The 115343-nt window shown below is 72.3% G+C and carries 100 protein-coding genes (2 of these 100 cut by a window edge); 74 read left to right on the plus strand and 26 right to left on the minus strand.

All coding sequences use genetic code 11. The annotated features are described in order from the left end of the window. Window positions 1–669, minus strand: partial view of a LacI family DNA-binding transcriptional regulator gene (locus D1350_RS01975; protein WP_125773308.1) — the 5' portion only. It extends 372 nt beyond the left edge of the window; 669 of the gene's 1041 nt are visible here — the first part of the coding sequence; its start codon is at window positions 667–669; its stop codon lies off the left edge, out of view. A gap of 212 nt (window positions 670–881) precedes the next feature. Between D1350_RS01975 and D1350_RS01980 the strand changes: the two genes are divergently transcribed. From D1350_RS01980 to D1350_RS02000, 5 genes are all read left to right on the plus strand, one after another. Next, a complete protein-coding gene (locus D1350_RS01980) occupies window positions 882–1757 on the plus strand; it encodes a carbohydrate ABC transporter permease (protein WP_125773967.1) in 876 nt (291 codons plus the stop codon). A gap of 3 nt (window positions 1758–1760) precedes the next feature. Beyond that, window positions 1761–2705, plus strand: a complete 945-nt coding sequence (locus D1350_RS01985; RefSeq protein WP_125773309.1) for a carbohydrate ABC transporter permease — start codon at window positions 1761–1763, stop codon at window positions 2703–2705. A 48-nt stretch (window positions 2706–2753) separates the two neighbouring features. Then, window positions 2754–4136, plus strand: a complete 1383-nt coding sequence (locus D1350_RS01990) for an ABC transporter substrate-binding protein (protein WP_125773311.1) — start codon at window positions 2754–2756, stop codon at window positions 4134–4136. A 132-nt stretch (window positions 4137–4268) separates the two neighbouring features. Continuing rightward, window positions 4269–6140, plus strand: coding sequence for a glycoside hydrolase family 35 protein (locus D1350_RS01995; RefSeq protein ID WP_125773313.1), 1872 nt, complete (start codon window positions 4269–4271; stop codon window positions 6138–6140). A gap of 123 nt (window positions 6141–6263) precedes the next feature. Beyond that, window positions 6264–7679, plus strand: a complete 1416-nt coding sequence (locus tag D1350_RS02000) for an RICIN domain-containing protein (protein ID WP_125773315.1) — start codon at window positions 6264–6266, stop codon at window positions 7677–7679. A gap of 9 nt (window positions 7680–7688) precedes the next feature. Here the strand turns inward: D1350_RS02000 and D1350_RS02005 are convergent, their stop codons facing one another. Together D1350_RS02005 and D1350_RS02010 are read right to left on the minus strand one after the other, a co-directional pair. Further along, window positions 7689–8864, minus strand: a complete 1176-nt coding sequence (locus tag D1350_RS02005; protein ID WP_125773317.1) for a substrate-binding domain-containing protein — start codon at window positions 8862–8864, stop codon at window positions 7689–7691. Continuing rightward, window positions 8861–10714 (minus strand): serine/threonine-protein kinase, encoded by a 1854-nt coding sequence (locus tag D1350_RS02010; RefSeq protein ID WP_125773319.1) that lies wholly within the window; start codon window positions 10712–10714, stop codon window positions 8861–8863. Before D1350_RS02010 ends, D1350_RS02005 begins: the two co-directional genes overlap by 4 nt. Window positions 10715–10925: 211 nt before the next feature. Between D1350_RS02010 and D1350_RS02015 the strand changes: the two genes are divergently transcribed. From D1350_RS02015 to D1350_RS02040, 6 genes are all read left to right on the plus strand, one after another. Next, the gene (locus D1350_RS02015) at window positions 10926–11936 is read left to right on the plus strand and encodes a hydroxyacid dehydrogenase (protein WP_125773321.1); all 1011 of its coding nucleotides are present in this window, start codon (window positions 10926–10928) and stop codon (window positions 11934–11936) included. Then, a complete protein-coding gene (locus D1350_RS02020; RefSeq protein WP_125773323.1) occupies window positions 11933–14050 on the plus strand; it encodes a DUF2264 domain-containing protein in 2118 nt (705 codons plus the stop codon). Before D1350_RS02015 ends, D1350_RS02020 begins: the two co-directional genes overlap by 4 nt. A gap of 82 nt (window positions 14051–14132) precedes the next feature. Then, window positions 14133–15440, plus strand: a complete 1308-nt coding sequence (locus D1350_RS02025; RefSeq protein WP_125773325.1) for an ABC transporter substrate-binding protein — start codon at window positions 14133–14135, stop codon at window positions 15438–15440. A 101-nt stretch (window positions 15441–15541) separates the two neighbouring features. Further along, window positions 15542–16504, plus strand: a complete 963-nt coding sequence (locus D1350_RS02030; protein ID WP_125773327.1) for a carbohydrate ABC transporter permease — start codon at window positions 15542–15544, stop codon at window positions 16502–16504. After that, window positions 16504–17343 carry a carbohydrate ABC transporter permease gene (locus D1350_RS02035; protein WP_125773329.1) on the plus strand — a complete coding sequence of 280 codons (840 nt, stop codon included), beginning with the start codon at window positions 16504–16506 and terminating at the stop codon, window positions 17341–17343. The genes D1350_RS02030 and D1350_RS02035 overlap by 1 nt, the downstream gene beginning before the upstream one ends. Then, on the plus strand, window positions 17340–18089 hold the full coding sequence (locus D1350_RS02040) for a DUF624 domain-containing protein (RefSeq protein WP_125773331.1): 750 nt from the start codon (window positions 17340–17342) through the stop codon (window positions 18087–18089). The genes D1350_RS02035 and D1350_RS02040 overlap by 4 nt, the downstream gene beginning before the upstream one ends. Here D1350_RS02040 and D1350_RS02045 read toward each other — a convergent pair. Together D1350_RS02045 and D1350_RS02050 are read right to left on the minus strand one after the other, a co-directional pair. After that, the gene (locus D1350_RS02045; RefSeq protein ID WP_125773333.1) at window positions 18013–18666 is read right to left on the minus strand and encodes a response regulator; all 654 of its coding nucleotides are present in this window, start codon (window positions 18664–18666) and stop codon (window positions 18013–18015) included. The genes D1350_RS02040 and D1350_RS02045 overlap by 77 nt on opposite strands. Beyond that, window positions 18663–19790 carry a sensor histidine kinase gene (locus D1350_RS02050; protein WP_125773335.1) on the minus strand — a complete coding sequence of 376 codons (1128 nt, stop codon included), beginning with the start codon at window positions 19788–19790 and terminating at the stop codon, window positions 18663–18665. The genes D1350_RS02045 and D1350_RS02050 overlap by 4 nt, the downstream gene beginning before the upstream one ends. A gap of 130 nt (window positions 19791–19920) precedes the next feature. Here D1350_RS02050 and D1350_RS02055 point away from each other — a divergent pair, with 130 nt between their 5' ends. Continuing rightward, entirely contained in the window at window positions 19921–20646 is a 726-nt protein-coding gene (locus D1350_RS02055) for an ABC transporter ATP-binding protein (protein WP_125773337.1), read from the plus strand. Beyond that, complete coding sequence (locus D1350_RS02060; protein ID WP_125773339.1) at window positions 20646–21500, plus strand: ABC transporter permease; 855 nt, start codon at window positions 20646–20648, stop codon at window positions 21498–21500. The genes D1350_RS02055 and D1350_RS02060 overlap by 1 nt, the downstream gene beginning before the upstream one ends. 68 nt (window positions 21501–21568) lie before the next feature. Here D1350_RS02060 and D1350_RS02065 read toward each other — a convergent pair whose 3' ends face one another. The 3 genes from D1350_RS02065 to D1350_RS02075 form a co-directional block, all read right to left on the minus strand. Then, entirely contained in the window at window positions 21569–22312 is a 744-nt protein-coding gene (locus tag D1350_RS02065) for a GOLPH3/VPS74 family protein (RefSeq protein WP_125773341.1), read from the minus strand. A 118-nt stretch (window positions 22313–22430) separates the two neighbouring features. Then, window positions 22431–22823: a hypothetical protein gene (locus tag D1350_RS02070; RefSeq protein ID WP_125773343.1), complete on the minus strand. Its 393-nt coding sequence runs from the start codon at window positions 22821–22823 to the stop codon at window positions 22431–22433. Window positions 22824–22857: 34 nt separating this feature from the next. Then, window positions 22858–23055: a hypothetical protein gene (locus D1350_RS02075; RefSeq protein WP_125773345.1), complete on the minus strand. Its 198-nt coding sequence runs from the start codon at window positions 23053–23055 to the stop codon at window positions 22858–22860. 244 nt (window positions 23056–23299) lie between these two features. Between D1350_RS02075 and D1350_RS02080 the strand changes: the two genes are divergently transcribed. From D1350_RS02080 to D1350_RS02130, 11 genes are all read left to right on the plus strand, one after another. Next, window positions 23300–24415, plus strand: a complete 1116-nt coding sequence (locus tag D1350_RS02080; protein ID WP_338068123.1) for a LacI family DNA-binding transcriptional regulator — start codon at window positions 23300–23302, stop codon at window positions 24413–24415. Window positions 24416–24586: 171 nt separating this feature from the next. Beyond that, on the plus strand, window positions 24587–26221 hold the full coding sequence (locus D1350_RS02085; RefSeq protein WP_125773347.1) for a xylulokinase: 1635 nt from the start codon (window positions 24587–24589) through the stop codon (window positions 26219–26221). Then, a complete protein-coding gene (locus tag D1350_RS02090; protein ID WP_125773349.1) occupies window positions 26218–26919 on the plus strand; it encodes an L-ribulose-5-phosphate 4-epimerase in 702 nt (233 codons plus the stop codon). Before D1350_RS02085 ends, D1350_RS02090 begins: the two co-directional genes overlap by 4 nt. A gap of 58 nt (window positions 26920–26977) precedes the next feature. Continuing rightward, window positions 26978–28492: an L-arabinose isomerase gene (gene araA, locus D1350_RS02095; RefSeq protein ID WP_125773351.1), complete on the plus strand. Its 1515-nt coding sequence runs from the start codon at window positions 26978–26980 to the stop codon at window positions 28490–28492. Window positions 28493–28774: 282 nt separating this feature from the next. Next, window positions 28775–29737, plus strand: coding sequence for an ABC transporter substrate-binding protein (locus tag D1350_RS02100; RefSeq protein WP_125773353.1), 963 nt, complete (start codon window positions 28775–28777; stop codon window positions 29735–29737). Between the two features lie 83 nt (window positions 29738–29820). Further along, complete coding sequence (locus tag D1350_RS02105) at window positions 29821–31359, plus strand: sugar ABC transporter ATP-binding protein (protein WP_125773355.1); 1539 nt, start codon at window positions 29821–29823, stop codon at window positions 31357–31359. Next, window positions 31356–32453: an ABC transporter permease gene (locus tag D1350_RS02110; RefSeq protein WP_240643821.1), complete on the plus strand. Its 1098-nt coding sequence runs from the start codon at window positions 31356–31358 to the stop codon at window positions 32451–32453. Before D1350_RS02105 ends, D1350_RS02110 begins: the two co-directional genes overlap by 4 nt. 144 nt (window positions 32454–32597) lie before the next feature. Beyond that, on the plus strand, window positions 32598–33629 hold the full coding sequence (locus tag D1350_RS02115; protein WP_125773357.1) for an ABC transporter permease subunit: 1032 nt from the start codon (window positions 32598–32600) through the stop codon (window positions 33627–33629). Between the two features lie 172 nt (window positions 33630–33801). Further along, entirely contained in the window at window positions 33802–35268 is a 1467-nt protein-coding gene (locus tag D1350_RS02120) for an RICIN domain-containing protein (RefSeq protein WP_125773359.1), read from the plus strand. Between the two features lie 77 nt (window positions 35269–35345). Further along, on the plus strand, window positions 35346–38537 hold the full coding sequence (locus D1350_RS02125; RefSeq protein ID WP_125773361.1) for an alpha-L-arabinofuranosidase C-terminal domain-containing protein: 3192 nt from the start codon (window positions 35346–35348) through the stop codon (window positions 38535–38537). A 117-nt stretch (window positions 38538–38654) separates the two neighbouring features. Further along, complete coding sequence (locus tag D1350_RS02130) at window positions 38655–39995, plus strand: glycoside hydrolase family 27 protein (protein WP_125773363.1); 1341 nt, start codon at window positions 38655–38657, stop codon at window positions 39993–39995. 98 nt (window positions 39996–40093) lie between these two features. On the opposite strand, the gene D1350_RS02135 is transcribed toward D1350_RS02130, so the two are convergent. Continuing rightward, window positions 40094–41203 carry a LacI family DNA-binding transcriptional regulator gene (locus D1350_RS02135; protein ID WP_240643822.1) on the minus strand — a complete coding sequence of 370 codons (1110 nt, stop codon included), beginning with the start codon at window positions 41201–41203 and terminating at the stop codon, window positions 40094–40096. 178 nt (window positions 41204–41381) lie between these two features. Here D1350_RS02135 and arfA (D1350_RS02140) point away from each other — a divergent pair, with 178 nt between their 5' ends. After that, entirely contained in the window at window positions 41382–42911 is a 1530-nt protein-coding gene (arfA, locus tag D1350_RS02140) for an arabinosylfuranosidase ArfA (protein ID WP_125773365.1), read from the plus strand. Window positions 42912–42965: 54 nt separating this feature from the next. Here arfA (D1350_RS02140) and D1350_RS02145 read toward each other — a convergent pair whose 3' ends face one another. The 4 genes from D1350_RS02145 to D1350_RS02160 form a co-directional block, all read right to left on the minus strand. Next, a complete protein-coding gene (locus D1350_RS02145; protein WP_125773367.1) occupies window positions 42966–43730 on the minus strand; it encodes a DUF624 domain-containing protein in 765 nt (254 codons plus the stop codon). Window position 43731: 1 nt separating this feature from the next. Then, entirely contained in the window at window positions 43732–44685 is a 954-nt protein-coding gene (locus D1350_RS02150) for a carbohydrate ABC transporter permease (RefSeq protein WP_125773369.1), read from the minus strand. 10 nt (window positions 44686–44695) lie between these two features. After that, window positions 44696–45592: a carbohydrate ABC transporter permease gene (locus D1350_RS02155; protein WP_125773371.1), complete on the minus strand. Its 897-nt coding sequence runs from the start codon at window positions 45590–45592 to the stop codon at window positions 44696–44698. 71 nt (window positions 45593–45663) lie between these two features. Beyond that, entirely contained in the window at window positions 45664–47019 is a 1356-nt protein-coding gene (locus D1350_RS02160) for an ABC transporter substrate-binding protein (protein ID WP_125773373.1), read from the minus strand. A gap of 247 nt (window positions 47020–47266) precedes the next feature. On the opposite strand from D1350_RS02160, the gene arfA (D1350_RS02165) reads away from it, so the two are divergent. The 10 genes from arfA (D1350_RS02165) (at window position 47267) to D1350_RS02210 (ending at window position 59000) form a co-directional block, all read left to right on the plus strand. Further along, window positions 47267–48778, plus strand: coding sequence for an arabinosylfuranosidase ArfA (gene arfA / locus D1350_RS02165; RefSeq protein WP_125773375.1), 1512 nt, complete (start codon window positions 47267–47269; stop codon window positions 48776–48778). Continuing rightward, complete coding sequence (locus D1350_RS02170) at window positions 48775–49830, plus strand: arabinan endo-1,5-alpha-L-arabinosidase (protein WP_240643823.1); 1056 nt, start codon at window positions 48775–48777, stop codon at window positions 49828–49830. Before arfA (D1350_RS02165) ends, D1350_RS02170 begins: the two co-directional genes overlap by 4 nt. Before the next feature lie 285 nt (window positions 49831–50115). Then, complete coding sequence (gene chvE, locus D1350_RS02175) at window positions 50116–51270, plus strand: multiple monosaccharide ABC transporter substrate-binding protein (protein ID WP_125773379.1); 1155 nt, start codon at window positions 50116–50118, stop codon at window positions 51268–51270. Window positions 51271–51365: 95 nt separating this feature from the next. Next, window positions 51366–52937, plus strand: coding sequence for a multiple monosaccharide ABC transporter ATP-binding protein (gene mmsA / locus D1350_RS02180; protein WP_125773381.1), 1572 nt, complete (start codon window positions 51366–51368; stop codon window positions 52935–52937). Next, complete coding sequence (gene mmsB / locus D1350_RS02185; protein ID WP_125773383.1) at window positions 52934–54118, plus strand: multiple monosaccharide ABC transporter permease; 1185 nt, start codon at window positions 52934–52936, stop codon at window positions 54116–54118. The genes mmsA and mmsB overlap by 4 nt, the downstream gene beginning before the upstream one ends. Before the next feature lie 106 nt (window positions 54119–54224). Further along, window positions 54225–54884, plus strand: coding sequence for a TetR/AcrR family transcriptional regulator (locus D1350_RS02190; protein WP_240643824.1), 660 nt, complete (start codon window positions 54225–54227; stop codon window positions 54882–54884). 89 nt (window positions 54885–54973) lie between these two features. Further along, window positions 54974–55741 carry an ABC transporter ATP-binding protein gene (locus D1350_RS02195; protein ID WP_125773385.1) on the plus strand — a complete coding sequence of 256 codons (768 nt, stop codon included), beginning with the start codon at window positions 54974–54976 and terminating at the stop codon, window positions 55739–55741. Beyond that, window positions 55738–56460, plus strand: coding sequence for an ABC transporter permease (locus tag D1350_RS02200; protein ID WP_125773387.1), 723 nt, complete (start codon window positions 55738–55740; stop codon window positions 56458–56460). Before D1350_RS02195 ends, D1350_RS02200 begins: the two co-directional genes overlap by 4 nt. Before the next feature lie 62 nt (window positions 56461–56522). Continuing rightward, window positions 56523–58607 carry a hypothetical protein gene (locus D1350_RS02205; protein WP_125773389.1) on the plus strand — a complete coding sequence of 695 codons (2085 nt, stop codon included), beginning with the start codon at window positions 56523–56525 and terminating at the stop codon, window positions 58605–58607. Window positions 58608–58706: 99 nt separating this feature from the next. Further along, on the plus strand, window positions 58707–59000 hold the full coding sequence (locus D1350_RS02210) for a lactococcin 972 family bacteriocin (RefSeq protein WP_125773391.1): 294 nt from the start codon (window positions 58707–58709) through the stop codon (window positions 58998–59000). 40 nt (window positions 59001–59040) lie between these two features. On the opposite strand, the gene D1350_RS02215 is transcribed toward D1350_RS02210, so the two are convergent. After that, window positions 59041–59733 carry a potassium channel family protein gene (locus D1350_RS02215; protein WP_206074389.1) on the minus strand — a complete coding sequence of 231 codons (693 nt, stop codon included), beginning with the start codon at window positions 59731–59733 and terminating at the stop codon, window positions 59041–59043. A gap of 116 nt (window positions 59734–59849) precedes the next feature. Further along, window positions 59850–61256 carry a TrkH family potassium uptake protein gene (locus D1350_RS02220; RefSeq protein ID WP_125773393.1) on the minus strand — a complete coding sequence of 469 codons (1407 nt, stop codon included), beginning with the start codon at window positions 61254–61256 and terminating at the stop codon, window positions 59850–59852. Between the two features lie 81 nt (window positions 61257–61337). Here D1350_RS02220 and D1350_RS02225 point away from each other — a divergent pair, with 81 nt between their 5' ends. After that, window positions 61338–62516 carry an acetoin utilization protein AcuC gene (locus D1350_RS02225; RefSeq protein ID WP_125773395.1) on the plus strand — a complete coding sequence of 393 codons (1179 nt, stop codon included), beginning with the start codon at window positions 61338–61340 and terminating at the stop codon, window positions 62514–62516. 172 nt (window positions 62517–62688) lie between these two features. Beyond that, window positions 62689–62787 (plus strand): 30S ribosomal protein bS22, encoded by a 99-nt coding sequence (locus D1350_RS02230; RefSeq protein WP_003792170.1) that lies wholly within the window; start codon window positions 62689–62691, stop codon window positions 62785–62787. A gap of 120 nt (window positions 62788–62907) precedes the next feature. On the opposite strand, the gene D1350_RS02235 is transcribed toward D1350_RS02230, so the two are convergent. Beyond that, complete coding sequence (locus tag D1350_RS02235) at window positions 62908–63699, minus strand: HAD family hydrolase (protein ID WP_125773397.1); 792 nt, start codon at window positions 63697–63699, stop codon at window positions 62908–62910. 61 nt (window positions 63700–63760) lie between these two features. Here D1350_RS02235 and D1350_RS02240 point away from each other — a divergent pair, with 61 nt between their 5' ends. The 3 genes from D1350_RS02240 (at window position 63761) to D1350_RS02250 (ending at window position 65426) form a co-directional block, all read left to right on the plus strand. Further along, window positions 63761–64453: a Pr6Pr family membrane protein gene (locus D1350_RS02240; RefSeq protein WP_125773399.1), complete on the plus strand. Its 693-nt coding sequence runs from the start codon at window positions 63761–63763 to the stop codon at window positions 64451–64453. Between the two features lie 9 nt (window positions 64454–64462). Then, the gene (locus D1350_RS02245) at window positions 64463–64714 is read left to right on the plus strand and encodes a glutaredoxin family protein (protein WP_240643825.1); all 252 of its coding nucleotides are present in this window, start codon (window positions 64463–64465) and stop codon (window positions 64712–64714) included. A gap of 64 nt (window positions 64715–64778) precedes the next feature. After that, window positions 64779–65426, plus strand: coding sequence for a redox-sensing transcriptional repressor Rex (locus D1350_RS02250; protein WP_240643826.1), 648 nt, complete (start codon window positions 64779–64781; stop codon window positions 65424–65426). A 97-nt stretch (window positions 65427–65523) separates the two neighbouring features. On the opposite strand, the gene D1350_RS02255 is transcribed toward D1350_RS02250, so the two are convergent. Next, a complete protein-coding gene (locus tag D1350_RS02255) occupies window positions 65524–66075 on the minus strand; it encodes a YceI family protein (RefSeq protein ID WP_125773403.1) in 552 nt (183 codons plus the stop codon). 116 nt (window positions 66076–66191) lie between these two features. Between D1350_RS02255 and D1350_RS02260 the strand changes: the two genes are divergently transcribed. After that, complete coding sequence (locus D1350_RS02260) at window positions 66192–66698, plus strand: MarR family winged helix-turn-helix transcriptional regulator (RefSeq protein ID WP_125773405.1); 507 nt, start codon at window positions 66192–66194, stop codon at window positions 66696–66698. Between the two features lie 43 nt (window positions 66699–66741). Here D1350_RS02260 and aqpZ read toward each other — a convergent pair whose 3' ends face one another. After that, window positions 66742–67542 carry an aquaporin Z gene (gene aqpZ, locus D1350_RS02265; RefSeq protein WP_125773407.1) on the minus strand — a complete coding sequence of 267 codons (801 nt, stop codon included), beginning with the start codon at window positions 67540–67542 and terminating at the stop codon, window positions 66742–66744. A 172-nt stretch (window positions 67543–67714) separates the two neighbouring features. Between aqpZ and D1350_RS02270 the strand changes: the two genes are divergently transcribed. Genes D1350_RS02270 through ccsB form a run of 5 tightly spaced genes read left to right on the plus strand, consistent with a single transcriptional unit; the run spans window position 67715 to window position 72552 of the window. Then, window positions 67715–68359 carry a histidine phosphatase family protein gene (locus D1350_RS02270; RefSeq protein ID WP_125773408.1) on the plus strand — a complete coding sequence of 215 codons (645 nt, stop codon included), beginning with the start codon at window positions 67715–67717 and terminating at the stop codon, window positions 68357–68359. A 2-nt stretch (window positions 68360–68361) separates the two neighbouring features. Next, on the plus strand, window positions 68362–68973 hold the full coding sequence (locus tag D1350_RS02275) for a TlpA family protein disulfide reductase (protein WP_240643827.1): 612 nt from the start codon (window positions 68362–68364) through the stop codon (window positions 68971–68973). Next, window positions 68973–69824 (plus strand): cytochrome c biogenesis CcdA family protein, encoded by an 852-nt coding sequence (locus D1350_RS02280; RefSeq protein ID WP_125773983.1) that lies wholly within the window; start codon window positions 68973–68975, stop codon window positions 69822–69824. Before D1350_RS02275 ends, D1350_RS02280 begins: the two co-directional genes overlap by 1 nt. Next, the gene (gene resB, locus D1350_RS02285; RefSeq protein ID WP_125773410.1) at window positions 69824–71539 is read left to right on the plus strand and encodes a cytochrome c biogenesis protein ResB; all 1716 of its coding nucleotides are present in this window, start codon (window positions 69824–69826) and stop codon (window positions 71537–71539) included. The genes D1350_RS02280 and resB overlap by 1 nt, the downstream gene beginning before the upstream one ends. Before the next feature lie 2 nt (window positions 71540–71541). Then, window positions 71542–72552 (plus strand): c-type cytochrome biogenesis protein CcsB, encoded by a 1011-nt coding sequence (gene ccsB / locus D1350_RS02290; RefSeq protein WP_125773412.1) that lies wholly within the window; start codon window positions 71542–71544, stop codon window positions 72550–72552. Between the two features lie 107 nt (window positions 72553–72659). Here ccsB and D1350_RS02295 read toward each other — a convergent pair whose 3' ends face one another. Further along, entirely contained in the window at window positions 72660–73091 is a 432-nt protein-coding gene (locus tag D1350_RS02295) for a PLD nuclease N-terminal domain-containing protein (protein ID WP_125773414.1), read from the minus strand. A gap of 65 nt (window positions 73092–73156) precedes the next feature. Here D1350_RS02295 and D1350_RS02300 point away from each other — a divergent pair, with 65 nt between their 5' ends. After that, window positions 73157–73465 (plus strand): DUF4229 domain-containing protein, encoded by a 309-nt coding sequence (locus D1350_RS02300; protein ID WP_125773416.1) that lies wholly within the window; start codon window positions 73157–73159, stop codon window positions 73463–73465. 34 nt (window positions 73466–73499) lie between these two features. On the opposite strand, the gene D1350_RS02305 is transcribed toward D1350_RS02300, so the two are convergent. Both D1350_RS02305 and D1350_RS02310 read right to left on the minus strand, forming a co-directional pair. Next, window positions 73500–74369, minus strand: a complete 870-nt coding sequence (locus D1350_RS02305; RefSeq protein WP_125773418.1) for a 1,4-dihydroxy-2-naphthoate polyprenyltransferase — start codon at window positions 74367–74369, stop codon at window positions 73500–73502. 133 nt (window positions 74370–74502) lie between these two features. Beyond that, window positions 74503–75681, minus strand: a complete 1179-nt coding sequence (locus tag D1350_RS02310; RefSeq protein WP_125773420.1) for an AMP-binding protein — start codon at window positions 75679–75681, stop codon at window positions 74503–74505. 154 nt (window positions 75682–75835) lie between these two features. Here D1350_RS02310 and D1350_RS02315 point away from each other — a divergent pair, with 154 nt between their 5' ends. Further along, window positions 75836–76873 carry a DUF3048 domain-containing protein gene (locus D1350_RS02315; RefSeq protein WP_125773422.1) on the plus strand — a complete coding sequence of 346 codons (1038 nt, stop codon included), beginning with the start codon at window positions 75836–75838 and terminating at the stop codon, window positions 76871–76873. 165 nt (window positions 76874–77038) lie between these two features. On the opposite strand, the gene D1350_RS02320 is transcribed toward D1350_RS02315, so the two are convergent. Together D1350_RS02320 and D1350_RS02325 are read right to left on the minus strand one after the other, a co-directional pair. After that, complete coding sequence (locus D1350_RS02320; protein WP_125773424.1) at window positions 77039–77986, minus strand: 1,4-dihydroxy-2-naphthoyl-CoA synthase; 948 nt, start codon at window positions 77984–77986, stop codon at window positions 77039–77041. A 290-nt stretch (window positions 77987–78276) separates the two neighbouring features. Further along, window positions 78277–78981, minus strand: coding sequence for a MarR family transcriptional regulator (locus tag D1350_RS02325; protein WP_206074390.1), 705 nt, complete (start codon window positions 78979–78981; stop codon window positions 78277–78279). On the opposite strand from D1350_RS02325, the gene D1350_RS02330 reads away from it, so the two are divergent. From D1350_RS02330 to D1350_RS02350, 5 genes are all read left to right on the plus strand, one after another. After that, window positions 78980–79684 (plus strand): Type 1 glutamine amidotransferase-like domain-containing protein, encoded by a 705-nt coding sequence (locus D1350_RS02330; RefSeq protein WP_125773426.1) that lies wholly within the window; start codon window positions 78980–78982, stop codon window positions 79682–79684. The two genes, D1350_RS02325 and D1350_RS02330, sit on opposite strands and share 2 nt — an antisense overlap. Before the next feature lie 79 nt (window positions 79685–79763). Continuing rightward, on the plus strand, window positions 79764–80747 hold the full coding sequence (locus D1350_RS02335; protein WP_125773428.1) for an o-succinylbenzoate synthase: 984 nt from the start codon (window positions 79764–79766) through the stop codon (window positions 80745–80747). Next, complete coding sequence (gene menD, locus D1350_RS02340) at window positions 80744–82816, plus strand: 2-succinyl-5-enolpyruvyl-6-hydroxy-3-cyclohexene-1-carboxylic-acid synthase (RefSeq protein WP_206074391.1); 2073 nt, start codon at window positions 80744–80746, stop codon at window positions 82814–82816. The genes D1350_RS02335 and menD overlap by 4 nt, the downstream gene beginning before the upstream one ends. 211 nt (window positions 82817–83027) lie before the next feature. Then, on the plus strand, window positions 83028–84650 hold the full coding sequence (locus D1350_RS02345; protein ID WP_240643828.1) for a S1C family serine protease: 1623 nt from the start codon (window positions 83028–83030) through the stop codon (window positions 84648–84650). Between the two features lie 501 nt (window positions 84651–85151). After that, window positions 85152–85568, plus strand: a complete 417-nt coding sequence (locus D1350_RS02350) for a GNAT family N-acetyltransferase (RefSeq protein ID WP_164544994.1) — start codon at window positions 85152–85154, stop codon at window positions 85566–85568. 27 nt (window positions 85569–85595) lie between these two features. On the opposite strand, the gene D1350_RS02355 is transcribed toward D1350_RS02350, so the two are convergent. Beyond that, entirely contained in the window at window positions 85596–86288 is a 693-nt protein-coding gene (locus tag D1350_RS02355; RefSeq protein WP_125773431.1) for a TetR/AcrR family transcriptional regulator, read from the minus strand. Window positions 86289–86417: 129 nt separating this feature from the next. Between D1350_RS02355 and D1350_RS02360 the strand changes: the two genes are divergently transcribed. Then, window positions 86418–87035: a DUF6230 family protein gene (locus D1350_RS02360; RefSeq protein WP_125773433.1), complete on the plus strand. Its 618-nt coding sequence runs from the start codon at window positions 86418–86420 to the stop codon at window positions 87033–87035. Then, window positions 87026–88408 carry a DUF6114 domain-containing protein gene (locus D1350_RS02365; RefSeq protein ID WP_125773435.1) on the plus strand — a complete coding sequence of 461 codons (1383 nt, stop codon included), beginning with the start codon at window positions 87026–87028 and terminating at the stop codon, window positions 88406–88408. Before D1350_RS02360 ends, D1350_RS02365 begins: the two co-directional genes overlap by 10 nt. 6 nt (window positions 88409–88414) lie before the next feature. On the opposite strand, the gene D1350_RS02370 is transcribed toward D1350_RS02365, so the two are convergent. Continuing rightward, complete coding sequence (locus D1350_RS02370; RefSeq protein ID WP_125773437.1) at window positions 88415–89785, minus strand: isochorismate synthase; 1371 nt, start codon at window positions 89783–89785, stop codon at window positions 88415–88417. A 121-nt stretch (window positions 89786–89906) separates the two neighbouring features. Between D1350_RS02370 and D1350_RS02375 the strand changes: the two genes are divergently transcribed. The 17 genes from D1350_RS02375 to D1350_RS02455 all read left to right on the plus strand — a co-directional run bounded on the left by D1350_RS02375 (window position 89907) and on the right by D1350_RS02455 (window position 109679). Beyond that, window positions 89907–90602 carry a demethylmenaquinone methyltransferase gene (locus D1350_RS02375; RefSeq protein WP_125773439.1) on the plus strand — a complete coding sequence of 232 codons (696 nt, stop codon included), beginning with the start codon at window positions 89907–89909 and terminating at the stop codon, window positions 90600–90602. Window positions 90603–90890: 288 nt separating this feature from the next. After that, window positions 90891–92198, plus strand: coding sequence for a geranylgeranyl reductase family protein (locus D1350_RS02380; protein WP_125773441.1), 1308 nt, complete (start codon window positions 90891–90893; stop codon window positions 92196–92198). A gap of 13 nt (window positions 92199–92211) precedes the next feature. Beyond that, window positions 92212–92574 carry an NADH-quinone oxidoreductase subunit A gene (locus D1350_RS02385; RefSeq protein ID WP_125773443.1) on the plus strand — a complete coding sequence of 121 codons (363 nt, stop codon included), beginning with the start codon at window positions 92212–92214 and terminating at the stop codon, window positions 92572–92574. A 41-nt stretch (window positions 92575–92615) separates the two neighbouring features. Next, entirely contained in the window at window positions 92616–93167 is a 552-nt protein-coding gene (locus tag D1350_RS02390) for a NuoB/complex I 20 kDa subunit family protein (RefSeq protein WP_125773445.1), read from the plus strand. Beyond that, window positions 93164–93928, plus strand: coding sequence for an NADH-quinone oxidoreductase subunit C (locus D1350_RS02395; protein WP_125773447.1), 765 nt, complete (start codon window positions 93164–93166; stop codon window positions 93926–93928). Before D1350_RS02390 ends, D1350_RS02395 begins: the two co-directional genes overlap by 4 nt. Next, complete coding sequence (locus tag D1350_RS02400) at window positions 93925–95277, plus strand: NADH-quinone oxidoreductase subunit D (RefSeq protein ID WP_125773449.1); 1353 nt, start codon at window positions 93925–93927, stop codon at window positions 95275–95277. The genes D1350_RS02395 and D1350_RS02400 overlap by 4 nt, the downstream gene beginning before the upstream one ends. Then, window positions 95274–96161 (plus strand): NADH-quinone oxidoreductase subunit NuoE, encoded by an 888-nt coding sequence (nuoE, locus tag D1350_RS02405; RefSeq protein WP_170180906.1) that lies wholly within the window; start codon window positions 95274–95276, stop codon window positions 96159–96161. Before D1350_RS02400 ends, nuoE begins: the two co-directional genes overlap by 4 nt. Beyond that, window positions 96158–97498: an NADH-quinone oxidoreductase subunit NuoF gene (gene nuoF / locus D1350_RS02410; RefSeq protein ID WP_125773451.1), complete on the plus strand. Its 1341-nt coding sequence runs from the start codon at window positions 96158–96160 to the stop codon at window positions 97496–97498. Before nuoE ends, nuoF begins: the two co-directional genes overlap by 4 nt. Further along, window positions 97495–100092 (plus strand): NADH-quinone oxidoreductase subunit G, encoded by a 2598-nt coding sequence (locus tag D1350_RS02415; protein WP_125773453.1) that lies wholly within the window; start codon window positions 97495–97497, stop codon window positions 100090–100092. Before nuoF ends, D1350_RS02415 begins: the two co-directional genes overlap by 4 nt. Next, window positions 100089–101417: an NADH-quinone oxidoreductase subunit NuoH gene (nuoH, locus tag D1350_RS02420; RefSeq protein ID WP_125773455.1), complete on the plus strand. Its 1329-nt coding sequence runs from the start codon at window positions 100089–100091 to the stop codon at window positions 101415–101417. Before D1350_RS02415 ends, nuoH begins: the two co-directional genes overlap by 4 nt. Continuing rightward, window positions 101410–102198, plus strand: a complete 789-nt coding sequence (gene nuoI, locus D1350_RS02425; protein WP_206074392.1) for an NADH-quinone oxidoreductase subunit NuoI — start codon at window positions 101410–101412, stop codon at window positions 102196–102198. The genes nuoH and nuoI overlap by 8 nt, the downstream gene beginning before the upstream one ends. Further along, window positions 102195–103055, plus strand: coding sequence for an NADH-quinone oxidoreductase subunit J (locus tag D1350_RS02430; protein WP_125773459.1), 861 nt, complete (start codon window positions 102195–102197; stop codon window positions 103053–103055). The genes nuoI and D1350_RS02430 overlap by 4 nt, the downstream gene beginning before the upstream one ends. 1 nt (window position 103056) lies before the next feature. After that, complete coding sequence (nuoK, locus tag D1350_RS02435) at window positions 103057–103356, plus strand: NADH-quinone oxidoreductase subunit NuoK (protein ID WP_125773461.1); 300 nt, start codon at window positions 103057–103059, stop codon at window positions 103354–103356. Window positions 103357–103361: 5 nt separating this feature from the next. Further along, complete coding sequence (gene nuoL, locus D1350_RS02440; protein WP_125773463.1) at window positions 103362–105287, plus strand: NADH-quinone oxidoreductase subunit L; 1926 nt, start codon at window positions 103362–103364, stop codon at window positions 105285–105287. A gap of 11 nt (window positions 105288–105298) precedes the next feature. Then, complete coding sequence (locus D1350_RS02445) at window positions 105299–106831, plus strand: NADH-quinone oxidoreductase subunit M (protein ID WP_125773465.1); 1533 nt, start codon at window positions 105299–105301, stop codon at window positions 106829–106831. After that, window positions 106831–108630, plus strand: a complete 1800-nt coding sequence (gene nuoN, locus D1350_RS02450) for an NADH-quinone oxidoreductase subunit NuoN (RefSeq protein ID WP_125773993.1) — start codon at window positions 106831–106833, stop codon at window positions 108628–108630. The genes D1350_RS02445 and nuoN overlap by 1 nt, the downstream gene beginning before the upstream one ends. A 17-nt stretch (window positions 108631–108647) precedes the next feature. Continuing rightward, complete coding sequence (locus D1350_RS02455; protein WP_164545012.1) at window positions 108648–109679, plus strand: polyprenyl synthetase family protein; 1032 nt, start codon at window positions 108648–108650, stop codon at window positions 109677–109679. A 43-nt stretch (window positions 109680–109722) separates the two neighbouring features. Here the strand turns inward: D1350_RS02455 and D1350_RS02460 are convergent, their stop codons facing one another. After that, window positions 109723–110640: a GntR family transcriptional regulator gene (locus D1350_RS02460; RefSeq protein WP_125773469.1), complete on the minus strand. Its 918-nt coding sequence runs from the start codon at window positions 110638–110640 to the stop codon at window positions 109723–109725. A 209-nt stretch (window positions 110641–110849) separates the two neighbouring features. Between D1350_RS02460 and D1350_RS02465 the strand changes: the two genes are divergently transcribed. After that, the gene (locus D1350_RS02465; RefSeq protein WP_125773471.1) at window positions 110850–111047 is read left to right on the plus strand and encodes a hypothetical protein; all 198 of its coding nucleotides are present in this window, start codon (window positions 110850–110852) and stop codon (window positions 111045–111047) included. A gap of 100 nt (window positions 111048–111147) precedes the next feature. Next, window positions 111148–115343 carry the 5' portion of an Ig-like domain-containing protein gene (locus D1350_RS02470; protein ID WP_240643829.1) on the plus strand. 1885 nt of this gene lie beyond the right edge of the window, so only the first 4196 of its 6081 coding nucleotides appear in the window; its start codon is at window positions 111148–111150; the stop codon falls past the right edge of the window.

A 115343-nucleotide genomic window follows, 5' to 3' on the forward strand; every position in this document is an offset into this window, starting at 1 on the left:
GACCGGCCGGCCCGCCGCCTCCAGCGCGTCGCGCCACGCCTCGGCGCGGACCTGGGCGGGCGTCGAGTCCTCCGGGCCGGCGAGGTGGTGCACCGTCCGGTGGCCCAGCCCGAGCAGGTGCTCGACGGCGGCCCGCCCGCCCGCTGTCTGGTCGGCGCCCACCGCCGGGTGGTGCCCCACGAACCGAGAGTCGGACACGACCACGGGCAGGCGCGGTGGCAGAACGAGGGTCGCGGGCGTCGCGGTCTCGGCGCGGATGATGACCAGCCCGTCGATGGCCTGGTGGGACAGGCGGGTGGCGGCGGCCGAGACGTCGTCGGACGACGGGCTCTCCACGTCGACGAGGGTGACTGTGAAACCCTCGGCGCGCGCCGCCTCCACGACCGCCTCGACGGTCCGGGACTCACCCGTGCGCGAGAGCCGGTGGGCGATCATGCCGATGGTCCCGTAGCTGCCGGAGCGCAGCGCCCGCGCCGCGGAGTTGGGCGCGTACCCGAGCTCGTCCATGGCCGCGAGCACGCGGGCGCGCGTCTCGGCGCGCACGTTCGCGGTGCCCATCGACACCCGGGAGACGGTCTGCGCGGAGACGCCTGCCCGGGCGGCGACGTCGGCCAGGGACGGCCCTGGGCGCGTGCGAAGGCCGGCACGCCGGCGTCCGGTATCGGTCATGGGCTTGACCATACTGTGACCCCGGCCCCGCTTGACGGGTTCCGGGCGCGGATGGGAGGGTCGGCCACAACAGGATGTTAACGTAAACATCTGTGGGCAGACATCTCGGACCAGGGCGAGGCCGCCCCGGCGCGACAGGAGAGGGGACTCGCGTGACGGCAACGGTGCCGGTGACACCGCCGACCAGGTCCAGGGCGCTCGCCCGGCCGGGCATGTCCCGGAAAGGACGCGCGGCGTGGACGGGATGGGGCTTCCTGAGCCCGTTCCTCGCAGTCTTCGCGCTCGTGTTCGCGGCGCCGATCGGGTACGCGCTCTACCTGAGCCTCTTCCGGCGGCAGATGGTCGGCGGCAACTCCTTCGTCGGCCTGGACAACTACGCCCGGGCGCTCGGCGACGATCAGTTCTGGGCGGGTGTGGGCCGCGTGGGCCTGTTCCTGGTGGTCCAGGTGCCGATCATGCTCGGGCTGGCACTCTTCATCGCCCTCGCGCTGGACTCCGGCCGCGTCCACGGCATGGGGTTCTTCCGGATCTCGATCTTCATGCCGTACGCGGTGCCCGGCGTCGTCGCCGCGCTCATGTGGGGCTTCATGTACGGCGAGCGTTTCGGCCTCGTGGGCAACATCAACGACGCGTTCGGCGTCTCGGTCCCCGACCCGCTGCGGTCCGACTTCGTGCTCGCCGCCATCGGCAACATCGTCACCTGGGAGTTCGTGGGCTACAACATGCTCATCATGTACGCCGCCCTGCGCGTGATCGACCCCGCGCTCTACGAGGCGGCCAGGATCGACGGCGCCGGCCAGTGGCGCATCGTCGGCGCGATCAAGCTCCCCGCCATCCGCGGCGCGCTCGTCATCGCCACGATCTTCTCGATCATCGGCAGCTTCCAGCTCTTCAACGAGCCGAGCATCCTGCAGGCGCTGTCACCCAACTACATCAGCACGTCGTACACGCCCAACCTGTACGCGTACTCGCTGTCCTTCGCCGGCCAGCAGTACAACTACTCGGCCGCGATCGCGATCATCATGGGCGTCCTCACGATGATCGTCGCCTACGCGGTCCAGCTGCGCGGCATGCGACGGGAGGACTGAGCGATGACGACCACCGTCCGTACCGGGGACGTCGCCCCCGCGTCCCCGCCCGCGCCGCCCACCCCGCCCGCGCCGCTGAAGCGCCGCCGCGGTGCCTCCTCGTCACGACCACGCCGCAGCCTGACCTTCACCGTGCTGACCGGCCTCATGGCGATCTACTCGCTCGTGCCCCTCGTGTGGCTCCTGGTCAACTCGACCAAGACCCGCGCCGGCCTGCTCGACTCGTTCGGCCTGTGGTTCGCGGGCGACTTCGCCCTCTGGGACAACGTCGTCGGAGTCCTCACCTACGACGACGGCGTCTTCGTGCGCTGGTTCGGCAACACGGTGCTCTACGTCGTGGCCGGGGCCGGTGGCGCCACCCTGCTCGCGCTGCTCGGCGGGTACGCGCTCGCCAAGTTCGACTTCCCCGGCCGGCGCGGCGTGTTCGCCGTGGTGATCGGCGCCGTGGCGGTGCCGGGCACGGCGCTCGCGGTGCCCACGTTCCTGATGTTCAGCGAGCTGGGCCTGACCAACACGCCGTGGTCGGTGATCGTGCCGTCCCTCGTGTCGCCGTTCGGCCTCTACCTGATGTGGACGTTCGCGTCGGAGGCCATCCCGGACGAGCTCATGGAGGCGGCCCGGATCGACGGCGCGGGGGAGCTCCGCACCTTCTGGCAGGTCTGCCTGCCGCTCCTGGCCCCCGGGACGGTGACGGTGCTGCTCTTCACCACGGTCGCGACCTGGAACAACTACTTCCTGCCGCTCATCATGCTGCGCGACCCCGACTGGTACCCGCTCACGCTCGGCCTGAACGCCTGGAGCGCGCAGGCGTCCACGGCGGGCGGAGAGGCGATCTTCCACCTGGTCATCACCGGCGCGCTGCTGACCATCCTCCCGCTGGTGGCGGCGTTCCTGCTGCTGCAGCGGTACTGGCAGTCCGGCCTGGCGGCAGGGTCCGTCAAGGGCTGACGCCCAACCCTGAGTTCACGATCCACGACGAAGTGAGAGGACCCACCCATGACCCCCATCCGTAGCGCGAGCCGTCTCGTGGCGACGCCCCGGACCACGCGCCGCGCCCGCCGGGCCGCCTCCGCGGCGGCCGCCCTCGGCGCCCTCGCCCTCGCCCTCACCGCCTGCGGCGGCCCGGCGGACGACGGCGCGGCCGCCGGCGACCCGGCCGACGTCGACGCTGCCCTCGAGGAAGGTGGCGAGCTGCTCCTCTGGGCGTGGGACCCCACGCTCGAGGACGTCGTGGCCGGGTTCGAGGAGGAGTACCCGAACGTCGACATCGAGCTCGCGAACGTCGGCACGGGCAACGACCACTACATCGCCCTGCAGAACGCCATCGCGGCGGGCTCGGGCGTCCCCGACCTGGCGCAGGTCGAGTACTACGCCCTGGGCCAGTTCTCCATCGGCGGCTCGCTCGCGGACGTGAGCGCGTTCGGTGCGGACGAGCTCCAGGACACGTTCACTCCGGGCCCGTGGGGCGCGATCTCGCAGGGCGGCGGGATCTGGGCGCTGCCCATGGACTCCGGCCCGATGGCCATGTTCTACAACGCGGAGGTCTTCGACACCCTCGGCGTCGAGGTGCCCACCACGTGGGACGAGTACGTCGAGGCGGCTCGCGCCATCCACACCGCGGACCCGACCAAGTACATCGGTGCGGACACCGGCGACGCCGGCTACACCACCTCGATCATCTGGCAGGCCGGCGGCACGCCGTTCGAGGTGGACGGCACGGACGTGACGGTCGACCTCGGAGGCGACGAGGGCGCGGCCAAGTTCGCCGGCGTGTACCAGGAGATGATCGACGAGGAGCTCCTCGCCGACATCCCCGGCTGGAGCGACGAGTGGTTCCAGGCCATGGACGACGGCACGATCGCCACGCTCGTGACGGGCGCCTGGATGCCCGGCAACATGGAGTCGGGCGCCCCCAACGCGGCCGGCAAGTGGCGCGTGGCCCCCATGCCGCAGTGGGAGGCGGGCGCGAACGCCACCGCCGAGAACGGCGGCTCGTCGCTCGCCATCACCGAGGCCAGCGAGAAGAAGGCGCTCGCCTACGCGTTCCTCGAGTACGCGACGGCGGGCGAGGGCGTCCAGACCCGGATCGACGGCGGTGCGTTCCCCACCACGGTCGAGGACCTGAACTCCGACGAGTTCCTGGGCTACGAGTCCGAGTACTTCGGCGGTCAGAAGATCAACGAGATCCTGTCCGACTCGGCCGCGAACGTGGTCGAGGGCTGGCAGTACCTGCCCTTCCAGGTCTACGCGAACAGCATCTACCCCGACACGGTGGGCCAGGCCTACACGGGGGCCACGCCCCTGCTCGACGGCCTGACCGACTGGCAGGACGCGATGACGAGCTACGGCAACGACCAGGGCTTCACCGTCAGCAACTGACGCTGCGCGTCGCCCCGCGCACATTGCTTCGGCAGCTCGTCGTCGGTTCGGCACCTCGAAGTGCCGAACCGACGACGAGCTGCCGAAGCAATGTGCGCACCCCCACCACCGCACCCAGAGAGGCGCCCACCCATGCCCACGTTCGAGATCGGCGAGCAGGACTTCCTGCTCGACGGCCGCCCGCTGCAGATCGTCAGCGGAGCGCTGCACTACTTCCGGGTGCACCCGGACCAGTGGGCCGACCGGATCCGCAAGGCGCGCCTCATGGGCCTCAACACCATCGAGACGTACGTGGCGTGGAACTTCCACTCCCCGACCAAGGGCGAGTTCCGCACCGCCGGGCGCTACGACCTGGGCCGGTTCCTCGACCTGGTGGCCGCGGAGGGGCTGCACGCGATCGTGCGCCCGGGTCCCTACATCTGCGCGGAGTGGGACGGCGGCGGGCTGCCCGCCTGGCTGTTCGCCACGCCGGGCGTGGGCGTGCGCCGCGCGGAGCCGCAGTTCCTGGAGGCGATCGGCGGCTACTACGCGGACGTGCTGCCGATCCTCGCGGAGCGGCAGGTCACCCGCGGGGGCCCGGTCCTGGCCGTGCAGGTCGAGAACGAGTACGGCGCGTACGGCGACGACTCTCCCGAGGAGCGCGCCAGCTACCTGCGCGCGCTCGTGGACCTCACCCGTGCCCAGGGCATCGAGGTGCCGCTCTTCACCTGCGACCAGGCCAACGACGAGCACCTCGCACGCGGGGGCCTCCCCGAGCTGCTGCGGACGGCGACGTTCGGCAGCCGCAGCGCCGAGCGCCTGGCGACGCTGCGCCGCCACCAGCCGTGGGGCCCGCTCGCTTGCATGGAGTTCTGGGACGGCTGGTTCGACTCCTGGGGCCTGCACCACCACACGACCCCGCCCGAGGCGAACGCGCTGGACCTCGATGACCTGCTGGCCGCCGGCGCGTCGGTGAACGTCTACATGTTCCACGGCGGCACCAACTTCGGGCTCACGAACGGCGCCAACGACAAGGGCACCTACCTGCCCATCACCACGTCCTACGACTATGACGCGCCGCTCGCCGAGCACGGCGTGGTCACGCCCAAGTACCTCGCGATGCGCGACGTCATCTCCCGCCACCGGACCGTCCCGGACGAGCTGCCCGCCCCCGCGCCGTCGGCGCCCGAGGCTGAGCTGGTGCTCGACCGGCGTGTCCCGCTCGCCGACCTGCTGCCCCTGCTCGGCGAGCCCCGCCGCACAGAGCGGCTGCCCACCCACGACGAGCTGGGGCAGTGGTCGGGCTTCACGCTCTACGGCACGTCCGTGATGCCCGACGACGGCGTGGTCACCTTCGCGGACGTCCGTGACCGGGCGTGGGTCGCCCTGGACGGCGAGCCCGTCGGCGTGCTGGGCCGGACGGAGCACGTCCGCACGCTGCCGCTGCCGCGCAGGCAGGGGGAGCTCACCCTGCTCGTCGAGGACGAGGGCCGGGTCAACTACGGCCGTCGCATCGGCGAGGCCAAGGGCCTGGTCGGCCCCGCCCGGACCGCGACGAGGGAGCTCACCGGCTGGACGTCGGTCCCCCTCGCGTTCGACGGTTCCGACGGCCTGCTGGACCCCCGCGTGGCCGAGGCGGTGCGCGGAGGCGTGCTCCCGCCGCCCTCGCCCCGCGCCGTCCGGGGCTCCGCTGCGGGACGGCGCGGGGACCCCGGTACGGCTTCGCCGTCGGGCACCGTGGCCGACGACGCGCCGTTCGCCGGGCCCGTGCTGTGCCTGGGCGTGCTGGAGACCGAGCCCGGTGCCGACCACTTCCTGAGGCTGGACGGCTGGACGCGCGGCCTGGTGTGGGTGAACGGCTTCCCGCTGGGCAGGTTCCGCGCTGCGGGGCCGACGGCGACGCTGTACGTGCCGGGGCCCGTGGTGCGGGAGCGGAACGAGGTGGTGGTGCTCGAGGTGCAGGGCGCGGCCGCGCCGGTGGTGCGGTTCGTGGCCGGCCCGGACCTGGGACCGACCGAGGCGTGACCTTGCCAACGGGTCTTGATCGGATGTTAACGTTGCCATAGGCTGCATATGCCCGATTCTGGGTGATCTGCGCGCGACGATGCACGCCGGTCTCTCTGCACTGCAATGAAGGAGTGTGGTCCCGTGAGGCGCCTCTCAGCGTTCCTCGCCGCCCTGGTCTGCGCTGCCGCGACGGCTCTCGTCGCGACAGCGCCGGCCCAGGCGGCACCCCAGACGATCGTCAACGCCACCCAGTTCACCGACTCGTCGGGCAACCCGCTGCACGCCCACGGTGGCGGCGTGGTGAAGTCGGGCAGCTACTACTACTGGATCGGTGAGAACCGGAACGCCGACAACACGTTCCGGTACGTCAGCTGCTACCGGTCCACCGACCTCAAGAGCTGGTCGTTCGTGAACAACGTGCTCACGGAGAACAGCCACAGCGAGCTGCAGACCGCGAACATCGAGCGGCCCAAGATCATGTACAACGCGTCGACCGACCGTTACGTCATCTGGATGCACAAGGAGAACGGCACCGACTACGGCGAGGCGCGTGCCGCCGTCGCTGTGTCGACGACCAACCAGCCCTGCGGCGCCTATACCTACCGGGGCAGCTTCCGCCCGCTCGGCCACATGTCGCGCGACATCGGCGTCTTCGTCGACACCGACGGGACCGGGTACATGTACTCCGCCGCGCGCGAGAACTACGACCTGCACGTCTACCGCCTGACGGCCGACTACACGGGCATCGAGTCGCTCGTCGCCAACCCCTGGCCGGGCGGCCACCGCGAGGCACCGGCCCTGTTCAAGCGGGGGAACGTCTACTTCATGCTGACGTCGGGCGCGACGGGGTGGTCTCCGAACCAGCAGAAGTACGCGACCGCGACCAGCCTCGCCGGCCCGTGGAGCGCGATGCAGAACGTGGGTGACAGCACCACGTTCGGTTCGCAGACCGCTTTCGTGCTGCCGGTCCAGGGCACCTCCGGCACGTCCTACCTGTACCTGGGCGACCGGTGGGGCAACTCCATCGGGACCAACGTCAACGGCTCCAAGTACGTCTGGGCGCCGATCACGTTCCCGTCGAGCACGTCGATGAGCATGAGCTACTACCCCGAGCTGGTGATCGACGCCGAGGCCGGGACGATCTCCGGGCAGGGCGGGCCGTTCCAGTCGCTCACCGCCCGCCACAGCGGCAGGTGCGCCGACATCACGAGCGCCTCCGGCTCACCCGGTGCGCAGCTCAAGCAGTGGGACTGCAACGGCGGAGGGAACCAGAAGTTCTGGTTCAAGGCCACGAGCACCAGCGGGTACTACAACCTGCGGCCGATGCACTCGAACCTGTGCCTGCAGGAGAACGCGAACACCGTGACGCAGGAGGCCTGCGGCTCGGGCACCAACCAGCAGTGGCAGGTGGTGACCTCCGGGTCCTACGTGCAGATCAGGTCCCGGGCGACGGGGGAGTGCCTCGACGTGAACGGTGCCTCCACCGCCAACTCCGCCGCGATCATCACGTACACGTGCGGCAGCGGGCAGAACCAGCAGTGGACGAGGTCCGGCTGACGGCGCCGGTCACCTGCTGGAGGCCCGGACGATCAGCCGGGGGCTGAGCAGCACGCGGAACACCGGACGGTCCGGGCCTTCGGCGATCCGCCGGGCCAGCAGCTCTACAGCCGTCGCTCCGATCGTCGACTTGGGCGGCCGGATCGCCGTGATGGGCGGGTCCGCGAGCCCGGCGACCTCGTCGTCGTAGGCCACGACGGCGAGGTCGCCGGGCACCCGCAGGCCGCGTTCCTGCGCGCGCTGGACGAGCGAGATCGCCTCCGGGTCGGAGTGGACCAGCAGGGCCGTGGCGCCCTGGCCAGGTCCCGTCCCGCGGCACGCGTCCAGGGCCCGCTCGACGTCGGCGGCCCAGCCCGGCTCGGAGTGGTCCACGGTCACGAGGTCGGGCACGTCGGTGTCGAGCCCCAGCTCCGCGACGGTGGCCAGCCAGCCCTCCCGCACGACCGGGCTGTGCGGGCTGTGCAGCGACGCGACCAGGCCGATCCGGCGATGCCCCGCGGCGGCGAGGTGGCGTACCGCCAGGCCCGCCCCGAGCGCGTGGTCGGTGATCACGGACTCGAGGTGCTCGTGGTACGGCCCGACGGTCGCCCGCCGCTCCATCAGCACCACCGGCACGTCCAGCCCGGACAGCCAGAGCGCCAGCTCGGCGCCCTCCTCCCCACCCGTCGGGGGCGCCACGAGCAGCCCCGAGACGGCGGGCCCGCCCTCGGCCGTGCCCGCGCCGACGAGCGCCGCGACCTGCCGCCGCACCTCGCCCGGCTCGTACGACGACCCCCGCAGGATGATCCGCAGCCCCGCCCCCGGCGCCGTCGTGCGCGCTCCCCGGATGACCTCGGGCCAGTAGTAGTCCAGCGACGGCACGACCATCCCGATCGTCCGCAGCGACCGCTCGGTCGCGCGGTCGCCCGGGCGGGCCGCGGCGTCGTCGGGCGACGTGGCGCCCTGCCCGCTGCCGGGCGCGCCGCCCTGCCCGCCGTTCGCCACGGAGCCGGCCAGGCGCGCCCCGCCGTGCACCTTCTGCAGCACGCCCTCCTCGGCGAGCTGCGCCAGGTCCCGCCGGACCGTCACCGGAGTGACGCCCAAGGTGCGCGAGAGGTCGCTGACGCGCGCCGAGCCGTTCGCCCGGAGCTCGTCGAGCAGGCGTGCGCGGCGCTCGGCAGGCAGGGGCGCGCTGGTCGCGGTCATCGGAGCTCCTCAGGGTCGGGTGGGCCCATCGTCACGCAGAACGTGCCACGCGGGGACTCCGCGCGCAGGGTGAGACGGAGGCGGGTCAGGCGGTCGCCCCAGACCTCGGTCATCAGGGGGTCGTCGAGCTCCTGGACGTCCAGGGCCGCCTCGACGACGCCCGCGTCCCAGGTGAGCCGGAGCGGGCGCTCGCCGTGCCGCGCGGTCGCGCGGCCCTCGCCGAGCGCGACCTCGCCGGCCAGCACCCAGTGCCACGCGGTGCGCCCGCCGGGGGCCGACGACGCCTCCTCCGCGAACGTCCAGCTGTCCTCGACCGTGACCCGGCCGCTCGCGCGGTCGAGCGCGACCTCGCGCCACCAGCGCTCCAGCCCGGTCCCGGGGTAGGCCGGGGCGAGGTCGAGGCGCACGCGCCAGGTGCCGGGCCCGTCGTACACGGCCATGTCCCGGGCCGCGCGCTCGCGGCCGGGCGGCTGCTCCACGTCACGCACGCGCGGCACGTTGTGCCAGTCGGCGCGCAGCGACCAGATCGAGTAGCGGTCCGGGCCGAACGTGGCCGCGGTGTACGTGAGCAGTCCCGCGTCGACCACGACGGGGACCCCGTCGAGCGCCACCACCACGTTGCCCACGTCGTCGTGGTTGTGGTTCTCGTCGTTGTGCCCGCCCTTGACGCTCACGGCGAGCCCGGCGGCCGTGCCCGCGGTCTGGCGTGCCAGCGCCACCTCGGTCTGCGGCAGCCACACCGCGGCCACGAGCGGGGGCGAGGCGGGTGCGGTGGCGGCCCAGGCGTCGTCGGACAGCATGGTGACTGCGCGCGGGAGGCTGGACCGCTCGTCCAGGAGGATCCCTGGCGCCTCGCGGTACGACGCCGCGTGGCGGGCCGCGGCGTCGTCGCCCAGCCGGGCGGCCCACGAACGGACCACGTTCCAGGGGTACCGGACCGCGGGCCGGGCCGTTCCGTCGGCGACGTTGACGTACCAGCCGTCGCCCAGGTGCATGGCGTGCGGGAAGGCCACGGTGGCCCGGATGACGGCGAGCGACGCCTCGCTCGGCGGCGTGCCGGTGGCCCGGTCCAGCAGGTCCTGGGCCTCCAGCGCCCGTGCGGCCCCCTGCCACCAGTACTGGTAGCCCTCGTCCACGCCGCCGTCGGCCGGGAGGGAGGCCCAGTAGGCGTCGAGGCCCTCGGCGACGAGGGAGACCGTCCGGTCGCGGCGAGCGGGGTCGGGCTCGAGGGCGAGCGCGGCCGCGAGGACGTTGCCCTGGATCCACGGGCTCCAGTTCATGATCGGGTGGTCCACGCCGAGCCACCACCAGTCACGGCGGTCGGTGAAGGGTCTCAGCACGCGCGTCGCCGCCTCCGTGCGGACGCGCTCGCGGACGCCCGGGGCGCGCGCGTCGAGCAGCGGGCCGAGCAGGTGGTCCGTCCAGGCGAGCTGGGCGGCGACCTCGCCGGCGCCCAGGTCGAGGTACGGGTCGGTGACCGTGGGGGTGATGCGCCCGCGCTGGGTGAACGTGTCGTCGTGGGCGGCCCAGCACCAGCTGGACTGCTCGCAGAGCAGCACCACGCCGTCCACCACCTCGTCGACCCACCGGTCCTCCGGCGTGCGGAGGGTGGTGAGGACGGCGCGCGTGAGCCGAGCCTGGCGGGCGGCCACGAGGTTCTCGTACTCCGTGCGGTCCCCGTCCCGGAAGAAGCGCGCGTAGTGGCTGGTCAGCGGCTGCGGCCAGGGCGAGCCACGCTCGGCCTCGGCCTGGGCCACCACGTCGGCGAGCGCGTCCACCACCCGCGGCGCGTCCCAGTGCCCCCGGTCCGCGACGGTGGGGGCGGGCAGCACCGTTGCTGCGTCGGTCATGCGAATCCTCCGGATCCTTTGTGATCGAACCTGATCGTATCGCAGAACGAGACTGAACTGTTATGCGCGGTTGCCCTTGCGCTGACCGAGGTCCGTGCGCTTCACTAGGGCCACTGCTGATCGGTGATGATCGAAAATGTTCGATCAAGACGATCGGCGGTGGTGAGGGCTGCGGTGCCCTCGACCACAGACTCGATGGGGAGGAGTGACGATGCGGCGCCCAGAGGCCATGCTCGTGATGAGCGACGAGACCTTCCGCACGCAGTTCGGGCGGGACGAGCTCGACCGCCTCGCACGGCTCGCGGTCCTCGGCGACCCGCTGCACGTCACGGACCTCGACACGGACCAGGCGCGCAAGCGCCTCGCGCACGTCGAGGTGCTCCTCACGTCCTGGGGCGCACCCGCCCTCACGCCCGAACGGCTCGCGGCCGCCCCCGGCCTCCGCGCCGTGCTGCACTGCGCCGGCTCGGTCCGTGGGCTCGTGACCGACGCCGTGTGGGAGCGGGGTCTGCTCGTCACCAACGCCGTGGACGAGAACGCGCTGCCGGTCGCCGAGTTCACGTTCGCTGCGATCATCCTCGCCGGCAAGCGGGTGCCGTTCCTCTCCGCGTACGCACGGGACCGGCGCGACGACTGGTCGATCGCGACCGAGCACGGCGAGCTGTCGAACTACGGGCGCACCGTCGGCATCGTGGGATTCTCCCGGACCGGCCGTCGGGTGGTCGAGCGGCTCGCCGCCCTCGAGACCCGCGAGGTGCTCGTCGCCGACCCGTACGCCGACCCCGTGGTCGTGGCGGCCGCCGGTGCACGTCTCGTGCCCCTCGACGAGCTGCTGGCCGCGAGCGACATCTGCTCCCTGCACGTGCCCGCGCTGCCCGAGACCAGCGGGATGATCGGTGGGCGCGAGCTCGCCCTCCTGCCCGACGGCGCCACCCTCATCAACACCGCCCGCGGCGTGGTCGTGGACACGGAGGCCCTGGAGCGCGAGTGCGTGTCCGGGCGCCTCTACGCGATGCTCGACGTGACCGAACCCGAGCCGCTCCCGGCTTCGTCGGTGCTGTACGACCTGCCGAACGTCATGATCACCCCGCACGTGGCCGGTTCGCTCGGCTCGGAGACCCGCCGCATGACGGGCGCCGCGCTCGACGAGCTCGAGCTCTACGCCCGGGGCGCCGCGCCGCGGGCCGCCGTGACCCGTGCGGACCTGAGGACGGCGGCATGAGCGCGCTCGCGCCCGGCGCCGCGCCCCTGGTGGGCCCCGCCCTCGCCCTCGCCGACGGCCGGACGCAGCGCGCCTGGCTCGGGTCCTACGCCGACGGACTCCTCGCCGCCGTCCGCCCGTACGCCTCGCCGAGCGGCTCGCTGATCACCCTGCCGGGCACGCCGGGCGGGTACGGCACGGCCGTGGACGGCCTGGAGGGCTTCGCCCGGACGTTCCTCCTCGCGGGCTTCCGGCTCGCGGGCGAGCGCGGCGCAGACCCCACCGACCTCGCCGGGCGCTACGCCGCGGGACTGGCGGCGGGCACAGACCCGCACCACCCCGAGCGCTGGGTACGCCCCGAGGAGCACGGACAGGCCAAGGTCGAGGCGGCGTCGCTCGCCCTCATCCTCGACCTGACCCGTCCCTGGATCTGGGACCGCCTCGACCCGGCGGTGCAGGAACGCACCGTCGAGTACCTGAGCAGCGTCGTGGGCGACGCCGGCTACCCGCACAACAACTGGGTCTGGTTCCGGATCGTCGTGGAGACGTTCCTGCGGTCCGTGGGCGGCCCGTGGTCCGCGGCGGACCTCGAGCGGGACCTCGCCGTCCACGACAGCTTCGTCCGTGCGGACGGCTGGTTCTCGGACGGTGATGAGCGGTCCTACGACCACTACGCCGGCTGGGCCCTGCACCTGTACCCGGCGCTGTGGGCGCGGATGCAGGGCGCCGACGAGGCGTTCGCCCCGCTCGCGGGCACCGCGCAGCCGCGCGCCGAGCGTGACGTCGCCCACCTGGACCGGTACCTCCAGGACGCGGTGCACCTCGTGGGCGCCGACGGCTCCCCGCTGCTCCAGGGGCGGAGCCTCGTCTACCGCTTCGCCGCGGCAGGGCCGCTCTGGGCCGGCGCGATCTCCGGCGTCCCGAGCCTGGCCCCCGGCCTGCTCCGCGAGGCCGCCGTGCGCACCGTCGCCCACTTCGCCGACCGGGGCGCGCCAGGCGACGACGGTCTCCTCACCCTCGGCTGGCACCACGAGTGGCGCCCGCTCGCCCAGCGCTACAGCGGTACCGGCTCCCCGTACTGGGCGAGCAAGGGCCTGCTCGGCCTCGCTCTACCCGCCGACCACCCCGTCTGGACCGCTCCGGCGGAGCCCCTCCCGGTCGACAACGGTGACGTGCTCGCCGTCGCGGTCGCCCCCGGCTGGGCGATCAGCGGTACGCGGGCCGACGGCGTCGTGCGGGTCGTCAACCACGGCACCGACCACGCCTTCGAGGGCGACGCCGTCGGCGACTCCCCGCTCTACGCGCGCCTCGGCTACTCGACGGCGACGTCGCCGCTGCTCGACCCCGACGCCTGGACCGACCCGCTCGACCAGTCGGTCGTGCTCCTCGACGCCGACGGCCGCGCGACGCACCGGACGGGCTTCCGCACGCTGCGCTGCGAGCTCGTGGCGGACGACGTCCGGGTCGCGTCGGTCGCCGAGAACGGGGACCTGGTGGTAACCGCGCCCGGCCCCACCACCGCGCCCGGCGCCACCGCCGCGGTCCTCGCCTCCGTGGCCGACGTCCGCTGGCTCGACGCCGACCTCGCTGCCCCCGACCACGGCTCCGGCAAGCCCGGCGTGGCCCGCCCGGCGGGCACGCTCACCATGGTGAGCGTGGTCCGGGGCGCCTGGGAGGTCCGCCTCGTCCGGGTGGACTCGTCCGAGGACGCCCGGTCCCTCCGGATCGGGGGGTGGCCGGTCAGCGGCGCGGCAGTGCACCAGGCCTCGGGCTCCCGGTCCGACGGCGCCACGGGCACCGCCGCGACGGCGACCGCCCGCACGAACGACGGCCGGCGGCTCGTCAGCCGGATCGTCTCCCTGCACGGTCTCGACCGGGCAGGCACGACCGGGTCGGCGGACGCCACGCCGCTCGGCGACGCCACGGGCACGCCCTGGCTCGTGACCGAGGACCTGCGGACCGGTCGCTGGCTGGTCTGCGCCGTCGGCCTCTACGGGGCGCCCGCCACCGACGACGCGACCGACCCGCCCCAGGCCGCCCAGGCCGCCGTCGGGCACCCCGCGGTGCGTCTCACCTCGAACCAGGTGCTCGTCACCTGGCCGGACCGGGAGGGGACCACCGTGTCCCTGCCCTGACCACCCTCGCCGTCCCCGCGGGGTCCTCGACACCGAGAGACCCCGGCACCGGGGCCAGTCCACCACTCGAAGGAGAGTAGGAATGAACCGCAAGATCATGACCGCGGTCGGCGCCGCCGCCGCGGCAGCACTGACCCTGACCGCGTGCGGCAGCTCGCCCGACGCCGAGGCGGAGACCCCCGAGGGTCCCGTCACGATCACCATGGCCGGCTGGGACCTCGCGGCAGTGCCCGAGTTCCAGACCCTCGCCGACGCCTACACGGCGGCGAACCCGGACGTGACGGTCGAGATTAAGGAGTACCCGGCCGGCAACGACTACGACACCGCCCTGACGGCCGACCTGGCCGCCGGTACGGCGCCCGACGTCTTCATCGTCAAGAACCTCAAGAACTACATCACGTTCCAGGAGGGCGGGACGCTGCTCGACATCTCGGACGTCGCGGGCGAGCTCGACCCGGCCACGGGCGGCCTCGACTCGATGGCGATCGACGGCGCCACCTACGCCGTCCCCTACCGCCAGGACTCGTGGGTCCTCTACTACAACAAGGACCTGTTCGCGCAGGCCGGCGTCGCCGAGCCGGACGGCTCGTGGACCTGGGAGGACTACGACAAGGCGGCTGGTGAGCTGTCGACCGCGCTGAAGGCGGCCGGCTCCACGGCGACCGGCGCGTACCAGCACGGCTGGCAGTCGGTGGTCCAGGGCTTCGCGCTGGCGCAGTCGGACGGCGCCTCTCTCGAGGGCGGCGACTTCGGCTACCTCGAGCCGTTCTACGAGCGGGCGATCGCCCTTCAGGACGGCGGGGCCCAGCCCACGTACGCCACCGTCACCACGAACAAGCTCGCCTACCAGGCGCAGTTCGGCACGCAGCAGGCGGCCATGCTGCCGATGGGCTCGTGGTACATCGCGACGCTCGTGAAGCAGCAGGCGTCGGGCGAGGCGAACGCGTTCGAGTGGGGCATCGCGCCGATCCCCCAGCTCGACGCGTCGACGGCGGGCCTCGACAACACGCCCGTCACGTTCGGTGACCCCACCACCTTGGGCATCAACGCGGGGATCGACGAGGCCAAGGTCGCCACGGCCAAGGACTTCCTGAAGTTCGCCGCGGGTCCGGAGGGCGCCGCCGCGCTCGCCGCTATCGGCATCACGCCGGCTCTGATCGACGACACCGTCACCGAGACGATCTTCGGCCTCGACGGCGTCCCCACGGACGACCTGTCGAAGTTCGCGTACTCCACCCACGAGACGCTCCCCGAGAACCCGGTGGGCGCGAAGACCGCTGCGATCCAGACCATCCTGGGCGAGGCCCACACGGCGATCATGTCGGGCTCCGTCCCGGTGGCTGACGGGATCGCCGAGGCCGAGGAGCGGGTCGCCAACGAGGTCGGCTGACCTACCGTCCCGCACCACCCCGTCGAGGTAGTCGCTCCGTCCGACGGAGCGACTACCTCGGCAGGGAATCTCTACCCGAACGTCCCGACGAGGAGACACCCATGGCGACCACCGTCGTCGACCACCCCGGAGGGCCGCTCGGTCCTCCTGGCTCCACCCCACGGGGTGTGCCGACGGGCCGCGCCCCAGGCGCCAGGCTCAAGCTGCGCAACGCCCTGATCGGCTGGACGTTCATCCTGCCGAACTTCCTCGGCTTCGCCGTCATCACCCTCGTCCCCGTGCTGACGCTGTTCTACATCTCGCTGACGAACTCGAACATCTTCGGGACCGCGACGTTCATCGGCCTCGAGAACTACGTCAAGCTCGGGAGCGACAAGAGCTTCCACACGGCGCTGCTGAACACGTTCTACTACGCGGGGGTGCACATCCCGCTGACGGTCGTCGTCTCGCTGAGCCTCGCGCTGCTGCTCAACCGCAAGATGCGCGGCGCGGCGTTCTTCCGCACCGTCGCGTTCTTCCCGTACATCACCTCGATCGTGGCGATCGCGGTGGTGTGGAACATGCTCTTCAGCCCGGAGTTCGGCCCCATCAACCAGTTCCTCGGCCTGTTCACCGACGGCGACCTGCCGGGCTGGACCGTCGACAAGGACTGGGCCATGCCCGCCGTCATCATCGTCGGCACCTGGCGTGACATGGGCTACTACATGCTGCTGTTCCTGGCCGGCCTGCAGACGGTCCCCGCCGAGCTGCACGAGGCTGCCCGCGTGGACGGCGCCAGCTCCTGGCAGCGGTTCCTGAACGTCACTCTCCCGTGCCTGCGCCCCACGATGTTCTTCGTCACGGTGATGATCACGATCGCCAGCTTCAAGGTCTTCGACCTCATCCTGGTCATGACCGAGGGCGGGCCGGGCCAGTCCACGCTCGTGCTGAGCCAGTACATCTACACCAAGGGCTTCGTGCAGTTCCAGTTCGGGTACGCGTCCGCGGTCGCCGTCGTCCTGTTCTTCATCTGCATCCTCGTGACCGTGGTGCAGTTCCTCTACAACAAGCGCAAGGAGGCGTGATGGCTGTCCGCTCGAACGCCCGGGCCACCGGCGCCCGCGTCGTCCTCTACGTCGTCCTCTGTGCTGCTGCGGCGGGCATCCTCCTGCCTTTCGCGTGGATGATCGTCTCCTCGCTCAAGACCAACAACCAGGTGTTCACCGTCCCGGTGCAGTGGATCCCGGACCCGGTCCTCTGGCAGAACTACGTCGACATCTGGGCCAAGTCCGACATGGTGACCTGGCTGAAGAACACCGCGTTCCTCGCCGTGACCGTCACGTTCCTGCAGGTGCTCACCGGCAGCTTCGCCGCCTACGGCTTCGCCAAGATGCGCTTCCCGGGACGCGACGTGCTGTTCCTGGTGTACATCGGCACCATCGCCGTGCCGTGGCAGTCGTACTTCATCCCGCAGTTCCAGATGATCTCCGGCTGGGGCCTCAACAACACCTTCTGGGCCATCATCCTGCTCCAGGCCTTCGGCGCCTTCGGCGTGTTCCTCATGAAGCAGTACTACGAGTCGATCCCGGACTCGCTCTGCGAGGCCGCCCGCATCGACGGGCTCTCGGAGTACGGCATCTGGTGGCGCATCATGGTGCCCCTCTCGATCCCGGCCATCGCGTCGCTGACGCTCATCACGTTCGTCAACACGTGGAACGACTATCTCGGGCCGCTCATCTACCTGCGCGACCGCGAGCTGTGGACGATCCAGATCGGCCTCAAGTCGTTCATCGGCCAGTACAACGCCGAGTACGCGCTGATCATGACGGGCTCCGTGCTGTCGGTCCTGCCGATCGCCGTGATCTTCCTGCTCGGCCAGCGGTACTTCGTCGAGGGCATCGCCACGACGGGCGTCAAGGGATGAGTGCGACCACCGCGAGGCCGGGCCGCCGTCGGCTCGTCAACCAGGAGACGTACGAGCTGGTGATCGGCACGGTCTACACCGGGCTGATGACCAACCTGCTCCTCGTCGTGGCGTGCCTGCCGGTGGTGGTCGTCGCGGTGGCGACGGACCTGGCCTCGTCGTGGCCGCTGCTCGCCCTCACGGCGCCGCTGGTGGCCCCGGCGCTGACGGCGGCTTTCGCCGTCTTCGCCGCCCACGGCGACGACGGCTCGACCCCCGTGGTCCGCACCTTCGTGCGGTCCTGGCGGCGGCACGCGCGCCGCTCCCTGGCGATCGGCGCGCTCGCGACGGTCGTGGTGGTGGTCCTCGCGGTGGACGTGGCCTTCTTCTGGGGCCGGCCGGCGGGCGCCGTCGTGATCCCGTTGCTCGTCACGCTCGCGGCGGGGACCGTGGCCACCGCGGTCCTGGCGCTCGCCGCCGTGCCCGAGCTGCCGGAGGCGCGCCTGCGCGACGTGCTGCTCCCCGCGCTGTTCCTGGGCGCGCGGCGGTGGTACCTGGGGCTGGCCTCGCTCGTCGTCCTCGGTCTCCTGGCGGCGATGATCGTCACCCGGCCCGCGGTGGGCCTCGGTTTCGTCGCGGCCCCGCTGCTCTACGTGGTGTGGGGCGCCTGCCGCTTCACGCTGGGACCGCTCACCGGGCTCCGCCCAGGATCCCCAGGTCCAGGGCCCGCAGCACCGCACGCGTCCGGTCCCGGACGCCGAGCTTGACGAACACGCTGGACAGGTGGTTCTTGACCGTGCCTGACGCCAGGTGCAGCGCCGAGGCGATCTCCGTGTTCGAGTAGCCCGCTGCGGCCAGCCGCAGCACGTCCAGCTCGCGCGCCGTCAAGGGCTCGGGCCGCTCGAAGCCGGTGGTGCTGCCGGGCCGCGCGGACACCGCCCGGAAGAGCCGGTCCGTGAGGCCCGGCTGGAGCAGCACGCCCCCGGCCGCGAGCGAGCGGATCGCACCCACGAGCTGGTCGAGCGTGACGTCCTTCAGCAGGTATCCACGGGCTCCGGCCCGCAGCGCGCGCAGCACGAGCTCGTCGTCGTCGAACGTGGTGAGGACGAGCACCGGCGTCTGCGAGCCACGCTCGGACAGCGCCTCCAGGGCGGCGATCCCGTCGCGGCGCGGCATGCGCAGGTCGAGCAGGAGCACGTCGACGTCGCCGCGCTCGACCAGCGCCAGCGCGTCGTCGCCGTCCTCGCCCTCCCCGACCACCTCGATCTCCTCCGAGAGCCCGAGCAGGCTGAGGATGCCCTGCCGCACGAGGGTCTGGTCGTCGACCACCGCGACCCGGATCATGCGGCGGGCACCCGGACGACGACGCCGAAGCCGCGGCCCGGCGAGGACTCCACCCGCAGCTCTCCGCCGAGCTCCTCGACCCTCTCCGTCATGCCGGTGAGCCCGTTGCCGAGGCGGACGACGGTGGCTCCCCGGCCGTCGTCGCGCGCGTCCACGACGACGCCGTCCTCGTCGGACGTCACGGCCAGCCGCAGGTGGGACGCCCCGGCGTGCCGCACCGTGTTGGTCAGCACCTCCTGTACGCAGCGCACGACGGCGATCGTCCTCGCCTCGTCGAGGGGCCGCCGTTCGTCGACGAGAAGGTCGACCTCGAGACCCGGCACGTGCTCGACGAGCGCCCGCAGCGTGGGCTCCAGGCTGGCCGGCACGTCCCGGAGCGCCCCCACCGTGGTCCGGACGTCGCCGAGGAGGTCCTTCGCGATGCCGCGGGCACGGGTCACGTGCTCGAGCGCGTCGCCCGTGGCCCGGTGCGACGCGACCTCGAGCTCGAGAGCGAGCGCGGTCATCTGATGGCCGATGACGTCGTGCAGGTCGCGGGCGATCCGCAGGCGCTCGGAGTTGCGGCTGGAGGTCGCGAGCAGAGCTGTCGCCGCGCGGAGGTCCGCGTGCGCGACCGCCAGGGCGGAGCGTGCCTCGGCCTCGCGGCGCGCGCCGAGGATCACCATGACGGCGAAGAGCTGGAACGACAGGTACGTCATGGTGGTGAAGACCACCGCGACCGCCGTCGGGATGGCCATCGCGGCGCCGACGGCGATGACCAGCGTGTTGCCCGCGATCACCGCCGCGACTCCTCGCCGGGACAGCATGAAGGCCGCTGTCGCGGCGGTGACGACGAACAGGATGGCCGTCAGGCCCTCGTTGGGCGCGATGAACCAGACCACCGTCTGCGTGACGGCGAGGACGCCGACGGTGACGGGATCCGGCAGGCGGAGCCGCAGGCTGCTCGGGAGCAGACCGCTGTCGAGAGCGAACACCACTACGTAGACGCCGTAGGCCACCCACCACAGCGCGGCGAGCGCGGGGTCGGGGCTGACCTGGGCCGAGGTGAGGAGCATCCCGAGGCCGACGACGAGCGCGGCAAGGAGGCCGCCCGCGGCGCTCAGGCGTTCGTCGCGTGGCGTCATTCCTGCATGCTACGAGCCGCCTCCCCCTGGCCGGACGTGCCATTGGTCATGGGCGCAACCGGTGCCGTCCGGCACATCCGCCCGGCCCCCGCGATTCCTAGCGTGGGCGGTGGCTGGAAGGAGGCACGACATGCCAGTGGTGGAGATGCGCGACGTGCGCAAGGAGTATGCCGGGGTGGATGCCCTGGCTGGGCTCGACCTGCGGGTCGAACAGGGCGAGATCGTCGCGATGCTCGGCCCCAACGGAGCGGGCAAGACGACGACGTTCGAGCTCCTGCTCGGGCTCGTGCGGCCCACGGGCGGCACGGTGGAGGTGCTCGGCCGGCGACCCGGTGGCGGGGTGCGGGCGCGGGTCGGCGCCATGCTGCAGTCCGCGGGCCTGCCCGAGCAGGTGACGGTGCGGGAGCTCGTGCGGCTCGTCGGGAGGTCCTACCCCCGGGCCCTCGACGCCGACGACGTCCTGGAGCGGACCGCGCTGTCCCAGCGGGCGGCGCGGACCGTGACGACGCTGTCCGGTGGTGAACGGCAGCGCCTGCTCCTGGCGATGGCGCTGGTCGGGGCGCCGGAGCTGCTGCTGCTCGACGAACCGACGGCGGCCATGGACGTGGTGTCCCGGCGGGCGTTCTGGGAGCAGGCCCGGGCGAGCGTCGAGGAGGGCGCGACGATCCTGTTCGCGACGCACGACCTCGCGGAGGCCTCGGCGGTCGCGGACCGGATCCTCGTGATCGCCGGTGGGCGCCTCGTCGCCGACACGACGGCGGACGCGCTCACGCACCACGGCGACGACGACCTCGAGGAGGTCTTTCTCGCGCTCACCGCCGAGACGTCCTCCGCCTTCGACAAGGGAGACGACTGATGACGATGCTGCGACCCGACCAGCGCCCGGCGCCGGACGTCCGGCGTGAGCCGCGACGGAACGGCGGCGTGCTCGGGCTGCTCGCCATGACGGCTGCGACGCAGGTGCGCTCCGGCCTGAGGTCCGTCGAGTTCGCCGTCGGCGCGATCGCCATCCCCGTGCTGCTGTACGCGATGTTCGGCCTGCCGAACGCGTCGACCGAGCTGCCGGGCGGCACCCGGGTCGGCCTGGCGATGCTCGTCTCGATGTCCGCGTACGGCGTCGTGTCGCTGGCCATCTTCGCCTTCGGCGAGGACGTCGCCAAGGACCGCGGCCGGGGCTGGATCCGGACGCTGCGCGCGACGCCGTACCCCACGTGGGTCTACCTCGCCGCCAAGGCCGTGAGCGCGGTCGTCCACGCGGCGCTGATCGTGGTCGTGATGTTCGCCGTCGCCGCCACCGCCGGCGGGGTGTCGCTCGACCCGGGCAGGTGGGTCGCGCTCGCGGCGGTGATGATCGCCGGGGTGCTGGCGTTCAGCACCCTGGGCTTCGCGATCGCGTTCGTCGCACGCCCGCGGGCGGCGGCGGTGATCGCCAACCTGATCTTCCTGCCGCTGGCCTTCGCGTCCGGCTTCTTCATCCCCATGGGTGAGCTGCCGGACGTCCTGCAGGACATCGCCCGCTACCTGCCCACCTTCCACTTCGGGCGGCTGGCCTACGGGGTCGTCATGCCCGCCTCGGACGTCGAGTACTGGACGGGTGCGGCCTCCGGGCCGGTGCTGGTGCACCTCGCCTGGGTCCTGGTGCCCGCCCTCGTCCTGGGCGCGGTCGCGCTGGTCGCGGCCAGGCGGGAGGCGGTGACGCGGCGGGGGTGAGGCCGGGGGTTGTGCGGCTCGGGTCGCGCGGCTCGGGTGACTGGGCGGCGGGGGCTGCCGCAGGCGGGTCAGGAGCCCGCCGCGGCCCCCGCCGCCGCCGTGGAGGCGATGATCGCCGTCATGGCGGCGGTGGTGTCGTCGAGAACCCGCTTGACGGCGGGACCGGCCCAGCCTGCCGCCGCGATCTCCTTGGCCCGACGCCGGACGGCGCGCTTGTCGAGGTCGGGCACCACGCGGTGGGTCAGGTCCGTCGCGGCCAGGAGCGACACCAGGGCCGCGGTCCGCGGGTCCAGGAGGTCGGCCGGGGCGGGCGGTGCGTCGGTCACGGGGCGGGGGTCGGGCGCCGGTGCGACGAGCGCCGCCCGTACGCGGTCGCGGATCGCTCCCTCGACCTCCGGCGTGTGCGGCTTCCAGGCGGTGGTGGGAAAGATCCCGAGGATCCGTGCGGGCTCGGGCCGGAGCACGCCCTGCTCGGCGAGGCGTGCCAGGAGCAGGTCCTTGAGGCGGCCCGCCTGGTTGCGGAACGACGACTGACCAGAGACCCGGGACACCGCGTCCTTGGGCTTTCGACCGTGGGCGTCCTCCAGGATCTGCGCGAGCAGTGGGTCGTGCAGGTCGGCCTGCCCGGTCCGGCGGAAACGGCCGCGTCGCACGTCGGTGTCGTGCTCGGCCACCTCGAGCGACCCCTGCAGCGTGAGGTCCACGAGCGCGGCTCCGGCGATCGCGGCGTGCAGCCGTGTCGAGTCGACGATCGGGCGGCCGGTGGTGTCGTCCAGGGCAAGCAGCAGGAACTCTTCCGCGAGCGTCAGCATGGTGTCTCCTCCGTCGGTCTCCCCCCACGACACCACGCGGGGCGCCCGGGCACATCCGTCTGAAGGTGGAACTCCCGGTGCTGGTGGAGGGTTCCGTCTCCTGCCGAGGCGTCTTCCGTCACCATCGACGGTATGGCTCCAGGTGAGCCTCACGGATCACGGGTGGCGGAACGAGTGCCCAACCCTCCTTCTCGAGGACGTCTGCCGCTTCGACCTGGAGGTCTCGGACGGCAGATCGGAACTGGCGGGTTCGCCAGCGAACACGCCCCTCTTGGATCACTCTGTCCCACCCGGGCACGCTGTCCACACCGGTCTTGAGGTGCGCGCCCGATCTGTCGAGTGACTGATACAGGGCGATCGACAGATCGGCGAGATGCTCGCCGCCGATAGCGAGCGGCACGCGCTGGTCCTTGGCGTGGTCACCGGCGGGCCTCACCGCGAAGCGGTCGCCGAGCTCGACGGAAACGATCTGCTTCTCTATGCCGAGCGTCCCCGCCAGGAGCTCGCCCACTTCTCCTGCGAACTGGCGGGACTTGGCCTCGAGGTCAGAAGTCGCCTGAGGCGTCATCGAGGAGGAATCCAATCTCTCTCAGTTCCGAGATCGCTTCCCACTCGTGGCCGGAAAGGGTTCCGTACCGCGCCCGCTCTCGCAGGTCCTCGATGGAGACGTCCAGGCGTCGGAGCAGGGCCTCGCGGCGCACGAGCAGGTCCTCGCGCGTCACTCTGATCGTCTGAGGCGCCATGTCTTCCCTCCTCCGCCGAGCCTGGTCTCCATCATGGTCCGACCCACTGACATCGATCCAGGACCGTGAGTCGGGCTGGTCGGGTGAACTGGTGGTAGCTCGCTCAACATATGTGCAGGAGTCGCTGCCCGCATCCTCACCCCGGACCATGCGGCGAGTCTATGGTTGGCACCGGGACGGCGGTCTCCAGGGTTGAGATGATGTGAGCGCACACATTCGACCAAGAACGAGGCAGGATGGGCCCGTGAACGAACCAGCAACGGCGGAACGACCCGCCGACACGGGAAGCGCGGTCGGCCGCAGCGGCGCGGCCACCGCCGCCGTACCTACGGTCACCCCCGCGACCCGACCGGTGCGCCCGCCGGCAATGTCGGACGTGGCGGCCCTGGCGGGCGTGTCCCACCAGACCGTCTCGCGGGTGCTCAACGAGCACCCCAGCGTCCGCGAGGACACGCGCCGTCGCGTGCTGGACGCGATCGCCACGCTCGGCTACCGGCGCAACGTGGCGGCCCGCGCGCTCGCCACGGCCCGCTCGGCGACCATCGGCGTCGTCACCACGGGATCGGGCCTGTTCGGTCCGGCGAGCACGCTGATCGCCGTCGAGGAGGCCGCTCGCGAGCAGGGCTGGTACGTCTCGGTCGCCACGATCCGGCAGTACGACGGCGTCACGATGCACCGCGTGCTCGACCACTTCATGGACCAGGCGGTCGAGGGCATCGTGGTGATCGCGCCCCAGGCCGACGTCGCGGAGGCGGTGCACGAGTTCCGCGCGCCGGTGCCCGTGGTGCTCATCGCCGCGGGGGAGACCGAGGCGGCCACGATCCCGCTGGCCGTGGACCAGCGCCTCGGTGCGCGCCTCGCCACCGAGTACCTGCTGGACCTGGGCCACGAGTCCGTGCTGCACGTGTCCGGCCCGGGGGACTGGCTCGACGCCGTGGAGCGTGAGGCCGGCTGGCGGTCGGTGCACGAGGAGCGGGGCATCACCCCGCCCGATCCCGTCGGTGCGGACTGGACCGCGGATCGCGGCTACCAGGTGGGTCTGGGCCTCGCCGACCAGATCCGTACGGGCGAGGGCCCCACCGCGGTGTTCGCCGCCAACGACCACCTCGCGCTGGGCATGCTGCGCGCCTTCTGGGAGCGCGGTGTCAGCGTGCCGCGCGACGTGTCGGTGGTGGGGTTCGACGACGTCGCCGGGTCGGGCCACTTCGTGCCGCCGCTGACCACCGTGCGACAGCCGTTCGACGAGCTCGGCCGGCGCAGCGTCGCCCTCCTGCTGGAGGCGGTGGCCGGCGCGCAGGTGGGCGCGGAGCTGATCGCGCCCATGCTGGTGGAGCGCGCGAGCGCGGGCCCGCCTCCCTGAACAGGGCGCGGCACCGAGATGTACGCGACCCTGGTGAAGGCGTACTCTCCATCTACAACGATGGAGAAGACTCGCGACCCTCTGGCGGCACGATAGTGTGTGAGCGCTAACATGGGATCGTCAGTACGTAGGAGCAACGCCCACGACGACGCGGGCGAGGACGGAGCAGCGATGGTGCAGCAGGATGAGGCGACCCACCTCGTGGAGGTCATCACCTCAGGCCGGGCGGTGCTCGGCATCGAGCTCGGGTCGACCCGGATCAAGGCCTGCCTGATCGGGCCGGACCACGCCCCGATCGCCACCGGTAGCCACGACTGGGAGAACCAGCTCGTGGACGGCGTGTGGACGTACTCGCTCGACGCCGTCTGGGCCGGTCTGCAGGACTGCTTCGCGCGCCTGGTGGACGACGTCGAGGAGCGGTACGGCGTGCGTCCCACCACCTTCGGCGCCATCGGCGTGTCGGCGATGATGCACGGCTACCTGGCCTTCGACGCCGCTGACGAGCTGCTGGTGCCCTTCCGCACCTGGCGCAACACGAGCACCGGCCGGGCCGCCGCCGAGCTCACCGAGCTGTTCGGCTACAACATCCCGCTGCGGTGGTCCGTCGCCCACCTGTACCAGGCGATCCTCGACGACGAGCCGCACGTCCCGGAGATCGCGCACGTCACGACCCTGGCCGGCTACGTCCACTGGCGCCTGACCGGGCGCAAGGTGCTCGGCGTGGGTGACGCGTCAGGCCTGTTCCCGGTGGACCCCGAGACCAAGGACTACGACCGGCGCCTGCTGGGCCTGTTCGACGAGCTTCTCGCGGAGCGCCGTCCGGGCCTCACCGCCGAGGCGCTGTTCCCGGAGGCCTTGCCCGCAGGCCAGGAGGCCGGTCGCCTGACCGCCGACGGCGCCGCGCTCCTCGACCCCACGGGCGCGCTGCAGCCCGGCATCCCGCTGTGCCCGCCGGAGGGCGACGCCGGAACCGGCATGGTCGGCACCAACTCCGTGGCGCCGCGCACCGGCAACGTGAGCGCCGGGACGAGCATCTTCGCGATGGTCGTTCTCGAGCGGGCACTGAGCAGTGTCCACCACGAGCTGGACTTCGTCACCACGCCCGGCGGCGACCTCGTGGCGATGGTGCACTGCAACAACGGCGCGAGCGAGCTCGGCGCCTGGGCGGAGCTGTTCGGCCAGTTCGCCACGGCGGTGGGCAGCCCGGCCGGGCCGGACGAGGTCTTCGACGCCCTGTTCCGGGCTGCCCTGGAGGGCGACGCCGACGGCGGCGGCCTCCTGGCCTACAACTACCTGGCCGGGGAACCCATCACGGGCCTCGAGGAGGGGCGGCCGCTGTTCGTCCGCACCCCCGACAGCCGCCTGACGCTGGCCAACTTCATGCGCACCCAGATCTACGGTGCCTTCGGCACGCTGGCCCTCGGCATGAAGGTGCTCGCGGAGGAGGACGTCGCGCTGGACGCGATGTTCGCCCACGGCGGTCTCTTCCGCACCGCGGGTGTGGCGCAGCGGTTCCTCGCCGCGGCGATCGGCGCGCCTGTCGCCGTCGGCCGGACTGCCGCCGAGGGCGGCGCCTGGGGCGTCGCCGTGCTGGCCGCCTACCTCGGTGCTTCGGACGAGCTGGACCTTGGCACCTACCTGAACGACCGCGTGTTCGCGGGCGCGGCGCTCGAGGTCGTGGAGCCTGACGCCGCCGACGTGGCCGGCTTCGCCGCCTATCTCGAGCAATACAGCGCCGGCCTCGCCATCGAGCGGGCCGCGACCGAATCGATCCAGAACCGGAAGGAACGGAGCCCCGCCGCATGAGCACGCTCACCGAGATCCCCGCCCACCTGCGCCCCGCCGTGGACGACGCCAAGGTGCGCGTCGCCGCGCTGCACGCCGAGCTGCCCCGGTGGGACCTCGTCGTGTGGACGGCGGGCAACGTGTCCGAGCGCGTCAAGGACGAGCAGGGCGGCCAGGACCTGTTCGTCATCAAGCCGTCGGGCGTCTCGTACGACGACCTGTCGGCCGAGGCCATGGTGGTGTGCGACCTCGACGGCAACCTGGTCGAGGGGAGCCGCGCGCCGTCGTCGGACACTGCGGCGCACGCCTACGTGTACCGGAACATGCCCGAGGTGGGTGGCGTGGTGCACACCCACTCGACGTACGCGACCGCCTGGGCCGCGCGCGCCGAGGAAGTGCCCTGCGTGCTCACGATGATGGCCGACGAGTTCGGCGGCCCGATCCCCGTGGGCCCGTTCGCGATCATCGGCGACGACTCCATCGGCCGCGGGATCGTCGAGACCCTGAAGGGGCACCGCAGTCCGGCGGTGCTCATGCGGAACCACGGCCCGTTCACCATCGGCCGCGACGCCAAGGCCGCGGTCAAGGCCGCGGTCATGTGCGAGGAGGTCGCGCGGACGGTGCACATCGCCCGTCAGCTCGGCGAGCCCGTCGCGATGGACCAAGCCGCGATCGACTCGCTCTACCACCGCTACCAGAACGTCTACGGCCAGCACTGACGCCAGGCCTCGCGGCCGCGCCCGGGCGCGGCCGCTCCCGAACGGAAGGAAACAACCCATGACCGACAAGCCCTACGCCGACCGCGAGATCTGGTTCCTCACCGGCAGCCAGGACCTCTACGGCGAGGACACGCTGCGCCAGGTGGCGGAGCAGTCGCAGGAGGTCGCCAGGGCGCTCGACGCCTCGTCCGACGTGCCGGCCCGCATCGTGTGGAAGCCCGTCCTCAAGGACTCCGGCTCCATCCGCCGCGCCATGCTGGACGCCACGGCCGACGACAACGTGCTCGGCGTCATCACCTGGATGCACACGTTCAGCCCGGCCAAGATGTGGATCGCCGGCCTGGACGCCCTCCGCAAGCCGCTGCTGCACCTGCACACGCAGGCGAACGTCGAGCTGCCGTGGGACACCATCGACTTCGACTTCATGAACCTCAACCAGGCCGCGCACGGCGACCGCGAGTACGCGTACCTGGTGACGCGTCTCGGTGTCGCGCGCACGACCGTGGTGGGGCACGTGTCGAACCCGGCCGTGACGTCGCGCGTCGGCACCTGGGTGCGCGGCGCCGCCGGCTGGGCAGCCACGCACGAGCTCAAGCTGGCGCGCTTCGGCGACAACATGCGCAACGTGGCGGTCACCGAGGGCGACAAGACCGAGGCGGAGCTCCGGTTCGGCGTGTCGGTCAACACCTGGGGCGTGAACGACCTCGTGGCCGCGGTCGACGCCGTGGCCGACGCCGACGTGACTAGCCTCGTGGCCGAGTACGAGGACCTGTACGACGTGGTCCCCGAGCTCCGCAAGGACGGCGACCGTCACGACTCCCTCCGCTACGCCGCACGCCAGGAGCTCGCGCTCGAGGGCTTCCTGGGCGCCTTGGGCGCCAAGGCGTTCACCACGAACTTCGAGGACCTCGGCGCGCTGCGCCAGCTCCCCGGCATCGCGGTGCAGCGCCTCATGGGCAAGGGCTACGGCTTCGGCGCCGAGGGCGACTGGAAGACCGCCGTCCTGGTCCGCGCCGCCAAGGTGATGGGCGCCGGCCTGCCCGGTGGCGCGTCGCTCATGGAGGACTACACGTACGACCTCACGCCCGGCAAGGAGCTCATCCTCGGCGCGCACATGCTCGAGATCTGCCCTTCGCTCACCACCGCCAAGCCCCGCGTCGAGGTGCACCCCCTCGGCATCGGCGGCAAGGAGGACCCGGTCCGCATGGTGTTCGACGCCGACGCGACCGAGGGGGCCGTCGTCGTCTCGCTCGCCGACATGCGTGACCGCTTCCGCCTCACCGCCAACGTGGTGGACGTGGTGACGCCCCCGGCCGACCTGCCCCACCTGCCGGTGGCTCGCGCGGTCTGGGCGCCCCGCCCGTCCTTCCCCGTGTCGGCCGAGGCGTGGCTGACCGCGGGCGGCGCGCACCACACGGTGCTCTCGACCGCCGCGGGCGTCGAGGCCTTCGAGGTCTTCGCGCAGATCGCGCGGACGGAGCTCCTCGTGATCGACGAGGACACCACGCGCCGCGGCTTCGCGGACCAGGTCCGCTGGAACCAGGTCTACTACCGGGTGGCCCAGGGTCTCTGACCCCTCCTCGCCACCGGGCTCTCCTCGCCACGGGCGCACGCGGCCCGACGCCGACCCGACCAGGCAGTTGTTCCCCGTCCCGGGCTGGGACGGGGAACAACTGCCTGTTCGGCAACGATATGACGATCCGTTGAACTAAAAACTCTCGATCGTTACCCAAAAGTGACTCGCTGGAGCGTGTTCGCGCTCACATGTGAGCGCTAACATGTGCGGCAGTGGGCCGCGAAGACGTGGCCCGTCACGTCCCGCACGTCGTCGTTCGGGATCTCAAGGAGGAGAGACATGGCACGCAAGACCTTCCCCCGTACCGCACTGGCGGCGTTGTCCGCGGTCTCGCTGCTCGCGCTCGGCGCGTGCGGCAGCGGTGAGGCATCCGGCGGCGGCGACACGATCAGCGTGGGCTTCTCGCAGCTCGGCGCCGAGTCGGGCTGGCGCACCGCCAACACCGAGTCCGTCAAGGGCAACCTCACGGCCGAGAACGGCTTCGACCTCACCTTCGTGGACGCGCAGCAGAAGCAGGAGAACCAGATCAAGGCGCTGCGCGACTTCATCGCGCAGGACGTCGACGTCATCGCGTTCTCCCCGGTCATCGAGACCGGCTGGGACGAGGTGCTCCAGGAGATCAAGGACGCCGAGATCCCGCTGGTGCTCGTGGACCGCACGGTCGACACCACCGTCGACGACCCCTACGTCACCTGGATCGGTGCCGACTTCAAGCAGGAGGGCATCACCGCCGGCGAGTGGGTCGTCGAGAACGCCCCCGACGCCAAGATCTTCGAGCTGCAGGGCACGCTCGGATCCGGTGCGCAGGTGGACCGCGAGGAGGGCTTCGACTCCATCGTGGGCGAGGAGAACATCGTCGGCAAGGCGACCGGCAACTTCACGCGCGCCGAGGGCAAGGCGGCCGTCGAGGCGGCGCTCCAGGCCTACCCCGAGATGAACCTGATCTTCGCGCACAACGACGACATGGGCCTCGGCGCCATCGAGGCCATCGAGGCCGCGGGCAAGGTTCCCGGCGTCGACATCCAGATCGTCACGATCGACGGCGTGAAGGACGGCCTGAAGGCCCTCCACGACAAGAAGTTCAACTACGTCGTCGAGTGCAACCCGGCCTTCGGTGACCAGATCGCCGACGCCATCACGAAGATCGTGGCCGGCGAGGAGGTCCCGAAGGAGACCATCGTCGTCGACAAGGCGTTCGACCAGACGATCACGATGGAAGAGATCGACGCCCGGGCGTTCTGACGGACCCTGGCGAACGATGACCGGGCCCGCCGGGACACGTCCCGGCGGGCCCGGTCACGGACCGCCATGATGGAAGGCTCAGCATGAACGACCAGCAAGGCCTCGGGCCGTCTCCCGTCGTGGAGATGCGAGGGATCACCATCGAGTTCCCGGGGGTCAAGGCGCTCGACGGCGTCGACCTGACGCTCCGTGCCGGTGAGGTCCACGCCCTCATGGGCGAGAACGGCGCCGGAAAGTCCACCCTCATCAAGATCCTCACGGGCGTCTACCAGCACAGCGCCGGGACGGTCCGGGTTGCCGGCAAGGACGTCCACTTCGGCAGCACCGCCGACTCCCAGGCCGCGGGCATCAGCACCGTGTACCAGGAGGTGAATCTCTGCGCGAACCTCTCGGTCGCGGAGAACATCATGCTGGGCAACGAGGTGCGCCGCGGACCCTTCATCGACTGGGCGGCCACCCGCCGCGCAGCGCGCGAGCACCTGGCCCGCCTCGGTCTGGACCTCGACCCCAGGTCGTCCCTCGACTCCCACTCGCTGGCGGTGCAGCAGCTCTGCGCGATCGCACGCGGCATGGTGGTGCGCCCCCGCGTCCTCATCCTGGACGAGCCCACGTCGAGCCTCGACAAGGCGGAGGTCGCCGAGCTCTTCCGGGTGGTCCGGGCCCTGCGGGACGAGGGCGTCGCGATCCTCTTCGTGTCGCACTTCCTCGACCAGGTGTACGAGATCAGCGACCGCATGACGATCCTGCGCAACGGGCAGCTCGTGAGCGAGCACCGCACGTCCGAGCTCAGCCGCCTGGACCTGGTCCAGGCCATGGTGGGCCGTGCGGGCGAGATCCTGGCCGACGTCAGCGAGCGGGCCGCCCGCGTCGCCGCTGCCGAGCACGACCGCACCTCGCCCGTACTGACCGCCCAGGGGCTCGGCCGGCCCGGATCGGCCGCACCGTTCGACCTCGACCTGTTCAAGGGCGAGATCGTGGGCGTCGCCGGCCTCCTCGGCTCCGGCCGGACCGAGCTCGCGCGCCTCCTCTTCGGTGCCGACAAGCCCGCCGAGGGCACCCTCTCGGTCCAGGGCGACACGAGGAGCCCCACGCCGCTCGTCTCCCTGCGCCGGGGGGTCGTGTACTCGTCGGAGGACCGCAAGAAGGAGGGCATCATCGGGGACCTGACGGTCCGCGAGAACATCGCTCTGGCCCTCCAGGCGGGCCGTGGCCCGCTGCGCCGGATCCCCGCGAAGGAGCTGGACGAGGTGGTCGAGCGCTACCTCGCCGCCCTCCAGATCCGGCCCGCGAACCCGGACGCGCTCGTCCGCAACCTCTCGGGCGGCAACCAGCAGAAGGTCCTGCTGGCGCGCTGGCTGGCGACGCAGCCCAAGGTGCTGATCCTCGACGAGCCCACCCGCGGCATCGACGTCGGCGCCAAGGCGGAGATCCAGAAGCTCGTGACCGAGCTCGCGGACCAGGGGCTGAGCGTCATGTTCATCTCGTCCGAGCTCGAGGAGGTCGTGCGCATCAGCGAGCGCATCCTCGTCCTGCGCGACCGTCACGTCGCGGGCGAGATCCACAACGGACCGGACGTGACCGTCGACTCGGTCCTCGAGACCATCGCAGGGAGGGCGTCGTGAGCGCACCCACCGCGGCCCGAGCCCCCAGGGCCGCCGCACCGCAACCCCGTAGGCCCAGCCTCTTGGCGGACCTGCGCCGGGTGACCCGGCACCAGCTGTTCTGGCCCGTCGCCGCCCTGGTCGTGCTCGTGCTGGCCTGTGGCGTGTACAGCCCAGGCTTCCTCGACGTGACCATCAAGGACGACCACCTGTTCGGTCAGCCGATCGACATCCTGCGGCAGAGCGTCACACCGCTGCTCCTCGGGCTCGGCATGTGCCTGGTCATCGCCACCGGCGGCATCGACCTGTCGGTCGGCGCGGTGATGGCGATCTCGCTCGCCGTGTCGCTGACCTACATCGACGCCACCGGGCCCGGCACGGGCACCGCTCTCGTCGCCGTCGCGATCGGCCTGGTCACCGCTCTGCTGATCGGCGCGTTCAACGGCTTCCTCGTCACGGCGCTCGGGATCCAGCCGTTCATCGCGACGATGATCCTGATGGTCGCGGGCCGCGGTATCGCGATGCTCGTGACCGAGGGTCAGATCACGACGACTGCCAGCCCGGCCTTCAAGTCGATCGGCTCCGGGTTCGTGCTCGGCGTCCCCACGCCCGTCGTCATCGGGGCCGTCGTGTTCGTGCTGGTCACGGTGCTCGTCCGCCGCACGGCGCTCGGCATGCTCGTCGAGTCGATCGGCATCAACCGCGAGGCGAGCCGACTTGCCGGAGTCCGGGCGCGCGGGCTCGAGTGGTCGGTCTACGCGATCTGCGGCCTGCTCGCGGGTCTGGCGGGCCTGGTCTACGGCGCCCCCACCATGGCGGCCGACGCGAACAACATCGGGCTCATGAAGGAGCTGGACGCGATCATGGTCGTCGTCCTGGGCGGGACGCGGCTCGACGGCGGCAAGTTCTCGCTCGCCGGCGTCGTCGTCGGCTCGCTGCTCCTCACCACGATCGAGCGGGCAGTGATCATCTTCCACATCCCGTCGCAGGTCACCCCTCTGTTCAAGGCTCTCGTCCTCATCATCGTCTGCCTGGCCGCCTCCGAGCGCCTGCGCAAGGCCGTCACCGGCGCCGTCGGGCGCCTGGTGCCGGCACGTCCGCAGGAGGCGTCATGACCGACCATCGCGAAGCCCCGGTCATGACGGCCGACCGGGTGCGGGTGTCCCGCAAGATCCAGGAGGCGTCATGACCGACCATCGCGAAGCCCCGGTCATGACGGCCGACCGGGTGCGGGTGTCCCGCAAGATCCAGGAGGCGTCATGACCACCCTGCTGACCCCCCTGTCCACCGCGTCGCAGTGGGGCGCGCGCCTGCGCGACCCGCGCTACCTGCCCGTCACGGGCACGCTCGTGGCGCTGCTGCTCATCCTCGTGGTGGGACAGCTGCGCTACTCGGAGAAGCGCAGCTTCCTGTCGATGAAGCTCTTCTCGAACCTGCTGGTCGACAACTCGTACCTGCTGGTCCTCGCCGTCGGCATGACGTTCGTGATCATCACGGGCGGCATCGACCTCTCGGTCGGCGCGGTGGTCGCCCTCGTGGGGCTCACCACGGCGAAGCTGCTCATCGGGGGCTTTCCCCTGTGGGCCGTCCTGGCGATCGGGGTCCTGGTCGGCGCAGCGTTCGGCACGCTGATCGGCGTCATGGTGCAGTACTTCGACGTGCAGCCGTTCATCGCCTCGTTGGCGGCGATGTTCCTCGCCCGAGGACTGTGCAACGTCGTCAGCGTGGAGTCGCTGGGCATCAAGCACGAGGGCTTCGCCGCGCTGGCGGCCTGGAAGCTGAAGTTCGGCGAGGGGCGTGAGTCCTGGAGCATCAACCTGTCCATGCTCATCGCGTTCGCGGTGCTCGTCGTGGCGTTCGTGATCCTGCACCACACGCGGTTCGGCCGCACGGTGTACGGGCTGGGGTCCGGCGCGGGCGGGAACGCCGTCGCGCTCATGGGCCTGCGCGCGGCCTCCACCCGCGTGTGGGTGTACGTCATCAGCGGGACGTGCGCGGGCATCTCGGGAATCCTCTTCGCCCTGTACACGAAGTCGGGCTTCAACCTGACGGGGATCGGCATGGAGCTCGACGCGATCGCCGCCGTGGTGATCGGCGGCGCGCTCCTCACGGGCGGCGGCGGGTTCGTCCTGGGCTCCGCGACGGGCGTGCTGGTCTACGGGCTCCTCCAGGTGGTCATCGCCCGTGAGGGCCTGCAGTCCTGGTGGACCAAGGTGCTCATCGGCGTGGTGCTGCTCGGGTTCGTGCTGCTCCAGCGCACCCTCAGCGCGCGGCGGTCACGCGCGACCTGACGTCCGGTGCCCGATCCCCGGGGCCCCGCGAGGTCCGCGGCGAAGCCCGGACCTCGCGGGGTGGGGCGCCGGTCGCTCGCCTTCCGTACGAAGGGCGGGTCAGGCCGTCGTCGGGCACCCGGGCAGACCCGCGGCTCCCGCCGCGGGCACATCACCTCAACGGAGAGGAACCATGGTGCGAACGACCTTCCGGAGGCGCGTCAGCGCCGCCGCAGCAGCAGCCGCGATGGTGGGTGGCCTGCTGGTGGGCGGCCTCGCGGCAGGGGCGGCCCCCGCCGCCGCGGCCGACCCGTACGCGGGCTATCTGTTCTCCTACTTCACGGGCGAGGGCACGTCCACGGGCGAGCGCGTCTACTTCGCGCTCAGCCGCGGCAACGACCCCGTCCGTTACGACGAGCTCAACGGCGGCGGCTCGATCCTGACGTCCACCGTGGGCACCGGCGGCGTGCGGGACCCGTTCATCATCCGGCACCCCACGAGCGGGACGTTCTACCAGATCGCCACCGACCTCAAGATGAACGGCTACGGCAACTGGGACGCCGCCCAGCGGACCGGGTCGCGGTCGATCGTGGTGTGGGAGTCGACGGACCTGGTGACCTGGTCCGCGCCGCGGCTCGAGCTGGTCTCGCCCGCGACGGCCGGGAACACCTGGGCGCCCGAGGCGTACTGGGACGACGCGGCCGGGCACTTCGTCGTGTTCTGGGCGTCCAAGCTGTACGCGACGAGCGATCCCAACCACACGGGCTCCTCGCACAACCGGATGATGTACGCGACCACCACCGACTTCAACACGTTCACGCCGGCCCAGGTCTGGAAGGACCCCGGCTACTCGGTGATCGACTCGACGGTGGCCAAGGACGGCGGCACGTACTACCGGTTCACCAAGGACGAGCGGTCCAACACCTCCTCGACGCCGTGCGGCAAGTTCATCTTCTCGGAGTCGTCGACGTCGCTGACGTCGACGAGCTGGACGCCGCTCCAGACGTGCATCGGGAAGACGACGTCGTCCAACCCGGGCGTGAGCGCCGCCGAGGGGCCCACGATCTTCAAGTCCAACACCGAGAACCGCTGGTACCTGTTCCTCGACGAGTTCGGCGGGCAGGGCTACGTGCCCTTCACCGCCACCTCGCTGGGCGCGACGACCTGGACCAAGGTCTCGTCGTTCGACCTGCCCGCCAGCCCCCGTCACGGGACCGTCCTGCCGGTGACCCAGGCCGAGTACGACCGGCTCCTCGCCACCTACGGGTCGCGGTCGCTGGTGGCCCGCCACTCCGGCAAGTGCGCGGACGTGCCGAACCAGTCGCGGGCCACGGGCGTGGCGATCACGCAGTACACCTGCAACGGCGGCGCCAACCAGAAGTGGCGCGCGATCGACGCGGGCTCCGGGTACGTGCGGCTCCAGGGCGTGCAGAGCGGGCTCTGCCTCCAGGCCGCGACGAGCCGCAGCGCGGTCACCCAGGAGACCTGCGACACCGGCACGGACCAGCAGTGGACCGTGACGTCGTCGGGCGGCTACGACCGGGTCGCCGTCCGGTCCTCCGGGCGGTGCCTGGACGTGAACGGCGCGTCGACGGCGAACAGCGCCGCGGTGCTGACGTGGACGTGCAACGGCGCCACGAACCAGCAGTGGTCCCGCTGACCTAGGTTCTCCCGCCCGTCGCCCCGAGCGCCGGGCGGGAGTCCTCAATCCTGTAGTACAACGATGTAGGAAGGAGCATGATGAGCAGCATCCTGAGAGCCGGCATCGCCGCCGGACTCGCTCTCGTCGTCGTGACGCCGATGGCCGGCGCCGCGGCGTCCGCGCCGGCGGTCACGCCGACGGCGGTCCTTGCCGCGGGGAGCGTCGCCGACGCCCCGGCCGGTGTGATCCCCGAGGGCGCCTGGATCGACGACTTCGACAGCGCCACGCTCGGCAGCGAGTGGACCGTCGTCAACTCGGAGCCCGCCGCGGTCACCCTGGCCGACGGCGGCCTCACGATCACCTCGCTGCCCGGCGACACCTACCAGGCCGACAACTCGGCCAAGAACCTGCTGATGATCGACGTCCCCGTGGGCGACTTCACCGCGGTCACGCGCGTGTCGGCCCCGGTCGCGGGCGACTTCCAGGGCGCGGGCATCCTCGCCTGGCAGGACTTCGACAACTACGTGCGCTCCGGCCTCACCCACGTGAGCTTCGCCGCCGGCGGCCCCGTCGTCATCGAGACCGGCGTCGAGACGGGCGCCGCGTACGGGTCCACCTTCACGGCGCGGCCGGGCTCCACGTCCGAGTACCTGCGCGTGCAGCGCACGGGCGCCACGGTCACCACGAGCTACTGGGCCGACGGCGCCTGGGTCGCGGCCCGGTCGTCCGACCTCGGCTGGGGCGTCACGCAGGTGGGCCTCTACTCGCTGGGCGCGCTGTCCGGCGACTCGCTCGCGGCAACCTTCGACTTCTTCGCGGTGACCGCGACGGAGGCGCCGCCGGTGATCGAGGAGCACGCCATCACGGTCGACGCCGACGCGGCGCGCACCGAGATGAGCGACGACCTCTACGGCATCTTCTACGAGGACATCAACTACGCGGCCGACGGCGGCCTGTACGCCGAGCTGGTCCGGAACCGGTCGTTCGAGTTCGCGCCCGCCGACAACGCGAGCTTCAACGGGCTCACCGCGTGGACCCCGGTCCAGCGCGGCGCCTCGGGCACCGTGGCTGTCGAGTCCGAGCGGTCCGAGTGGCTCAACGACGCGAACCGCGCGTACCTCACGGTGACCGCCGACGGCCCGGGCGTGGGCGTCTCCAACTCCTCCTACAACGAGGGCGTCGCCGTCGCGGAGGGCGCCAAGTACGACTTCTCCGTGTTCGCGCGCACCGGCGAGAAGCAGACGCTCACCGTGTCGCTCGAGTCGCCCGACGGGTCGGTCGTCTACGGGACGGACACCGTCCGGGTGAACGGCAGCGACCGGTGGCGCCAGTACAGCGGCAAGCTGACGTCGTCGGCCACGACGAACGACGCCCGGCTCGTGGTGACGGGCGGTGCCGCCGGGACCCTGCGCCTCGACATGGTGTCGCTGTTCCCGCGCGACACCTGGGAGGGCCCGGTCAACGGGCGGTCCGTGCTCCGCAAGGACCTCGCGGAGAAGGTCGCCGCGCTGGAGCCGTCGTTCCTGCGGTTCCCGGGCGGCTGCGTCACCAACGTGGGCACGTTCGACACGTACCTCGAGTCGGACGGCCAGGACCGGCAGCGCACGTACCAGTGGAAGGAGACCATCGGCCCGGTCGAGGAGCGACCCACCAACTGGAACTTCTGGGGCTACAACCAGTCGTACGGCATCGGGTACCTCGAGTACTTCGAGTTCGCCGAGGACCTGGGCGCCACCCCGCTGCCCGTGCTCTCCGTGGGCGCCAACGGCTGCGGATCGCGCATCCCGGAGATGACCGACGACGAGCGCATCGACCGTTGGGTGCAGGACACGGTGGACCTCATCGAGTTCGCCAACGGGTCCGTCGACACGGAGTGGGGCGCCGTGCGCGCCGGTCTCGGCCACCCGGAGCCCTTCGGCCTGCGCTACATCGGGCTCGGTAATGAGGAGAACACCCGCACGTTCGAGGCGAACTTCCCGCGCTTCCGCGACGCTGTCGAGGCGGCGCACCCGGAGGTCACGGTGATCTCGAACTCGGGCCCCGACGACACGGGCACGCGGTTCGACGAGCTGTGGGACTTCAACCGCGAGCAGGGCGTCGCGATGGTCGACGAGCACTACTACAACGACCCGTCGTGGTTCCTCTCCAACACCGAGCGGTACGACTCCTACGACCGTGAGGGCCCGCACGTCTTCCTCGGCGAGTACGCCTCCCGCGGCAACGCGTGGTCCAACGCCCTCTCGGAGGCCGCGTACATGACGGGCCTCGAGCGCAACGCCGACCTGGTGGAGCTGGCCGCGTACGCGCCCATGTTCGCCAACGAGGACTACGTGCAGTGGTCGCCCGACATGATGTGGTTCGACAACGACGAGGCCTGGGGCTCGACGAGCTACTACACGCAGCAGATGTTCATGACGAACACGGGCGACCAGGTGGTCCCGTCGCAGCACGTGGGCCCCGAGGCCACGCCGGAGGACCTCTCCGGAGGCGTGTTCCTCTCGACGTGGGCCACGTCCGCCGCGTACGACGACGTCGTGGTCACCGACAACGCGACCGGCGACGTCCTGTACTCGGACGACTTCTCCGGCGCCTCGACGTGGACACCTGAGCGCGGCACCTGGGCCGTCCAGGACGGCGAGTACGTGCAGTCCAGCACGACCGTCGAGGACGCGCGCGCCCTCATCCCGGACGCGTACGGCCGGGACTGGGACAACTACACGCTCGAGGTCGACGCCCGGAAGCTGGCCGGTGGCGAGGGCTTCCTCGTCGGCTTCGCTGCCGGTGCGGCCGACCAGTTCTACTGGTGGAACCTGGGTGGCTGGGGCAACTCGCGCCAGGCGCTCGAGCGGGCCGCGGGCGCCCGGCAGGGTGAGGTGGCAGCGGTCGAGGGCCACTCGCTGGTCACGGGCCAGGACTACCACGTGAAGGTCGTCGTGTCCGGGCGCACCATCGAGATGTACCTCGACGGCGTGCTCCAGATGACGTACACGGAGCCCGTCACGCAGTCGCTCTACCAGGTGGTGACCACGGACGAGGCGACGGGCGACCTGCTCCTCAAGGTCGTCAACCCGTACGGCTCCGTGGCGCGTACGTCCGTGTCGGTTGCGGGCTACGAGGTGGCAGCGGAGGTCGGGGTGACCGAGATGAGCGGGCCGCCGTCGGCCATGAACACCAAGGCGAACCCGACCCGGGTGGTGCCGACCGAGGGCACCTGGGACGGCGGGGCGGACGAGTTCGTGTACGACTTCGCGCCGTACTCGATCACGTTCCTGCGCCTGACGGACTGACCCCCCTCTCGCCGAGACAGCGAGTTCGTCCGCCTGCGGAGCCGGCCGGCCCGGCCCCGCAGGCGGACGAGCTCACTGTCTCGGCGAGACTGTGCCCAGCAACGAGAGGAAGCATCCATGGCACGACGACCCAGCCCCGCACCCCCGCTGGGGTGGAACTCCTGGGACAGCTACGGCACCACGGTCACCGAGGAGGAGGTCCTCGCCAACGCGCGGTTCCTCGCCGAGCACCTGGCTCCGGCGGGGTGGGACACCGTGGTCGTGGACATCCAGTGGTACGAGCCCACCGCGCGCGCCGGCGGCTACAACGAGGCGGCGCCGCTGCTGCTCGACGCCGACGGGGTACAGGTGCCGGTCCCGGCGCGGTTCCCGTCGTCGGCGGGAGGGGCCGGATTCGCGCCCCTGGCCGCCGCGGTGAACGACCTCGGCCTGAAGCTCGGGATCCACGTGATGCGCGGCATCCCGCGCCGAGCCGTGGAGGCGGACCTGCCCGTGCCCGGCACGCCGTACCGCACGGGCGAGATCGCCGACCGCGCGTCGGTCTGCCCCTGGAACTCGGACAACTACGGCCTCGACCACGCCCACCCGGGCGCCCAGGCGTGGCTCGACCTCCAGATCGATCGGTTCGTCGGCTGGGGCGTCACGTTCCTCAAGGTCGACGACATGCTCGCGCCGTACCACGCGGACGCCGTCGAGGCGCTCGCCCTCGCCGTCTCGCGGGCCGAGGGACGGCACGGGCGCGAGGTGACGATCTCCCTCTCGCCCGGCACGCACCTCTCCCTCGCGCATCTCGAGCACCTGCGCCGGCACGCCGACCTGTGGCGCGTCTCCGACGACCTCTGGGACCGCTGGGACGACACCGAGGCCCAGTTCGCCCGCATGGCCCGCTGGGCACCGCACCAGGGCGAGCAGGGCTGGGCCGACGCCGACATGCTCCCCCTCGGGCGCATCGGCCTCCGCGCCGAGCGGGGCGAGCCGCGCGACAGCCTGCTCACCACCGACGAGCGTCGCACCATGCTCTCGCTGTGGAACCTCGCCCGGTCGCCGCTGTTCGTGGGCGGCGACCTGCCGACGTCGGACGCGGCCACGGTCCGCGACCTGGGCAACACCGAGGTGCTCGACGTCGGACGGCACTCCGCTGGCGGCCGTGAGCTCCTGCGCGAGGGCGACCTCGTGGTGTGGGGCGCCTCCGGGGCCGGTCCGCGCGCGGGCGTGCGGTGGGCCGGGCTGTTCAACACCGGGGCGTCGTCCCTGGTGGCGAGGGTCCCGGCCGCGTCGGCGGGCCTGGCGGACCTGGCGGGCCTGGCGGGCCTGGCGCAGGGCAGCCTGCTCGACCTGTGGACGGGGGAGGAGGTCGCCCTGGTGACCGGCGCGGCGGAGACGGGCGGCGACGCCGTGGTCGACGTCGAGATCCCGCCGCACGGGGTCCGGCTGCTCCGGACGACGACGCCGAGGTAGTGCCTTCGTCGGACGAAGGCACTATCTCGGCGAGCAGGCGAGCGGGTGAGCAGGCGAGCAGGCGAGCGGGCGAGCAGGTGGTCCCGGGCGAGGGTCGTTCAGGCCGACGGAGCCAGCTCGACGGTGACCTCTTCGACGCCGCCCGCCTGCACGGCGACGACGCGGCCCTCGGCGCCCGCCGGGACGTCGCCGGTGGACTCGCGCCCGACGATCCGGGAGTCGGGCACCACGCGCCGGAACGTCGCGGCCCCCGGGGCGGCGCTGCCGTTCAGGCCGGCGATCCGCTCGAGCAGGAGCTCGACGGCGGTCACGGCGATCTGCTCGCGGCCCGGGTCCACCGACGACAGCGACGGCACGGAGTAGCGCACGTCGTCGATGTCGTCGAAGCCGATGAGCGCCACGTCGCCCGGCACGTCGATCCGGCGGGCGTGCAGAGCGTGCAGCGCACCGAGCGCCATCGCGTCGTTGAGGGCGAAGACGGCGTCGATCTCGACCCCGTCGTCGAGCATCTGGGCCATGGTCTCCGACCCGGTGGACCGGTGCCACAGCCCCGCCTCGCCGACGAGTGCCGGGTCGTACGGGATCCCCGCCTCGAGGAGCGCCTGCCGGTAGCCCTCGGTGCGGAGCGCCGCGGAGCCCACCTGCTCGCCCTCGTGCGCGCCGACCACCGCGATGCGGCGCCGGCCGAGGGAGATGAGGTGCTGCGTGGCCGCCCGCGCGGCGGCGACGTTGTTCATGGTCACGTGGTCAGCGGGCGCGCCGAACACGCGCTCGCCCAGCACCACGAGGGGGTACTCGACGTCGAACAGCGCCAGGTCCTCGGGGCCGAGCGCCAGCGGGGAGAAGATCAGCCCGTCGGTGAGGTGGCGTCGTCGGCCGGACAGCACCTCGGCCTCGCGCTCACGGCTCGCGCTGGTCTGCTCGATGAGCACCGTCCAGCCGCGCTCGTCGGCGGCGCGGATGACGGAGTCGGCCAGCTCGGCGAAGTAGGGCAGCGACAGCTCGGGGACGGCGAGGGTGACCATGCCGGTGCGCCGGGTGCGCAGGTTCCGCGCGGACACGTTGACGCGGTAGCCCAGCTCGGAGATGGCCTCCTCGACCCTCTCGCGCGTCTCCGTGCGGATGTACGGGTACCCGTTCACCACGTTCGACACGGTCTTGATCGACACGCCGGCGCGCTGCGCCACGTCGTGCATGGTGACCGCCACGGTCTCAGCCCTCCGGGTTCCGTCACGCCTCGGGCTGTCGCCACGAGCTCTCCACACAGCCTAGGGGACCGCACCCGGCCCCACGGCCGTGCGCACCGTGATCGGGACGTGGTGCGCCGGCCCGGCGTCCGGTACTCTACAACGTTGTAGATAACCTGCACCACAACCGAGGAATCTGATGACGACGTCACTCCCCCGCATCGTCCTGCACCCCGACTTCCGGGTCGGCCCGGTGGACCGGCGCCTGTTCGGCTCTTTCGTGGAGCACCTGGGCCGCGCGGTCTACACCGGCATCTACGAGCCGGGCCACACCGAGGCCGACGAGCACGGCTTCCGGCGCGACGTCGCCGGGCTCACCCGCGAGCTCGGGGTCAGCATGGTGCGCTACCCCGGCGGCAACTTCGTCTCCAACTACGTCTGGGAGGACGGCGTCGGCCCCGTCGAGGACCGCAAGCCGTTCCTCGACCTCGCCTGGCGCACCGTGGAGCCCAACCTGGTGGGCACCGACGAGTTCCTGCAGTGGGCGGAGCGCGAGGGCATCGAGCCGATGATGGCGGTGAACCTCGGCACCCGGGGCGTCGACGCCGCGGCCGCCCTCGTGGAGTACTGCAACGGCGAGGCCGGCACCCGGTGGGCCGACCTGCGCATCGCCAACGGCCGGGTCGAGCCGTACAAGGTCCGGCTCTGGTGCCTGGGCAACGAGATGGACGGCCCGTGGCAGATCGGCCACAAGGACGCGCACGAGTACGGCAAGCTCGCCCGCAACGCGGGCCACGCGATGAAGCTCGTGGACCCGTCGATCGAGCTCGTGGCCTGCGGCTCGTCCTCCATGCAGATGCCGACGTTCGGCGAGTGGGAGCAGACGGTCCTCTCCTACACGTACGACCTCGTCGACCACATCTCCATGCACGCCTACTACGAGGAGCTGGACGGCGACCGCGCCTCGTTCCTGGGCTCCGGCACCGCGATGGACCGCTTCATCCGCCGCGTGGTCTCCACCGCCGACGCCGTGGGCGCCCGACGCCGCTCGGACAAGAAGATCACCATCTCGTTCGACGAGTGGAACGTCTGGTACCTGCAGTCGCGCTTCCCGGGCGAGCAGAACCTGCCCATCCAGAAGGACGCGCCGCGCATCATCGAGGACGTCTACTCGGGCCTCGACGCCGTCGTGGTGGGCGACCTCCTCGTCACCCTCCTCAACCACGCCGACCGCGTGCCGGTCGCCTGCCTCGCGCAGCTGGTCAACGTGATCGCGCCGATCATGACCGAGCCTGGCGGCGAGTCCTGGCGCCAGCCCACCTTCCACCCGTTCGCCACCGCGGCCCGCCTCGCCCAGGGTGACGCCCTGGACGTCCGGGTCACGTCGCCCACCCTGGCCACCAAGGCCCACGGCAACGTCCCGGTGGTCACGGCGGCGGCCACGCTGTCCGACGACGGAGTCTCCCTCTTCCTCACCAACCGCTCGGCCGAGACCGTCGAGGTGGAGGTGGTCCACGCCGGCGCCGCGCTTGTGCTCACCGAGGGTTGGTCCATGACCGCCGACCACGAGCCCGCCGTCGCCGGGCCCGAGCACGCCGCGAAGGTGGCGGCGGCGCACTGGGGCGAGTACGACGTCGTCGGCCAGGTGAAGACCGAGGGGGCCGTCACGACGGTGCGCCTCGCGCCGGAGTCCTGGACGGCCGTGACGGGCACGCTGACGCACGCCTGACCCACGCGCAGCAGCAGGACCCCGCCGAGGTAGTGACTTCGTCCGACGGAGTGACTACCTCGGCGCTTCGGCGTCTGCGGCGCGCTCGTCGATCTTGCGCAGGCGGTCGTCCACCAGCCGGCCCGTGGCCCACAGGGGGAACGAGACGCCGGCGAGCGCCGCCGCCAGCGGCACTCCCAGGGCGACGGCCGCCGTGGCCGCGAGGGCGACCAGGACGGCGAGGGCCGTCCCCGGGCCGAGGATCGGTGCCAGCAGGAGGAAGCGCCACACGGCCGGTGCGCCGTCGTCGTACCGCAGGGCCACGCGCGGCCACCAGGCCAGCACGACGGCGCCCCACCCGCTCACCAGGACGAGGCCCACCTGGAAGGCTGCCCGTGCCGGGCCCTCGGCCGCGGCGATCACCGCGGTGTCGAGCCAGACGAGGGTGCCCGCGACCCAGACGGGCGCGAAGAGCAGGTTGGCGCGCCGCCAGCCGGAACGCCAGGTGCGCCAGAAGCCGCGCCAGGGCGCGTCCGCGTGCTCGTCGTCGAGCAGGACGGTGCTCCCGGCGCGGAGAGCAGGGCCGAGGCCCAGCAGCACCCCGCCCGCGAGCGTGCCGAGCACCACCAGGACGTTCACCTCGACCATGCGCGTCACCCAGCGGAGAACCGCCATGACGCCGCCGGCCCAGCCCGCGTCCGCCCCGGCGTCGCCCGAGCTCTCGCGACCCCGCCCGGACGCGCCGGCGGCCCGCCCGGACGCGCTCCCGGACGCGCCGGAGGGGCGCACCGAGCCGGTGCGCCCCTCCGCCGGGCGGTCTGAAGCCGCCGGTCCGTTCATGTCAGCCCTTCGCGCCGGTCAGCGCGACCGACTCGACGATCTGCCGCTGGAAGATCAGGAACACCACGAGGATAGGCACCAGGGCGATGAACGACGCACCCATGATCAGCGGGTAGTCCCGCTGCGTGGCGTACTGGACGTTCATGTTCGCGATGACCACCTGCAGCGTCTGGTTCTGCGGGGTGTTCAGGTACAGGATCGGCGCGAGGTAGTCGTTCCACACCGCCATGAACCACAGGATGAACTGCGCCGCGACCGCCGGCCGGATGATCGGCAGGATCATGCGCCAGAAGATCTGCCAGTAGGACGCGCCGTCGATCTTGGCCGCCTCGACGATCGAGTTGGGCACGTTCTCGAGGTACTGCCGCAGGAAGAAGATCATCACGATGTTGCCGAAGATCGCGGGAACGATCAGGGGCAGCAGGGTGTCGACCCAGCCGATCTTCGAGAACATGACGAACTGCGGGATCATCAGCGTCGGGAACGGGATCATGATGCCCGACAGCAGGCCGATGAAGATGGCGTTACGGGCCGGCAGGCGCATCTTCGCCAGAGCGAAGGCGGCCAGCGCGCAGGTGAACGTACCGATCACGGTCACGGTGAGCGACACGGTGATGCTGTTGCGGATACCGGACAGGATGAGGGAGTCGTCCCACATCCGCACGTAGGTGTCCCACTGGGGAACGGCCGGGATCCACACGGGCGGCAGCGCGAAGACCTCGAGCTTGGTCTTGAGCGATGTCGAGACCATCCAGAGCAGCGGAGCGATCATGACGACAGCGCCGATGGCCAGGACGACGAACGTGACCATGTCGACGATCCGGGTGGTGGCCCGGCGGCCGAGCGGCTGGCGGCCGAACGTGGCGCTGAGCGTCCTGCGGGGCGTCCGGCGCGTCGGAGGGGTGATCGCCGACGCGTCGGCGATCTGGGCGGGAGTCTGTTCCGTCAGGTTCATGATCCTCCTTTCAGTCCAGCACGAAGCTGTTGCGCCGGTTCAGGCGGAACTGGATGAGCGTGATGACAAGGATGAGGAGACCCAGCACGATCGCCATCGCCGTGCCGTACCCCATCTGCTGGTACTTGAACGCCTGCCGCCAGATGTACCAGACGGCCGAGGCCGTGCTGAGCTCGGGGCCGCCGGTCGGCGTCATGATGTTGATTTCCGTGAAGATCTGCGCGCCACCGATGACGTTGGTGACCACGAGGAAGAACGTCACGGGCCGCACCATCGGCAGGGTGATCGCGCGGAACTGCTGCCAGCCGTTCGCGCCGTCGAGCTCGGCCGCCTCGTAGAGGGTCCGGGGCACGGACTGGATCGCGGCCAGGTACAGGATCATGGAGTAGCCGAGGCCCTTCCAGATCGCCATGGCGATGATGGCCGGCTTGGCGTAGTCCTTGTCGGCGAGCCAGTTGGGCCCGTCGATCCCGAACCAGGCCAGGACCTGGTTCACCAGGCCGAAGTCACCGTTGTAGGCCCACTGCCACAGGATCGCGATCGCGGCGAGCGACGAGATGACGGGCACGTAGTAGATGGTGCGCAGCGCGGTCCGCGCGGGGATCGCGCGGCTCATCCCGATGGCCAGCGCGAGCGAGAGTGCCAGGCCGATCGGGATGCCGATCATGTAGAAGAACGTGTTGAACAGCGACTGGTGGAAGTACCCGTCGCTGATCACGCGCACGTAGTTGTCGAGACCGACGAAACGCGCGACGCCGAGACCGTTCGAGTTCGTCAGCGACGTGTAGAACGCCATCGCGACGGGGTACAGCGTGAAGAGCAGGTAGCCGACCACAGGGGCGGCGACGAACAGCAGCGCCCACCGGTGTTCCGACCGGTGCAGGCGCGAGGTCCCGGACGACAACATCGCGGGCTCCTTCCGTCGGGGGGACGCGGCCGCCCCAGGGGCAGGGGCGGCCGCGTCAGTCTGTGGTGGTGTCAGCTGTCGGACGCGTTGGCGGCAGCGGCCTGCTCAGCGGCTGCGTTCGCCTCGTCGAGCAGAGCCTGCATGCGCGGCTGCACCTCGGCAAGGTACTCGGCGGCGGGCTGCTGGCCGTCGATCACCGGCTGGATGTTGGTCCACAGCTCGTCGTACCAGGCGGCACCGTACGTGAAGGCGGCGGGCATCGGGCGACCGTAGTCCTCGACGACGTCCAGGAACTCCTGGCGGTTGGCGGGCTCGGCGCCCTCCTCGGCGGCCCACTCGGCAGCCATGTCCTTCAGGTTCGGCACCTGGATGCCGGCCTCGACCAGCGTGGTCTGCGCCGTCTCGTCCGCGGACAGGTAGGTGACGAGCTGCACGGCCTCCTCCGGCATGGCGGTCGTCGCCGAGGCGCCGATACCGAGCGAGCCGATCCAGGTGGCGGGCTCACCGGTGGAGCCGGCCGGGAACGGGATGAGGTCGTACTCGAAGTCGAGCTCGTTGTAGACGCTGACGTCCCACGGGCCCACCGGGAAGAAGGCGAGCTCGCCCGCCATCCAGCGCTGGTACGTGTCGAGCGTGGCGGCCTGCTCCGCGTTCGGCGTGACCTTGTGGACGTTGGACAGGTCGGCGATGTACTGCAGCGCCTCCGCCATCTCGGGGGTGTCCACGGTGACCTCGGTGTGGTCCTCGTTGGTCCAGTCGGCGCCGTTGCTCCAGGCGAAGCCCTGCGAGTTCCACTGGACGTTGAGGCCGGTGCCCCACTGGTCCACCTCGCCGTCGCCGTCGGTGTCCTTCGTGGTGGCCTTCAGGACCTCGAGCCACTGGTCCCACGTGTAGGGCTCGTCGACGCTCGGCAGCGGGATGCCCTCGGCCTCGAGCATCGTCTTGTTGTAGCCCATCGCGAACGGGCCCACGTCCTTCGGCAGGCCGTACATGCGGCCCTCGGGCGTGCCCTGGAGCTTGCCGTCGTAGCGGTACGAGTTGACCCCGTACTCCCACATGTTGTCGAGGTCCACGTCCTGCTCCGCGACGTGGTCCGTGATGTCGAGCAGGATGCCGGAGGTCACGTAGGACTGGAGGCTGGCCTGCTCGATGTAGAAGACGTCAGGCACGTTGTTGCCGGCGATCGCGGCCTGAAGCTTGGTGGCGTACTGGTCGGCGTCGGTGACGACCACGTCGACCGTGACGCCGGTCTCCTCCTCGAAGCGGGAGATCGCCTCTTCGTACGCGGCCTTCTCGTCCTCGCCGCCACGGAACATGAACGTGAGCTTGCCGTCGTCGTCCGTGTTCGAGCCTGCGCCGCAGGCTGCAAGGGTGGTGGACAGGGCAATCGCGGCGACCATGCCGGCTGCCAGGCGTGACTTCTTCATCACACGATCCTCTCGGGTACCAGGTGTGCGAGCGAAGAGTGCACCCTGGAGCTGCATCCTCGTCGACCCGCCATTTACATCGATGGAAATTCACCGACGGTCACACGGTGGCACGCCGGTGCGGTAGCGGTCAAGTGGGCCTTGTCACGGAGTCACAACAATGCTTCACTGTCGCTCTACAACGATGTACTACCGACCCGGCCGCGCGTTGCCGCTCCCCGGGAGCACGCCGAGAGGAACTCGCTTCATGCACTCCGCAACCCTCACGCTCGACCCTGCCTTCGTCGTCGGACCTGTACGGCGACGGACCTTCGGGACGTTCGTCGAGCACCTGGGCCGTTGCGTGTACACCGGCATCTACGAGCCGGGGCACCCCACAGCCGACGCCGACGGGTTCCGTGGCGACGTCCTCGAGCTCACCCGCGAGCTGGGCGTCTCCACCGTCCGCTACCCGGGCGGCAACTTCGTCTCCGGGTACCGCTGGGAGGACGGCGTCGGACCGGTCGAGGAGCGCCCCACGCGCCTCGACCTGGCCTGGCACTCCTCCGACCCCAACACCGTGGGCGTCGACGAGTTCCTGCGCTGGTCCAAGGCCTCCGGCACCGAGCCGATGATGGCCGTCAACCTGGGCACCCGGGGCGTCCAGGAGGCCCTTGACCTGCTGGAGTACTGCAACGTGCCGGGCGGCTCGTTCTGGTCCGACAAGCGCCGGGCCAACGGCGTCGAGGACCCGTACCGCATCAAGATGTGGTGCCTGGGCAACGAGATGGACGGCCCCTGGCAGATCGGGCACAAGACCGCCCACGAGTACGGACGGCTGGCCGCCGAGGCCGCCCGCGCCATGCGGATGATGGACCCGGGCGTGGAGCTCGTCGTGTGCGGCTCGTCCAGCTCGGACATGCCTACCTTCGGCGAGTGGGAGCGTGTGGTCCTCACCGAGACGTACGAGCACGTGGACCACATCTCGGCCCACGCGTACTACTGGGAGCAGGACGGCGACCTCGCCTCGTTCCTGGCCTCCGCGGTGGACATGGACCACTTCGTCGAGTCGGTCGCCGACACCGCGGACGCAGTGCGCGCCGCCGGCAAGCACACCAAGCGGATCAACATCTCGTTCGACGAGTGGAACGTCTGGTACCAGAAGCGCGCCGAGTCCCGCCCGCCGTCGGGCGACGACTGGCCCGTGGCCCCCGTCCTCCTGGAGGACCGGTACAACGTGGCCGACGCCGTCGTGGTCGGCAACCTGCTCATCTCGCTGCTGCGCAACACCGACCGCGTGCACGCGGCCTCGCTGGCCCAGCTCGTCAACGTGATCGCACCGATCATGACCGAGCCGGGCGGCCGTGCCTGGCGGCAGACCACGTTCCACCCCTTCTCGCTCACGTCGCGCCACGCCGCGGGCGAGGTGCTGCGCGTCGCCGTCGACGCCCCGGTCGAGGAGACCGCGAAGTTCGGCGAGGTGCCGGTCCTCGACGCCGTCGCCACCTACGACGCCGAGTCCGGCGAGGTCGTCCTCTTCGCTGTCAACCGCTCCGTGACCCAGCCGGTCACGCTCGACGTCGACCTGCGCGGCTTCCCGGGCCTCCAGGTCGTCGAGGCGCTGACCCTGGCGAACCCGGACCACACCTGGTCCGCGACCGCCGACGACGCCACCTCCGTGCTCCCGCAGGTCAACACCACCGCCAAAGTGGCCGACGACCGCGCCCGCGCCGAGCTGCCGCCCGTCTCGTGGTCGGTCGTCCGTCTGGGCCGGGCGTGAGGGCCCGGACGGTGCTCGGGGCCGGGATCGGCGTGGTCGTCGTCGCGGGGCTTGCGGTCGGTGCGATGGCCCTGCGCGGCGTCCCCTTCGGGGGCTCCGGCCAGGGTGAGTCGGACGGCGACCCGACCGGGCTGCCGCTCGACGGTGACCTGCGCACCCACGACCCCGCCCTCGTGGTGGGGGAGCCGGGCGAGCCGTGGTTCGTGTACTCGACCGGTGACGTGAGGGTCGGCTTCGGCGCCCCCCAGATCCGCCGCTCCGACGACGACGGACGCACCTGGGCGATGGTCGGTACGGCCTGGGACCAGGATGACGACCCCGCGTGGGTGCGGGAGGAGCTCGACGGCGTCACGAACTTCTGGGCGCCCGAGCTCTACCACCACGACGGCACCTGGTACCTGTACTACTCGGCGTCGACGTTCGGCTCCAACAACTCCGCGATCGGCCTGCGGACGGGCACCACGCTCGACCCCGCCGACCCCGACTTCGGGTGGACCGACCAGGGGCTGGTGGTGCGCTCGACGTCGGGCGACAACCACTGGAACGCGATCGATCCGGGCATCGTGGAGGACGCGGACGGCAAGCCCTGGATGGTCTACGGGTCGTTCTGGGGCGGGATCCAGATGCTCCCGCTCGAGTGGCCGAGCGGCAAGGTCGCCGAGGGCGCGGAGCCCGTGCAGATCGCCTCCCGCGTGGGCATGACCGACAACGCGATCGAGGCGCCCTACCTCTACGCCCGCGACGGCTGGTACTACCTCTTCGTCTCGTGGGACCGCTGCTGCCGCGGGACGGACTCCACGTACAAGATCGTGGTGGGCCGGTCGCGCGACGTCACCGGGCCGTTCGTCGACGTGGAGGGCCGCGACATGGCCCTCGGCGGTGGCACGGTCGTGCTGGAGACCAGCGGTTCGATGGTGGGCCCGGGCGGGCAGTCCGTCTCGCGCGACCACCTCGGCTTCCACTTCTACGACGCCGACGACGGCGGCCTGTTCCGCCTCGCGATCCACGAGCTCGCCTGGACCGAGGACGGCTGGCCGGAGGTCTCGGGCTGATGCCTCCCCGCCGTGGGTGCACGAATGGTCGCCTGACCGGGCTGTATGTCGTCCATTCGTGTACCTACGGCCCGTCAGCTGACGGGGGTGGCGCCCCGGCCTGAGATCCGCTTCGGCACACGTCGCCTGCACAAGGGGCTGACCAAGCACCACCACCGTATTGTCGATACCTGATCGAGACTCGATCGTGACCGCGCTGATTTTGACCTGCGGCCATGTGAGCGTTAACAATCGAGAGGTTCGCCGGACGGTGGTGTTCGGCATGCTTGGGAAAGAGGAGACGTCATGGCAAGGAAGCTCTGGCACACCCGTGCGCTGGCTGCGGCCACGACCGGTGTGATGGCCTTCGCGCTCGCCGCCTGCGGCGGGACCGGCGCGGGCGGCGGCGGCAACGGTGGTGCGGGTGACGGTGAAGAGGGCGGCCTGGTCGGCGTCGCGATGCCGACCCAGACCTCGGAGCGGTGGATCGCCGACGGCGAGGCCGTCCAGTCGGGTCTCGAAGAGGCCGGGTACGAGGTCGACCTGCAGTTCGCGGGCGACGACATCCCGACCCAGCAGCAGCAGGTCGACGCGATGATCAACGCGGGAGCCGAGGCGCTCATCATCGCCGCGATTGACGGGACGGCCCTCGCGGGCCAGCTGGAGGCCGCCGCGGCCGCCGGCATCCCGGTGATCTCGTACGACCGCCTGATCCGCGACTCGGAGAACGTGGACTTCTACGTCTCCTTCGACAACGAGCAGGTCGGCGTCCAGCAGGCCACCTCGCTGCTCATGGGCCTCGGCCTGGTCGACGAGAGCGGCGAGCCGGTCTCGGACGCGCCCGCCGGGCCGTTCAACGTCGAGCTCTTCGCCGGGTCGCTGGACGACAACAACGCGCACTTCTTCTGGAAGGGCGCGATCGACACCCTGCAGCCGTACATCGACGAGGGCACCCTGGTGGTCCCCTCGGGGCAGACCACCATCGAGCAGGCAGCGACCCAGCGCTGGCTGCAGGAGGTCGCGCAGAAGCGCATGGAGGACCTCCTCACCGCGAACTACGGTGACAAGAAGGTCGACGGCGTGCTGGCGCCCTACGACGGTCTTTCGCGCGGCATCATCGAGGCGCTCCGCTCCGCGGGCTACGCCGACGACGCCATGCCGGTCGTCACCGGCCAGGACGCCGAGATCGCGTCGGTCAAGCTGATCGCCGACGGCGTGCAGTACGCCACGATCTTCAAGGACACGCGTCTGCTCGCCGAGCAGGCCGTCATCGCGACCGAGGCGTACCTCGCAGGCGAGGAGCCTGAGGCGAACAACACCGAGGACTACGACAACGGCGAGAAGATCGTGCCGTCGTACCTGCTCGAGTCCACGATCGTCACCAAGGACAACATCCAGTCCGCCCTGGTCGACACGGGCTACTGGACGGCCGAAGAGGTCGAGTCCGGCGTGGCGGAGTGATCCTTCTGTAGCGCCGAGGTTCCTGGCTCTTGTCGGCCAGGAACCTCGGCTTCGCCGTCGGCCCCGGCCGACATCGTGACGAGCAAGGACAAGGCATGGCCGAGACCAGCTCCCCGAACATCCTCGAGATGCGGGGCATCACCAAGACCTTCCCCGGTGTGAAGGCCCTGTCGGACGTGAACCTGACCGTCCGGCGCGGCGAGATCCATGCGATCTGCGGCGAGAACGGCGCCGGCAAGTCGACCCTGATGAAGGTGCTGTCGGGCGTCTACCCGCACGGCACCTACGACGGGGAGATCGTCCTCGACGACACTCCGGCCGAGTTCGGGTCCATCAACGACTCCGAGGCCAAGGGCATCGTCATCATCCACCAGGAGCTTGCCCTGGTGCCGTTCCTCTCGATCGCCGAGAACATCTTCCTCGGCAACGAGCAGCTCGGGTCGAACGGACTCATCGACTGGCACCGCACCAACGACGAGGCGGCGAAGCTGCTCGCGCGCGTGGGCCTCCGAGAGCGTCCGACGACGCCGATCCAGGCACTCGGAGTGGGCAAGCAGCAGCTCGTCGAGATCGCCAAGGCGCTGTCGAAGGAGGTGCGCCTGCTCATCCTCGACGAGCCGACCGCCGCCCTCAACGACACCGACTCGGAGCACCTGCTGGGCCTGCTGCGCACGCTCCAGGACGAGGGCGTCACGTCGATCATGATCTCCCACAAGCTGGGCGAGATCGCCGACATCGCGGACCGCGTGACGATCATCCGTGACGGGCGCACCATCGAGACGCTCGACGTCGACCTCAGCACGCAGGACTCGGTGTCCCTCCAGGACCGGATCATCCGCGGGATGGTGGGCCGCGACCTGGAGCACCGCTTCCCCGAGCGGGAGTCGCACCCCGGCGAGGAGGTGCTCCGCGTCGAGGACTGGACGGTGTACCACCCGACCCAGCCGGGCCGCGTCGTCGTCGACCGCGCGAACCTGACGGTGCGCGCGGGCGAGGTGGTCGGCATCGCCGGGCTCATGGGCGCCGGACGGACCGAGCTGGCCATGTCGCTCTTCGGGCGCTCCTACGGCCGGGAGATCTCGGGCCGGGCGTTCGTGCACGGCAAGGAGGTGTCCGTGAAGGACGTCCCCGACGCCATCGACGCCGGCATCGCCTACGTGTCCGAGGACCGCAAGCGCTACGGCCTCAACCTCATCGAGGACATCCGCCGGAACATCTCCGCGGCGGGGCTCGGGCGCATCTCGCGCAACGGCTGGGTGAACGCGCAGGAGGAGCTCAAGGTCGCGGAGGAGTACCGCGCGGCCATGAACATCCGCGCGCCCCACGTCCTCATGGAGGTCGGGAAGCTCTCGGGCGGAAACCAGCAGAAGGTCGTGCTGTCCAAGTGGCTGCACACGCAGCCCGAGGTGCTCATCCTCGACGAGCCCACGCGCGGCATCGACGTCGGCGCCAAGTTCGAGATCTACACCATCATCAACCGTCTGGTCGCGGACGGGAAGGCCGTGCTGGTCATCTCGTCGGAGCTGCCCGAGCTGCTCGGGATCTGCGACCGCATCTACACGCTGGCCTTCGGCCGCATCACCGGCGAGGTCGACGTGGCCTCGGCGACCCAGGAGGGACTCATGGCACTCATGACGCAGGAGACCGCGCAGGAGGTGCGGGCATGAACGCCGCCGCCGACATCCGCGACCTGTTCACGCGGAACCTCCGCACCAGCGGTATCTACATCGCGTTCGTGGGGATCGTGGCGCTGTTCACCATCCTGACGAACGGCCGGCTGCTCAGCCCCGGGAACGTCACCAACCTGGTGCTGCAGTACTCGTACATCCTGATCCTCGCGATCGGCATGGTCATCGTGATCATCGCCGGGCACATCGACCTGTCGGTGGGCTCGGTCGTGGCTCTCACCGGCGCCGTCTCGGCCGTCCTCGTGGTGCGCGAGGGCATGCCGTGGTGGGTCGGCGTGCTGGCGGGCCTGGGGGTGGGCCTCGCGGTAGGGGCGTGGCAGGGGTTCTGGGTGGCGTACGTCGGCATCCCGGCGTTCATCGTGACCCTGGCGGGCATGCTCCTGTTCCGCGGCCTCACGCTCCAGGTCCTGAACAACGTCTCGCTGTCGCCGTTCCCGAAGGAGTACGGGAACCTCGGCCGCGGGTTCCTCAACGGGCTCCTCGGCGGGTACGGGTACGACACGTTCACGCTCCTGATCTTCGCGATCGCGGTCGTCGGCTTTGCCGTGTCCTCGTGGCGCTCCCGCCGGGCCAAGCTCGCCTACCGCCAGCACGTCGAGGCGATGGGCCTGTTCGTGGCGAGGATCGTGGCCGTGGCCGCGGTCGCCATGTGGTTCGCCTGGCAGCTCGCCACGAGCCGTGGCCTGCCGATCGTGCTGATCGTCCTGGCGGTCCTGGTCCTCACCTACGCGGCGGTCACCAAGAGCAGCGTGTTCGGCCGTCACGTGTACGCGATCGGCGGGAACCTGTCCGCTGCCCAGCTCTCGGGCGTGCGGGTCAAGCGGGTCAACTTCCTGATCTTCCTCAACATGGGCTTCCTGGCGTCCGTCGCCGGCGTCGTCTACTCGGCACGGTCCAACGCGGCCCAGCCGGGTGCGGGCAACATGTTCGAGCTCGACGCCATCGCCGCCTGCTTCATCGGCGGCGCGGCGGTCTCCGGCGGTATCGGTACGGTGCCGGGCGCCATGATCGGTGGCCTCATCATGGCGGTCATGTCGAACGGCATGTCGCTGCTGGGCATCGACCAGTCGGTCCAGCAGGTGGTGAAGGGCATCGTCCTGCTCCTCGCCGTCGCGTTCGACGTCTGGAACAAGCGCCGGGCCACGGAGGCCCGCGCCTGAGACAGGCGCCCGGCTCGCGAGAGAGGCGTCAGCCGGCCGAGATGGGCGTCCTGGACGCCTCTCTCGCCGGCTGACGCCTCTCGCGCGTCTGGGAGACAATCGGCTGGTGCCCGACGACGTCCCGCCCGCCGACCTGCCCGGCTCGCCTCCCGCCGAGGCGCGGCGGGGCAGGCGGCCTGCCGGCCAGGACGCACGCGCCGAGATCCTGGGGGCCGCCCGGACGGAGTTCGTCGAGCGGGGCTACGAGGCCGCGTCGCTCCGGTCCGTCGCCCGGCGGGCGGGCGTGGACCCCGGGACCGTCCGGCACTGGTTCGGCGACAAGCAGCGGCTGCTGACCGCCACGGTCGGGCTGGGCGACGTCGACCCGGCCGCCGTGGTCCGGGCCGTGCTCGACGGGCCTCCCGAGGGTCTGGGGGAGCGGCTCGTGCGGGCGGTCGTCGGCCTCTGGGACACCGACTACGGCGACACCGTCCGGATCGTCCTGCCCGCCGTGCTCGCGGACCCGGAGCTGCGGGCCCTCATGCCGCAGTTCCTCGGAGCCGAGCTCCTGGGGCCGATCGTCGGGCGCCTCGGCGCCGACCGGCCGACGTTGCGGGCGGCCCTCGTCGCGTCGCAGCTGGCGGGGGTGCTCCTCACCCGGTACCTGGTCCGCCTCGAGCCGCTCGCCGCGCTCACCGCCGACGACCTCGCGGCCCTCCTGGGCCCCACGCTGCAGCGGTACCTCACGGGAGACCTGCCGCCCGGCGTCGTCCCGCCCGCGAGATAGACCGGCCCCGCAGGGACCTGTCTCGGCGACGCACGCCTCTCTCGGCGAGGGGGTTGCATCCCCGAGCCTCCGGGAGGAGAATTCCCCACATGGTGAATAACCCGGCCGGCGGCGAGCCGGCGATCCGCGTGCGAGACCTGCGCATCGAGCGGGGCGGGCGGGCGGTGATCGACGGGCTCGACGTGGACGTGCCGGCCGGGTCCGTCGTCGGCCTGCTGGGCCCGTCGGGCTCCGGCAAGACGACGCTGATGCGGGCTGTGGTGGGCGTGCAGGACCGGGTGACCGGCACGGTCGACGTGCTCGGCCTGCCCGCCGGCGCGCCGGAGCTCCGCCGCCGCGTGGGCTACGTGACGCAGGCGGCCTCCGTCTACACCGATCTGACGGTGGCGCAGAACCTCGGCTACTTCGCGGCGCTGGCGGGCGTCGCGCCCACCCGGCGGCGGGACACCGTGGGGCGGGTCGTCGCCGAGGTGGACCTGGGCGGGCACGAGAAGCAGGTGGTCGCCACGCTGTCCGGCGGCGAGCGGTCCCGGGTCTCGCTCGCGGCGGCGCTCGTGGGCGACCCCGAGCTGCTCGTGCTCGACGAGCCCACGGTGGGTCTCGACCCCGTGCTGCGGAGGGACCTCTGGGCGCTCTTCCGGGAGCTGTCCCGGACGGGCCGCACCCTCCTGGTCTCCTCGCACGTGATGGACGAGGCGACCCAGTGCGACCGGCTGCTGCTGATGCGCGCGGGCGGCCTCGTCGCCGACCTCACGCCGGAGGAGCTCATGCAGCAGACCGGGGCGCCCGACGCCGAGCGTGCGTTCCTCGCCCTGATCGACCGGTCCGCCGGCGCCACCGAAGGGACCGCGCGATGAACCTCACCCTCGCGACCGCCGGCCGGGTGCTCGACCAGCTCCGGGCGGACCACCGCACCATCGCCCTCGTCCTCGTGCTCCCCTGCCTCCTCATCGGCCTGATCGCCTGGATGTTCGACGGCACGCCGGTGCTCGACCAGTTCGGCCCCATGCTCGTGGGCCTGTTCCCGCTCATCGTGATGTTCCTGGTCACGAGCGTGGCCACGCTGCGGGAGCGGCAGTCGGGCACGCTCGAGCGGCTCATGACCACCCCGGTCCGCAAGGGAGACTTCGTGGCCGGCTACGCGCTGGCGTTCGCCACGCTCGCACTGTTCCAGTCGCTGGTGGTGGTGGGCTTCGCGACCCTCGTCGGCATGGACGTGGCGGGCCCGCTCGGGCTCGTGATCGTCGTCGCGCTGCTCGACGCCGTCCTGGGCTGCTGCCTCGGCCTCGCGGCGTCGGCGCTCGCCCGCAGCGAGTTCCAGGCGGTGCAGATGATGCCGGCGATCCTGTTCCCGCAGCTCATCACGTGCGGTCTGCTCATGCCTCGGGACGAGATGCCTCAGGTGCTCGAGTGGCTCTCGCGGGTGTTCCCGCTCACCTACGCGATCGAGGCGATGCAGGGCCTCGCGGCCGGTGACCAGTGGGTCGACATCCGGGGCGCCGTCGGCGTGATCGCCCTCTTCATCGTGGGCGCGGTCGCCCTCGGGGTGCTCACGCTGCCGCGCCGCACGCCCTGACGCGCCGCCCTGACCCCTCCCGGGGGCTGCCTCGCGCGGCGGCGCGTGGGAGGGTGAGCACCATGCTGCCCCGGCTCGTCCGCCTCGCCTATGCGCTCAGCGTCGTGGTCCCCCTGCTTCTCGCCGTGCAGGTGTTCAGCGTCTACGACCAGGCTCCCGGGGCTGGGGCCACCTTCCAGGTCCGGGTGGGGGAGGTGACGGGCACGCCGGCGGCCGACGGCGTCGCGCGGGTCCTCCGCGACGTCGCGGAGGAGACCGGGGCGGGCGTGGGCTTCGTCGTGACCGACGTGACCGACCCGGCGCGCCGGACGCACCTCTACGTCGTGCCCGGGGACCCGGCCGGCGTGGTCGCCTCGCGGCTCGACCGCGGCTTCGATCACTTCGGCCCGTATCTCGAGGAGAGCTACCGGCCGTTCGAGCAGCTCGACGCCGTCGACCCCCGCGGGTACTACCTGGTCTGGGGCAGCCGGGCCGACGCCGACCGGCTGCTCGACGGGTTCCGCGACCTCGGGCTCGACGGCGAGGTGGCTCCATGGGTCATCAGCCCGGGGCCGGCGCTCGCGAGCCTCCCGCACATCGTCAGCCCTCCCCTCCTCGGGGCGGCGGGAACCGCTGTGCTGGCGGTCCTGATCATGATCGGTGGCGGGGTGGTCGCCAGCGCCCAGGCCTACGGTGTCCAGCGGCTGCAGGGCAGGTCGTTCGCGACCGTGGTGGGACGCGACCTGCGCGAGGTCGGGCGGCTGGTGCTGGTCACGGCCGCGGCCTCCGTCGTGGCGGGTGGCGCTGCCCTCTGGTTCTACAACCGGTGGGCGCGCCTCGACGAGGTCGCCGTCTTCGCCGCGGCGTTCGTGGGAGCGTTCCTCCTCGCGGGGGCGGCCGCGCACCTCGTCGCGGTACGTCTGACGTTCGGGGCGCCGATCCTCGCCGCGGTCAAAGGGCAGTTCTCGGCCGGCTGGGCGCTGACCGGGATGTTCGCGCTGCGGCTCGCGGCCGGCATCCTCGCGGTGAGCGTCGGGTTCGGCACGCTGCAGGCGGGTCTGCAGGTGGCGGAGCGGGCCGCGGCACAGGAGATGTGGGACACGGCCCGGGACGCGGTGTACGTCCGGTTGTCGGGCCAGATGGGCGGGGACGACCCGGAGCTGGACGCGCGCGCCAGTGCGATGGCGCGGCAGGCGACGGACGACGGCGACGCGGTCCTAGTCGACAACCTGACCGGGAGCCTGTCGCTCATGACGACCGAAGGACCCGGCGGGGCGCAGGTCGACGTGCGCGCCGACGCGTGCCCGACGCTCCTGGTCAACCCCGCCTACCTCGACCACCAGGTGGTGAGGTCGACCTCGGGGCGGCTCACGGAGGTGGAGCCGTCGCAGGTGACGGTGGTGGCGCCGCCGTCGTGCGCCGGCTTCGCCCGGGAGGCGGTGCCCGCCTACCTCGAGGGGTGGCGCGAGCCCACGGACCGGACGGGGCCGGCGGTGGTCGAGCAGGTCGAGGCGGCGCCCGGCCAGGACCACTTCACGTATGGAACGCTCAACCACGCGGAGCGGTCCCCGGCGCTCCACGACGCGGTGGTGGTGATCGTGCCGGCGGGCGTCGACGTCTTCCCGGAGAGCTACTACCTGAGCGCGCTGACCCAGGGCCGGGTGGTGTTCCCCGACGCGCCGACCGCTCAGGCGTACGTCGAGCGTTTCGACGTCACGTCGCTCGTGAACGGGATCTGGCCCGCGGCCCAGTACGCGGCCGACCAGTACGCCCAGCTGGTCAGCGACCTACGGGTGCAGGCCCTCAGCCTCGCCGCCGCGCTGCTCATCCTGGTCGTGACGGCCGTGAGCGTGAGCGTCGTCCACGTGCTCCGGTCGGCCCAGACGGTCTATGCGAGGTACCTCGGCGGCTGGCCGTGGTGGCGGTCGCACTGGGTGGTCCTGGTTGTCGAGGCGGGGATCGTCGCGGTCGTGGTGGTGCAGGGCGCGCCCCTGGTCTTCGATCCCGGGACCGCCGCGCTCGGCCAGGCGCAAGGCCTTCGCGGCGGGGCCGCGTTCTGGCAGGCCGCTACCGCGGGGATCGTGGCCGTCGTGGCCGTGGTGACGGTCCTGATCTCGCTGCGTACGGCGACCGCCCGCCTGGTCGCGACACGGTCCGCAGACTCCTGACGACACTCCGGCGGGGGTTGGCAAGGCGGACGATTTGTGCAAGGTTCGCCATCGGAACGACGTGAAGACTTCTCACACGCGTCGAACGAAGGAGAAGAAATGAACCGCACTACGTTTCGCCGGACCCTTGCCTCGACGGCCGTCGCGGCGACGCTGATCGCGGGCGGCACCACCGTGGCCGTGGCCGCCGTGACCTATGTGGGCGGCGGCACCTGGGAGCGCGGCTCCTCGACCACCGTGTGGTCGAACTACTTCCACGGCACGCGGTGCCACGGATCGTCCGTGCAGGGCACCTACTACGACTCGGACAGCCGGCCCGCGGGCCAGTGGACACTGGCGAGCGCCCCCACGCGCTGGTGGGCCGTCGACAACGCCTACTGGGGTTACTGCTGACCGTGAGCGGGTGACGCGGGCGCGCCCCAGGGCCCACACCCTAGGGGCGCGCCGCGAACCTCTCCAGGAGGTCGGCGTGGCCCGAGCAGATGAGCAGGTCGTTCGACGAGACCCGCGTCTCCGGCGTCGCGTACACGAAGTCGACGCCGGGTGACTTCACGCCGACCACCGTGATGCCGTAGCGCTGCCGCACGTTCGACTGCGCGAGGGTGAAGCCCTGCATCTCCTTCGGGGGGCGCATCTTGACGATGGTGAAGCCGTCCTCGACCTCGATGTAGTCGAGCAGCTTGCCGCTCACGAGGTGGGCGACGCGCGACCCGGCGTCGGCCTCCGGGAACACCACGTGGTGGGCGCCGATGCGCGTCAGGATGCGCCCGTGCTCGGCCGAGATCGCCTTGGCCCAGATCTGCGGCGTGGCCAGGTCGACCAGGTTGCCCGTGATGAGCACCGAGGCCTCGAGGGACGTGCCGACGCCCACGACGGCCACGCCGAAGTCCCGGGCGCCGAGCTGCTCGAGCGCCTCGGGGTTCGTGGCGTCGGCCTCCACGAGCGGGAGGCGGCCGGACCACTGGGCCACGAGATCGGGGTCGCGCTCCACCGCGAGCACGTCCTGGCCGAGGCGGTCCAGGGTCGCCGCGATCGCGGACCCGAACCGGCCCAGGCCGATGACGAGCACGCCCGCGTCCCGCTCGGGCTTCTTCTCCGCCTTCTTCTCCGGCTTCCTGTCCGTCACGTGGTTCCTCTCCACCTTGGCCCTGATCAGCCGATACCCGTTCTCGGCTGAGTCCTGCACTCCGCTTCGGGCGAGTGCCTCGTTCCTCGGCCCTCACCCTGCGCTGCGTTCCGGTCTCAGCCGATGATCGGTCGTTCCTCGGGGAAGCGTACGATGCGACGCCGGTCGCGGATGGCCAGCGCCGCCGCGAACGTCATGGTCCCGGTACGGCCGACGAACATGAGGGCGCACAGCACGTACTTCGCGGCGTCGGGCAGCCCCGGGGTGATCCCGGTGGAGAGGCCCACGGTGGCGAAGGCGGAGAGCGCCTCGAACAGCACGACGCTGAGCTGCAGGCCGGTGATCTCGAGCAGCGCCACGCACGAGACGAGGACCGCCGTCGCACCGACGAACACGACGGCGATCGAGAGCCGGAGGGTGTCGCGGGGGATCCGGCGCCCGTAGGCCTCGATGTCCCGGTCGCCGCGGGCCTCGGCCGCGATCGCGAGGAGCATCACGGCGAGGGTGGTGACCTTGATGCCGCCGGCCGTCGACGCCGAACCGCCACCGACGAACATCAGGGCGTCCTGGAGCAGCCAGCTGGACTGGCTCATCGCGCCGATGTCCACGGTGGAGAACCCGCCCGAGCGGGGCATGACCCCGGCGAAGAACCCGGCGAGCAGCTTTTCCCCGAAAGCCAGCGGCCCGAACGTCCGCGGGTTGTTCCACTCCAGCACCAGCAGGAGGACGGATCCCACCACCAGCAGTGCCGTGCTCGTGACGAGCGTGAGGCGCGTGTGCAGCGACCACCCGGCCTGCCACCTCCGCCGGGTGCCCAGCCGCGGTCGGCTGCGCATCAGGTTGAGGATGACGGGGAAGCCGAGCGACCCGACGAACACGCCGAGCGCGATCGGCACGCACAGCCACCAGTCGCCCACGTGCTCGAGCATCCCGGCGTCGGGCACGAAGCCCGCGTTGTTGAAGGCGGAGACGCCGTAGAAGACCGCGTGCCACGCCGCCTCCCCCACCGACTCGTTGAGCACGAGGAACCGCGGGAACAGCAGCACCGCGATCGAGAGCTCGATCAGGGTGGCGGTGACGATGACGACCCGCAGGAGCGAGCCCACCTCGCCCAGCTTGTCGGTCTTGGTCTCGGAGGCGGTGAGCAGCCTCTGCGTCAGGCCGAGGCGGCGGGAGACGGCGAGGCCGAGGATCGACGCGAGCGTCATGACCCCCAGGCCGCCCACCTTGATGCCGACGAGGATCACCGTCAGGCCGTACCCCGACCAGTACGTCCCCGTATCCTGCACCACCAGGCCGGTGACGCAGACCGCCGACACGGCGGTGAAGAGCGCGTCGACGAAGGCGGCCCGCTCGCCCGACGCGGTGGCCCAGGGCGGCAGCAGGAGCACGGTGAACACCGCGATCACCGCCGCGAACACGGTCACCGCGAGCCGGGCGGGCGAGTGCCGCGCCACGCGGTCCACCAGCTCCCGGCCGGCGAACAGCCGGTCCCGTACTCGGCCGCGCAGGCTCTGCGCCATCGTCCTCCTTCGTCCGTCTGCGACAGAACGCTATAGCGGACCGGGCCCATGACAAGTCAGCGGGTCGGTTACGGTGGTCAGGTGCGCGTCGCCCGGCTGGTGTGGAGCCCTGACCTCCTCGAGTACGACTTCGGCCCCGGGCATCCCATGGCGCCCGCCCGCCTCGCCCTCACCATGCGCCTGGTCGCCGACCTCGGCCTCCTGGCCCAGCCCACGCTCGAGGTGACGGACGTCGCCCCGGCGAGCGACGCCGTCGTGCAGACGGTGCACGACCCGGACTACGTGGCGGCCGTCCGCCGCGCCGGGACCGCCCTCGAGGCGGACGAGGCCCGTGGGCTCGGCACGGAGGACAACCCGCTGTTCCACGGCATGCACGAGGCGGCGGCCCGGCAGGTGGCCGGCTCCGTCGAGCTCGCCCAGGCGGTCTGGGACGGTGAGGTGCTGCACGGGCTCAACATCGCGGGCGGCATGCACCACGCGCAGCGGGGCGCCGCCTCCGGGTTCTGCGTCTACAACGACGCGGCAGCGGGGATCCAGCGGCTCCTGGACCTCGGCGCCGAGCGCGTGGCCTACGTGGACCTCGACGCCCACCACGGCGACGGCGTGGAGGCGTTCTTCTGGGACGACCCGCGCGTCCTGACGGTCTCCGTGCACGAGGAGGGGCGCACCCTCTTCCCCGGGACCGGCAACCCGGCGGACACCGGGGGCACCGGGGCGGCGTCGGGCACCGCCGTCAATGTCGCGCTGCCCGCCCGGACCGACGGGCCCGGCTGGCTCCGCGCCGTGGACGCCGTGGTCCCGCCGGTGGTGCGGGCCTTCGACCCGCAGGTCATCGTGTCGCAGCACGGCTGCGACGCGCACGGCCTGGACCCGTTGTCGCACCTGGAGGTCCCGGTCGACGCGCAGCGCACCGCCGCGGAGTGGGTGCACGCGCTGGCGCACGAGCGTGCCGACGGCCGTTGGGTCGCCCTCGGGGGCGGCGGGTACGCGGTGGTCGACGTCGTCCCGCTCGTCTGGGCGGCGCTCGTCGCCGAGGCGGCGCACGCCCCGGTCGACCGCGGTGCGCCCCTGCCGGAGAGCTGGCGGCAGGCGGCGCTGGGGATGTCGGGCATCGAGCCTGCCCGTGCGCTGGGGTCAGGACCGGTGGAGTTCCGGTCCTGGCGGTCCGGGTACGACCCGGCCGATCCGCTCGACCGGGCCGTCGCTGCCACGCGGCGCGAGGTGTTCCCCCTGCTGGGGCTCGACCCGCACCACGACTGAGTGCCTCGATTACAGGCCCAGGCGTGAGAGCGGGTATCCTGGCGGACGGACTCCCTCTCGTGTTGGTCGGCCTGCGCCTCATCGGCGTAACTGTCCACGACCAACCGTGGACCAAACTCGCCGAGCGGCCCGGACAGGGCTGTCGCCGACCGATCGAACATTGTGAGGACCTATGGGCTCCGTCATCAAGAAGCGCCGCAAGCGTATGGCCAAGAAGAAGCACCGCAAGCTGCTTCGCAAGACGCGCCACCAGCGCCGCAACAAGAAGTGACGCCGGCACCCGCGAGGGTGCCTGTGCCGAGCCCGGAGCCTTGTCCAAGGCGCCGGGCTCGGCCCGTTTCCGGGCCCGGGCCGTACAGGTCCCGCGGGTGAGCCGTCCCGGGCAGGGGGGTCAGCCGCCGCGCAGGCGGCGGCGCAGCGAGCGCAGCACCAGCCCCGCGACCCAGGCCGCGCCCGCCCACGAGGCGGTCCGTACCCCGCGCCCGGCGGCGCGCTGGGAGCGGCCCCGGAACTCCCGGATGGGCCAGCCCACGTGCTGGGCGTGCCGCCGCAGCCGGAGGTCCGGGTTGATGGGGCACGGGTGACCCACCGTGTGCATCATCGGGAGGTCGTTGAGCGAGTCGCCGTAGGCGTAGCTGGTGCTCAGGTCGATCTCCTCCTTGTCGGCGAGCTCGCGCACGGCCTGCGCCTTGGCCTCGCCGTGCATCAGGTCGCCCATGAGCCGGCCGGTGTAGAACCCGTCCCGGTGCTCGGGGATGGTGCCCAGGCAGCCCGTCGCGCCGAGTCGGCGGGCGATGAGGGCGCCGATCTCGACCGGCGTCGCGGTCACGAGCCAGACCTGGTGGCCGGCGGCGAGGTGCTCGGCCAGCAGGCGCCGGGTGCCGGGGAAGATCCGCAGCGCCAGGACGGTGTCGTACACCTCCTCGCCCAGGGTCGCGACCTCGGCGACCGTGCGCCCGGCGATGAGGGAGAGCGCGCGCTCGCGCACCACGTCGATCTGGTCGCGGGACTCGCCGAACAGCACGTAGCGGGCCTGGATGGCGGCGAACCGCAGGAGGTCGCGCGTGCCGAAGAACCGCCGCTGGTAGGCGGCGCGGGCGAGGTGGAAGGCGCTGGCGCCCCGGATGATCGTGTTGTCGACGTCGAAGAACGCCGCGGTGGCGGACGGGGGGAGCGTCGACATGCGGACCACAATATCCGCGCGCCGGGCAGCGCTCGCACGAGGTCACTGGTACAACCAGCAGGTGACAGACACGCGCCGCCCGACCGACCCCGCCGTCCTCGCCCGGACGCTCCACCTCCTGGTGGGGCTCGCCGCCCTGGCCGGTTTCGCGATGGAGCTGACCGCCGCCGTCGCGGGCGGTGCCGGTGCGGCGCCCTCGCACGCCGAGCGGATCGTCCGGCTGTTCAGCTTCTTCACGATCCAGTCCAACATCCTGATCGGCGTCGTCTCGCTGCTCCTCGCGCCGCGCCCGGGCCGGGACGGGCGGATCTTCCGGGTCGTCCGGCTGGACGCCCTGCTCTGCATCGCGGTGACCGGGATCGTCTTCAACACCGTGCTGGTCGGCCTGCCCTCGCTGACCTCGACCCCGTTCTCGAACTTCCTGCTCCACACGGCGGCGCCGGTCCTCGCGGTCGTGGTCTGGTTGTGGATGGGCCCGCGCCCGCGCATCGACACGGCGACCGTGTGGTGGTCCGTGGCCTTCCCGCTGGCGTGGCTGGTCTACACGTTCGTGCGCGGCGCGGCCACCGGCTGGTACCCCTACCCGTTCCTGGACGTCACCGAGATCGGGCTGACGCGGGCGATCCTCAACGCGGCGATGGTCGCCGTCGTCTTCCTCGCCCTGGCCTGGGGCCTGCGGTGGGCCGACGGCAGGCTGCGTCCCGTGCCGGGGCGTGTGGCCGCCGCTTCGAAGGTGCCCGGCGCACTGCCGTAACCTCGTCCCGTGGACGGGAAGCAGGGCGAGGCCCGCGTGGTGCTGTACACCCGCGACGGGTGCCACCTGTGCGACGACGCACGAGCGGTCGTGGTGCAGGTGTGCGCGCAGACGGGCGCCCGCTGGCGCGAGATCGACATCGACGACGATCCCGCGCTGGTGGAGAAGTACGGCGAGTACGTACCGGTCGTCGAGGTCGACGGCGTCCAGCAGGGATTCTGGCGCGTGGATGCGACGCGCCTGGCCAGGCGACTGGCATGATCTGTCCAGCGAGTGTGTGCGAGTCGCCCCGACGGTGCGGTCGGGGAGAGGGGAGCAGCACGTGGTGAGCGAGCCCAGCGATGCCGCAGTACCCGGAGCGACGGTCGCGAGACTGCCGTACTACCTACGCGCCCTGCGCGACCTGGCGGCCCAAGGGGTGACGACGACGTCGTCGTCCGAGCTGGCCGACCGGTCGGGCGTGAGCTCGGCGCAGCTCCGCAAGGACCTGTCCTACCTCGGATCGTTCGGCACGCGGGGCGTGGGGTACGACGTCGAGTCGCTCGCCTCGTACATCACCGTCGCCCTGGGGCTCGAGACCGAGCACCGGCTGGCGATCGTGGGCATCGGCAACCTCGGCCACGCCCTGGCGAACTACTCGGGCTACGCGGCGCGTGGCTTCCAGGTGACCGCCCTGCTCGACGCCGACCCGGCCGTGGTGGGCACCGAGGCGGCGGGACTGACCGTGCAGCACATCGACCAGGTGGCCGAGGTGATCGACGAGGCCGGGGTCTCGATGGTCGTGCTCGCCACGCCCGCGCAGGCCGCCCAGGAGATCGCCGACCGCGTGGTCGCGGCGGGCGTGCGGGAGATCCTCAACTTCGCGCCTGTGGCGCTCCAGGTGCCGGACGACGTGGTGGTGCGCTCGGTGGACGTGGGCGGGGAGCTGCAGATCCTGGCGTTCCACGCGGCCACGCGCGCGGCGGCCCTCTAGTCCCCACCCCCCGCAACGCTGTGGGTATGGCTGTGGCGGCAGCTCCGACCGGAGCTGCCGCCACAGCCATACCCACAGCGGAGGGTGAGTGAGGGGGTCAGCCCTTGGCGATCGCCGAGACGTCCAGCGCGATCTTCACCTTGTCGCCCACCAGGACGCCACCGCCCTCGATGGCGGCGTTCCAGGTCAGCCCGAAGTCCTTGCGCGAGATCTCGAGCTCGGCGGCGAAGCCGGCGCGGGAGTTGCCGAACGGGTCCACGGCGGTGCCCTCGAACTCCGTCTTGAGCTCGACGGCCTGCGTGATGCCGTTGATCGTCAGGCCGCCCGCCACGATGTAGTCGTCGCCGTCGGCACGGATGCCGGTCGAGGCGAAGGACCACACCGGGTTCTCCTCGGCGTGCCAGAAGTCGGCGCTCTTGAGGTGGCCGTCGCGGTTCGCGTCGCCGGTGTTCACCGAAGCGGCGTCGAGCTCGGCGGTGACGCTGGAGGACTCCAGGTCGTCGCCCACCACGATGGAGCCGGACGTGATCGCGATCGTGCCGCGCACCTTGGCGATGCCCGCGTGGCGGACCTGGAAGGACGCGGTGGAGTGCGAGGCGTCGATGTCGTAGGCACCGGCGGTGAGGCCGGCGGGCAGCGGAGTAGCCATGAGTTTTCCCCTCGGGACGAGTCGTGTAGTTGATGGCTCAACTACCTTCCGAGGGCTCAACATAGCGGGTCGCGTACCTTATTCCCAGGCAGAACGAGGAGGCTCGGATCAGGCGCATGACGAACGAGGACGAGGTCCGCTGGCTCGACGCGGACCAGCAGGACATCTGGCGGAGCTACCTCGAGGGGACCGCGCGCTTCGTCGAGGCGCTCGAGTCCATCCACGCGGCGGAGCTGCCGCTGAGCCTCGGCGAGTACGGGCTCCTGGTGAAGCTGTCGGAGCAGCCGGACCGCACGCTGCGCATGTCGGCGCTCGCGGACGGGCTCGTGGTGTCCCGGAGCCGGCTGAGCCACACGGTCGCCCGCATGGAGGAGCGCGGGCTCGTGTACCGCTGCGCCGCGTCGGGGGACCGGCGGGGGGTGAACTGCCGGCTGACCGACGCCGGGTACGCGGCTCTCGTCGACGCCGCCCCCGGCCACGTGCGGGCGGTGCGCCGGCTGATGGTCGACGTGCTGGAGCCGGAGGAGTTCGAGGTGCTGGGCCGGGTCATGGCGAAGGTCGCCGCCGCGGGCCGGGCGGCGACCGAGGCGACGGGCACGCCGAAGGGGCGCACCGACTGCTGACGATGCGCCCCTCCGGGTGCCGTGCGGGTACTCCACGGCGGGACTACTCCGTCATGGACCGCCCGAACAGCGGCCGGTAGAGGAACCCGGCGACCAGCCCGCCCACGACCGGGAACACGAGGAACACCCAGAGCTGGGCCAGGGCGTCGCCCCCGCCCCAGATCGCCGAGGCGAGCGACCGGGCCGGGTTCACCGACGTGTTCGTCACCGGGATCGAGATCAGGTGGATGAGCGTCAGCGACAGGCCGATCGCGAGCGGCGCGAGGCCAGGTGCCGCGACCCGCGCCGTGGTGCCCAGGATGACCAGCAGGAACACGGCCGTCAGGACCACCTCCGTGAGGATCGCCGCGCCGAGGCCGAAGCCGCCGGGCGAGTGCTCCCCGAACCCGTTCGAGGCGAACCCACCCTCGCGTGCGGCGGTGAAGAAGTCGCCCTCGCCGCCGGCCGCGATCGCCGCGACGACGCTGGAACCGATCACGCCACCGACCAGCTGCGCCACGAGGTAGCCGGGCGCGTCCCGCCAGGCGAACCGGCCCGCGGCCGCGAGGCCGAGCGTCACCGCGGGGTTGAAGTGCCCGCCGGACACCGGCCCGAACGCGTACGCGCCGACGAGGACCGTCAGCCCGAACGCGAGGGCGACGCCGAGGAAGCCCACCCCGAGCGTGTTCGACTCGGCGTCGGGGAAGTTCGCGGCGAACACCGCGGTGCCGACGCCGCCCAGCACGAGGAGGAACGTCCCCAGCGCCTCGGCCGCCAGGCGGCCGGTGAGCGTGGGGCTCGGGACCGACGGCGCGGTCCCTGTCGTCGGGGCGCCCGCGGGGACGCTCGCGGTGGACCTGGCCATGGGTGTCTCCTTCAAACCGTCGGTGGGTGTGGTGGGCGCCGCGACGTGCGGGCCGCTCCTGCTCGCGACAGTAGGCGCGCCCGCCCGGTCCGGCGCGATGTGACGTAATCACCGTCCTGACGCCGTTTCGGGGCGCACGCAGCACCCCGTCCCGGATGGGAGAATGGGGGCCATGGTCTCCACCACGGTCCATCTGCTCCGGCACGGCGAGGTCTTCAACCCCCAGGGCGTGCTCTACGGTCGTCTGCCCGGCTACGGGCTCTCCGAGCTCGGGCACGAGATGGCCCGCAGGGTGGCCAAGCACCTGGTGGACCAGGACCGCGACGTCGTGCGTGTCGTCGCCTCCCCGCTGCAGCGGGCGCAGGAGACCGCCGCTCCGCTCGTCGAGACGCTGGGCCTGGAGCTCGCCACCGACGACCGCCTGATCGAGGCGCAGAACCACTTCGAGGGCCTCACCTTCGGTGTGGGCGAGGGATCGCTCAAGCACCCGAAGCACTGGCGGCACGTCTGGAACCCGTTCCTCCCGTCGTGGGGCGAGCCGTACACGGCACAGGTCGCGCGCATGCGCGCCGCCGTGGAGGACGCCCGTCGCGCGGTCGAGGGGCACGAGATCGTGCTGGTCAGCCACCAGCTGCCCGTCTGGCTCACCCGCTCCAGCTTCGAGGGCCGCCGCCTCTGGCACGACCCGCGCAACCGCCAGTGCACCCTCGCCTCCCTGACGTCCCTGACGTTCGAGGACGACCGGTTCGTGCGGCTGCACTACAGCGAGCCGGTCGCCGACCTCCTGCCGGGCGCCAGCCCGGTCCCCGGGGCGTGACGGTGGCGGCGATCCGCAGGCCGCGGCGGTCCGCCACGCGCCGGGCCGTCGCCGCGGGCGCGGTCCTGGCCCTGGCGGCCACGCTCGCCGCCTGCACGAGCGACTCCGGGGCGAGCACGGACGCCGTCGGCCAGGGGTACGTCTCGGGCGACGGCTCGGTGCAGACCTGGGACCTGGGCGAGCGCGAGGGCCCCGTGACGGTGGCCGGCACCGACTTCGCCGGCAACGCCGTGGACGTGACGGAGTGGACCGGGGACGTCGTCGTCCTCAACACCTGGTACGCGGGCTGCCCGCCCTGCCGGGCGGAGGCGAGCGACCTCGCGGAGCTCGCCACCACCTTCGAGCCGGACGGCGTGAAGTTCCTCGGGATCAACACGCGGGACGAGGCGCCCACGGCCCAGGCCTTCGAGCGCACCTTCGAGGTGCCGTACCCGAGCGTCGACGACCGCTCGGCCACCGTCCGCGCGGCGCTGTCCGGCGTCGTGCCGCTGCAGGCCGTGCCCTCCACCGTGGTGCTCGACGCCGAGGGCATGGTCGCCGCACGGATCATCGGCCAGATCGACCGGTCCACCCTCGAGACCCTCGTCGAGGACCTCCTCGCGGAGGCCGCGTGATGGTTCCCGTCCTCGTCGGGGCCGCGTCCGTGGGCGACGGCTTCGCCGTCACCGCGTTCAGCGGCTCCCTGCTGCTCGCCGTCCCGGTCGCGCTGCTCGCCGGCGTGGTCTCGTTCGCGTCCCCGTGCGTGCTCCCGCTGGTCCCGGGCTACGTGGGCTACGTGAGCGGCATGGCGGGGGTCACGGCGGCGGCCACCACCGGGGTCACAGCCGGGGGCACGACGGCGGAGCGCGCCCCGGGCGGTCGCCTCGTCGGCGTCCGGGTCCAGCCGGGCCGCGGCCGGGTCGTGCTGGGTGTGGGGCTGTTCGTGCTGGGCTTCACCGCCGTCTTCGTGTCGCTCATGACGGCGGCGGGTGCCGTGGGCGTGTACCTCGTGCGCTGGGAGGACGTCCTCACCCGCGTGCTCGGGGTCGTCGTGGTGCTGCTCGGCCTCGCGTTCCTCGGCGCCATCCCGTTCCTGCAGCGCGAGGCGCGGTTTCACGTGAACCCCCGCGCGGGGCTGTGGGGCGCGCCGCTCCTCGGCGTCGTCTTCGGGCTCGGGTGGACGCCCTGCATCGGACCCACCCTCGGCGCGGTCCAGGCGCTCGCCCTCGACGAGGCGTCGGCGGGGCGCGGGGCGCTCCTGGGCGTGGCCTACTGCGTGGGGCTCGGCGTGCCGTTCCTGCTCGTGGCCCTCGGTCTGCAGAGCTCGGAGCGGATGATGGGCTTCCTGCGCCGGCACCGCCTCGCCATGATGCGGGTGGGCGGAGGCCTGCTGGTGCTCGTCGGCCTCGCGCTCGTCACCGGCCTGTGGGGCCACGTGACCGGGCTGATGCAGGGCTGGATCGTCGGGTTCGAGACGGTGCTCTGATGCGCGAGACGAAGTACGTCCCCGAGGGGATCTCGGACGCCTTCGCCGAGGGCGACCGCGGTGTCGGTGACGACGCCGCCCGGGGCGAGCGACCGGCGTCGGGCAGCGAGAAGGGGCCGGGCGGGCCCGGCAGCGAGAGCGGGCAGGGGCTGCCTCGGCTCGGCTGGGTGGGGACCCTGCGCTGGACCTGGCGCCAGCTCACCTCGATGCGCGTGGCGCTCATGCTGCTCATGCTGCTGGCCGTCGCGGCCGTGCCGGGGTCCGTGCTGCCGCAGCGCAACCAGGACCCGGCCGCCGTGCTCACCTACCTGGCCGACCACCCCACCGCGGGCGAGTGGCTCGACCGGGCCGGGTTCTTCGAGGTGTACACGTCGCCGTGGTTCTCGGCGATCTACCTGCTGCTGTTCGTGTCGCTGGTGGGATGCATCCTGCCGCGGTCGGCGGCGCACTGGCGCAACCTCCGCGACCGGCCGCCACGCGTGCCGTCGCGGTTCTCCCGCTTCCCCGCCCAGGGCACGGCGATCACGGACGCCACACCGGACGAGGCGATGGCCGCGGTCGCGGCCCACCTGCGCGGGCGCCCCTGGCTGCCGGCGTTCCGGGTCGACGTGCGCGGGCACGAGCTCAGCGCCGAGCGGGGCTACCTGCGCGAGACCGGCAACCTCGTCTTCCACCTGGCGCTCGTCGGCCTGCTCGTCTCCGTCGCGACCGGGCAGATGCTGCACTACCGCGGCCAGGCGATCGTCACGGAGGGCCGCGGCTTCGCGAACGCCGTCGTCGACTACGACACGTTCGAGAACGGGTCGTGGTTCGAGCCGTCGACGCTCACGCCGTTCGCGATGACGCTGGACTCCTTCGACTCGGAGTTCGAGACCAGCGACGTGGCGGCGTTCGGGCAGGCGCGCGACTTCACGGCGCACGTGACGATCACGGAGCCGTCGGGCGAGACGCGGCCCGAGACCGTCAAGGTGAACCACCCGCTCGTGGTCGACGGGGCCAAGATCTACCTGCAGGGCAACGGCTTCGCGCCGGAGCTCACGGTGACCGACGCCGCCGGGGAGGTCGCGTTCTCGCAGCGCGTGCCGTTCCTGCCGGAGGACGTCAACTACACGTCGCGCGGCGTCGTCAAGGTGCCCGACGTGTCTCCCGGGCTCGACCAGATCGGCCTCGTCGGGTACTTCCTGCCGACGGCGATGATCGAGGCGGACGGGTCGGCGCGGTCCGGCTTCCCGCTGCCCACCGACCCGCTGCTGATCCTCGAGGTCTACCGCGGCGACCTCGGGCTCGACGAGGGTGTGCCGCAGAACGTCTACCGCCTCGACACCGCCACGCTCACGCCGTCGGTCGAGGACACGGGCGAGCGCGTCAAGGTGCTGCTCCGGCCGGGGGACACGGTCGAGCTGCCCGACGGGCTCGGAACCGTGAGCCTCGGCGCGGACATCCCCCGGTACGTCGCGCTCGACCTGCGCCACGACCCGTCGCTCGCCTTCGTCCTCACGTTCGCCCTCGCCGCCCTCGGCGGTCTCACCGTGTCGCTCTTCACTCCGCGTCGCCGGGTCTGGGCGCGTGCCCAGGTGGCCGACGGCGCTACGGTGGTCGAGGTCGCGGGCCTCGCTCGCGGGGACGACGCCGGGCTGGACGGCGAGGTCGAGCGGGCGCTCGGCGCGGTGCCGGGCTCCACCCGTTCCACGACCACCCCTCGTACGGAAGGCTGACCATGCAGATCGCCGAGCTGAGCGAGTTGCTCGTCTGGGCTGCCGCGACGGCGTTCGCCGTCGCCCTCGTCGCGTTCGCGACCGACCTCGCGCGACTCTCCGGAGCCAAGGTCGACGCGCGGGACGAGGCCCGGGCAGGGGCGCAGACGCGGGCCACGGCCGACGTCGGCGCGGGCTCCGAGGCCGGGGCGGCCTACGGGCCGGCCGGCTCCGGTGCCCCCGAGGCGACCGGGACGTCGTCGGGCGCCGTGTCGCGGAAGGCCGCCGGGATCGGGATGTCCGTCTCCTGGCTGGGGACCGCGCTGCTCCTCGCCGCGATCGTGCTGCGCGGCCTCGCCGCCGGCCGCATCCCGTGGGCCAACATGTACGAGTTCACGCTCGTCGGGACGTTCGTGGCGCTGGCCGTCTTCCTCGGCGTGAACCTGCGCCGCGACGCGCGGTACCTGGGTGCGTTCGTGACCGGGCTCGGGACGATCTTCCTGCTGCTCGCGCAGAACGTGTTCTTCGTCGAGGCCATGGGCGTGCAGCCCGCACTGCAGAAGTACTGGCTCGTGATCCACGTGGGCGTCGCGATCGCGGCGACCGGAACCTTCACCGTGGCGTTCGTGATGTCGGCGCTGCAGCTGCTCCGCGACTCGCGCGATGCCGGGTCGGCGGTGCTCGCGCACCCGCGGTGGGGCTGGCTCGACAGCACGCCGACGCCGAACGCGCTGGAGGCGCAGTCGTTCCGGCTGAACGCCGTGGGCTTCGTGCTGTGGACCTTCACCGTCATCGGCGGCGCGATCTGGGCGGAGGACGCGTGGGGCCGCTACTGGGGCTGGGACCCCAAGGAGGTCTGGTCCTTCGTGGTCTGGGTCGTGTACGCCGCCTACCTGCACGCGCGTACCACGCGCGGCTGGTCCGGCCGCCGTGCCGCCTGGTTCGTGGTGGCCGGTTACGCCTGCGTGCTGTTCAACTTCACCGGCGTGAACCTGATCTTCGACGGAATGCACTCGTACTCGGGCTTGTCCTGAGCCCTCGCCCGCCGATCGGGCCGTCAGCTTCGAGAACACCATGAGGTATCGCCGGCGTGCTGCTGGCGATACCTCATGGCGTTCTCGAAGCTGACCGGCCGGAAGCCTCAGCCCGTCCTGGGCTTGCCGTCGTCCGGGTCGTTCGGCGCATCCGTCGGGTCGTCGTTGCCGTCCGTCGGGTCGTCGTCCGCCCCGGTGCCTGCCGCGGGCCCGGCCTCGCGCTCGCGCTTGCGCCGCGACTGCTCGAGGAGCCAGAGGAACTCGGGGTCGTCGTCCGGGGCGACCGGTGCGTCCGTGCGCCGGGGCGGTGCCTGGCGTGCGGGCGGTGCACCAGCGGGCCGGGGCGCGACGCGCCGCCCTCTGCTCGACGCGCGCATCACGATCCAGGCCAGGGCGCCGCCCAGGGGCAGGAAGATGATGAGGATGACCCACAACCACTTGGGCAGGCCCCTGAGCTCGTCCTCCTCGGCGCCGGCGAGATCCACCAGCGCGTAGACGACGAGGCCGATCACCAGGAGGGTAGCGACCACGCGAAGCATGACCCCAGCCTAGGCCGTCCCAGCCGCCCGACCGTCCGGGGCCGCGCAGCGCCTACTCTGGAGGGGTGCCTCTCCTTGTCTACTCCCTGCTCCGGGTCGGCCTGTTCGCCGTCCTCGTGCTCGCCCTCTACTGGGTGGGCCTGCGGGACTGGCTGCTCGTCCTCGTCGCAGCGGTCCTCGCGTTCGCGCTGTCCTACCTGCTCCTGCGAGGGCCGCGGGACGCGTCCGCCCGATGGCTGGCGGAGCGCTCGGGCCGCGCGGCGGCCGGGGACCCGGCGGCGCGCGGCTTCACCCGCGAGGCTGTCGACGACGCCGACGTCGAGGACGCCGCGGTGGATGCGCGCCTGCGCGACGACGACCCGCGGACCAGCTGACTACCTCGGCACGGCGGCCCCGCCGAGTGCGGCGTCAGATCGCCAGGCCGATGCCCAGCAGCACGCCGTAGCCGAGCTCGAACATGCCGGTCCCGGCGAGCACCGGGATGAGCAGGCGGCCTCGGGCGCCCGCCACGACGGGCAGTGCCAGGAGCGCGGCGGGTCCGAGCAGGAGCACCGTGGCCAGCGACCACGGCGCCCAGAACGCGCACGCCATGCCCAGCAGCACCGGCACCCAGAGGAGCCCCACGTAGGCCCGGCGGGCGCGGAAGTCGCCGAGCCGGACGGCGAGCGTGCGCTTGCCGGCGAGGACGTCGGTGGGGATGTCGCGCAGGTTGTTGACCATGAGCAGCGCGCACGCGAGAAGGCCCACGCCCACGGCGCCGAGCACTGCCGGCCACGTCACCCGGTCGGCCTGCGTGTAGGTGGTGCCGAGCACGGCCACGAGACCGAAGAAGACGAACACCCCGACCTCGCCGAGGCCCAGGTAGCCGTAGGGACGGCGTCCGCCCGTGTAGTACCAGGCGGCGAGCATGCTCAGCGCGCCGACGGCCAGCAGCCACCAGTGACCGCTGACCGCGCACAGCAGGACGCCGAGCACGCCCGCGACGCCGAACGCACCGAAGGCGGCGTTCCGCACCTGCTTCGGTGCAGCGGCCCCGGAGGCCGTGAGCCGCAGAGGCCCGACCCGGTCGAGATCGGTGCCGCGCACGCCGTCCGAGTAGTCGTTGGCGTAGTTGACGCCCACCTGGAGGGCCAGGGCGACCCCGAGGGCCAGCACCGCCGGCCCCAGGGCGGCCTCGCCCACCTGGGCCGCGGCGCCGGTGCCGACCAGCACGGGCGCCGCCGCCGCCGGCAGCGTGCGGGGCCGTGCCCCGGAGATCCACTCGGCGGCTGTCGCCATCTACCTGCTCCTTGTCCTGAGGTTCACCATGCTGCCCAACGCCCCGGGATCCCTGCAGAGTTCCGGCGCCCGGGCGTCGACGTCACGGTACGTCCCGCCCTGGCCCGGGACCGAATGCGCGGCCGGAGCCGGCTCACCGCGTCGCGGCGACGGACTCCGCCACGGCACGGCGGTCCACCTTGCCGGGACCCCGGGTGGGCAGCGCGTCGGTCAGGTAGACCTCCCGCGGGGCGGCGGCCCGGCCCAGCCGGGCCGCGACGGCGGTCCGGGCCTCGGCGGTCAGCGCGTCCGGCGCGATCCGCAGCGGGCCGACGCCGGACGACACGACGGCGACGACCACCTGCCCCCACTCGCCGTCGGGGACCCCGAGGACGCAGACCTCGCCGCTCGTCCCGGGCGAGCCACCCGAGGGGGCCAGGAGGCCGGGGCGGACGGCGAACAGCTCCGCGAGCACCGACTCGACCGCCGCCGGTGCGACGTTGACGCCGCCGGTGACCACGACGTCGTCGGCCCGGCCGAGGATCGTCAGCATGCCCGAGCCGTCGAGGGCGCCCAGGTCGGAGGTGCGGAACCAGCGCGTGCCCCCGGGACCGGTGCGGAAGGCGGCGGCCGTGGCGTCGTCGTCCCCGACGTACCCGGTCGCGAGGACGGGGCCCGCGAGCTCGACGACCCCGTCGACGACCCGGACCCGGACACCGGGCAAGGGGACCCGGTCGTAGACGCAGCCACCGCTCGTCTCGGACATGCCGTACGTCGTCACAACACGCACGCCCGCCGAGCGGGCGCGCGCGAGCAGAGGGGCGGGCGTCGCTGCGCCGCCGACCAGCACCGCGTCGAACCCTGCGAGGGCGCGGAGGCCTGCGGGGGCGCCGGCGTCGGCCGCCTCGACGAGCCGATGGTGCTGGGTGGGCACGAGCGAGACGTAGGCCCGGCCCGGCGCGGCGAGGAACGGCGCGGCCATGGCGGCGAAGCCGTCGGCGGTGAACGGCCCGTCCGGCGCGGCGACGAGCTCGGTGCCCGCGACGACCGTGCGGGTCACGACCTGCACGCCCGCGACGTGCGTGGGCGGGAGCACCAGGAGCCAGCGCCCGGGGCCGCCGAGGCGCTCGTGGGTGGCCACCGCGGACGCGCGGAGGGCCTCCGCGCTGAGCGCCACCTCCCGGGGTGTCCCGGTGGATCCGGACGTGCGCAGGACGAGGGCGGTGCCATCCGGGACGGGGTCGTCGTGGAGCCGAGGCTGCGGGGCGAACGCCGGACCGCCCGCGAGCGCAGCCCGCACGGCGGACAGTGTCTCGAGGAGGTCCGGTGTCACCGGCTCAGGCTATCCGGGCGATGTAGTGTGGCCGCGTCAAGCCGACCGACGGGGGACATCAGGCATGGTCAACAGGGGTGTCGCGGGGTTGCGGCTCACCGTCCGAGGTGCGGGTCCGGTCGTGGGACCGCCGGCTGGTTCGCGTCGTGCGGCCATGGCTGCCGTGTCGCTGGCCCTGGCTCTCGTGGCTGCCGGCTGTACCTCGGAGCCGGAGGAGCCTCAGGTCGCGCCGACGGTCACCGTGCCCGCCGTCGTGGTTGCCGCCAAGGCTGCGCCGCCGCAGCCTGTGGTCCCGGTCGTCTGGCCGCTGACCGGGCAGCCGACGGCGGAGGTGGCGGCGCGGCCTGCCCTGGCGATCAAGATCGAGAACTCGTCGCAGTCGCGCCCCCAGACGGGCCTCGAGCACGCCGACATCGTGTGGGAGGAGGTGGTGGAGGGCGGGATCACCCGTTTCGTCGCCGTCTACCACTCCCAGGTACCGGCAGCGGTGGAGCCGGTGCGTTCGGTGCGGCCCATGGACCCGGCGATCGTGGCACCGATGCGGCCGATCCTCGCGTACTCGGGTGCGCAGCAGCAGTACATCGACGCCGTGGGGGCGGCGGGGATCCAGTCCGTGATCATGGACTTGGGCCACGCCGGCTTCCGACGTGACCGGAGCCGCAGGGCGCCGCACAACGTCATCGGCGACCCGGCCGCGTTCTGGGCGCAGGCCGACGGGGCCCGCGCGGTGCCGCCGCCCGCGCAGTTCGCCTACGGGCGTGCCGCGGGCAAGAGCACGGCCGCCACGGTCGGCGGGCCGGGTGGGCGGCTCGACGTCACGATGTCGCGCGCGCACCGGTCGCTCTGGGAGTGGGACGGCACGGCGTACGTGCGGAGCGAGGGCTCTCGGGCGTCGGTGTCGACGTCGGGTGCCCGGCATGCCGCCACCAACCTCGTGCTGCTCTCCGTCGAGGTGGTCAACACCCCGTTCCGCGACCCCTCCGGGGCTCCTGTCCCCGAGACGCAGCTGATCGGGTCGGGCGAGGGTGTGGTGGCCGCGCTGGGAAAGTCGGTTCCCGTCCTGTGGTCCAAGGCCGCGCTGGACGCGCCGATCGTCCTGACGCTGGCGGACGGGACGCCGGTCAAGCTCGAGCAGGGGAACACGTGGGTGGAGCTGGTCCCGCGGGGCTCGGGGAGCTGGGCGATCTCCTGATCGCGGGTCACGCGCGCTGGCCTGTGGGTCGGCGATGGCCGGGCGGTGGCCGGGGTGGCCTGGCGATGAGGTGGCGTCGGCCGAGAACAGGTTGCGCCACTGGCGTTGTCACGCTGAGTACACGACGTCACTCAGGGTGACCACGCCAGTGCGGCACATCAAGGTCTAGTAGTAGTACGGGAAGCCGGACCAGTCCGGGTCGCGGCGCTCCAGGAAGGCGTCGCGCCCCTCCACGGCCTCGTCGGTCATGTAAGCGAGCCGCGTGGCCTCGCCGGCGAAGACCTGCTGGCCGGCGATGCCGTCGTCGGCCAGGTTGAAGGCGAACTTGAGCATCCGGACCGCCTGCGGCGACTTCGTGGCGATGGTGCGGGCGTACTCGAGCGCCAGCGACTCCACGTCCGCGTGCTCCGCGACCTCGTTGACCGCGCCCCAGCGCTCGGCGTCGTCGGCCGAGTACTCGCGGGCGAGGAAGAACACCTCGCGGGCGCGCTTCTGGCCCACCTGACGGGCGAAGTAGGCGGACCCGTAGCCGGCGTCGAAGGACCCGACGTTCGCGTCGGTCTGCTTGAACTTGCCGTGCTCGCGGCAGGCGATCGACAGGTCGGCCACGACGTGGAGCGAGTGCCCGCCGCCCGCGGCCCAGCCGTCCACCACGGCGATCACGATCTTCGGCATGGTGCGGATCAGGCGCTGCACCTCGAGGATGTGGAGGCGGCCGGCCCGGGCCGGGTCGATGCTGTCCGCCGTCTCGGTGTCCGCGTAGCGGTAGCCGTCGCGGCCGCGGATGCGCTGGTCGCCGCCGCTGCAGAACGCCCAGCCGCCGTCGCGCGGGGAAGGACCGTTGCCGGTGATCAGCACCGTGCCGACGTCGCTCGTCATGCGCGCGTGGTCCAGCACCCGGTACAGCTCGTCGACGCTGTGCGGGCGGAACGCGTTGCGCACCTCCGGCCGGTCGAACGCGACACGGACCACCGGCAGGTCCCGGCCGGCCCCGTGGTCATGACCGCGGTGGTACGTGATGTCCGTGAGGTCATCGAAGCCGGCGACGTCCCGCCAGAGGGAGGGGGCGAACGTCTCGGAGACCTTGCGGGGGAGTGCGGTGCTCGTGCTCACGCGGACCAGCCTAGTTGTGCGGCCGGATGCCGCTGGTCTGACCCTGGACGTCGTCGCGCCGATCTCACGCACGCCATCGGCCCACACTCGACAGGAAGCGTCGCATGGCGTCGACGATGTCCTGGGAGTCCTCGAGGGCCAGACTCGCCTCTTCGGAGGTGACGGGCGGGGTCTGGACGCCCGGGTACTCGGAGTCGTGCCGACGGAGCCGAAGAGTTCTGAACGATCGCACGACCTTGCGAGCATTGGGCCCGAGCTCGCCCTCGTCGATGAGGTTCTGGACCTCCGCCTCACCGACCGGCCATCGGGTCCTCCCTGTCGTGCCTTCTCTCATCCACTTCTCCTCTGTTGTCGACGAGCTCCACGATCGGTGAGCTCATGACCGTGCGCTTGAACGGGCCGTCGTCGCCCGCCCAGGCCTGTGGCGAGACGCGGCGCACGTTGACCTCACGGTGGAGGGACCGCTCGGCCGCCTCGATGGCGTCCGTGAGTGCGTCGCGGTTCGGCGTCCCGACGACGAGGACGTCGATGTCGCCGGGAACGGCACCCGAGACCTCGTGGTACCGGGCTGCCCACGAGCCGTAGATGAACGCTCGCTCGATACCGTCGACGTCGATCAAGAGGTCGCGGAGCACCGCGCGAGGCCCGAACGTGACGGCCAGTAGTTGTACTAGAGGACCGTAGACCGGGCCGTCCGTCACCGCATGTGCAAGGCGGGTGTTCCCGCGCTTCCTCGTGCTGACGAGGCCCGCCGCTTCGAGGCGTTCGATCTCCCGCAGGACGTTGGTAGCCGAGGAGCCGACGCGCGAGGCGATGCCGCTGATGCTGTGCTCGCGGTCCGGGTTCAGGAGTACCTCGGCCATGACGTCGCCTTGTGTCCGGGACCGCAGGAGCGGAAGGAGGGTGGGGGCCGCTACTTTCATAAACTGCACGCTAGCATGCAGTTTACGAAAGTAGCGGAGGTGGCTCCGGCTCGCCGGTAGCGTTCCCGGCATGAGCGTCTACCTGGTGGGCGGCGGGCCCGACACCGTGACGGACCGGACGGCCGTCGACCAGTTCCTCGACGAGTGCGGCGGCAAGCCCGGCGGCCGGGCGCGTGTCGCCGTGGTCTGTGCCGACGTCGGCGAGAGTGCCGCCTACTTCTTCCCGGTGTACGCGGCACTGCTCGCGCGGGAGGGCGTCGAGCCGGTGCTCGTGCCGGTCGGCCCAGAGCACCCGTCGCCGGATCTCGCGGGATATGCCGGCATCGTCGTCGGCGGCGGCCCGACGCCCGTGTACCTCGACGCTCTGCACCCCGTCGCCGGCGCGATCCGCACCGCCGTGGCCGACGGCGTGCCCTACCTCGGGTTCTCAGCGGGCGCAATGATCGCCCCCGACCGGGCGATCGTGGGCGGCTGGTGCGCGGACGGCCGTCCCGTCTGCCCGGAGGAGTGGTCCGAAGGACTGGACGAGGTCACCGTGCTCGACGGCCTCGGTCTCGTCCGGTTCGCCGTGGACGTGCACGCCGCCCAGGCGGGGACGCTGAGCCGGGCGGTCGCCGTCGTGCAGCGCGGGGTGGTACCGGTCGCCGAGGCGATCGACGAGGACTCCACGCTCGTGGTGCGGTCCGACGGGTCGCAGGCCGTGCTGGGGCGAGGCCGCGTGTGGACCGTCGCGGGGGGACCGGGCGCGGCGTCGGTCACCGTCCGGACGGCCTGATCGGTCGGCGACGGGTCGGCAAGGGGCCGTCGCCGGCTCCGCGACCGGGTCGGGCCGCGGCCGAGGTTAGCCTGGAGGGGTGCCTCTCCTGGGTGATCCCGTCGTCTGGTCCACGCCGCTGCGCACCCGGTTCCGCGGGATCGACGTCCGCGACGGGCTCCTCGTGCGCGGCGACGCAGGCTGGGGCGAGCTCTCCCCGTTCTGGGACTACGACGACGCCGAGTCCGCCACCTGGCTCCGTGCCACCCGCGAGGCCGCGACGCTCGGGTGGCCCGCGCCGGTCCGCGACACCGTGCCCGTCAACGTCACCGTTCCCGCCGTCGGACCCGACCGGGCCCGCGAGATCGTCCTCGCGTCCGGCGGGTGCCGCACCGCCAAGGTGAAGGTGGCGCAGCGATCCCCCGCGGGCGAGCTGGAGCCCGTCGCCGCCGAGGCCGCACGGCTCGAAGCGGTCCGCGAGGCGCTCGGGCCGCACGGCGCCATCCGGGTCGACGCCAACGGCGGCTGGACCCTCGACGAGGCGCTCGACCGGCTCCCCGTCCTCGACCGCGCCGCGGGCGGCCTGGAGTACGCCGAACAGCCGTGCGCCGCCGTCGAGGACCTCGCGTTCCTCCGCCGCAAGCAGGACGTCCTGATCGCCGCCGACGAGTCGATCCGCCGAGCCGAGGACCCGATGCGGGTCGTCCGCGAGGAGGCCGCCGACATCGTCGTGCTCAAGGTCCAGCCCCTCGGCGGCGTCCGCTCCTGCCTCGACCTGGCGGAGCAGGTGGGGCTGCCCGTCGTCGTGTCGTCGGCGCTGGAGTCCTCCGTCGGGCTCGCGGCCGGGGTGGCGCTCGCGGCCGCGCTCCCCCGGCTCCCGTACGCGTGCGGCCTCGCCACGTCGCAGCTGCTGCTGCGCGACGTCACCGCCGCGCCGCTCCTCCCCGTCGACGGCGCGCTGCCCGTGCGGGCGGTCGCCCCGGACCCGGCGGCGCTCGCGGCCGCAGCCGCCGGCCCCGAGGCGCGCGACGCCTGGCTCGCCCGCTACGCCCGACTCGCCGCGATCCTGGACGGCGCCCGGTGAACGGGCTCCCCGACGGCGGCGCGGCGGTGCCCCCGTCCGTCGCGGCGGCCAGGGCCCTGGTCTCCGACCTGGTCGCGCTCGGGGTGCACGACGTCGTCCTCGCCCCCGGCTCGCGGTCGGCGCCCCTCGCGTACGCGCTGGCCGCCGCGGCCGACGCCGGGGCGCTGACACTGCACGTCCGCGTCGACGAGCGCACCGCGGGCTTCCTCGCGCTCGGGCTGTCGCGCGGGTCGGCGGCACCGCGGGGCGGGGGGTCCGGCGTCGGGCGGCCGGTAGCCGTGGTGACCACGTCCGGGACCGCCGTGGCCAACCTGCACCCCGCCGTGCTCGAGGCGCACCACACGGGCGTGCCACTGGTCCTGCTCACCGCGGACCGCCCCCACGAGCTGCGCGGCACCGGCGCGTCCCAGACCACCGACCAGGTGGGGATCTTCGGCGGCTCGGTCCGCTTCGCCGTCGACGTCCCCGCGCCCGACCGCCGCCCGGGCGAGGCCCGCGACCTCGCCATGGTCGTCGCCCGCGCGGTCTCCGCGGCGCTCGGCTCGCGGACCGGGTTCCCCGGCCCCGTGCACCTGAACCTCGCGTACCGGGACCCGCTCCAGCCGCCGCTGCCCGACGGCGAACCGGCCGGCCCGGGCGGGGACCTCGCCTCGGGCGGTGCGCGGCAGGGCACATCAGGGGTGCCCGACACCGCCGTCGGCCCCGGTCCGCAGGGAACCGCTGACCAGTTCCAGCGCGTCGCCGTCGCCTCGGCCGAGGTGCGGCACACCGCCGGCCCGGCCCTTCCTGGCGACCCTGCGCGGACGGTCGTGGTGGCCGGCGACGGCGCGGGAGCCGACGCCCGGCGGCTCGCTGAGGCGCAGGGGTGGCCGCTGTTCGCGGAGCCGTCGTCGGGGTCCCGGGGCGGGCCGAACGCCGTGGCCGCGTACCGCCTGGTGCTCGGCGTGGAGGAGCTCGCGGGCGAGATCGAGCAGGTCGTGGTGCTCGGGCGGCCCACGCTGTCCCGCCCCGTGCAGCAGCTCCTCGGGCGGCCGGGGGTCGCGGTGACCGTGGTTGCGCCGGGCGGTGCCCCGTGGCCCGACGCCGCGCGCAACGCCACGCTCGTGGTGCCCGGGCTGGCGCCGGAGTGGTTCGGCGAGGCGGACGCGGGCGGCGTCGGTCCCTTGTCGCCGGGTCGGTCGACAGACGGACCGACGCCGCGACAAGGGACCGACTCCGGGTTTCTCCACCGGTGGCAGGAGGCGGGCAGGGCCGCGGCGGGCGCGCTCGCCGGGGCGATCGCGGGGCCCGGCGCGGCCGGCGAGCCGGACGCGCTCTCGGTGGCCCGTGCCGTCGCCGCCTCGCAGCGGGTCGACGACGTCCTCGTGGTCGGCTCGTCGAACCCGGTGCGGGACCTCGACCTGGTGCTCGGCCTCGATCCGGTGCTCGGCCTCGATCCGGTGCGCGGCCCCGCGCTCGCCCCGGGCTCGCTCCCCGGCTCGGACGCCGACTCGGACCCGGCTTCGGACGCCGACTCGGGCCCTGAACTTGACCCGCTCCCCGAACGGGACCCGGCGTCCCCGGCGGTGCTCGCGAACCGAGGGCTGGCCGGGATCGACGGGATGGTGTCGACGGCGGTCGGTGTCGCCCTCGCCGCCGCACGCCAGGGCCGGCGGACGCGCGCGCTCCTGGGCGACCTGACCTTCCTGCATGACGCGGGCGGCCTGCTCCGCGGACCCGGCGAGCCCCCGGTCGACCTCCAGCTCGTGGTCGTGAACGACGACGGCGGGTCCATCTTCGCGACCCTCGAGCACGGCGCTCTCGCGGAGGCGTCCGCCGCCGGGGCCGCGACGTTCGAGCGGGTCTTCGGCACCCCGCACGGCGCTGACCTCGGCCGGCTCTGCGCCGGCTACGGCGTGGAGCACCAGCTCGTCAAGGACCTCGACGACCTGCAGCGCGCCCTCGCGGAGCCTTCGCCGGGGATCCAGGTGCTGGAGGTGCGGGTCCCCCGGTCCGACCGGCTGGCCCGCTCCCGCGACCTGGCCGCCCGGGTCCAGGCCGCGGTGCGCGCCACCCTGCCGAGGCAGTGACTTCGTCCGACGGAGGAACTGCCTCGGCGAAGCGGCGAACCGGCGAGCGGCAACCGGCCGACGGAGGATGGAGTGGAGCCGCTGGAGGCTCCGCCGGTCCTCCGTCGGCCGGTTCTTTCGTCTGCGGCATCTGCAGCGAACTCTCAGGTTCGTTCAAGGATGACGTCAGCCCCAGGGTGTCCACTGTTCTCAGACACCGAGGAGGGTCACCGTGAACAGCACCGAGCAGAACCCCGAGACGCCCCGGCCCGAGCAGCCGGCCGAGCAGCCTGAGAACCCGCAGGACGTGCGGGACGCTCAGGTGACGCAGAAGCTTCCCCAGACGCCGGCGCAGGAGGCTCGCTCCGCCGCTGTGCCCGCGACGGAGCAGACCCAGCAGATCCCGCCGGTCGTGCCCGTCGAGCCGGTCGCCCCGCCCGTCCAGCACGTACCCGCCGGGCAGGTCCAGCATGTCCAGCCCCCGCAGCCCGCGGACCCCGCACCCGGGGCGACGGGCGCGCCCGGGGCGCCTCGTCCGCCGTCGGCCCCCTACGCCAACCCCTACTCGCTGGCGCCGAAGGACCCGGAGGGCGAGGCGACCACGACGCGCAAGCGGCGCGGCTGGGCCCCCCTGGTGAGCGTCGCGGCCGTGGCCGCGGTGCTCGCGAGCGCCGGGACGGCCGGGATCCTGACCGCGTCCGACGACGGCTCGGCGGGCGCCTCGCTCGCCGCGGTCGGCACACGGGAGACCGACAGCGCCCCGGTGTCGAGCTCGAACGTGAAGAACCCGGACTGGCCCGCGGTCACCTCCGCGGTGGCGCCGTCCGTCGTCGCGATCCAGGTGGCGAGCCAGGCGGGGGGCTCGGTGGGGTCGGGCGTGATCCTCGACGCCGACGGCCGGATCCTGACGAACAACCATGTGGTCGCCGGGGCGGCGAACGGGACCGTGCAGGTCACGCTGACCGACGGCCGCGTCTTCGAGGCCGAGATCGTGGGCACCGACCCGACGACCGACCTCGCGGTGGTCCAGCTGCAGGACGCGCCGGAGAACCTCGAACCCGCGTCCTTCGGCGACTCGGACGCCGTCGCGGTGGGCGAGCCGGTCCTCGCGGTCGGCAACCCGCTGGGCCTGGCGAACACCGCCACGACGGGCATCGTGTCGGCCCTCGACCGGCCGGTGACGGCGAGCGGCGAGGACGGCGGCGACCAGGTCGTGACCAACGCGATCCAGATCGACGCGGCCATCAACCCGGGGAACTCCGGCGGGCCGCTGTTCAACGCGTCGGGCCAGGTCATCGGCATCACGTCGTCGATCGCGACGCTGTCGAGCGGTCTCGGGGGCCAGGGCGGGTCGATCGGGCTCGGCTTTGCGATCCCGGTCAACCTGGCGCGCTCCATCGGCGACCAGCTCGTCGAGGACGGCACCGCCGAGCACGCTTTCCTCGGGGTCTCCATGACCGACGGCACCGCCACCGCCGACGACGTCACGCGCCGGGGTGCCCAGGTCGAGGAGGTGAGCGCCGACTCGCCCGCGCAGGCGGCGGGCCTCCAGGCGGGCGACGTCATCGTCGCGTTCGACGAGGACCCCGTGAACGGTGCGGAGTCGCTGACCGGTTACGTGCGCGAGCGGTCGGCGGGGGACACTGTGACGATCACCGTCGTGCGCGACGGCGCCGCCGAGCAGGTCGAGGTGACGCTCGCGGTCCGCGAGGACGCGCCGACGCAGCAGCAGCCGGAGCCGGACCAGGGCTCCGGCTCCGGCTCCGGCTCCGACCAGGGGAGCGGCTCGGGCAGCGACCCGACGCTCCCGGACAACATCCCGGACTGGCTGCGGGACCTGCTCCCGGAGGGCTGAGGCCCACCCACCTCACCCCCGGCGCGCTGCGCCGCGCTGTGGGTACGCATAGGGTGCCTTCGGAGCCCGGACGGCGACCAGATGCGTACCCACAGCGACACGCCCCGCGCCACTCCGGGTAGAAAAAGCACATTAGTGGCGAACCTCACCTTCACCGTGTGAAGCGCCGATCGCGGGGATACGTTGTGCCCGTGACTGCGTCGTTCACCGTCGTGCGGACGCTCGGCCGGTCCGACGTCGCCCATGACATCCTCGCCGAGCTGCCCGAGTGGTTCGGCTCGGAGAGGTACACGCACGAGTACGTGGAGGCGGCCGACCGCTACGTCAACTACGTGGCGACCACCTCCCCCGGTGAGTGCGCAGGGCTCCAGGTGGCCGAGGTCTCCCGCGCGTCCGAGACGGCACGCGCCGTGAAGCCGTCGTCGACCGTCCGCGACCGGGTGCCCCGCGAGGCTCTCCGCCCCGCTCCCGGTCGCGCCTCTCCCGGTCGCGCCGTTCCTGGTGCCGACGACGGCGCCCGCGCCCTCCCTCGTCGGCGCCCCGCTCCCGGTGGCGACGACGGCGCCGCTGCTGGCGCCCGCAGTCCTCCCGGCACCGAGCGTGGAGGTCCAGGACGCCCAGGGCATCCTGCTGCTGAACCACCGCTACCCGACGAGTGCGGAGGTGTTCCTCCTCGCGGTACGCCGGGCGCGGCACCGCACGGGCATCGGGCGCGCGCTCCTGGCCCAGGTGGAGGAGGACCTGCGGTCGCAGGGCGTGCGGCTGCTCAGCGTGAAGACGCTCGGCCCCTCCCAGCCGGACCCCGAGGGGTACGACCGGACGCGGGCGTTCTACCAGGCGTGCGGCTTCGTGCCCGTGGAGGAGTTCCCCGACCTCTGGCCCGACAACCCCTGCCTGCTCCTCGTGAAGGTGCTCTAGCAGGCCGAGCGGCCTGAGCGGTCCCGCTCAGGCCCGGCTGGGCACCGACTGGTCGGCGGGCACGGACCCGAGACTGTCGCCGCGCCCCGTGCCGCCCGCGACGGCGGCCTCGACCAGCGCCGCGGCCGACCCGGGCTCCGCAGCGCCGACGACGGCCAGCAGGCTGTGCTCGAGGTAGCGCACCAGCTCCTCGGCGGGCAGGTCGGTGCCGATGCCGCCGTCCACGAGGGTCTGCTCGGCGAGGGCCACCCACGACCGCACGGCGATGTGCACCAGCTGCGTGTCCGGGGCCCCGAGCTGGAGCATCCCGGTGAGGGCGCGCTGAGTCTGCTCGCGCCGGGCGTCCTCGATGACCGCGCGGACCTCCTCGTCGCCGCTCGCGGCACCCCGTACGAGGGAGTAGAAGGTGGGCCCGTGCTCGCGCACGTACCGGACCAGCCGTGTCAGCGTGTCGCGCAGGCGGGGGATCGGCGGGAGATCCTCCCGGGGCTCCGAGGCGTGCAGCATCGAGTCCCGCGCTCGCCGGACGATCTCCTGGTGGAGGCCGTTCTTGGAGCCGAAGTAGTAGTAGACGAGCCCGGTCGAGACGCCCGCCTCAGCGGCGATCTCCTCGACGGTGACGTCCGCGAGCGCGCGGTCGGCCAGGGTCGCTACGCCGAGCGCGACGAGCTGGTTGCGTCGCTCCTCGGGACGGAGTCGGGTACGCCGGCCGGTTGCCATGCGCCGAGCATATCGGCCACGCCGCCGACCAGGCCCGGCGCGGACAATTGACGCTGAGTCAGTAAGGCGGGTACTTTCGCACGCAAAGACGACAGAGGAGTCGTCGCCGTGCTTCCGAGGGGGAGACACATGGAACTGAGCTCGTTCACGCGGACGCGCGCCCGCCGCGTCCTGCTCGCCGCCGTACCTGTCGCGATCGCCACCGCGGTGCTCGGGGGCGGTGTCGCCCAGGGCGCCGTGCCCGTGTCGTTCGCGATCTCGAACGTGCCGTTCAAGATCAGCGCCACGACGCTGGACGGCACCGGATTCTCGCAGTACGCAGGGGTCGCCTACGAGAAGGGCGGCACCTCGAACCCGGCGCCCGACCTCGTGCACCCGGTCGCGATCGCGAACATCAAGAGCGCCACGCTGGCGAACCTCTGCCAGTCGATCGTCATGGACACCGAGCTCGGCAAGGTCGGCCTGCTCATCAACGCGGGCACCGCGCCGGGCAAGCCCGCCGAGGCCAGCGACCTCCAGATCGCCATGACCGACCTCAAGGGCACGGCGACCTTCTCGAACATCCGGATCGGCGTCGACGCCTCGACCGTCAACACGGCCGTCAAGGGCGACCAGGGCGACTTCGCGATGGACTCGGACAAGATCGTCATCGACGGCCTGCAGCAGGAGTCCTGGAGCACGTCGGCCTCCACCTTCAAGCTGACGGACCTCCACCTCCAGGTCACGGACGGCACGGAGTGCTTCTGAGCCCGGGGGGCCGGACCCGCGTCGGACGCGCCGGGCCGCGTGAGCGGTTCGCTGCGAGGCGCCAGGACTTCCGGTCCTGGCGCCTGCAGCGCCCGTTCGTCGGGGGCGTGCTGATCGTCCTGTCCGGCCTCGAGATGCTGCTGGCGGGCCCGATCGACCTGGGCTACCTCCGGCTCGAGTTCCTCGTGACGGGGTTCCAGGCCGTCATCATCCCGGTGGTGCTCGTCGCCGCCGGGGTGCTGATGCTGCTCATGCCCGCGCAGCGGGTCTTCTACAGCGTGGTCGCGCTCGCCACCGCGGTCTACTCGCTCGCGGGTCTCAACCTCGGCGGCTGGTTCGTCGGCTTCGCCCTCGGCGTGGCGGGCGGCCTGGTGGCGATCTCCTGGGCGCCACGGCAGGAGTCGCCCCCTGAGCCGGGTGTCGGCCGGCGCCGCACCGCAGGGGAGCGCTCGGCAGCAGTGGTCCTGGCAGGCGCCCTCGCGACGCAGGGTCTGGCGGCGGCTCCCCTGCCTGCGGCCACCTGCTGGGACCCGATCGACTGGCTCCCGATCATCACCTGCCCCACGCCGTCACCGACTCCGACTCCGACTCCGACACCGGCACCGACGGCGTCGGCCTCGCCATCGCCCTCGGCGAGAACGACGCCAGGGGCCGGTGAGAACCCCGTCGGCGACGTCGTGGACGGCGTCGGTGACGCGGTGGAGGGCGTGGTCGACGGGCTCACCGCAGAGGAAGCCGTCGGGATCGGCGAGGTCGTCGGCGAGGACGGCGAGATCCAGGCCGAGGAGGCGCCCGAGGTCGTCACCGAGGCCTTCCAGCTGGAGCTCGGGGAGTGCGTCACGCTGGAGTTCGGCGGCACGTTCGACCTGAACGTGCTCCTGCCGGGCGACTGTGGTGAGCGCAACGACGCGAACACCTACTCGCTGCCAGGTGACCTGCGGAGCCGCGACCTCCACCCGCTGACCGGCCTGACGGGGATCGGCCTGGACAACGTGCCGGTCACGGGCGGCGACCCGAACGGCGACGGGCGCCGGGACGTGCTGCGGCTGTCCGCGAGCGAGCTGACCGTCGACGGCTTCTGGCTCAAGACCTACGCGTACGACGACGGGCCGGGGCTCGCCGGCAAGGCCGCCGGAACCGAGACGGACGCGGGCGCGGTCGAGCTGCGGGGGAACGTGCAGATGTACGTGTCGTCGCTCCACGCGGACCTGCCGGACGGGACGGACCTGCTGGAGCTGGCGCAGAAGATCGTGGCCGGTGCGTCCGTCGTCGAGATCCTGCTGGGTCTGGTCGACGCGCAGATGGGTCTGGTCGGCGCGACGTCGGACGTCCAGGTGTGGCGCAGCTTCCGCGAGCAGGTCTGGACCGGCTGACCCCGCTCAGGCTCCCAGCGCGTGGCGCATCGGCTCCAGCTTCGCCTCGGACTCGGCGAGCTCGGCCAGCGGGTCCGACGCCGCGACGATGCCGCAGCCCGCGAACAGCCGGACCTGCCGGGGGTCCCTCGCCGACAGCTCCGCCGAGCGCAGGGCGATGCCCCACTCGCCGTCGCCGTCGGCGCCCAGCCAGCCCACCGGGCCCGCGTACCGTGCCCGGTCCAGGCCCTCGATCTCGCGGATCAGAGCCCGCGCCGCGAGCGTCGGCGTGCCGCACACGGCGGCGCTCGGGTGCAGGGCGGCGGCCAGCGAGAGGGACGACGGCGCCTGGTCGCCCGCCTGGTCCAGCACGCCCGTGACGTCGGTGGCGAGGTGCATGACGTTGGGGAGGTGCAGCACGAACGGCGCCTCGGGCACGTTCATCGACGTGCAGAACGGCTCGAGCGCCGCGGCGACCGACGCCACGGCGTACTCGTGCTCCTCCAGGTCCTTCGAGGACCGTGCGAGCTGGGCCGCCCGCAGCAGGTCCGCGTCGCCCTCCGGTCCGCCGTCGACGGCGGACCGGCCGATCGTCCCGGCGAGCACACGGGACGTCACCAGGCCCTTCTCGCTCCGGACCAGCAGCTCGGGCGTGGCGCCCACCATCCCGGCGACGCTGAACGTCCAGCAGGCCTCGTAGGCGGTGGCGAGGCGGCCCAGGAGGAACCGCGGGTCCACGGGCCGCTCGGCGCGCGCCAGGACGTCCCGCGCCAGCACCACCTTCTCCAGCTCGCCGGCCCGGATCCGGGCGACGCCCTCGGCGACGACCTCCGGCCAGTCGGAGGCGGCGACGGCGCCGTCGGACACCGTGACGTGCCCGGGAGAGGTGACGGGCGTGCGCGGCATGGCTTCGAGGAGCGCCGCGCCCGGGGCGGGGGCGGCGTCGTCGAGGCGCGAGACGACGGTGAGCCACGCCACCGCGCCGCGGCGGCCGACCACCACCTCCGGGACCACGAGGACGCCGCCGGGACGCGCGGGGTCCTCGTCCTCGTCGCCGGGCTCGGTGTCGTCGAACGCGAACGAGCCGAACGCCACCGGCCCGGTGCCGGGGAGGCCGACGTCGTCGATCACGACGGCCCGGCCCAGGACCGTCCGCCAGGCGTCCTCGGCGTCGGCGAACCGGCCGGGGCCTACCGTCTCGAGCCGCAGCACCTCGCCCCAGCCCACGAGGCCGTCGCCGCGGCGCACCCAGGCGAGCGGCCGGGTGTCGGGAAGCAGGTCGGTCAGGGCGGTGAGCCCGTCGCCGAGATCGATCGGGACGGTGCGGACCACGAGCGTGGCGTCCACGGGGGACGTGTCGAGGTGCGGCGTGCTCACGCCGGCGGGCAGTGCGGTCATCACTCCTCAGGATAGGTCGGCGCGGGAGCCTCGCCGGACGCCCGTGGCCAGCCTCACACGCGGACGTCCGCGGGCGGGCGGCGGGACGGACGGGGCCCGCCAGGCGTGGAAAGATCGGGCCATGTCGCGTGCAAGCCTGGAGAAGAAGCCCGCAGAGGTCGCGTCGATGTTCGACGGCATCGCCCGCCGCTACGACCTCACCAACGACCTGATCTCCCTGGGCCAGGACCGTCGCTGGCGCAGGCTCACCGTCGACGCCGTCGCCGCGATGCCCGGCGAACGGGTCCTCGACCTCGCCGCCGGCACCGGTACCAGCTCCGAGCCGTTCGCCGACGGCGGCGCGTACGTCGTGCCGTCGGACTTCTCGATCGGGATGCTCCGGGTCGGCAAGGAACGACGCCCCGACCTGCCGTTCGTCGCGGGCGACGCGACGAGCCTGCCGTTCGCCGACGCCAGCTTCGACGCCGCGACGATCAGCTTCGGCCTGCGCAACGTGGTCGACACGAGCGCCGCGCTCCGCGAGATGCTGCGGGTCGTGCGGCCCGGCGGTCGGATCGTCATCGCCGAGTTCTCCACGCCCACGTGGGTACCGTTCCGGATGGCCTACCACGAGGGCTTCCTGCGGGTGCTGCCCGTGCTGGCCCGCACCGTGAGCACCGACCGCGGCTCCTACGAGTACCTCACCGAGTCGATCCGCTCCTGGCCCGACCAGGAGGCGCTCGCCCGCCTGATGCTCGGCGCCGGCTGGGAGCGGGTCGCCTACCGGAACGTCTCGGGCGGGATCGTGGCGCTCCACCGGGGTTTCCGCCCGGCCTGACGCCCGCGCCCTGCTCGCGCCGCGCTCGCGCCACACCAGCTCGCGTGATCGGTAGAACGTCGCATGATCGGCAGCTCGAACTGCCGATCATGCGACGTTCTACCGATCACGCGGCGCGTGGCGGCACCGCACACGGGGCGTGTTCGTGCTGCCCGAAAAGTCCCGGCGCGAGGTTAGGACAGCCTTGGTGGTGAAACCCCCGTCTGTGTGGCTAGGGTGACGGTGTTGTGACAGGGTTCACAAGGCCCTTGTCAGCAAGCGACGAGTTCACGACCTGGGGGTGAGCACGTGCGAGCAGGATCCCGCGACGACGCGGACGTCATCGTGGTGGGCGCCGGCCCCGCCGGCTCGTCCGCCGCGCACTGGTGCGCGGCCGCAGGCCTCGACGTGCTGCTCCTGGAGAAGGGCGAGTTCCCCCGCGACAAGATCTGCGGCGACGGTCTGACGCCCCGAGCGGTCGCCGAGCTGGCCCGCATGGGCGTGGCCACCCGCGCCGAGGACGGCTGGATCCGCAACCGCGGCCTCCGGGTCCACGGCGGGGGCCGCAGCTACGAGCTCGACTGGCCGGACCTCACGAGCTACCCCGGGTACGGGCTGGCCCGCTCCCGCATGACGCTGGACCACACGCTGGCGCAGCACGCGCAGGCGAGCGGGGCCAAGCTCCTGGAGCGCACCAAGGTCACGGGCCCCGTCCGTGACGAGCGCACCGGCCGGGTCACCGGCGTCGTCGTGCAGGGGCTGGACACGGGCGGGCGGGCCGACGGCGAGCCGCGCGAGCTCCGCGCCCCCGTGGTGGTCGCGGCGGACGGTGTCAGCTCCCGCTTCGCCACGAGCCTGGGCATCTCGCGCCGGGACGACCGCCCGATGGGCACGGCGGTGCGTGCCTACTACCGCACGCCGCGGCACGAGGACCCGTTCATGGAGTCGCACCTGGAGCTGTGGTCGGGCGCTCCGGGCAAGAGCGACCTCCTGCCCGGCTACGGCTGGATCTTCCCGCTGGGCGACGGCACGGCCAACGTGGGGCTGGGCAGCGTCCACTCCACGCCCGCCCGCCAGTCCGCCGCGAGCATCGACTACCGCCGCCTCCAGGACACGTGGCTGCGCAACAGCGCGCCCGAGGGCTGGGAGATCAGCCCGGAAGCGGCCACGGGCCCTGTCCGCGGCGCCGCCCTCCCGATGGGCTTCAACCGCGGGCCGCTGTACTCCGACGGGGTGCTCCTCGCGGGCGACTCGGCGGGCATGGTGAGCCCGTTCAACGGCGAGGGCATCGCGTACGGGCTGCAGGCGGGCCGCGTCGCCGCGGACGCCATCGTCCAGGCCCGGGTCAAGAACACCGGGGCGGCCCGCGAGGCCGCCCTCGCCACGTACGCCGACCGCATGCGTGCGGACCTCGGCGGCTACTACACGCTGGGCCGCTGGTTCGTGCGGCTCATCGAGCACCCCGAGGTGATGCGGGTGTGCGTCCGGTACGGCCTTCCCCGCAAGGTCGTCATGCAGTTCACGCTCAAGCTCTTGTCCGACTGTTACGAGCCCCGCGGCGGCGACTGGATCGACCGCGTGATCGCCGGGCTCACCAGGGTGGTGCCTCGTTCATGAGGGAGATCCGAGCATGACCAACCCCTATGTCCCCGTCCTGGTCCTGATGGCCGTGGCGGCAGTCCTCGCGCTGGGCGGGGTCGCGGCGAGCGCCGTGATCGGCCCCAAGCGCTACAACCGCGCCAAGCTCGACGCGTACGAGTGCGGCATCGAGCCGACGCCGCACGCCACGGGCGGCGGGCGCCTGCCGATCAAGTACTACCTCGTCGCGATGACGTTCATCGTCTTCGACATCGAGGTGGTGTTCCTCTATCCGTGGGCGGTCGACTTCACCACCCTCGCGACGTTCGGGCTCGTGGCCATGCTGGGCTTCCTGGCGCTGATCACCGTCCCGTTCGTCTACGAGTGGCGACGCGGCGGGTTCGACTGGGTCTGACTAGTGCGGCGCCGGAAAGGCGCCGCGAGTAAGGAAGCGCAATGGGTGTCGAAGAAGCTCCATCAGGTTTCCTGCTGACGACGATCGAGGATCTCGCCGGCTACCTCCGCAAGGCGTCGCTGTGGCCGGTCACGTTCGGCCTGGCGTGCTGCGCCATCGAGATGATGGCCGCCGGCGCGCCGCGGTACGACCTGTCCCGGTTCGGCATGGAGGTGTTCCGCGCCTCGCCGCGCCAGGCCGACCTGATGATCGTCGCGGGCCGCGTGAGCCAGAAGATGGCTCCGGTGGTGCGCCAGGTGTACGACCAGATGAGCGAGCCCAAGTGGGTGCTCTCGATGGGCGTGTGCGCGAGCAGCGGCGGCATGTTCAACAACTACGCGATCGTCCAGGGCGTGGACCACATCCTCCCGGTCGACATCTACCTGCCCGGCTGCCCGCCGCGCCCGGAGATGCTGATCAACGCGATCCTCGCGCTCCACGACCAGATCCAGCAGGCGCCGCTCGGCGTGAACCGCCGCGAGGCGGCGGCCGCGGCCGAGGCCGCCGCGCTGGAGGCGACGCCCACGTTCGAGATGAAGGGGCTCCTGCGATGAGCGGTGCGTCTGTGCCCGACGGCGGCGGCCCGGGCGGCGAGGTCGTCGCGCCTCCCGCCGGGGCCACGCAGCTGGAGGTCGTCGAGGTCCGCAAGGGCATGTTCGGCGTGGGCGACTCCGGAGACACGAGCGGCTACGGCGGCCTGGTGGCCCCTGTGGTCATGCCCGGTCCGTCGGCCCGCCCGTACGGCAGCTGGTTCGACGAGGTCGTGGACGTCCTCGCGGAGGTCCTGGCCGAGGGCGGCCTGGCGTACGACGACGCGGTGGAGAAGGTCGTCGTCGACCGCCACGGCGCCACGACGCCGGACGCGCCGCAGGTGGAGCTGACGCTGTACGTGCGCCGCGAGCACCTGGTGCCGGTCTGCCAGGCGCTGCGCGACGACCAGGACCTGCGCTTCGAGATGTCGCTCGGGGTCTCGGGCGTGCACTACCCGCACGAGACGGGCCGGGAGCTGCACGCGGTGTACCACCTGGTGTCGATCACGCACGGGCGCCGGCTGCGCCTCGAGGTGGCCGCGCCGGACGCCGACCCGCACATGCCGTCGACGGTGAGCGTGTATCCCACGAACGACTGGCACGAGCGCGAGACGTACGACTTCTTCGGCCTGATCTTCGACGGCCACCCCGCGCTGACCCGCATCGAGATGCCCGACGACTGGGTGGGTCACCCGCAGCGCAAGGACTACCCCCTCGGCGGCATCCCCGTCGAGTACAAGGGGGCCACCGTGCCCCCGCCGGACACGAGGAGGTCCTACTCGTGAGTGCACCCACTGCTACCCCTCACGCGACCCGCGGCGCCGACGACGACCAGGCCTCGACCGTCCGCGCCTTCGAGGCGTTCGGCGACGGCGACTGGGACGAGATCGCCCGCGAGGCCGTGGGCGAGGAGCGCATCGTCGTCAACATGGGTCCCCAGCACCCGTCGACGCACGGCGTGCTGCGACTCATGCTCGAGATCGACGGCGAGACGGTGACCGAGGCCCGCGCGGGCATCGGCTACCTGCACACGGGCATCGAGAAGAACATGGAGTACCGGACGTGGACGCAGGGCACCACGTTCTGCACCCGCATGGACTACGTGGCGCCCCTGTTCCAGGAGGCGGCCTTCTGCCTCGCCACCGAGCGGCTCCTCGGTATCACGGACGACGTGCCGGAGCGCGCGTCGGAGATCCGGGTCCTGATGATGGAGCTCAACCGGATCTCGTCGCACCTGATCTGCCTGGGCACCGGCGGGAACGAGATGGGCGCCACCACGGTGATGACCGTCGCGTTCACCGCCCGTGAGGAGATCCTGCGGCTCTTCGAGGCGGTGACCGGCCTGCGCATGAACCACGCGTACATCCGCCCGGGCGGCGTCGCCATCGACGTGCCCGACGACTTCGCGGCACAGGCGCGGCCCGCGATGGAGCGCGTCCGCGGCTACCTGGGCCAGCTCGCCGACCTCATGATCGCCAACCCGATCTTCAAGGCCCGCCTCGTGGACGTGGGCGCGCTGAACCTCGCGGGCTGCATGGCGCTCGGCATCACCGGCCCGGTCCTCCGGTCCACCGGCCTGCCGTACGACGTGCGCAAGCAGGCGCCGTACTGCGGCTACGAGACCTACGACTTCGACGTGCCGACCGACACGGCCGCCGACTGCTACTCCCGCGCAGTGCTCCGCATCGAGGAGTGCTACCAGTCGATGCGGCTCGTGGAGCAGGCGCTCGCCCGCCTCGACGCCTCCGCGGGCGCGCCGGTGATGGTCGCCGACAAGAAGATCGCGTGGCCCGCGCAGCTCGCGATCGGCGGCGACGGCCAGGGCAACTCCCTGGAGCACATCCGGAAGATCATGGGTACCTCCATGGAGGCCCTGATCCACCACTTCAAGCTGGTCACCGAGGGCTTCCGCGTCCCCGCAGGCCAGGCCTGGCAGACGGTGGAGCACCCGCGCGGCGAGCTGGGCGTCCACGTCGTGTCCGACGGCGGCACGCGCCCCTACCGCGCGCACTTCCGCGACCCCTCGTTCAACAACCTCCAGGCCGTCTCGGTGATGTGCGAGGGCGGCCAGGTGGCCGACGTCGTCGTCGCCGTCGCGTCGCTGGACCCCGTGCTGGGAGGAGTGGACCGATGACGGCCGACCCGATGGTCGTAGGCCCGGGGGCGGCGAAGCCGACCCGGACGGGCTACGACAAGCGACTGGACCAGGGCACGCTCGCGCAGTTGATCGCCGACGCGCAGGCGATCACCGACCGCTACCCGGACCCCCGGTCCGGGCTGCTGCCCATGCTGCACCTGGTGCAGTCGGTGGACGGCTACGTGAGCCGCGACGGCATCCTGTTCTGCGCCGAGCGGCTCGGGATCACTGCCGCCGAGGTCTCCGCGGTCGCCACCTTCTACACCCAGTACAAGCGCCACCCCAACGGGAAGTACACCGTGGGCGTCTGTACCAACACGCTCTGCGCGGTGATGGGCGGCGACGCGATCTTCGACGAGCTGGCCGACCACCTCGGCGTAGGCCACGACGAGACCACCGACGACGGAGCCATCACGCTCGAGCGCGTCGAGTGCAACGCCGCCTGCGACTACGCCCCCGTCGTGATGGTCAACTGGGAGTTCTTCGACAACCAGACGCCCGCGTCGGCGACGGCGCTCGCGGACCGGCTGCGCGCCGGCGAGGACGTGGCCCCGACCCGTGGCGCCGCCTCGGTGTGCTCGTTCAAGCAGATGAGCCGGGTCCTGGCCGGGTTCTCCGACGGCCGCGCCGACGAGGACACCGGCACGGGCGACCCGACCCTCGCGGGCCTCCGGATCGCCCGCGAGCGTGGCTGGACGGCGCCCGACGCCGCCGCCGCACCCGCCGAGGAGGCGGCCCCGGTCGCCCAGACAGCGCCGAAGACGGGTGAGGCCGGTTCGTCGGCCGCGCGCAAGCCCACCACGCCGTCGGACACGCAGCCCGAGGGCAAGCCCGGCACGCCCGAGGCGAAGCCCGATGCAGGGAAGGGAGGCCAGTCATGACCCTCACCCCCATCCTCACGGACACGTGGGACGCGGAGCGGTCCTGGAAGCTGAGCACCTACGAGGCGGCCGGCGGCTACGACGGCCTGCGCGCCGCCCTGGCGATGGAGCCGGGCGCCGTGGTGCAGGCGGTCAAGGACTCCGGCCTCCGCGGCCGCGGAGGCGCCGGGTTCCCCACGGGCATGAAGTGGGGCTTCCTGCCTCCGCCCGACGGCGGCCCGCGCTACCTCGTGGTCAACGCCGACGAGTCCGAGCCGGGTACCTGCAAGGACATCCCGCTCATGCTGACCAGCCCGCAGCACCTGATCGAGGGCGTGATCATCACGAGCTACGCCATCGGGTGCCACCACGCGTTCATCTACGTGCGCGGCGAGGTGCTGCACGTGTACCGGCGTCTGCTGGCCGCCGTCGAGGAGGCGTACGCCGCCGGGTACCTCGGCAAGGACGTGCTCGGCACCGGCTACGACCTCGAGGTCACGGTCCACGCCGGCGCGGGCGCGTACATCTGCGGCGAGGAGACGGCGCTCCTCGACTCGCTCGAGGGGCTCCGCGGGCAGCCGCGGCTCAAGCCGCCGTTCCCGGCGGTCGCCGGTCTGTACGCGCGCCCCACGGTGGTCAACAACGTGGAGTCGATCGCGAGCGTGCCGGGCATCATCAAGAACGGCGCCGACTGGTTCGCCGCCATGGGCACGGAGAAGTCGCAGGGCCACGGCCTGTTCTCGCTGTCGGGCCACGTGCAGCGGCCCGGCCAGTACGAGGCCCCGCTCGGCGTGACGCTGCGCGAGCTCCTCGACCTCGCGGGCGGGATGCGGGAGGGCCACGAGCTGAAGTTCTGGACGCCGGGCGGGTCGTCGACGCCGATCTTCACGGCGGACCAGCTTGACACCCCGCTCGACTACGAGTCGGTGGGTGCGGCCGGGTCGATGCTCGGCACGCGCGCGTTGCAGATCTTCGACGAGACGGTCTGCGTGGTGCGCGCGGTCAGCCGGTGGACCGACTTCTACGCCCACGAGTCGTGCGGCAAGTGCACGCCGTGCCGCGAGGGCACCTACTGGATGAAGCAGGTGCTGCACCGCCTCGAGACGGGCGAGGGCACCGACGGGGACATGGACCTGCTCCTGGACCTGTGCGACAACATCCTCGGCCGGGCGTTCTGCGCCCTCGGTGACGGAGCCACCTCGCCCGTCACCAGCTCGATCAAGCTCTTCCGGGACGAGTACCAGGCGCACGTCGACGGGCATGGCTGCCCGTTCGACCCGAGCGCCGCCGCCCTGTTCCTGTACACCCCCAAGTCAGCACGCACGCCGGCTCTCGCCGGCGCCGGAGGTCACCGATGACCGTCACCACCCCCAAGCCGGCCGCCGCCGAGCCGGGCCCGGTCCAGAAGCCGGACCTGGTCACGTTCAGCGTCGACGGCGTGGAGCTCGCGGTGCCCAAGGGCACCCTCGTGATCCGCGCCGCCGAGCAGGCCGGCATCCAGATCCCGCGGTTCTGCGACCACCCGCTGCTCGCCCCCGCGGGCGCGTGCCGCCAGTGTCTCGTCGAGGTCGCCACGCCGGACCGCGAGGGCAACCTGCGGCCCATGCCGAAGCCGCAGGCGTCGTGCACGCTCGAGGCCACGCCCGGCATGGTCGTCAAGACGCAGGTCACGTCGCCCGTCGCGGACAAGGCGCAGCAGGGGGTCATGGAGCTGCTGCTCATGAACCACCCGCTCGACTGCCCGGTCTGCGACAAGGGCGGCGAGTGCCCCCTGCAGAACCAGGCCATGTCGAACGGCCGCGCCGACTCCCGGTTCCAGGACGTGAAGCGCCGGTTCCCCAAGCCGGTGACGATCTCCACGCAGATCCTCCTCGACCGCGAGCGCTGCGTGCTGTGCCAGCGCTGCACGCGGTTCACCGAGGAGATCGCGGGGGACACGTTCATCGCCCTGCAGCTCCGCGGCGCGGAGCAGCAGATCGGCCGCTACGACGTGGACGTGCTCGACGGCGACGCGCGCGGCGGCACGGCCGTGGACCGGCCGGTGGGCGAGGCGTACCCCGACACGTCGGGCCAGCCGTTCTCCTCCTACTACTCGGGCAACACCGTGCAGATCTGCCCGGTGGGTGCGCTCACCAGCGCGGCGTACCGGTTCCGCTCCCGGCCGTTCGACCTCGTGTCGACTCCGGGGATCGGCGAGCACGACGCGTGCGGCTCGGCGATCCGCGTGGACCACCGCCGCGGCGTGGTGATGCGCCGCCTGTCTGGCGAGGACCCCGTGGTCAACGAGGAGTGGATCACCGACAAGGACCGCTTCGCCTTCACGTGGCAGTCCGCCCCGGACCGCGTGACCACCCCGCTGGTGCGGGACGTGGCCGAGGACGGCACCAAGGGCGAGCTCCGGCCCGCCTCCTGGGCCGAGGCGCTCGAGGTCGCCGCGAACGGCCTGTCGGCCGCGCGCACGGCCGGTGGCGTGGGCGTGCTGCCCGGTGGCCGCCTCACCGTCGAGGACGCGTACGCCTGGTCGCGGTTCGCCCGGACGGTGCTCGGCACCAACGACGTGGACCAGCGCGCCCGCGTGCACTCCGCGGAGGAGGCCGCGTTCCTGGCCCACTCCGTGGCGGGCACGGGCGTCGGTGTGACCTTCGGCGACCTGGAGAAGGCCCCGGCGGTGCTGCTCGTCGGCCTGGAGGCCGAGGAGGAGGCCGGGGTCACGTTCCTGCGCCTCCGCAAGGGCGCGGAGCGTCACGGCGTCAAGGTGTTCGCCGTGGCTCCGTACGCCTCCCGCGGGCTCGACCGGATGCACGGCACGCTGCTGCCAGCAGCGCCCGGCACCGAGGCCGAGTGGCTCGACGGCCTACGGACCCGCCTCACCGGCGGCCTCCTGCCGCCCGAGGCGGGCTCGGCCCTGCTCGGCCCCGAGATCGAGGCTCTCGCGCAGCCCGGATCGGTGATCCTCGTGGGCGAGCGGCTCGCGGGCTCACCGGGTGCGTACCCGGCGGCGCTCGCGCTCGCCGAGGCCACCGGCGCCCGGCTGGCGTGGATCCCGCGTCGTGCGGGCGAGCGTGGCGGCGTCGAGGCGGGCCTCCTGCCGAACCTCCTCCCCGGCGGCCGGCCGGTCACCGACCCGGCGGCGCGCGCGGAGATCGCCGCGGCCTGGGGTCTCACCGGCACCTCGATCCCCGCGGAGCCCGGGCTCGACACCACCGGCATCCTCGACGCGCTGTCCGTGGGCGCGCTCGGCGGCGTGCTCGTGGGCGGCGTCGAGCTCGCGGACCTCCCGGACCCGGCGCACGCGCGCCGTGCCCTGGCGGCGGCGGGCTTCGTGGTCAGCCTCGAGGTGCGGGCGTCGGAGGCCACGCGGTACGCCGACGTGGTGCTCCCGGTGGCTCCCCCCGTGGAGCGGTCCGGCTCGTACTGGAACTGGGAGGGCCGTGTCCGCGCCTTCCCGGCCGCCCTCGACTCGTCCGCGCTGCCCGACCACCGCGTCCTCGACGTCCTGGCCGCGCAGCTCGGCACCTCCCTCGGCGCCGCGACGCCGGTCGAGGCGCACCTCGCGGTGGCGGCGCCCGGCCCCTGGACGGGCCTGCGGGCCACCGCGCCCGGCGGCGAGGCGGGTGAGCCGCCCGTGGTCGCGCCCGGTCACGCGGTCCTCGCGTCCTGGCGCCTGATGCTCGACGACGCGCGCGGCCAGGACGGCGAGGCGTTCCTCGCCGGCACGGCCAAGCGCGCGGTCGCCCGGATGTCGGCGGCCACCGCCGCCTCGTTCGACGTGTACGACGGCGACACGGTCACCCTGGCCACCGACCGCGGCTCCGTCACGGTGCCGGTCGCGGTGGCCGACATGGTGGACGGGGTGGTCTGGGTCCCACTGGCCTCCGCGGGCTGCCGCGTGCACGACACCCTGGGCGCCGTTCCCGGTGACCTGGTCCGCGTGGAGAGGAGCGAGGCATGATCCCCGGGGTCGCCGCAGACTTCTCGCAGGACAACATCTGGGTCTCGCTGGTCAAGGCCGTGCTCATCGTGGTCTTCCTGCTCACGAGCGTGCTGTTCGCGATCTGGTTCGAGCGCAAGGTCGTGGCCCGCATGCAGGTGCGGCCGGGTCCCAACTGGCACGGGCCGGTCGGCCTGCTCCAGTCGCTCGCCGACGCGATGAAGCTGCTGCTCAAGGAGGACGTCAACGTCACGCGGGCCGACCGTGTGACCTACCTGCTGGCGCCGATGATCTCGGTGTTCTGCGCGCTGCTCGTGTTCGCCGTGATCCCGTTCGGGCCCGAGGTGACGATCCCGTTCACGGACTTCACCACGCCCCTGCAGCTCACGGACTTCCCCGTCGCGGTGCTCTACGTGCTGGCGTGCGCCTCGCTCGGTGTCTACGGGATCGTGCTGGGCGGCTGGTCGTCGGGTTCGACCTACCCGCTGCTCGGCGCGGTGCGGTCCACCGCCCAGGTGATCTCCTACGAGCTGGCCATGGGCCTGGCGCTGGTGAGCGTCTTCATCATGGCGGGGTCGATGTCGACGTCGCAGATCGTCGCCTCGCAGGCGCCGCTCTGGTGGTTCATCCCGCTCTTCCCGGCGTTCGTGGTCTACGTGATCTCGATGATCGGCGAGACCAACCGGCTCCCGTTCGACCTCCCCGAGGCCGAGGGCGAGCTGGTCTCCGGGTACATGACCGAGTACTCGTCGATGAAGTTCGCGTGGTTCTTCCTCGCGGAGTACATCAACATGCTCAACGTCTCGGCGGTCTGCGTCACGCTCTTCCTGGGCGGGTGGCGTGCCCCCTGGCCGTTGTCGGCCCTGGGCGACGGGATGCTGAACGAGGGCTGGTGGCCCATCCTCTGGTTCCTGGTGAAGCTCTGGGCCGTCATGTTCGTCTTCGTCTGGGTCCGCGGCACGCTCCTCCGCCTGCGGTACGACCAGTTCATGGTCTTCGGCTGGAAGGTGCTCATCCCGGTCGCCCTGGCGTTCGCCGTCGTCGTGGCCGTCATGCAGTGGGCCCGCCGGGTCGCCGAGGTGCCGCTCGAGAACACGCTCGTCGTCATCGTGATCGTCTGCGGCATCGCCTTCCTCGCGATCTGGCTCTGGCCCGAGCGCGCGAGGCCCGAGAAGCCCGACGAGTCGGCCGTGCTCGACGCGTTCGCGGACGGGTACCCGGTCCCGCCGCTGCCCGGCCAGAAGCTTCCGCCGTCCCCGCGAGGCCGCCGTGCCCCGCTCGAGCACGAGCCGGACCAGGAACACCAGGCGGACGACCTGCAGAAGGAAGGGGTCACCGGTGAGTGACACGTACGAACCCATCAGGCCCAAGGCAGGGCCGATCAAGGAGCTGTTCGCGCCCGTCGCGGGCTTCGGGGTGACGCTGTCGTCGATGTTCAAGCCGGTCGTCACCGAGCAGTACCCGCGCGCGAAGGTGGCGCCGCAGCAACGCTTCCACGGCCGCCACCAGCTCAACCGGTACGCCGACGGCCTGGAGAAGTGCATCGGGTGCGAGCTGTGCGCCTGGGCCTGCCCGGCCGACGCCATCTACGTGGAGGGCGCCGACAACGCCGCCCTCCCGCAGGACGGCTCGGGCGTGCCGGTGCACATCAGCCCCGGCGAGCGGTACGGCGGCGTCTACCAGATCAACTACCTGCGCTGCATCTTCTGCGGCCTGTGCATCGAGGCGTGCCCCACGCGCGCGCTCACGATGACGAACGACTACGAGCTGGCGGGCAACACCCGCGCGGGGATGATCTACGAGAAGCAGGACCTGCTCGCTCCCCTCGCCGAGGGCATGCTCGCGGCCCCGCACCCCATGGCCGATGGCACCACCGCCACGGAGTACTACCGCGGGGACGTCGTCGGCGCGACGGCGGCGCAGGTCGCCTGGGTGCGCGAGCACCGGCCCGACGACCCCACGCTCGACGCCGCGGACGCCGTCGCCTCGGGCACGGCGCCCGTCCCGGCTCCGCTGCAGCACGAGCTCCGTCCTGACCACGGCCCCGGTGAGGCCGAGCGCGCGGCCGGTGCGGCCGCCGTCGGCTCCGTCCGCAACGGGCGCGAGACGCGCGAGGTGACGGCATGACCCCCGGGCTGGAGGTCTCGGGCGGCGAGACGATGCTCTTCTGGGTCCTGGCACCGCTGATGGTGCTGGCCGCGCTCGGGCTGCTGTTCGTGCGCCGTGCCGTGCACGCCGCCATGTGCCTCGTGTTCGTGATGATCAGCCTGGCGATCATGTACGTCGCGCAGGAGGCGCCGTTCCTCGGCGTCGTCCAGGTCGTGGTCTACACGGGCGCCGTGATGATGCTGTTCCTGTTCGTGCTGATGCTCGTGGGCGTCGACGCGTCGGACTCCCTGACGGAGACCATCAAGGGCCAGCGCTGGATCGGCGTGCTCCTCGGGCTCGGCTTCGCCGTGGTCCTGACCGGCGTCGTCGCGCAGGCGACCTTCCAGTCGCCCGTCGGGCTGGAGTCGGCCAACGCGGTGACCAACCCCGTGGCGCTGGCGCGCGTCCTGTTCGGCGACTACGTGCTCGCCATGGAGGCCGTGGGCGTGCTCCTGGTCACCGCGGCGACGGGCGCGCTGGTGCTGACGCACCGCCGTCAGCTCACCACGCGCCGCACGCAGCGCACCACCGCGGACGCACGCGTCCGCGCCCTCACCGAGGGCGTGTCGCTCACGCCGCTGCCCGCGCCGGGCGTCTACGCGCAGAACAACGCGATGGACACCCCGGCCCTCGACCCGGCCGGCCGGCCGGTGCCCGAGTCCGTCCCCCGCGTGCTGCGGATCCGTGGCCAGGAGCGGTCGGTGACCGCTCTCCTCGACGCCGAGGCCGCGATCGTGGGCACCGACACGAGCGGAGACGCCGTCGGCCCGCCCGCCGGGCTGCCCGCCGGGCAGGACCCCGACAGCACGCCGACCCTGCCGGCCCGGGAGGCCTGACGTGGAGATCACCAACTACGCCGTCCTGGCGTGCATCCTCTTCGCGATCGGCGCAACGACGGTGCTGCTGCGCCGGAACGCCATCGTGGTGTTCATGGGCGTGGAGCTCATGCTCAACGCCACGAACCTCGCTTTCGTCACCTTCGCCCGTGTTCACGGCGACGTGACGGGCCAGGTGCTCGCGTTCTTCGTCATGGTCGTCGCGGCCGCAGAGGTCGTCGTCGGCCTCGCGATCATCGTGACGATCTTCCGTACCCGTCGGTCGGCCTCGGTCGACGACGTCAACCTGCTCAAGGGCTGAGGCACATGGAGAACGTGATAGGGCTGGCGCCCTGGCTCGTCGGCTTCCCGCTGCTCGGGGCGGCGGTCCTGCTGCTCGGCGGCCGGGCCACCGACCGCTGGGGCCACTGGCTCGGCGTGGCCGCGTCGACGGCCGCGGCCGTCACCGGGTTCGTGCTGCTGTTCGCGATGATCAGCACGCCCGCGGAGGAGCGCGTCGTCGACCACCACCTGTGGACGTGGCTGTCCGCGGGCGGGCTCGACGTGGACCTCGGGGTGCGCCTCGACCCGCTGTCGATGACGTTCGTGATGCTCGTGACCTTCGTGGGCACCCTCATCCACGTCTACTCGGTGGCGTACATGGCGCACGACCCCCACCGCCGGCGGTTCTTCGCCTACCTCAACCTGTTCGTCGCGGCGATGCTCACGCTCGTCCTCGCGGACTCCTACCTGCTGCTGTTCGTGGGCTGGGAGGGCGTGGGCCTGGCGTCGTACCTGCTCATCGGCTTCTGGGACCACAAGCGGCCCAACGCGGTGGCGGCCAAGAAGGCCTTCGTCATGAACCGCGTGGGCGACATGGGGCTCATCGCGGCGATGGCGCTGATCTTCGCGAACGTGGGCTCCGTCCAGTTCGCGGACGTCCTCCCGGCAGCCGCGGGCGAGCTCTCCGGCGTCGGCGCGAGCACCGCGACGTGGACCGCCGTCGCCCTCTGCCTCCTCCTCGCGGCGTGCGGCAAGTCCGCGCAGTTCCCGCTGCAGGCGTGGCTCGGCGACGCGATGGCCGGCCCCACGCCGGTCTCCGCCCTGATCCACGCGGCCACCATGGTGACCGCGGGCGTCTACCTCATGGTGCGCAGCGCGCCCATCCTGGAGGCGGCGCCCACGGCGCAGCTCGTGGTGGTCTGCGTGGGCGCGGTGACCCTGATCTTCGGGGCGGTCGTGGGCTGCGCCAAGGACGACATCAAGAAGGCGCTCGCCGCCTCGACGATGTCGCAGATCGGCTACATGATGCTCGCCGCAGGCCTCGGCCCGGTCGGGTACGGCTTCGCGATCTTCCACCTGCTCACGCACGGCTTCTTCAAGGCGGGCCTGTTCCTCGGCGCCGGCTCGGTGATGCACGGCATGGACGACGAGGTGGACATGCGGCGCTTCGGCGGCCTCTCGCGGTTCCTCCCGGTCACGTGGATCACCATGGGCCTCGGCTGGCTCGCGATCCTCGGCGTCTTCCCCTTCTCCGGCTTCTGGAGCAAGGACGGCATCATCGAGACGGCGTTCGTCCCTGTGGACGGCCAGCCCTGGCGGGCGTGGCTGTTCGGCTCGGTGGCCCTCGTGGGCGCCGCGATCACCGCCTTCTACATGTCGCGCCTGTTCTTCATGACGTTCGGCGGCCAACGCCGCTGGGACGACGACCACCACCCGCACGAGTCCCCGGCGCTGATGACGGTGCCGATGATCATCCTGGCGATCGGCTCGGTCGCGCTCGGTGGGCTGCTCGCCGTGGGCGGCACGTTCACCACGTGGCTCGAGCCGGTGACGGGGCACGCCGAGCACGGCGAGCCGGTCATCCCGTTCTGGCCGCTCGTGATCCTCACCCACGTCCTGGTGATCGGCGCGGCCCTGCTCGCGTTCCGCCAGTACGCGGTGTCCCGCGTCCCCGTGACGGCGCCGCGCGGCAGCCTGCTGACGCGCGCGGCCCGCCGCGACCTGTTCCAGGACGCCACCAACGAGACGCTCGTGATGCTCCCCGGCCAGGTCCTGACCCGCTCGCTCGTCTACGGCGACAAGGCCGTGGTCGACGGCGGCTGGCTCGGCCTGGGGGCGACCGTCACCCAGGTGGGCGAGAAGGTCCGCGGAATGCAGAACGGCTACGCCCGCTCGTACGCCGCCATGATCCTGACCGGCGTGCTCGTGATCGCAGGCGTTGCCGGCATCGCCGCGGCGGTGTCCCAGTGAACGGAGGAGACATGTTCCCGTGGCTGACCGCGCTCATCGCGTGGCCGCTCGTCGCCGCGGCGGTGACCGCTGCGAGCGGGCGCTCGCGCTCGGGCGCCCCCAGCCCGCGCCTCGTGGCGCTCGTGGGTGCGCTGGTCGAGGTGGGCCTGCTCGTCGCCGCCTTCGTGCAGTTCGACACGAGCCGCGCCGCCGAGCACCAGCTGGGCCAGACCGTGCCCTGGATCCCGCAGATCGGCGCGTCCTACGCGGTCGGCGTGGACGGCGTGGGGCTCCTGCTCGTGGCGCTCTCGGTGGGCCTCGTCCCGCTCGTGATCCTCGCCGCCTGGCGCGAGCAGGGTGGTGACACCCTCCGCCTGCGCCGCTACCTGGTGCTGATCCTGGTGCTCGAGGCCTTCATGGTGGCCGTGTTCAGCGCGCGGGACGTGTTCCTCTTCTACGTCCTGTTCGAGGCCATGCTCATCCCGGCCTACTTCATGATCGGCGCCTTCGGCCAGGGGCCGCAGCGGCGCTACGCCGCGGTGAAGTTCCTGATCTTCTCGCTCACCGGCGGCCTCGTCATGCTGGCCGCGGTCATCGCCCTGTACTTCCAGGTGCCGGTGGACGCGCAGGGCCAGCGGTCCGACCAGGCGTTCCTCACCGAGAACCTCACCGGCCTCGGCCTCGACCCCACGGTGGAGCGGCTGATCTTCCTGGGCTTCTTCCTCGCCTTCGCGATCAAGGCGCCGCTCTTCCCGGTCCACACCTGGTTGCCCGACGTCGCGGAGAACGCCCCCGTGGGCACCTCCACGTTGCTCATCTGCGTGCTCGACAAGGTCGGCACCTTCGGGATGCTGACCCTCTGCCTGCCCCTGTTCCCCGGGGCCAGCCAGTGGGCGGCGCCGGTGATCGTGGTGCTCGCCGTGATCAGCGTGATCTACGGCGCGGTCATGGCGATCGGGCAGGACGACCTCCTGCGCCTCATCGGGTACACCTCGGTGTCGCACTTCGGCTTCATCATCCTGGGCATCTTCACGTTCGTGCCGCTCGGTGTGGCGGGCTCGGGCTTCATGATGCTCAACCACGGCCTCGCCACCGGCGCGCTGTTCCTGGTCGCGGGCTTCCTCATCGCCCGCCACCCGGCCCGCAGCCAGCTGATCGCCGACTACGGCGGCCTGCGCACGGTCACCCCCGTGCTCGCCGGCGCCTTCCTGGTGGCCGGCCTCGCGACGCTGTCGCTGCCGGGCCTGGCCACGTTCGCCAGCGAGATCATGGTCCTGATCGGCGCGTACGGCGGGTCCCCCGTCGCCGCGCTCGTCGCGATCGTCGGTGTCGTGCTCGCCGCCGTGTACGTGCTCCTCACGTACCAGCGGATCTTCACCGGTGCCCCGGCCGCCGGCCTGGAGACCCTGCCCGACCTCACGGGCCGTGAGCGCCTCGTCGCCGCCCCCCTGGTGGTGGCGCTCCTGGTGCTCGGGCTCGTGCCCCAGCTCGCGCTCACGTATGTGGACGCACCCGCCGACCAGTCTGTGGTCGCGGTCCTCGAGAACGAAGGGAGCGAGCAGTGATCCCCGACTTCACCGCCCCGCTCATCGACTGGGCGGCGCTCGCGCCGCTCCTGGTGGTCCTCGGCGCCGGGGTGGTCGGCGTGCTCGTCGAGGCCTTCGTGCCCGACGCCGTCCGCCGCGCCACCCAGATCACGCTCGCCCTGGCGGCGCTGGCCGCCACGGTGGTGCTGATCGTGCTCCGCTGGGGCCTGATCGTGGGCTCGGACGGGGCGCCGGGCGTGTCCGACGTCCTGGTGGGCGGCACCGTCATGGTGACGCCCTTCGCACTGGCGCTCCAGGGCACCATCGTGGTGCTGGCGTTCCTCGGCGCGCTCGTCGTCGCCGACCGGACGTCCAGCGGCCAGGACGCGTTCGCGCCGACGGCGGCCGCCGTGCCGGGCACCTCGTACGAGGACCTGGCCCGACGGGCCGGGCTCCAGCAGACCGAGGTCTACCCGCTCCTCATGTTCGCCACCGGCGGCATGATGCTGTTCGTCGCCACCGACGACCTGCTGATGATGTTCGTGGCGCTCGAGGTGCTCTCCCTGCCCCTGTACGTGCTGTGCGCCACGGCCCGCCGTCGGCGCCTGCTCTCGCAGGAGGCCGCGGCCAAGTACTTCCTGCTCGGGGCGTTCGCGTCCGCGCTGTTCATCTTCGGCGTCGCCCTGATCTACGGATTCGCGGGGACGGTGCGGCTGATCGGTGACGAGGACAAGCCGGGTGTGATCCGGCGCGTCCTGAGCGGCGACGCGCCGCTCGACGGCATGACGGTCCTCGTCGTGGCGGGCATCCTGCTCGTGCTGGTGGGCCTGCTCTTCAAGCTCGGCGCCGTGCCGTTCCACGCCTGGACGCCGGACGTCTATGCCGGCGCCCCTACGCCCATCACCGGCTTCATGGCAGCCTGCACCAAGGTCGCGGCCGTCGGTGCCCTGGTCAAGGTGCTGTACACGCTCGTGGTCGGCCTGCCGCCGGAGGTCGGCGAGCAGCTGCGCACGGTCGTGATCGTCGTCGCGATCCTCACCATGGCTCTCGGCACGGTGGTCGGCGCCGTGCAGACCGACATCAAGCGCCTCCTCGCCTACTCGTCGATCGCGCACGCCGGCTTCCTGCTGGTCGCGGTGGCGGGGATCAACCTGGAGTCCCTCCGGGCGGTGCTCTTCTACATGGTCGCCTACGGCGTCGCGACGGTGGGCGCCTTCGGCGTGGTGACGCTCGTGCGTGAGCGCACGGTCGTCCCGGGCCGCGCGGACGGGGCCGACGGCGAGGACGGGGTGGTGCTCGGCGAGGCCACCCACCTGTCCCAGTGGGCGGGCCTGGGGCGTCGCGCCCCGTGGCTCACCGCGGCGTTCGCGCTGTTCCTGCTCTCCATGGCAGGGATCCCGCTGACCGCGGGCTTCGTGGCGAAGTTCGGCGCGTTCGGCGCGGCCGTGGCGGGCGACCTGTGGTGGCTCGCGGTGGTCGGCGTGCTGGCCTCCGTCGTCGCGGTGTTCTTCTACGTCCGTGTGATCGTCCTCATGATGTTCACCCCCCCGGCGGAGGAGCAGCTGCTCGCCGGGGCGGAGGCCAGGGCCCAGGAGGCGGCGACCGGGACGGGCGACGAGGCGGAAGCCGCCGAGGCGTCGTCGGGCGCCGAACCGGCTGGTGGCGGTGTCGCGACGGAGACCCGGACGGAGGTTGCCCGGACCGTGGTGACCGTCGTGGGGTCCCGCGGGCCGGCCGCCGTGGCGATCGCGGTGTGTGCTGTGGCAACCCTTGTCCTCGGCGTTTTTCCCGGTCCGGTTCTCGAACTTGCCGGTGAGGCTATTAAGTTCGTGCCGTGACCTCTGGACAGCAGCCCATCGCCCACCCGGGGCCGGCGACGTCGTCGCCGGCCCTCGGCATCCCTGTGACCGACCCGGCACTCGCGGGCCGTCTCGCGGACCGCCTGGACGAGGTGGACACCGCGCTCGCGGAGGCGGTGGCGAGCGCCGACACGCTCGCCGACGACGCGTCCCGCCACCTCGTCTCGGCGGGCGGCAAGCGGTTCCGGCCGCTGCTCACCCTGCTGACCGGAGAGCTGGGGGACGGGACGAGGCCCGAGCTGATCGACGCCGCGGTCGTGGTCGAGCTGACGCAGGTGGCGTCGCTCTACCACGACGACGTCATGGACTCCGCGCCGCTGCGCCGGGGGGCGCCGTCGGCCCACACCGTGTGGGGCAACTCGGTGGCGATCCTCGTGGGCGACATGCTCTTCGCCCGCGCGTCCGCGCGCGTGGCGACGCTGGGCCCGGAGGCCGTCATCCTGCAGTCGCGCACGTTCGAGCGCATGTGCATGGGGCAGCTGCACGAGACCACCGGTCCCCGTGACGGTGAGGACCCGGTGGCGCACTACCTGCAGGTGCTGTCCGACAAGACCGCGTCGCTCCTGGCGACGTCCGCCCGGCTGGGCGCGATGTTCGGCGGCGCGTCGCCCGAGGTGGTCGAGGCCGTGACCGAGTACGGCGAGAAGGTGGGCGTCGCGTTCCAGCTGGCCGACGACGTGCTGGACGTCTCGTCGCCGTCGGAGTCCTCGGGCAAGACCCCGGGCACCGACCTGCGCGAGCACGTCCCCACGATGCCGGTGCTGCTGCTGCGTCGCCGGGTCGCGTCGCCGGACGCCACGGCGGAGGACCGCGAGCTGCTGGAGCTGCTCGACTCCGACCTGACGTCCGACGAGGCGCTCGGCCGTGCGCTCGCGGGGCTGCGCGGGCACGAGGTGCTCGCCGAGACCCGGGAGCTGGCGACGCGCTGGGCGGGCGAGGCGGGGGCCGAGCTCGCGCCGCTCCCCGACGGGCCGGTCAAGGAGGCGCTGGCGTCGTTCGCGCAGGCCCTGGCGGACCGCGCGGTCTGAGCGGCCCCGCCCCCCGCGGGCCGCCGCGGGGGGTCTCGGGGGTCTAGCGGGTCAGGAACACCTCGTAGCCGTCCAGGAGCCGGGCCAGGCCCGTCTCGAAGAGCGAGTCGAGAGTGATGTCCAGCTCCGAGGCGGTTGCCCGGGCGAGGTGCGGGTACTGGCGCGGGTCGGCGGCCGCTTGCAGCGGGGGCTTGGCGCGGTTCATCCAGTCCTCGTCCGAGAGCCCCGTGTCCTGGCGGGCCGCGAGCGCGGGCTCGATGTTCACGGCGACGCCGCGGACGAAGAGGAACAGGGTCACCGCCAGGTGCATCCGGGTCTCGAGGTCGAGCGGCCGGGAGGCGGGCGCCCGGTCGAACGCGGCGAGCATCGCCTCGGTGTGGGCCACGCCGTGGGGGACCACCTGCGGCCGCGTGATCGACATCGCGTGCGCCGCCCACGGGTGCCGCTGGAACGCCGTCCAGAACGTGCGCGCGCACGCCTCGGCGCGGTCGCGCCAGCCGTCGGGCAGCGGGTCGGGTAGCGGGTGGGCGGCGTAGACGCGGTCGAGCATGGCGGCGAGCAGCTCGTCGCGGTTGGCGACGTGCCGGTAGAGCGACATCGTCGGCAGGCCGAGGTCGGTGGCGATCCGGCGCATCGAGAGGCCCGGCAGGCCCTCCTCGTCGGCGATGGCCATGGCCGCCCGGACCACGTCGTCGACGGTCGGGGCGGTCCGCGAACCGCTCCGCAGGCTGTCCCGCGCCGATCTCCCGGGCTGCTCGACGACGACCGTCCCGACGCCGCGCCGGGCCTCGACCAGCCCGCGCCGCTGGAGCGCGTCGAGCGCCCGGGTGGCCGTGGCCATGGCCACCCCGTAGTCGGCGACGATCCGCCGGGTGGACGGGACCCGGTCGCCCGGAGCGAGCTCGCCCGAGGCGATGCGTGCGCCGATGTCGGCGGCGATGCGCTCGAAGGTCGTGGTCACGTGCAGCCCCCCGCACTAGTGCACCTGGCCCGGTCGCGGCGCGGGATCGCGCGGCCCGGTGGAGTGCACTAGCACTGTACTGCCTCACCCTGGCCGGCGGGTAGGGCGCTCCGTACGGTGTACGCAACGGGCCCCGGACGGGCGGTCGGGCGTCGCCGCATGGAGCTCCCGCCTGGCGTTCGACGGCGCCTGGACGCCTGGTCGCGGACGTGTTCGCCGAGGGCTGGATGCTGCCCCGGATGCTGGACGCGATGTGGCGCGCCGACGAGGCGCGGCTCGCGGTCGGGAGCCTGCTCATGAGGACGCCCCTCGCGAGGCTCATGATGGGCGGGATGGACCGGGCGGTCTCGGCGATCGACCTCCCGGACTACGGGCCTACGGTCTCGCTGCCGGGCGAGACGCGCTAGGGTGCCGTGACGGCCCGTACCCCTTTTAGACCTGTATGGGGAAGTTCGCTCCGGCGATCCGGGCCGGGTACGGAGCGGGCAACCCAGGGGGAAAGCTGCAGTGGACGTCATCGGGACGATGCGTGAGCGCTGGCGGACGATGGCGTCGATCGGGGTGGTGACCCTCTTCTCGGGTGCGGTCGTCGGGCTCGCGGTCGCCCACGACGGCCAGTCCACCGCGGTGGTGGACCTCAACGACTCGGGTGTGTGGGTCACCAAGACGTCGGCCGGTCTGCTGGGGCGGTTCAACTACGAGGCGCAGGCGCTGGACGGCACGCTGCTCGCCGGGAGCCCGGTGTTCGACGTGCAGCAGTCGGGCCAGCGCGTCCTGCTGACGGACGCCGCCGCGTCGACCGCGAGCCCCGTGAGCGCCGCGCACCTGACCCTCGACGGCACGCTGCGCACCGCCCAGGGCGCCCAGGTGGCGTCCGGGGGGTCCACCACCGCCGTGCTCGACCCGGAGACCGGCGCGCTGTGGGTGGTGCCCTTCGACGGCGCCGCCAGCTTCGACCCGGAGTCCACCGAGCCTGCGGCCGAGGTGGGCAAGGGCGGCACTGTTGCCGTCTCCCTCGACGGCATGGTCTTCGTCGCGGTCCCCGCGGACTCCGCGCTCTACACGGTGCCCACCTCCTCGCAGGGCGTCCCGGTGGGTGACGTGGGCACGGCCGACCTCGACGTCAGCCCGGACGCGGAGGTCGAGGTGTCGGCGGTCGGCGACGATCCGGTCGTGCTCGACCGTTCGGCGTCGACGCTGATCCTGCCCGGCGGGAACCGGGTGGAGGTGCAGGACGGTGGCTCCGCCCGGTTGCAGCAGCCCTCGGCGGACTCCGACGTGGTCGTGGTGGCGACCACCTCCGGCCTCGTGAGCCAGCCGACGGGTGGCGGCGCGGCGACGGTCCGGCGTGCCGAGGGCTCGCCGGCGGCGCCGGTCCAGCTGAACGGCTGCACCTTCGGTGCCTGGTCGAGCACCGCGCAGGTCGTGCGCGACTGCCCCGGCACGGGACGTGACCTGGACGAGCGGCTCGAGGGTGTCTCGGCCGGTGCCCAGCTCACCTACCGGGTGAACCGCGACGTCATCGTCCTCAACGACCTGACGGGCGGCGCCCTCTGGATGGCCGCGGACCTGTTCGAGAAGGTCGACGACTGGGACCTCAAGCTCCCGGACGACGCGGAGGGCGAGAAGCAGGAGTCCGAGGAGTCCACGCCCGAGCAGGTGGACCAGTTCGTGGCCGAGCGGGACCAGGCCAACCGGCCGCCGAAGCCCGCGGACGACGACTTCGGCGTGCGCCCCGGCCGCGCCACGGTGCTGCCGGTGCTGTCGAACGACGTGGACCCGGACGGCGACGTCATGACCGCCGCCGTCGCTCAGGCGCCTGCCGGGCCGGTCGTCGTGGACGCGGTGCTCGGCGGGGCGGCGGTGCAGGCGACGGTCCCCGCGGACGCCACCGGGACGTCGTCGTTCACCTACGAGGTGACCGACGGGCGAGGTGGCAGCGCCACGGCCTCCGTCGCCCTGCGGGTGGTGCCCCTGACCGACAACTCCCCGCCCGCCCAGACGGGCCAGCCTGTCCTGCGCGTGGGCGTGGGCGGCACGGCGACCATCAAGGTGCTGCCCTACTTCCGCGACCCGGACGGTGACGACCTGGTGCTGTCCACCGCGGCGGTGTCCGTGGCGGGCGACGAGGTGCGGGCCCGGCCGGACGGCACGGTGGAGTTCCGCGACGGCGGGACCACCACGGGCCGCAAGCTCGTGGACCTCACGGTGACCGACTCGCTGGGCCTGGTGGCCGAGGGCAGGCTCGTCGTCGACGTCGTCGCGACCCAGGAGCCGCCGGTCGCGGTCCAGGACCACGTGGTCGCCCTCGCGGGGCAGGTCGTCACGGTCGAGCCGCTGCGCAACGACCACGACCCCAACGGCGACAGGCTGCGGCTCGTCAGCGTCGCCGACCGTGCACCGGCGACCATCACGCCGCACTACGCGGCGGGGTCGTTCCAGTTCGTGAGCCAGCAGCCCGGCAGCTACGACATCACCTACCAGCTCAGCGACGGCCCGAACGCGACGATGGGCCTGGTCCGGGTCGACGTCGTGACGCCGCCCGAGGGTGGTGGCGCGCCCGTCACCGTGCCCGACCTGGTGCTGCTCCCCGCCGGCGGCTCAGCGCTGGTGGACGTGCTCGTCAACGACACCGACCCCACGGGCGGCGTGCTCGTCGTGCAAGGGGTGACCGTCCCGGACGAAGCGCCGGTGACAGTCGCCGTGCTGGCGCACCAGGTCCTCCGGGTCACCGAGACGCGGCGTCTCGACGCGCCGGTGGTGATCGGCTACACCGTCTCCAACGGGACGGCCACGAGCACCGGCCAGGTGCGCGTGGTGCCCATCCCGGCCCCCGACCGTCTCCGGCCCCCGGACGCGGCCGCGGACGAGGCGGTCGTCCACGCCGGCGACGTCGTGACCGTCCCGGTGCTGAAGAACGACGGCCACCCCGACGGCCTCGCGCTGGAGCTCGGCGAGGAGCTGGTCGAGGGACCTGCCGCCGGTGACGCCTTCGTGTCGGAGGGGACGGTCCGGTTCCGCGCCCCCGCCGTGGCGGGCACCTACTTCGCGGTGTACGAGGTGCGGGACCCGAACGGTCAGAAGGACTCCGCCCAGCTCACGTTCCACGTGACGGACGGATACGAGAACAGCATGCCGCAGCCGCCCGACCTGGAGGCGCGCGTCCTCGCCGGCGCCTCCGTCGTCATCGAGGTGCCGCTGGACGGCGTGGACCCGGACGGCGACCACGTGACCCTGGCGGGCGTCGGTTCCGCCCCGGAGCTGGGCACCGTCGAGGTCGTCGACGGCACGCTCGTCTACCAGGCGGCGCCCGGCGCGGCCGGCGCGGACACGTTCACCTACCGGGTCGTCGACTACCGGGGCGCGCCCGCCGTGGGCAGCGTGCGCGTGGGCGTGGCGCCGCCGCCGGCGAACGAGCCGCCGCTCGCGGTCGACGACGCCACGTTCGTGCGGCCCGGCCGGACCGTCGGCATCGACGCGCTCGCCAACGACTCCGACCCGGACGGCGACGAGATCGCTGTCACCCCCGCGGCCTTCGAGGGGGCGGACGCGCTCGACCCGGGCGTCGTCGACGGGCTGGTCGTCGTGACGGCCCCCGGGGCGGAGGGGTCCTACACCTTCTACTACGGCATCGAGGACCCGTACGAGGCCCGGGCCACGGGCGCGATCACGGTCGAGGTGGCCGACGACGCGCCGCTGCGCCGCCCGGTCGCGCGCGACGACGAGATCCCGGCGGGGGCGGTCACGTCCGACACGGTGACCGTGGCCGTGCTGCTCAACGACGTGGACCCCGACGGCCTGGCGAGCGACCTCGAGGTGAGGGCCGACGCCGAGGGCGTGACCGTCGACGGCGGGCAGGTCACGGTGCTGCTCGGCGACGCCCCGCGGATCGTGCCCTACACGGTGACGGACCAGGACGGGCTGTCGGCGACCGCGTACCTGCGCGTGCCGCGCGACGGCTCCTGGCCGCACCTGCGCGACGACCTGGTACCGCCCGAGGTGGTCGGGGGCGAGCCGTTCACGATCGAGCTGGACGAGTACGTGGTGGTGGCCGACGGGCTGACGCCGCGCCTCACGGACGAGGAGTCCGTGAGCGCGCTCGAGGGCAGCCACGAGGTCACCGGCCCCACGACCATCGTCTACACGCCGGCCAAGGGCTACACCGGCCCGGCGGCCGTGACGTTCGAGGTGACCGACGGCATGGGTCCCGACGACCCGGACGGGCGGACCGCCCTCCTGACCCTGCCGCTCGTCGTCGTCTCCGCGGAGAACCTGCCGCCTGTCTTCTCCGGCCCGGCCCCGCTCCCGGTGGAGCCCGGCGAGGAGGGCTCGATCGACCTCGCCCGGTACCTGACCGACCCCGACGACGACCCCCTCACGGTCGAGGTGGCCGCTGGTGCCGAGGGCCTGAGCCCGGCGGTCGAGGGCACGAGCGTCCGCGTCCGTGCGCAGGCCGGGCTCACGAAGGGCACCACCGTCACCCTCCCGGTCACGGTGTCCGACGGCTACCACCCGCCGGTGGCGGGCGAGGTCGTGGTCACCGTCGTGGCCTCCACGCGGCCGCTGGCGCGGGCGAACGACGACGCGGTGCCCGACGCCCACCAGGGCGAGCCGGTCACCGTTCCCGTGCTCGACAACGACACCAACCCGTTCCCCGACGAGCCCCTGCAGATCGTGAGCTCCGCCGTGGAGACGGGACAGGG

Source organism: Antribacter gilvus (genome assembly GCF_003946865.1).
Taxonomy (GTDB): domain Bacteria; phylum Actinomycetota; class Actinomycetes; order Actinomycetales; family Cellulomonadaceae; genus Antribacter; species Antribacter gilvus.

Excerpts from the sequence above, each read along its gene's own strand:
- D1350_RS01980 (WP_125773967.1), top strand. The coding sequence starts at position 882 with ATGTCCCGGAAAGGACGCGCGGCGTGGACGGGATGGGGCTTCCTGAGC.
- D1350_RS01985 (WP_125773309.1), top strand. The coding sequence starts at position 1,761 with ATGACGACCACCGTCCGTACCGGGGACGTCGCCCCCGCGTCCCCGCCC.
- D1350_RS01990 (WP_125773311.1), top strand. The coding sequence starts at position 2,754 with ATGACCCCCATCCGTAGCGCGAGCCGTCTCGTGGCGACGCCCCGGACC.
- D1350_RS01995 (WP_125773313.1), top strand. The coding sequence starts at position 4,269 with ATGCCCACGTTCGAGATCGGCGAGCAGGACTTCCTGCTCGACGGCCGC.
- D1350_RS02005 (WP_125773317.1), bottom strand. The coding sequence starts at position 8,864 with ATGACCGCGACCAGCGCGCCCCTGCCTGCCGAGCGCCGCGCACGCCTG.
- D1350_RS02010 (WP_125773319.1), bottom strand. The coding sequence starts at position 10,714 with ATGACCGACGCAGCAACGGTGCTGCCCGCCCCCACCGTCGCGGACCGG.
- D1350_RS02015 (WP_125773321.1), top strand. The coding sequence starts at position 10,926 with ATGCGGCGCCCAGAGGCCATGCTCGTGATGAGCGACGAGACCTTCCGC.
- D1350_RS02020 (WP_125773323.1), top strand. The coding sequence starts at position 11,933 with ATGAGCGCGCTCGCGCCCGGCGCCGCGCCCCTGGTGGGCCCCGCCCTC.
- D1350_RS02025 (WP_125773325.1), top strand. The coding sequence starts at position 14,133 with ATGAACCGCAAGATCATGACCGCGGTCGGCGCCGCCGCCGCGGCAGCA.
- D1350_RS02030 (WP_125773327.1), top strand. The coding sequence starts at position 15,542 with ATGGCGACCACCGTCGTCGACCACCCCGGAGGGCCGCTCGGTCCTCCT.
- D1350_RS02035 (WP_125773329.1), top strand. The coding sequence starts at position 16,504 with ATGGCTGTCCGCTCGAACGCCCGGGCCACCGGCGCCCGCGTCGTCCTC.
- D1350_RS02040 (WP_125773331.1), top strand. The coding sequence starts at position 17,340 with ATGAGTGCGACCACCGCGAGGCCGGGCCGCCGTCGGCTCGTCAACCAG.
- D1350_RS02045 (WP_125773333.1), bottom strand. The coding sequence starts at position 18,666 with ATGATCCGGGTCGCGGTGGTCGACGACCAGACCCTCGTGCGGCAGGGC.
- D1350_RS02050 (WP_125773335.1), bottom strand. The coding sequence starts at position 19,790 with ATGACGCCACGCGACGAACGCCTGAGCGCCGCGGGCGGCCTCCTTGCC.
- D1350_RS02055 (WP_125773337.1), top strand. The coding sequence starts at position 19,921 with ATGCCAGTGGTGGAGATGCGCGACGTGCGCAAGGAGTATGCCGGGGTG.
- D1350_RS02060 (WP_125773339.1), top strand. The coding sequence starts at position 20,646 with ATGACGATGCTGCGACCCGACCAGCGCCCGGCGCCGGACGTCCGGCGT.
- D1350_RS02065 (WP_125773341.1), bottom strand. The coding sequence starts at position 22,312 with ATGCTGACGCTCGCGGAAGAGTTCCTGCTGCTTGCCCTGGACGACACC.
- D1350_RS02075 (WP_125773345.1), bottom strand. The coding sequence starts at position 23,055 with ATGGCGCCTCAGACGATCAGAGTGACGCGCGAGGACCTGCTCGTGCGC.
- D1350_RS02085 (WP_125773347.1), top strand. The coding sequence starts at position 24,587 with ATGGTGCAGCAGGATGAGGCGACCCACCTCGTGGAGGTCATCACCTCA.
- D1350_RS02090 (WP_125773349.1), top strand. The coding sequence starts at position 26,218 with ATGAGCACGCTCACCGAGATCCCCGCCCACCTGCGCCCCGCCGTGGAC.
- araA (WP_125773351.1), top strand. The coding sequence starts at position 26,978 with ATGACCGACAAGCCCTACGCCGACCGCGAGATCTGGTTCCTCACCGGC.
- D1350_RS02100 (WP_125773353.1), top strand. The coding sequence starts at position 28,775 with ATGGCACGCAAGACCTTCCCCCGTACCGCACTGGCGGCGTTGTCCGCG.
- D1350_RS02105 (WP_125773355.1), top strand. The coding sequence starts at position 29,821 with ATGAACGACCAGCAAGGCCTCGGGCCGTCTCCCGTCGTGGAGATGCGA.
- D1350_RS02115 (WP_125773357.1), top strand. The coding sequence starts at position 32,598 with ATGACCACCCTGCTGACCCCCCTGTCCACCGCGTCGCAGTGGGGCGCG.
- D1350_RS02120 (WP_125773359.1), top strand. The coding sequence starts at position 33,802 with ATGGTGCGAACGACCTTCCGGAGGCGCGTCAGCGCCGCCGCAGCAGCA.
- D1350_RS02125 (WP_125773361.1), top strand. The coding sequence starts at position 35,346 with ATGATGAGCAGCATCCTGAGAGCCGGCATCGCCGCCGGACTCGCTCTC.
- D1350_RS02130 (WP_125773363.1), top strand. The coding sequence starts at position 38,655 with ATGGCACGACGACCCAGCCCCGCACCCCCGCTGGGGTGGAACTCCTGG.
- arfA (WP_125773365.1), top strand. The coding sequence starts at position 41,382 with ATGACGACGTCACTCCCCCGCATCGTCCTGCACCCCGACTTCCGGGTC.
- D1350_RS02145 (WP_125773367.1), bottom strand. The coding sequence starts at position 43,730 with ATGAACGGACCGGCGGCTTCAGACCGCCCGGCGGAGGGGCGCACCGGC.
- D1350_RS02150 (WP_125773369.1), bottom strand. The coding sequence starts at position 44,685 with ATGAACCTGACGGAACAGACTCCCGCCCAGATCGCCGACGCGTCGGCG.
- D1350_RS02155 (WP_125773371.1), bottom strand. The coding sequence starts at position 45,592 with ATGTTGTCGTCCGGGACCTCGCGCCTGCACCGGTCGGAACACCGGTGG.
- D1350_RS02160 (WP_125773373.1), bottom strand. The coding sequence starts at position 47,019 with ATGAAGAAGTCACGCCTGGCAGCCGGCATGGTCGCCGCGATTGCCCTG.
- arfA (WP_125773375.1), top strand. The coding sequence starts at position 47,267 with ATGCACTCCGCAACCCTCACGCTCGACCCTGCCTTCGTCGTCGGACCT.
- chvE (WP_125773379.1), top strand. The coding sequence starts at position 50,116 with ATGGCAAGGAAGCTCTGGCACACCCGTGCGCTGGCTGCGGCCACGACC.
- mmsA (WP_125773381.1), top strand. The coding sequence starts at position 51,366 with ATGGCCGAGACCAGCTCCCCGAACATCCTCGAGATGCGGGGCATCACC.
- mmsB (WP_125773383.1), top strand. The coding sequence starts at position 52,934 with ATGAACGCCGCCGCCGACATCCGCGACCTGTTCACGCGGAACCTCCGC.
- D1350_RS02195 (WP_125773385.1), top strand. The coding sequence starts at position 54,974 with ATGGTGAATAACCCGGCCGGCGGCGAGCCGGCGATCCGCGTGCGAGAC.
- D1350_RS02200 (WP_125773387.1), top strand. The coding sequence starts at position 55,738 with ATGAACCTCACCCTCGCGACCGCCGGCCGGGTGCTCGACCAGCTCCGG.
- D1350_RS02205 (WP_125773389.1), top strand. The coding sequence starts at position 56,523 with ATGCTGCCCCGGCTCGTCCGCCTCGCCTATGCGCTCAGCGTCGTGGTC.
- D1350_RS02210 (WP_125773391.1), top strand. The coding sequence starts at position 58,707 with ATGAACCGCACTACGTTTCGCCGGACCCTTGCCTCGACGGCCGTCGCG.
- D1350_RS02220 (WP_125773393.1), bottom strand. The coding sequence starts at position 61,256 with ATGGCGCAGAGCCTGCGCGGCCGAGTACGGGACCGGCTGTTCGCCGGC.
- D1350_RS02230 (WP_003792170.1), top strand. The coding sequence starts at position 62,689 with ATGGGCTCCGTCATCAAGAAGCGCCGCAAGCGTATGGCCAAGAAGAAG.
- D1350_RS02235 (WP_125773397.1), bottom strand. The coding sequence starts at position 63,699 with ATGTCGACGCTCCCCCCGTCCGCCACCGCGGCGTTCTTCGACGTCGAC.
- D1350_RS02255 (WP_125773403.1), bottom strand. The coding sequence starts at position 66,075 with ATGGCTACTCCGCTGCCCGCCGGCCTCACCGCCGGTGCCTACGACATC.
- D1350_RS02260 (WP_125773405.1), top strand. The coding sequence starts at position 66,192 with ATGACGAACGAGGACGAGGTCCGCTGGCTCGACGCGGACCAGCAGGAC.
- aqpZ (WP_125773407.1), bottom strand. The coding sequence starts at position 67,542 with ATGGCCAGGTCCACCGCGAGCGTCCCCGCGGGCGCCCCGACGACAGGG.
- D1350_RS02270 (WP_125773408.1), top strand. The coding sequence starts at position 67,715 with ATGGTCTCCACCACGGTCCATCTGCTCCGGCACGGCGAGGTCTTCAAC.
- D1350_RS02280 (WP_125773983.1), top strand. The coding sequence starts at position 68,973 with ATGGTTCCCGTCCTCGTCGGGGCCGCGTCCGTGGGCGACGGCTTCGCC.
- resB (WP_125773410.1), top strand. The coding sequence starts at position 69,824 with ATGCGCGAGACGAAGTACGTCCCCGAGGGGATCTCGGACGCCTTCGCC.
- ccsB (WP_125773412.1), top strand. The coding sequence starts at position 71,542 with ATGCAGATCGCCGAGCTGAGCGAGTTGCTCGTCTGGGCTGCCGCGACG.
- D1350_RS02295 (WP_125773414.1), bottom strand. The coding sequence starts at position 73,091 with ATGCTTCGCGTGGTCGCTACCCTCCTGGTGATCGGCCTCGTCGTCTAC.
- D1350_RS02305 (WP_125773418.1), bottom strand. The coding sequence starts at position 74,369 with ATGGCGACAGCCGCCGAGTGGATCTCCGGGGCACGGCCCCGCACGCTG.
- D1350_RS02315 (WP_125773422.1), top strand. The coding sequence starts at position 75,836 with ATGGCTGCCGTGTCGCTGGCCCTGGCTCTCGTGGCTGCCGGCTGTACC.
- D1350_RS02330 (WP_125773426.1), top strand. The coding sequence starts at position 78,980 with ATGAGCGTCTACCTGGTGGGCGGCGGGCCCGACACCGTGACGGACCGG.
- D1350_RS02325 (WP_206074390.1), bottom strand. The coding sequence starts at position 78,981 with ATGCCGGGAACGCTACCGGCGAGCCGGAGCCACCTCCGCTACTTTCGT.
- D1350_RS02355 (WP_125773431.1), bottom strand. The coding sequence starts at position 86,288 with ATGGCAACCGGCCGGCGTACCCGACTCCGTCCCGAGGAGCGACGCAAC.
- D1350_RS02360 (WP_125773433.1), top strand. The coding sequence starts at position 86,418 with ATGGAACTGAGCTCGTTCACGCGGACGCGCGCCCGCCGCGTCCTGCTC.
- D1350_RS02370 (WP_125773437.1), bottom strand. The coding sequence starts at position 89,785 with ATGACCGCACTGCCCGCCGGCGTGAGCACGCCGCACCTCGACACGTCC.
- D1350_RS02375 (WP_125773439.1), top strand. The coding sequence starts at position 89,907 with ATGTCGCGTGCAAGCCTGGAGAAGAAGCCCGCAGAGGTCGCGTCGATG.
- D1350_RS02385 (WP_125773443.1), top strand. The coding sequence starts at position 92,212 with ATGACCAACCCCTATGTCCCCGTCCTGGTCCTGATGGCCGTGGCGGCA.
- D1350_RS02390 (WP_125773445.1), top strand. The coding sequence starts at position 92,616 with ATGGGTGTCGAAGAAGCTCCATCAGGTTTCCTGCTGACGACGATCGAG.
- D1350_RS02395 (WP_125773447.1), top strand. The coding sequence starts at position 93,164 with ATGAGCGGTGCGTCTGTGCCCGACGGCGGCGGCCCGGGCGGCGAGGTC.
- nuoE (WP_170180906.1), top strand. The coding sequence starts at position 95,274 with ATGACGGCCGACCCGATGGTCGTAGGCCCGGGGGCGGCGAAGCCGACC.
- nuoF (WP_125773451.1), top strand. The coding sequence starts at position 96,158 with ATGACCCTCACCCCCATCCTCACGGACACGTGGGACGCGGAGCGGTCC.
- D1350_RS02415 (WP_125773453.1), top strand. The coding sequence starts at position 97,495 with ATGACCGTCACCACCCCCAAGCCGGCCGCCGCCGAGCCGGGCCCGGTC.
- nuoH (WP_125773455.1), top strand. The coding sequence starts at position 100,089 with ATGATCCCCGGGGTCGCCGCAGACTTCTCGCAGGACAACATCTGGGTC.
- D1350_RS02430 (WP_125773459.1), top strand. The coding sequence starts at position 102,195 with ATGACCCCCGGGCTGGAGGTCTCGGGCGGCGAGACGATGCTCTTCTGG.
- nuoL (WP_125773463.1), top strand. The coding sequence starts at position 103,362 with ATGGAGAACGTGATAGGGCTGGCGCCCTGGCTCGTCGGCTTCCCGCTG.
- D1350_RS02445 (WP_125773465.1), top strand. The coding sequence starts at position 105,299 with ATGTTCCCGTGGCTGACCGCGCTCATCGCGTGGCCGCTCGTCGCCGCG.